Source organism: Streptomyces sp. P9-A2, assembly GCF_036634175.1.
In the GTDB taxonomy this organism is placed as follows: Bacteria; Actinomycetota; Actinomycetes; order Streptomycetales; family Streptomycetaceae; genus Streptomyces; species Streptomyces pratens.
Map to the genome: position 1 here is coordinate 3,034,417 of NZ_JAZIFX010000001.1, position 112,706 is coordinate 3,147,122.

A 112,706-nucleotide genomic window follows, 5' to 3' on the forward strand; every position below is an offset into this window, starting at 1 on the left:
GGAGGCACTGGAGGACAAGCCCGTCAGCGCCTTCGACCTCGAACTGCAGCCGGACGCCGAACGGACCGCACCACCGACCGCCGGCACCGGCTCCCTCCCGCCCACGACCACCCCGGACGACGACACCCCCACCCCCGGACCGGACGAGAACACGGACCGGACCCCGGGCCCGGACGACGGCACCGGCGAAGGCCGCACCGAAGGCGGCACGAACGAAGGCACCGACGGCGACACCACGACCGGCGGCACGGACGACGGCACCTCCACCGGCGGCACCACGGACGGAACCACCGGCGGCGGCACCACCGGCGACACCGGCAGCGGCGGAACCGGAGGCAACGGCTCGACCGACGGCGAGAACCCCGGCGCGGGCAGCCGAGGAGGCCTCACCGGCTTCATCCCACGCCCCCGCGGGGAATGAGCGCGGGGAGGTCAGCGGGGGCGCGCCCGGGAAGTGGCCCCGGGGTGCGTGAGCACGGGGAGCGAGCGCCGGAAGTGAGCGCCGGGAGCGACCGCGCCCAGCGCTCAGCCACTCAGTGCCCCGACATCGCCTTCAACCCCACCACGGCGACCACCGACGGCCCGTCTCGTCGGGGCCCAGTGAGCCCCCACCCCGAAGCCCCGGCCAGAACGGCCGGAAGGGCTGGTGACCATGGTCACCAGCCCTTCCGGCCGTCACAACGGCAACACCGCGACACTCCACGGGCCCACGGATCTACAGGTACAGGCCCGTCGAGTCCTCCGACCCCTCGAACCGGTCCGCGGCCACGGCGTGCAGATCACGCTCCCGCATCAGCACGTACGCGGTACCCCGCACCTCGACCTCCGCACGGTCCTCCGGGTCGTACAGCACCCGGTCACCCGTCTCCACCGTCCGGACGTTCTGCCCCACCGCGACGACCTCGGCCCAGGCCAGCCGACGGCCGACCGCCGCCGTCGCGGGAATCAGGATGCCGCCCCCGGACCGCCGCTCGCCCTCACTCGCGTCCTGCCGCACCAGCACACGGTCGTGCAGCATCCGGATAGGCAGCTTGTCGTGCCGGGGATCGTGCTCGTTCTTCTTCGCGCTCACGCCTGAAACCTACCTGCCTCGGCCACGGATGTACGCGATCGGGTCCGGATCCGGACCCGGGTAAGGGTGCGGGTAAGGGTGCGGGTAAGGGTGCGGGTATGGGTACGGATACGGATCAACGCCTGCGCCGGCGCGACCCCAGAGCCAGCAGCCCCACCACACCCACCACTACCACCACCGCGACCGGCACGACCCGCTCCAGCCGCGGCGCACCGTTCAGATCCACGAACTGCGCCTTGACATCACTCACCGCACGATTGACACCGACGTACGCCCTGCCGAGCGTGTGATCGACATGGGAGGCGGCCCTGGCCTTCGCGTCCCCCACGATCGTCTTCGGATGCACCCGCACGCCGATCTCGTCCAGGGTCTCGGCCAGCACCGCGCGACGGCGCTTGATGTCCGCCTCGATCTCCGCCGGGGTTCTGGTGTCCGCCGTGTCCGCCACCGTGTCGCCTCCGAAATCCGCTGAAACCATAAAAGCCGTACCTGTGCCGGACAGTCTGTCAGCTTCACGCCGCACCGCACGGTCAGGGCACCCGGATACCCTCGATCCCGGCACCCGATCCACCCAGCGTGTACGTACGAGGAGACCAGACCGATGAGCGAACGCCTCGAGCCCGGAGCCCCGGCCCCCGCCTTCACCCTGCCCGACGCCGACGGCAACGAGGTGTCCCTGGCCGACCACAAGGGCCGCAAGGTCATCGTCTACTTCTACCCGGCGGCGCTCACCCCCGGCTGCACCAAGCAGGCCTGCGACTTCACCGACAACCTCGAGCTGCTGACCGGCGCGGGCTACGACGTCATCGGCATCTCCCCCGACAAGCCCGAGAAGCTCGCCAAGTTCCGCGAGAAGGAGTCCCTGAAGGTCACCCTCCTCGCCGACCCGGACAAGCAGGTCCTGGAGGCGTACGGCGCCTTCGGCGAGAAGAAGCTGTACGGCAAGACCGTCGTCGGCGTGATCCGCTCCACGATCGTCGTCGACGAGGAGGGCAAGGTCGAGCACGCCTTCTACAACGTCAAGGCGACGGGCCACGTGGCCAAGATCATCAGGGACCTGGGCGTCTGACCCACCCCCTCGCGAACGGCCCGCACCGACAACCCGGTGCGGGCCGTTCCCCGTGTCACGCGTGACCGTCCGATAAACGGTTCGTTACTCCGTACGAGGCCACGAACGGGTGGCCTAGGAACGGAGGGGACTCGATGGGGACGAGCGCGTACACGAAGGAGCGGCTGGAGGAAGCGGCTCGGGGGGCACGGACGCTGTCGGAGGCGTTGGTGCGGCTGGGGGTGGATCCGAGGAGTCCGACGCGGGCGTACATCCGGGAGCGGATGAAGAGATTGGGCGTGGGCGTATCTCACTTCGAGCCCGATGCAGTGCGATGGACCAGGGATGTTCTGCAAGCGGCGGTATCCACTTCGACCAACATGTGCGAGGTGCTGCGCCGCCTCGGGCTTGAAGTTGTCGGGGGTCATCACACGCACATCAGCCGCCGCATCAAGGCGTACGGCATCGACACCTCACACTTTGAAGTGCCGGCCGCGCGTGCCAGGACAGGAGGAAACATCCTCTCCGAGCAGCCGCCGAGTCGAGCCAGACGTGTCGACGGCAGTCGGCTCAAGCGCGCGATGCTCGAAGCGGGAATGAATGATCACTGCGCCCTGTGTGGGCTGGAGGCCCTGTGGCGGGGAGAGCCACTGCCGCTCGAGGTCGATCACATCGACGGCAATTGGCGGAACAACCGGCTCGAGAACCTGCGCTTACTCTGCCCCAATTGCCACTCCACAACGGACAGCTACCGAGGGCGTGGCACGGAGCGCGCAAGGAGCGGCGCCTGATGGGCAGCGGCACTCTGTACACCCGTGAACGCATGACCGAGGCGGCCACGCGCTGCTCCGACATCGACGAAGTCATTACCTTCTTCGGCACCCGACCCTACGAAACGCTTCGGCGATACCTGCACAAGCGCTTCGAGCACTACGACATCGACATCTCTCACTTCCGCCACCGGGGCAGACGCACCATGCGCCGTACGAGGCCCACAAGCAGCGAACTACGCACAGCCGTCGCGGCGTCCACTTCCATGGCTGAGGTCCTGAGCAGCTTGGATCGCCCCGACAACACCAGCCAGCGCACAATGGTGCGGTCATGGATCGCGGAGGAGCAGCTTTCAACCGCGCACTTCCTGGGGCAGGCTCACCGGCGGGGGAGGCCGAGCTCCAACCCTCTGAAGAGCGCTGAAGACATCCTGGTCCTGCACAGCGCCGAGCACCGCACGAGAACGCCACAGCTCCGCCGAGCCCTACGCGAGATCGGTGTACCCGAACGCTGCGCCACGTGTGGCATCGGGCCCAACTGGCGCGGGATGCCGATGACGCTGGAGGTCGATCACATCAACGGGGATTGGCGGGACGATCGGCGCGAGAACTTGCGGCTTCTGTGCCCCAACTGCCACGCGATCACCAGCACGTGGTGCAGGGGAGGCGTCAGGCAACGCACGACCCCCGGTACCATGACAGGCACCAGCGGCGGTGGCGCAACGGCGACGCGGCAGACTTAGGATCTGTGGCCCTTGATCGGGCTTGAGGGTTCGAATCCCTTCCGCCGCACACTAACGGCCTGCGAATCGAAGGATGATACGCAGGCCGTCGTCATGCGGGCTCACCCCAGCAGCTCTCGCACCACCGGTACCAGTGCCCGGAAGGCCTTGCCCCGGTGGCTGATGGCGTTCTTCTCCGCCGCGGACAGCTCCGCGCACGTGCGGGTCTCGTCGTCGGGCTGGAGGATCGGGTCGTAGCCGAAGCCGCCGGTGCCGGCCGGGGTGTGGCGCAGGGTGCCTCGCAGTTGGCCTTCGACGACGCGTTCGGTGCCGTCGGGGAGGGCGAGGGCGGCGGCGCAGGCGAAGTAGGCGCCGCGGTGGGTGTCGTCGATGTCGGAGAGCTGGGCCAGGAGCAGGTCGAGGTTGGCCTTGTCGTCGCCGTGGCGGCCTGCCCAGCGGGCGGAGAAGATGCCGGGGGCGCCGCCGAGGACGTCGACGCAGAGGCCGGAGTCGTCGGCGACGGCGGGGTGTCCGGTGGCGCGGGCGAGGGCGTGGGCCTTGAGGAGGGCGTTCTCGGCGAAGGTGGTGCCGGTTTCCTTGACGTCGGGGACGTCGGGGTAGGCGTCGGCGCCGACGAGTTCGTGGGGCAGTCCGGCGTCGGCGAGGATCGACCGCAGTTCGGTGATCTTTCCGGCGTTGCGGGTGGCGAGGATCAGGCGGGTCATGGGGTCCAGTATCGCGGGCCCCATGACCGGTGCCTCGTCCGTGTCATACGGGACTACGGGACTACGGCGTGCAGACCTTCGTCAGTTCGCCGGCCGCGTCGGTGACGGGGCTGAGGTCGGGGGTGGTGTCGCCGTCCTCGACGGAGGTGCGGACGTTGCCGACGGCCTTGTCCAGGTTGTCGACGGCCTTGCCGACGTCGGCGTTGTCGGTCTGGTCGCCTATCTCGCCGAGGTTCTGGTCGATGGAGTCGAGGGACTCCTCGAGCTGGGTGGCGTCGTTGGAGGCGTTTTCGACGGCCTGTTGGAGTTCGGTGACGCTGTCGGCGATGGCGTCGGCGGTCCGGACGCAGTCGAGTGCCTTGTCGACGGCACTGCAGCCGGTGGTGAGTCCGGCGGTGAGTGCGACGGCAGCCAGTGTGGCGGCGACGGCTGTGGTGCGGCGTCGGCGGCTCGCGGCCATGGAACGGTCCCTCCCTCGTGGGGCCGGGCGGCCCTCCTCGCTGACCGGGTGTGCGGAGTGGATCCCGTCCGTACGCCCGTACCCATGAGGACGCGGGGATGGCCGACGCGGTTGCCCGCGTCGGCCATGTCCCTTGGTACGTCCTTTACCTTTCGAGGACGCTATCAAGTGCGGTGCGCTGTGCGGTAGTCAGTTCGGCACAGCCGGCGACGGCGAGGTCGAGGAGGGCGTTGAGTTCGGTGCGGTCGAAGGGCTGGGCTTCGGCGGTGCCCTGGACTTCGACGAAGCGGCCGTCGCCGGTGCAGATGACGTTCATGTCGGTGTCGGCGCGGACGTCCTCCTCGTAGCGGAGGTCGAGGAGGGGGGTGCCGTCGACGATGCCGACGGAGACGGCGCTGACGGTGCCGGTGAGGGGTTTCCGGCTGGCGCGGATGAGTTTGTTGTCCCTGGACCAGTTGATGGCGTCGGCGAGGGCGACGTAGGCGCCGGTGATGGCGGCGGTGCGGGTGCCGCCGTCGGCCTGGAGGACGTCGCAGTCGAGGACGATGGTGTTCTCGCCGAGTTGCTTGTAGTCGATGACGGCGCGCAGGGACCGGCCGATGAGGCGGCTGATCTCGTGGGTGCGTCCGCCGATGCGGCCGCGGACGGATTCGCGGTCGCCGCGTGTGTTGGTGGCGCGGGGGAGCATCGAGTATTCGGCGGTCACCCAGCCCTCGCCGGTGCCTTTGCGCCAGCGGGGGACGCCTTCGGTGACGGAGGCGGTGCAGAGGACTTTGGTGTCGCCGAAGGAGACGAGGACGGAGCCTTCGGCGTGCTTGCTCCAGCCGCGTTCGATGGTGACCGGGCGGAGTTGTTCGGGGGTGCGGCCGTCGATTCGAGACATGGTGTCGAGCCTAGCCGTATACGGGAGGGGCCCCTTCCGGGTGCGGCGGGTGCGCTGCCGCCGGGAAGGGGCCCTCGGGTGCCGGGTGTTCCCGGTGCCGTGGATCTTCGGACGCTCCGGGTACTCAGGAGGTTCCGGGTGTTCAGGACGCTCCGGGTGTCCGGGAGGTTCCGGGTGTTCAGGAGGTTCCGGGTGCTCAGGAGGTTCCGGTGGTCACATCATGTCTTCGATCTCGGCCGCGAGGGGGTCGGCGTCGGTGCCGATGACGACCTGGATGGCGGTGCCCATCTTGACGACGCCGTGGGCGCCGGCGGACTTCAGTGCGGCGTCGTCGACCTTGGAGGCGTCGATGACTTCGGTGCGGAGGCGGGTGATGCAGCCCTCGATCTCCTCGATGTTCTCGATGCCGCCGAGCCCGGCGACGATCTTCTCAGCCTTGGTGGCCATGTTCGCTCTCCCTGATCCGAACCGCTTTTGTCGCAGTAACCCACAGTTGGCCCATCTTCGCGAGCGGTCGTGCCGTCCGTACCGAAGGATGGCGTCACGATAGCGGGGCCGCCTCCAACTGGTCTACACCACCGGGGGGACCGTCGCCAAACCCTCCCGGCGAATCCCCCGTGAACCTCCCAGTGGACCTCTCGGCGAACCTCTCAGCGAGCCTCCCGATGAAATGAAGGGGACCGGATGAGTACGCAGAGTCCCGCCGGTGCCGGTCCGGAGGTCGGTTCCCTGCGTGCGCGCCGGCAGCGGCTGTTCCAGGGGCTGCAGAAGATGGGCCGCAGTCTGCAGCTGCCGATCGCGGTGCTGCCGGCGGCGGGCATCCTCAACCGGCTGGGCCAGCCGGACATGTTCGGGGACGACGGTCTGGGCTGGACGGACGTCTCCAGGGTGATGGTGGGTGCGGGCGGCGCGCTGCTGGACGGTTCGCTGGGGCTGCCGCTGCTGTTCTGTGTCGGTGTGGCCATCGGCATGGCGAAGAAGGCGGACGGGTCGACGGCGCTGGCGCTGGTGGTGGTGGTGGTGGCGGTGGTGGCGGCGCTGGCGATCACGCACTGTGCGAGGCCGGCCCGCCGTAAGGAGGTCGGCGGTCTGATGCTGTCGGTGGCGCTGACGTCGTTCGTGACGGGGATCACGGAGCCGATCGAGTACTCGTTCCTGTTCGTCGCGCCGGCGCTGTACGCGGTGCACGCGGTGCTGACGGGTGTGTCGATGGCGGTGACGTGGGGGTTGGGGGTGCACGACGGGTTCAGCTTCTCGGCGGGGCTGATCGACTACGTCATCAACTGGAACCTGGCGACGAGGCCGTGGGCGATCGTTCCGATCGGGCTGTGCTTCGCGGTGGTGTATTACGTGGTCTTCCGGTTCGCGATCACGAAGTTCGACCTGAAGACGCCGGGGCGGGAGGCGGAGGAGGAGGTGGAGGACACCACCAAGGCCTGAGGGGAGCCCCTTAAGGTGTAATCGGTCGTTCGAGCCCTCGGATCATGGGTCCGGGGGCCTTTCGGTGCGCCTGGGGGAATGGGGTAACGGCCGCGGAGCGGGTACGGAGTGTAGCTCTCCGGTTGCGGAATCCGAGGGTTCCTCATACGACCTTCATCGTGCTACAACAGGTCTACACCACTGAGTGGTGTAGACCACCGGACGCCGCCGTCCCCTCCTTTGCCCCCGCGCGGCGCCATGCCCACTGGAGGAAGTTGTGTCCACGGCCAGCGCCGCTCCTGCGGCCGAGAAGAAGAAGGGCTCCGGTGTGATGGCTGTGCTGCAGCGCATCGGCCGCAGCCTGATGCTGCCGGTGGCCGTGCTGCCCGCCGCCGCGCTGCTGGTGCGCCTCGGCAACACCGACATGCTCGGGCGCCCGGAGTTCCCGGCCTTCCTGACGAAGATCGCGTCCTTCATGGCCGCCGGCGGCAACGCGATCCTCGACAACATGGCCCTGCTCTTCGCGGTGGGCATCGCCATCGGCTACGCGAAGAAGTCGGACGGCTCGACCGCGCTGGCCGCCGTCGTCGGCTACCTGGTCTTCAAGAACGTCCTCGGCACGTTCACCGACGGCAGCCTGCCCAAGCAGGAAGCCATCGTCGACGGCAAGATCGTGATGGTCGAGCAGGCAGTGGACGCCAAGGTGCTCGGCGGTGTGGTCATGGGCCTCGTCGTCGCCCTGCTCTACCAGCGCTTCTACCGCACCAAGCTGCCCGACTGGGCGGGCTTCTTCGGCGGCCGCCGCCTGGTCCCGATCCTGTCGGCGTTCGCAGGTCTGCTCATGGGCATCGTCTTCGGCTATGTCTGGCCGGTCCTCGGCGCCGGTCTGCACAACTTCGGTGAGTGGCTGGTCGGTTCCGGTGCCGTCGGCGCAGGCATCTTCGGTGTCGCCAACCGTGCTCTGATCCCGGTCGGCATGCACCACCTGCTGAACTCCTTCCCCTGGCTCCAGGCGGGCGAGTACGAGGGCAAGAGCGGTGACATCGCCCGCTTCCTCGCCGGTGACCCGAGCGCCGGCCAGTTCATGACCGGTTTCTTCCCGATCATGATGTTCGCGCTGCCCGCCGCCTGTCTGGCCATCGTGCACTGCGCCCGCCCCGAGCGCCGCAAGGTCGTCGGCGGCATGATGCTCTCCCTGGCGCTGACCTCGTTCGTCACCGGCGTGACCGAGCCGATCGAGTTCACGTTCATGTTCATCGCGCCGATCCTGTACGCGATCCACGCGGTCCTCACCGGTGTCTCGATGGCGCTGACCTGGGCTCTGGGGATGAAGGACGGCTTCGGATTCTCGGCCGGCGCGGTCGACTTCGCCCTGAACCTGGGCATCGCCACCAACCCGTGGGGCCTGGCCCTGGTCGGCCTCTGCTTCGCGGCGGTCTACTACGTGGTCTTCCGCTTCGCCATCACCAAGTTCAACCTGCCGACGCCGGGCCGTGAGTCCGACGAGGAACTGGCGGAGCTGCAGAAGGCCGAGGCCAAGTAGCCCGCATGACCGCATAGACCGAGGCCCCGGAGCCATGACGCTCCGGGGCCTCGGTCGTGCGCGGGCTCAGATCACGTACGTCACGCCGGGGGCCGCCAGTTCCACCGGTCCGTCGTAGGCCGCGCGTGCGTCGGCGAGGTTGACCTGCGGGTCGGTCCACGGGGCGATGTGGGTGAGGACCAGCCGGCGGGCCCGGGCGCGGGCCGCCGACTCACCCGCCTCGCGGCCGTTGAGATGCAGGTCGGGGATGTTCTCCTTGCCGGCGGTGAAGGCGGCCTCGCACAGGAACAGGTCGGTTTCGTGGGCGAGTTCGTCGAGCGCGGTGCTCACCCCGGTGTCGCCGGAGTACGTCAGTGACTTCCCGCCGTGTTCGAGACGGATGGCGTACGCCTCCACCGGGTGCGCGACGCGTTCGGTGTGCACGACGAACGGGCCGAGCTCGAAGGTGGACGGTTTGACCGTGTGGAAGTCGAAGACCTCGCTCATGGAGGAGGCGGAGGGGGTGTCGGCGTAGGCCGTGGTCAGCCGGTGCTCCGTGCCCTCGGGTCCGTAGACCGGGATCGGGTCGCAGCGGCCTCCGTCGTGCCGGTAGTAGCGCACCACGAAGTACGCGCACATGTCGATGCAGTGGTCGGCGTGCAGATGACTGAGGAAGATCGCGTCCAGGTCGTAGAGACCGCAGTGGCGCTGCAACTCGCCCAGGGCTCCGTTGCCCATGTCGAGGAGCAGCCGGAAGCCGTCGGCCTCTACGAGGTAGCTCGAACAGGCCGATTCCACGGACGGGAACGACCCCGAGCAGCCGACGACGGTGAGCTTCATGGAGCAGAAACCTCCGCTGGCGGGGTAGTGAAAACGGGGGTCGTGCGGTTCGTCGAGCGTAAGGCGCAAAACCTTTGGTCGCTCCTCCGCCAAGGGCTGTTGTGGGGGAACTCACCTGCGCTGTCACCGGTTCGGTTGGAAGCGGATCACATGGGGCGCGCGAGAAGGCGCACGGCTGCGGCCCGCGCCGGTACGGTCGGGTCATGAACACGTCGTGGTGGCTCGCACTCGTCGCGGTGGTACTGCTCGCGCTGGTCGCCGCGCTCGTCGACGGATGGGGCCGGGGGCACCGGCACCGGCCCCGCGTCCGGAGTGCGCCGGCCGGGGCGGGGACCGTTACGGACGACGGGGGCGACGGGGGTGGCCGGCCCCGGCCCGCGGAGATCTGGTGGGCGGACGTGCCCTACGAGGAGGTGCCGGGGGCGGGGAACGGGGCGCGTTCGGGGGACGGGGCGCCGGCGGGGGACGGGGTGTCGAAGGACCGGCCGTGCCTGGTGCTGGCGGTGCGCGGGGAGCGGGTGACGGTCGCGAAGATCACGACGCGCTTCCGGGAGGAACGCGCCGGGGTGGTCCCGCTGCCGCCGGGATCCGTCGGGGACGCCCGGGGCCGGGCGAGTTTCCTGGAGACGGACGAGTTGCGCGAGGTCCCGGTACGGGAGTTCCGGCGCAGGGTGGGGCCCGTCGACCCGACGGTGTGGGACCGGGTCCGGCATCTGGCGCGGTGACCGCCGGGCGGCAGAACGGCGAAGGGGCGAAAAGGCGAAGGGGCCGGAGTGGATCTCCGGCCCCTTCGTACTGCTCTGGTGTGCGTCCTGCCCTCATGGGTCATGCCCTTGTGGGCGTCATGCCCTCGCGGGTCACGCCCAGAGCTGGCCCTGGAGCGTGTCGATGGCTTCCTCCGTCGTGGCGGCGGTGTAGACACCGGTCGACAGGTACTTCCAGCCGCCGTCGGCGACGACGAAGACGACGTCGGCGGTCTCCCCCGCACGGAGCGCCTTGTTCGCGACGCCGATCGCGGCGTGCAGGGCGGCTCCGGTGGAGACACCGGCGAATATGCCTTCCTGCTGGAGGAGTTCACGGGTCCGGGTGACGGCGTCGGCGGAGCCGACCGAGAACCGGGTGGTGAGGACGGAGGCGTCGTACAGCTCGGGGACGAAGCCCTCGTCGAGGTTGCGCAGCCCGTAGACGAGGTCGTCGTAGCGGGGTTCGGCGGCGACGATCTTCACGTCGGGCTTGTGCTCGCGCAGGTAGCGGCCGACGCCCATGAGGGTGCCGGTGGTGCCGAGGCCGGCCACGAAGTGCGTGATCGAGGGCAGGTCGGTGAGGATCTCCGGGCCGGTGGTCGCGTAGTGGGCGCCCGCGTTGTCCGGGTTGCCGTACTGGTAGAGCATCACCCAGTCCGGGTGTTCGGCGCCGATCTCCTTGGCGACCCGCACGGCGGTGTTGGAGCCGCCGGCGGCCGGGGAGGAGATGATCTCCGCGCCCCACATGGACAGCAGGTCGCGGCGTTCCCGCGAGGTGTTCTCGGGCATCACGCACACCATGCGGTAGCCCTTGAGCTTGGCGGCCATGGCCAGGGAGATGCCGGTGTTGCCGGACGTCGGCTCCAGGATGGTGCAGCCCGGGGTCAGCCGGCCGTCCTTCTCCGCCTGTTCGATCATGAACAGGGCCGGACGGTCCTTGATCGAGCCAGTCGGGTTACGGTCCTCGAGCTTCGCCCAGACACGGACGTCGGTGGACGGCGAGAGCCGCGGCAGGCGCACCAGCGGGGTGTTGCCGACCGCGGCCAGGGGGGAGTCGTAACGCATCGCCGATCAGGCCGTGCCGCCGGCCACGGCCGGCAGGATCGTGACGTTGTCGCCGTCGGTCAGCTTGGTGTTGATGCCGTCGAGGAAGCGGACGTCCTCGTCGTTGAGGTAGACGTTGACGAAGCGGCGCAGCTGGTCGCCCTTGGCGTCGTCGATGAGGCGTGCCCTGATGCCCGCGTGCCGGGTCTCGAGGTCGGCGAAGAGCTCGGTGAGGGTGTTCCCGGTGCCTTCCACCGCCTTCTGACCGTCGGTGTACTGGCGGAGGATGGTGGGGATCCGGACCTCGATGGCCATGGCGTGGGACTCCTGTCGGTGTTTTCGTCTGGTCGGTGGGCGCGCGGCGGCGCGGGCGGCGCGTGGGGATGCGTACGCGGTGGAGCCGCCGGGGCTCACGGGCCGTACGGCGGGAGGCTCGGTGTCAACAGATGGCGCTGGCGAGTCTGCACAGGTCGACGTGCAGCCGCGCCACGAGCAGTGCGCCCGGCGTCTTGTCGCTCACGTCATGGAGAACCATGGGCTCATCGTATCGATTCCCGATGGCCGGATCCGAGTGTCGTCTCATACTTCGGAAGATGGCCGATCGATATGTGGGAAGAGGCAGGTCGGGGCCCCGTCAGGCACTGCGCGAGCGGGCGCCTGGAGGGGTGGGGAGAGGGCCCGAAGAGGGCCGGGAAGGCTCGGGCGCGGGTCAGTACGCCTCGACGACCTTGACCTCCTCCTCGGTGACCTCGCCGTCCACGATCCGGAACGAGCGGAACTGGAAGTCGCCGAGGCCGTCGGTGTCGGCGGTGGAGACCAGGACGTAGTGGGCGCCGGGCTCGCTCGCGAGGGTGATGTCGGTGCGGGAGGGGTGCGCCTCGGTCGCGGTGTGGGAGTGGTAGACGATCACCGGCTCCTCGTCGTTGTCGTCCATCTCGCGGTACAGCTTGAGCAGGTCCTTCGAGTCGAACTCGTAGAACGTGGGCGAGCGGGCCGCGTTCAGCATGGGCACGAAACGCTCGGGCCGGCCGGAGCCCGCCGGGCCCGCCACCACGCCGCACGCCTCGTCGGGGTGGTCCTCGCGTGCGTGGGCGACGATCCGGTCGTACAGCTCCTGGGTGATGGTCAGCATGGGACTCAGGATAAGCAGACGGGCCGTCCCGTACCGAGGGGTGATACGGGGCGGCCCGGATGCCGGACGTCGGGGCACCTTGACCGGCGGTCGTGCGGGAGTGCCACGAGCACTCCCGCACGACGGGTACGGCCACACGGCAGAACCCCACGGCCGGTGCTCCCCACGGCCGGTAGGAGCTAGCCGCCGATCTTCTCGAACTTCGGCTCGCGGTCCTCGGTGATCCGCGGATCGCGGTTCTTGAGGACCGCCCAGCCGGTCCCCAGGACGAGGGCCCAGCCGGCCATCACGTAGAGGCAGATCCTGGCCTCCGCGTCGATCGCGATGAGGGAGGTGACGAAGAGCAGGAACGCGATGGCGATGTAGGAGCACACCGAGCCGCCGGGCGCCGGGAAGGAGGAGGCGGGCAGTCGGCCCGCGACCACCTGGCGGCGGTAGAGGATGTGGCTGATCAGGATCATCAGCCAGGTCCAGATGCCGGCCGCCGTGGCGATGGAGGTGACGTAGCCGAACGCCTTCTCCGGGACGACGTAGTTCAGGACGACGCCGATGCCCATGAAGACCACCGAGGTGGCGATGCCGAGCGCCGGGGTCTTGCTGGAGGAGAGCCGCTGGTAGATCCGCGGGGCCTCGCCGTTTTCCGCGAGACTGCGCAGCATGCGGCCCGTGGAGTACATCCCGGAGTTGCAGGAGGACAGGGCGGCGGTCAGCACGACGAAGTTGACGATGGCGGCGCCGGCCGGAATGCCGATCTGGGCGAAGGCCGCGACGAAGGGGCTGACCCCCGGCGCGAACTCGGTCCACTTGACCACGCACAGGATGACGGTGAGGGCACCGACGTAGAACAGGGCGATGCGCCAGGGCAGGGTGTTGATCGCCTTGGGGAGGGTCTTCTCCGGGTTCTTGGACTCGCCGGCCGTGACGCCGACGATTTCGATGGCGAGGTAGGCGAACATGACGCCCTGGAGGGTCATCAGGGACGATCCGATGCCCTTGGGGAAGAAGCCGTCGAAGGCCCAGAGGTTGGACACCGCGGCGGTGTCCCCGGCGGCGCTGAAGCCGAGGGTGAGCACGCCCAGCCCGATCACGATCATGCCGATGATGGCGGTGACCTTGATCATCGAGAACCAGAACTCGATCTCGCCGAACATCTTCACCGAGATGAGGTTGGCCCCGAAGAGGACGAGCAGGAAGACCAGGGCGGTGACCCACTGCGGGATCTGTGGGAACCAGTAGTTGATGTAGATCGCGGCGGCCGTGAGTTCGGCCATACCGATGACGATCCACATCAGCCAGTACGTCCAGCCGGTGAAGTAGCCGAAGAACGGGCCGAGGAACTCCCGCGAGTACTCGGCGAAGGAACCCGAGACCGGGCGGTAGAGCAGGAGCTCGCCGAGCGCCCGCATGATGAAGAAGATGATCACGCCGGCGAGGGCGTACATCACGATCAGGCTGGGTCCGGCCTTGGCGATGTTCGCCCCGGCTCCCAGGAAGAGGCCGACGCCGATGGCGCCGCCGATCGCGATCATCTGGACTTGACGGCCGCTGAGACCGCGCTCATACCCCTCGTCGGATACGGACTCCGTGTCGACCTGCGGTGAGGCCATGTGGCATGCGCCTTTCTCCATCCCGGTCCGGGCCGCTGGTGGGCCCCGGACCGGGTCTCTGTCCCCCCGGACTGATGGAGCTGAGCGCGTCCGCTCACGCCTGGCCGGCGGTCGCCGGCTCGGTGGCGCACCCGGCGGGCGTACCGATGGTGTTCGCCGGGTGGTCGTGCAGATCTATCACGACCGCAACACTGATCAGCAGCGATTCGTGGCGCACATCACAGGAGAAAGCGGACAGACGTCACCAGGAAAATACATAGGCGGCGGAAGCCTTGACAGGATCGCCACGCGGGCTTGAGTGTCCTCTGAGCGAACACGTCGGCGGACTTTTCCGAACATCCCGGTCGGATGTACGGCATGGGCGACGGCTGCGCCGAGAGCGCGGGGCGTCGTACCGGCGGGCGTGACACGGCGCTGTCGGCCACGGGGTTCCGCAAGCCGCACGGTGCCGCGGGCCGGCGGTGCCGCGGGCCGCGCGGCCTACGGCATCAGGGTCGATACCAGGGTCTCCTGGAGGCCGCCGAGCCACAGGTACGCCATCACCATGGGCTTGCGCGGATCCTCGTCCGGGAGGCTGAAGAGGAGATCGGTGTCGTCCTCGTCGTCGATCTCCAGCCGGGACCCGATCGCCAGGCGCAGGTCGTTCAGCGTGCCGAGCCACTGGCGGGACTCCTCGGCGGAGAGCTCGAGCACCGCCCCTTCTCCGCCGGCCCCGGTGAGTCCGTCCAGGGAGCGGATCACCGTGAGGGCGCTCTCGCGCTTGCCGGCCCGCAGGTCGTTCTCGGTGAAGCGGCGGAACTCCGCGGAGTGCTCCCGCCGCTCCTCGGTGTCCTTGGCCGAGGCGGATACCTCGGGGCCGCCGTAGGCGTCCGGGAAGAGCCGGCGCAGCACGGGGTCGGCGGGCGGTTCGCTCGGGCCCTCGGCGAAGAGTCCGGCAAGCGGGTCGGCGGAGGCGTCCACGGCCGGGCCGGGGCCGATCAGCTCCATGAGCTGCACGGCGAGGGACCGGATGATGGAGATCTCGACGTCGTCGAGGGCGACGGCCGCGCCGCCGCCGGGGAGCGGTTCGAAGTGTCCTGACATGGAGGCGATTCGCTACTTCCGGTCCTGCGGGCGGGGGCTGGGGCGGGGCGCGGGCGGGCTGCTGTGTGGCTTTCCGGTCCTGTCGGCGGACTGCTTCCGGTCCTGTCGGCGGGCTACTTCCGGTCCTGCTGGAGAGTGGCCCACAGGCCGTAGCCGTGCATGGCCTGGACGTCGCGTTCCATCTCCTCGCGGGTACCGCTGGAGACGACGGCCCGGCCCTTGTGGTGGACATCGAGCATGAGCTTGGTGGCCTTGTCCTTGGAGTAGCCGAAGTACGTCTGGAAGACGTACGTCACGTAGCTCATGAGGTTGACCGGGTCATTGTGGACAAGGGTGATCCAGGGGACGTCGGGCTCGGGCACGGCGAAAACCTCTTCCGCCGACTCGGTGCGTTCGATCTCCAGGGGTGCGGGTGACGTCACACCGCCCATGCTGCCACCGGAAGGGGCCGGGAGTACAAACCGGCGTACGCGGACCGGGACGCCGAACCGAAATCGTCAGAACGACGAAAAGGGGGTAGCATCTTCGTATGAACACAGCGGACCTTGGGTTGCCGGTGACTGTTCCGTCGACGGCACTCTTCACCGATCACTACGAGCTGACGATGCTGCAGGCCGCCCTGAGCGGCGGCACCGCCGAACGACGCAGCGTGTTCGAGGTCTTCACCCGGCGCCTGCCGGAGGGCCGCCGCTACGGCGTGGTGGCCGGCACCGGACGGGTCCTGGACGCGGTGGAGAACTTCCGCTTCGACGGCCCCCTCCTCGACTTCCTGCGCGAGAAGGACGTCGTCGACGGGCCGACCCTCGACTGGCTGGCCGACTACCGCTTCACCGGGGACATCTGGGGCTACCCGGAGGGCGAGGTGTACTTCCCGGGCTCGCCGATCATGCGGGTCGAGGGCAGCTTCGCGGAGTGCGTGCTGCTGGAGACGGTGATCCTGTCGATCCTCAACCACGATTCGGCGATCGCCGCGGCGGCCTCCCGGATGTCGTCGGCCGCCGGGTACCGGCCGCTGATCGAGATGGGCGCCCGGCGCACCCACGAGCTGGCCGCGGTGGCCGCCTCCCGGGCCGCCTACGTGGGCGGCTTCACCTCCACCTCCGACCTGGCGGCCGGATTCCGCTACAACATCCCGACCGTGGGCACCTCCGCCCACGCCTTCACCCTGGTGCACGACAGCGAGCGGGACGCCTTCCGCGCACAGGTGGACTCCCTCGGCGCCGGTACGACGCTTCTCGTGGACACCTACGACGTGACCGAGGCGGTCCGTACGGCCGTCGAGGTCGCCGGCCCGTCCCTGGGCTCGGTCCGGATCGACTCCGGTGACCTGCTCCTGGTCGCGCACCGGGTGCGGCAGCAGCTGGACGAGCTGGGCGCCACCGGCACGAAGATCACCGTGACGTCGGACCTCGACGAGTACGCCATCGCCTCGCTGGCCGCCGCGCCGGTGGACTCGTACGGCGTCGGCACCCAGCTGGTGACCGGCTCCGGGCACCCGACGGCCTCCATGGTCTACAAGCTGGTCGCCCGCGCCGAGTCCGCCGACGCCGGAGCGCCGCTGGTGCCCGTGGCGAAACGGTCCACCGGCGGCAAGACCTCCATCGGCGGCCGCAAGTGGGCCGCGCGGCGGCTGGACGAGCGGGGTGTCGCCGAGGCCGAGGTGGTCGGCACCGGGCAGGTGCCCGAGGAGCTGGCCGACCGGCAGCTGCTGGTGGAGCTGATCAAGAGCGGCGAGGTGACCGCGACCGCGCGCGAGCCGCTGGACCGGCTCCGCGAACGGCACGCCGCGGCCCGCGCCGGCCTGCCGCTGTCCGCTACCCAGCTGTCCCGCGGGGAACCCGTCATTCCGACGGAGTACCTGAACCTGGGCTCGGGTAGCTAACGACCTCACCCGCGATGAGGAGTGGATCAGCGAGCGGCCTCATGCGGCTTCGGATCCAAGGCGGAGGAGGGAGTGATGGCGGAGCCATCGCGACCGACGACGACGCCGGAGGCGAAGCCGCAGGGCGTCGGGAGCCCGCTCACTGTCGCGGGTGAGGTCGTAAGGGCCTGCCGGCTGTCCCGCGGTCCTCTGCCCGTGACCCCCTGTCCCGTAATGCCGCAACCGACCCCCGACCGATCCCTGATCGATCCCCAGCCGAAGGAATCCGACCATGCGCCGCGCCTTGATCGTCGTTGACCTGCAGAACGACTTCTGCGAGGGGGGAAGCCTCGCCGTGTCCGGCGGTGCGGATGTGGCCGCCGCCATCACCGAGCTGATCGCACGGGTGCCGGACGGGTACCGGCACGTGGTGGCCACCCGCGACCACCACATCGCCCCCGGCGGCCACTTCGCCGACAACCCCGACTTCGTCCGCTCCTGGCCCGCGCACTGCGTCGCCGGGACGGAGGGCGCCGGTTTCCACCCGAACTTCGCCCCCGCTGTCACCTCCGGCGCGGTCGACGCCGTCTTCGACAAGGGGGCGTACTCGGCGGCGTACAGCGGTTTCGAGGGAACCGAGGAGAACGGCGTGTCGCTGGCCGACTGGCTGCGCGCCCGCGAGATCGACGAGGTGGACGTGGTGGGCATCGCCACCGACCACTGTGTCCGGGCCACCGCCCTGGACGCCGTCGGCGAGGGCTTCCGCACCCAGGTCCTGCTGGACCTCACCGCGGGGGTGGCCGCACAGACCACCGAGCGGGCGCTCGACGAGCTGCGCGGCGCGGGTGTGGAGCTCTCGGGGAAGCCGGTCGTGCGGTAAGGGGCACCCCTCCGGGGCGTGAGTGCGCCGTGCGGGCGTACGCCGGTCAGGCGAGGACCGGCCGGGCGGGGGCCGATCAAGCGTACGCCGGTCAGGCGGGGGCCGCGGGGCGTCCGAGCAGGGCGCGGATCGGGTGCCACAGCTCGACCACCAGGTCGCCGGGACCGGACGGGCCGGGGCCGGGCAGGGCCGCGCTGTCGGGGGCCGTGCGCCATATGAGGCCGTCGGGGTGGTGCAGCACCGCGGTGATCTCGTCGGGGCTCGGCGGGGCCGCGTTGCCCCGCAGGTAGACGGCCCGCAGACCCAGGTTGCGCAGCCTCGTCAGGGCGCGGGCCCTGTTGCCCGCGTGCACGAGGACGCGCACCGAGCCGGGGCCGGCGGCGGGGCTGGGCAGGTTCAGTGCCACCACCACGGTGCCGTTCGGCAGCTTGCTGAAGCCTCCTGCGGCCATGGAATTCATACCCCCGTCGGGCCAGGTGTCAATAAGAGCGTCACAGGACGCACCTAAACACGGAACGGCGGCAACCCGCCAGTGGGTCGCCGCCGATCACGTTTTGACCTGGTAAGACGCGGTTTACTTCGCTGCGCGGCTTACTTCGAGGCGGATCGTCGAGCCGTCCTTGGCCTCCTTGACGATCTTGATCTTTGTGTTGGTGTCAGTGATCTTGACGCCGCCGCCCGGGTTCGTCTCGTCGTAGTAGGTGTGGGTGCGGTCGTTGAAGACCGGCACACCCTTCGAGGAGCGGATCTTGGTCGCGACGCCGCTCTTGTGCAGCGTGATGCCGTCCGTGCGGAAGGTGCTGAACGTCGAGTCGTACGTCTGGACGCGGTTGCGCATCAGCGTGCCGTCGGACCACTTCAGCGCGGCCGGGTGCGAGTCGACCGGCAGGACCAGGCCGGTGCCCGGGTGCCGACTGGTGTTGTTGTCCGCCTGCGAGGTGTCCCACTTCCAGATCAACAGGCCGTTCTGGTACGGGAAGTGCTCCACCCAGTCCGGACGGCTGTTCGCGAAGCCGAAGTTGTACGGGCCGACCTTGAGGGTCTTGTCGTACGACACGTACTGGCGGTTCTCGGCGATGTAGTACTGCGTGTAGTCGTTGGTGAACGACGCGCCGATGCGGGAGAAGCCGTTGGCCGTCCAGGCGGCGTCGGCGGTCTCGGCGTTGTCCGTGAACAGCGCGGTGCCGTCCGCGGTCACCGAGATCCGGTCGGCCGCGAAGCCCTTCATCGCCAGGCCGCCGTCGGTCTGGTAGCGGAAGCGCAGGTCGATCTTCTGACCGGCGTAGGCGTCCAGCGGGTAGGCCAGCGGCTTGTAGCCGTCGACCGTGCCGTGCAGGGCCGGCTTGTCGCTGCCGTCGCGCGGGATCGGCGTGCCGTCCACCGTGCCGTCCAGGACGGTCCAGTTGGCGCCGCCGTCGGTCGAGGCCTCGGCGTAGAGGAAGTCGTAGTCGGACTCGATCTCGTACCAGCCGTCGAGCGTCAGCTCGGCCGTCGAGGTGCCGGTGAGGTCCACGGAACGGGTCAGCGTGTTGCGCAGGTCGTCACCGCTGCCGCTCCACCACTGGGTCTCGCCCTCGGCGGGGACCACTATCTCGGTGGTGACCGCCTTCTCGGGCAGTTCGACCACGAGGGCCTGCTTGTCCTTGGTGTTGTACGCGGCGTAGCCCAGCTTGTGCTTGGACTTCGTCGCGGCCTTGGCCGTGTCGTAGTCCAGCCAGCCCAGCTGGAGCTTGTCCCAGGCGGTCATGTCGCCGGGCAGGTCGCCGATCTCGTTCTTCCCGGTGCCGAGCCAGGAACCGGAGGACATCAGGGTCCAGAAGCCGGTGGAGTTCTCGCCGCCCGCGGTGTCGTAGTGGTCCGGCAGGCCGAGGTCGTGGCCGTACTCGTGGGCGTAGACACCGAGTCCGCCGTTCTCCGGCTGGATGGTGTAGTCGCCGGCCCAGATGCCGGTGTCGCCGACGGGCGCGCCGCCGAGCTTGTTGTGGGCGGGGCCGGTGGCTCCGGCGTCGGTGCCGAAGGCGTACCAGCGGTGGGCCCAGATCGCGTCCCCGCCCTGGGCACCGCCGCCGGCGGACTCGTCCTCACCGGCGTGCACGACCTGGAAGTGGTCGATGTAGCCGTCGGGCTCGTTGAAGTCGCCGTCGCCGTCGAAGTCGTAGCGGTCCCACTCGTCGAACTTCGCGACGTCCGCCTTGATCTCGGCGTCGGTCGCCCCCGCCGCCTTCTGCTGGGCGACCCATGCGTTCAGGCCGTCGCTGACGACGTTCCACACGCTCGAGCAGGTGCTCTGGCCACAGGCGTTGTTGCCGTAGCGGGCCTCGTTGTAGGGGACCTTGACCCAGTCGGAGACCTGGCCCTCGACGGAGTAGCGGCCCGAGGACTGCTTCTCGAAGTACGTCTTGACCGACTCGACACCCTTGCCGGTGCCGAAGTACATGTCCTCGAAGTGCTTCTGGTCGTAGTCCGCCTGCCATGCGGTGGAGTTGTCCGCGCCGCGGTCCGGCTCGGCGATCTCGTTGTGCAGCGGTCCGCGGGTGCCGCCGTAGCGGCTGTCGGTCTCGTCGCCGAACTCGACCAGGATCGTGAAGATCTTGTCGGTCTTCTCGCGGCCGAGCTCGACGTACTTGCCGGTGCCCTTCTTGCCCTTGCCCTTGCCCTTGAGCTCGACGACCTTCGAGCCGCCCCGGTCCTTGACCGAGGACTCGCCGGATATGACCTGCTTCAGGGCCTCCTGGCGCTGGGCGTCCCGGGTCTTGGAGAGCGGGCCCTCGAGGTCGTGCTCGACGTGGTTGTGCTCCGCCGGGTCCTGCCGGTCCACACTGGCCGGCCGGTCGGCCCCTTCGGCCGTGTCGGCCTGGGCCACGGTGAACGCAGAGCAGGTGGCGGCGATCGCCGCCAGTGCCACGCCTGTCGCGGCCGCTCTGGACGTCCAGGGTCTACTGGTCACTTGAGATCCCCTCTGGCGTGCGTGTGCGCGAAGGTGAGGTCCGGGTGGCGGACGATTACGCACACGTGATCAACGCGTGTAGTCAAGTGACCACATTTGACTAGAGGTTCGGCAGAAAAAACAGACCTTGACTTGAACAGATCAACTGAATTACGCGGAGGCGGGGTTCGCTTTACGGACAGGGGAGGGCTGTTTACGGACACGGAGGGCCTGTTTCGCCGTCGAGATGACTCCGTGCGCCCCCTGTGCACCAGTCCTGCCGGTGAGGTCACGCTTACTGTGCGTTCCACTCGGGCACGCTCGCGGTGAGAGTCGCTTGGTGGCACACCGTTGAGCCGGTGGAACGCCAGGCCGACAGCCCCCGACTCCCGAGGACACGATGGCCATGCCCCGTCCGACTGTCACTCAGCTCGCCTACGGTTCGTGCACCGTGGTCTTCTCCACCCTCGCCCTGCTGCTGTTGTCACGGACGAGTTCGGGCGTGGGCATCGCGCTCGTCGTCGTCGCGGCACTCGCTCTCGGGCTGACGGTGGCCATGACGGCGCCTCGGGCGACATCCCGCCCCACCCCGGTGCTGCGGTCCCTGCCGCAGGAGCCGGTCCGGGCGACCCTTCCGTCACCGGCGACCGTGCCGGCCCGCGAAGCCGTACGGGAGCGGGCGGTTTCCTGATACCGGCCGGCCGCGGGTGCCCCTCACCGGGGACCCTCCGGCCGGTCCCGTGTCACCGGGCGCTGACCACGACCGTCTTGGCGGCCTTGTCGTGCAGGCCCTGTTTGTAGGGCTTGTCGAAGAAGCTCCAGCCGCCCGCGATCACGGTCCACACACAGGCGCAGCAGAACGCGAACGGAATCCACAGCACGGCGGCGCGTATCAGTGACGTCTGCACGGAGGGCGTCGAGCCGTTGGACAGGTCGGCCACCCGCAGCTTCAGCCACCTCTTGCCGAGGGTCTGCCCGGAGCGGGACATCAGGATGGTGTCGTAGGCGATGTAGAGGACCGCGGCGATGAGGGACTGGGTGAAGGACTTGCCGACGTTGACCTCGTCGCCGCTCACGTCGTACTCGCTCACGCCGAACGGCCAGGTGAGCAGCCAGACGACCAGGCCCACCAGGATCATGTCGATGATGCGGGCGAGGGTGCGCCTGCCGCTGTCGGCGAGGGGTGGCATTCCGGCGAGGGGGTCGCCGGGGCCGGGGCCGTACGGGCCGCCGCCACCGTAGGGACCGCCGCCGCCTCCCCCGTACGGGCCGCCGGCACCACCGCCTCCGCCGTACGGGCCGCCTGCACCACCGTAGGGGTCACCGCTCCCGCTCCCGTACGGACCGCCGCCGTAAGGGCCGCCGCCTTGCTGCGGCGGGGGCTGGTCGCCGGGCGGAGGGTGTTTCTTGAACGGGTCGTCGTCCGGGGGCTGCTGACCGGAGCCCGGGGGCGGTTCGGTACTCATGGCCCGAGTCGACCGCGAACCCCCCGGTCGCGCATCCGGCGAGCCGCCGTCCGGAGTAGCGGTGCCGCGGCCCGCCCGCGCAGCCGGTCCGAAGGGGTGATCCCCCGCCTGCTTCCGTCTGTTCCCCGCCTGTTCCCCCGTGCGGTCCCCCGCCTGTTCCCCCGTGGTTCCGGTGGGGTCAGCCCGCCACGAACGTGTGCGCGACCTTGTCGTGCCAGCACTGCCGCCACGGCTTGTCGAACAGGCACCACAGGACGCCCACCACACCGACGACGAGCAGTCCGGGGATGCTGTAGACCAGCCAGCGGCGCAGGGCCGCGCCGAACCCGGGCGCGTCGTGACCCTCGATGTCCCGCACCTCCAGGCCCAGCAGCTTCTTGCCCGGGGTGCAGCCCCACTTGGCGGTGGGCAGCACCTCGTAGAGGACACCGCCGAGGAGGAGGACGGCGAGGACGATGCCCAGGTACACCGACGTGGTGCCGTCGAGCAGCCACACCGTGACGGTCTCGCCGGACAGTCTGGCCGCGTCGATCTTCCCGTTGACGTGGTCCGCCGCCGCGAGGCCCAGCGGCACGGCGGCCAGGGCGGTGACGCCGCCGAGGAGGACGGTGTCCAGCAGCCGCGCCGCCAGCCGCTTGCCGAACCCCGCGGGACGGGCCGAGGCCTGACGCCTGGCGGCGGCCTGGAAGATGTCCTCGACCGGCGGCTTCCACGGCGCGACCGGCACCTCCTCCCCGTCCGCGGGCCGGGGCGCCTGCTGCGCCCAGGACGACTGGCCGCCACCGTGACCGCTCGACAGCGGACGGGAGGCGGGAGCGGGTGCGGGAGCGAGTGCGGGAGCGGGCATGGGAGCGGGCATGGGCTCCGGTGCGGTGGACCGGGGCGGGACGGCCGGGGCCGCGGAGGCCTGCTGCGGCCCGGACACCGGTGCCGCGGCCGAACTCCCGCTCCCCTCCTGGCCGGAGGCCGTACGCGCGGCACGGGCCGCGGCGGCCTTCCCGGCCCCGAACCCGGGGCGCCCGGACGAACCGGACGACCCGGAACCGGAGGAGGCCGCACCGGAACCCCGGCGCGGGCCGACGGCACGGAAGGTCATGGTGCCCTCGTCCGCGATCGCACTGTCGGAGGCTCCGGCGGAACCGCTGTCCGCGCTCGTCGGCGGGCGGAACACGAACGTGTTGCCCGCGGGCGCCGCACCGACATCCGCGCCGGCATCCGCACCGCCCGCGCCCGTGGACTCGCCGCCCGCCGGGCCGGACGCGTGCGCCACTCTCGGATCCGCTCCCCAGGAGACCCGGCGGTCCTGGTCGCTGCCGAAGCCGGACTGGTGGGAGCGGTTGGCGCCCCATGCCGAGGCGGGCTCGGGCCGGCTGCCGTGCTGCGAGTCGGCCGGCAAGGGAGACGGGGAGAAGGGGGAGGACGGAGACGGGGCCTGGGAAGGCACAGGCACGGGCGAAGTGGGCGGTGACGGTGAGGGCCCGTCGACCGGGTCCTCGTCGAAGAAGTGCGGGCCGGTCTCCTCGACGACGGGCACCGCCGGGGTGGAGCCGGAGAAACCGGCACCGGCGGACGCCGACGGCGCGAGCGGCGCGCCGCCGCCGTCCGGCGCCGGACGGCTGGTGCCCGGTACCCAGGAGGCACCGTTCCAGTACCGGACGTATCCGGGAACGGACGGGTCCGGGTAAAAGCCTTCGCGCGGCGTGTCGTCGCCGGGGGCCGGGGTTGGGGCGCTCATGTCCGTCGTCCCGTATCTGCTCGCGGGTGGGTCGGTGGCACCACATTTATCAGACGGGCGCAGGAATCAGGGCTCGTCCGGCCGGACGCACTCCTTTCGAGCACCGATGTGGTACCGCGAAGAAACTTTCGCGAACCCGCGTAATGCTCCCGGTCCTTCCCCCTCTCTCCTGTGACGGCCCCTCGCGGGCACCTGTACGAGAGTTCACGAGAGAGAGGACCTGCGCCATGGGCATCGTGGTGGAGCGCGAAGTGGAACTGCGGCTCATCCTGTCGCCGGAGCGGGACGTCCCGGTGTCGGCCCGGCTCGGCTACCGCGCCGACGACCCCTACGCCGTGCACATCGCCTTCCACACCGACTCCGAGCAGCCGGTGCACTGGACGTTCGCCCGCGAGCTGCTGATCGAAGGTGTGTTCCGGCCGTGCGGGCACGGCGACGTGCGGGTGTGGCCGTCGAAGGCGGAGGGGCGCGGCGTGGTTCTGGTGGCGCTGAGTTCGCCCGACGGGGACGCCTTGCTGGAGGTGCCGACGGCTCAGGTGTCGTCGTGGCTGGAGCGGACACTGCGGGTGGTGCCGCCGGGCAGCGAGAGTGAGCTGCTCGGGCTGGACGACGGATTGGCCGCGCTGCTCGCCCCGTGAGGGCGCGGGGTGCGCGGGAGGGCGGCGGGTCAGAAGAGCTTGCCCGGGTTCAGGAGGTTCAGCGGGTCGAAGACCTGTTTGACGGCCCGCTGCATCTCCACGCCCACCGGGCCGATCTCGCGGGCCAGCCATTCCTTCTTCAGTACGCCGACGCCGTGCTCGCCGGTGATGGTGCCGCCGAGTTCCAGGCCGAGGGCCATGATCTCGTCGAAGGATTCGCGGGCCCGGCGCGACTCGTCGGGGTCCTGGGCGTCGAAGCAGACGGTCGGGTGGGTGTTGCCGTCTCCCGCGTGGGCGACGACGCCGATGGTGAGCCGGTACTTCCCGGCGATCCGCTCGACGCCGTCGATGAGTTCACCGAGCCGGGAGCGGGGCACGCACACGTCGTCGATCATCGTGGTGCCCTTGACCGCTTCCAGGGCGACCAGGGACAGGCGCCGGGCCTGGAGCAGCAGTTCGGACTCGGCGGCGTCCTCGGCCGGGACGACCTGGGTGGCGCCGGCCGCCTCGCACAGCGCGCCGAGGGCGGCGAGGTCGGCGGCGGGGTCGGTGGTGTCGAACGCGGCGAGCAGCAGGGCCTCGGTGCTCTCCGGCAGTCCCATCCGGGCCATGTCGTTGACGGCCTTGACCGTCGTACGGTCCATGAGTTCGAGGAGTGAGGGGGTGTGTCCGCCGGCCATGACGCGGCACACGGCGTCGCAGGCGGCGGCGCCGGAGGCGAACTCGGCGGCCAGGACGAGCTGCGCGGGCGGTTTGGGCCGCAGGGCGAGGGTCGCGCGCACGACGACGCCGAGGGAGCCCTCGGAGCCGACGAACAGGCGGGTCAGGTCGTATCCGGCGACGCCCTTGGCGGTGCGGCGGCCGGTGGACATCAGGCGGCCGTCGGCGAGGACCACGTCGAGGCCGAGCACGTACTCGGCGGTGACGCCGTACTTCACGCAGCACAGCCCGCCGGAGGCGGTGCCGATGTTGCCGCCGATGGTGCAGGTCTCCCAGCTGGAGGGGTCGGGCGGGTAGTAGAGGCCGTGTTCGCCGACGGCGCGGGAGAGGGTGGCGTTGACGACGCCGGGTTCGACGACGGCGACCCGGTCGACGGGGTTGATCTCCAGGATGGCGTCCATCCTGGTCAGGGAGAGCACGATGCATCCGTCGGTCGCGTTGGCGGCGCCGGACAGGCCGGTGCGGGCGCCCTGCGGGACGACGGGGACGTGCAGGGCGGTGGCGGTGCGCATGACGTGCTGCACCTGTTCGACCGTGCGGGGCAGGACGACGACCGCCGGGGCGCCGGCCGGGCAGAAGCTCGCCATGTCGTTGGCGTAGGAGGCCGTGACGTCGGGGTCGGTGAGGACCGCCTCGGGGGGCAGGCCGTCGAGCAGCCGGCCGACGAGGGGGCCGACGGGGGAGCCGGCCGCCACCGTGTCTTCATCGCGTCGCGCTTCGATACGGCTCACGATCCCAGCGTGACACCCGGGGCCATCGGTGTGAACCCCATGTACGTCACCCGGTCGTAAGCCGTCTTGCACCGGGGTGTGGTTCGTCGTATCGACGGATGATGTGACGCACAGTGTGCGCCATGGACGACAAGCCGCAGGAGACCGGGGGCGGGGACGAGACCCGTGAGCAGGGCCAGACCCGTGGACAGGGCCAGACCCGTGGACAGGGCGAAACCCGTGAGCAGGGCCAGATCCGTGAGCGGGACGGCACACCGGGGTGGGGGAGAGCCCTCGCGTGGGTGGGCCGCGGGCGTCGGGCGCGGTTCGGTTCGGCCGCCGCCGGGTGCGCCGTGCTCGGCGGGGTGCTGGTGCTGCTGCCGTGGGAGCGCGGGGCGGAGGTGCCACCGGAGCCGGCGCCCGGGGCGCTGGCGCGGGCGGCGGTGGCCAGTGGGGTGCCGGCGTCGCTGCCCGGTCTGGAGGCACTGGTCGAGGAGCGGGAGCGGCATCTGAAGAAGCATCCGAAGGACGCGGAGTCCTGGGCGGTACTCGGAGCGGCCCGGGTGGAGCAAGGGCGGCGGCTGGCGGATCCCGCGCGGTACTCGCGGGCCGAGCAGGCACTGCGCACCTCGCTGAAGGTGCGGCCGCGGGACAACGCCGCGGCGCTGCGCGGGCTGGCGGCGCTGGCGAACGCGCGCCACGACCATCCCGCCGCCCTCGAGTGGGGCGAGCGGGCGCGGAAGCTGGAGCCCGAGCGGTGGACGACGTACCCTCCGCTGGTCGAGGCGTACACCGGGCTCGGTGACGGCGAGGCGGCGGGGAGGATGCTGGACCGGCTGAAGGCGTTGCGGTCGGATCCGGCCGTGATGGCGCTGGCGGCGGCCGTGTACCGGGACAAGGGCCTGCGGGAGGACGCGGCGGCCCAGCTCTCCGACGCCGCCGCGGCGGCCGGGGAGCCGGCCGAGCGGGCGGCGTACCTGGAGCGGGCCGGGCAGCTGGCTTGGGAGCGCGGCGACCGGGAGGACGCCCTGGGGCATTTCCGGGAGGCGCTGCGGATCGACCCGGACCAGGGAGCGGCGCAGGCGGGGCAGGGCAGGGTGCTGGCCGCGCTCGGCCGGACCACGGAGGCGCTCGGCGCCTACCGGGCGGCGCTGGCCGGGCAGCCGCTGCCGGAGTACGAGCTGGAACTGGGTGAGCTGTACGAGTCCCTGGGACTGCGGCAGGACGCCCGGGTCCACTACGACCTGGTGCGTTCCCGGGTACGCGAGGCCGCCGCCCACGGCGCCGACGGGGATCTGGTGCTCGGCCGGTTCGAGGCGGACCACGGGGACCCCCGGGCCGCGGTGCGGCGGCTGCGGACGGAGTGGGAGCGGCAGCCGTCGACGGCTGTGGCCGACGCGCTGGGCTGGGCGCTGCACCGGTCGGGGCGGTCCGAGGAGGCGCTGGAGTTCGCGGTGCGGGCGATGGAGGGGGCGACGGAGGAGGCGCACGGCGGCGGGGTGCGCAGCGCGCTGCACGCCTTCCACCGGGGCATGATCGAGCTCGAACTCGATGAGGACGGGCCCGCGCGGCGGCATCTGCGGGAGGCGCTGAGCATCAATCCGTACTTCTCCCCGCTGCGGGTGCCGCAGGCGAAGGCGGCACTGGAACGGCTGGGCGAGCCGCCGGTCGGGGGCGGGCCGCCGGACTGGTCGTGAGGAGAGTGAAGTGAGGAGAGTGAGGAGAGACGGCGAGGGCCGGACACGGAGTGGTGCCCCGTACCCGGCCCTCGCCGTCATCGGCCCGCCGTCATCGGGCCCGCCGTCATCGGGCCCGCCGGCATCCGGTCACAGGTTGCCGCGGCGTTCCTGCTCCCGCTCGATCGCCTCGAAGAGGGCCTTGAAGTTGCCCTTGCCGAAGCCCATGGAGCCGTGCCGCTCGATGATCTCGAAGAACACGGTCGGCCGGTCCTGGACCGGCTTGGTGAAGATCTGCAGCAGGTAGCCGTCCTCGTCCCGGTCGACGAGGATCTTCAGCTCGCGCAGGGTGTCGACCGGCACCCGGGTCTCGCCGGCCCACTCGCCGAGGGTGTCGTAGTACGAGTCCGGGGTGTCCAGGAACCGCACACCGGCCGCGCGCATCTGGCGGACCGTGTGCACTATGTCGTTGCTGTTGAGCGCGATGTGCTGGACGCCGGCGCCGCCGTAGAACTCGAGATACTCGTCGATCTGGGACTTCTTCTTGGCGACGGCGGGTTCGTTGATCGGGAACTTGACCTTGAGGGTGCCGTCGGCGACCACCTTCGACATCAGCGCGCTGTACTCGGTGGCGATGTCGTCGCCCACGAACTCCTTCATGTTCGTGAAGCCCATGACCTTGTTGTAGAACGCGACCCACTCGTTCATCCGGCCGAGTTCGACGTTGCCGACGCAGTGGTCGATGGCCTGGAAGGAACGCTGGGAGGGCGGCTCGACGATCGGGTCGGCGGCGACGAAGCCGGGCAGGTAGGGCCCGTCGTAGCCGGTGCGTTCGACGAGGGTGTGCCGGGTCTCGCCGTACGTGGCGATCGCGGCGAGGACGACGGTGCCGTGCTCGTCCTTCAGCTCGTACGGCTCGGTGAGCGGGTGGGCGCCGTGCTCGACGGCGTACGCGAACGCGGCGCGCGCGTCCGGGACCTCGAGGGCGAGGTCGACGACACCGTCGCCGTGGGCGGCCACGTGTTCGGCGAGGAAGGCGCCTTGTTCGGTGGACTGCTTGATCACCGAGGTGAGGACGAAGCGGGCGGAGCCGCTCTCCAGGACGTAGCTCGCGGTCTCGCGGCTGCCGTTCTCCGGTCCGGAGTAGGCGACCAGCTTCATGCCGAAGGCGGTGGAGTAGTAGTGCGCCGCCTGCTTGGCGTTGCCCACGGCGAAGACGACCGCGTCCATTCCCTTGACCGGGAAGGGATCGGCCTGCCGGGCGGTCGGGTCGGGAGCGTGGTGTGTGGTCTGCGTCATAGGTGCAGGGTGGGCCAGCCCTGCAAGGTGCGCAATAGTTCGCGTGTTCACTGGGCATGGTGTCCAGTGACCTGCCGTGATCGGCGGGCTTTCTGTACAGGATGACCAGGCAACCAGGCGACCAGGTGCGGAGGCCGGTATGGCGATCGATCGGCTGGACGGCCGAATCATCCTGCTCCTCGCGCGGGAGCCGCGGATCGGGGTGCTGGAGATGTCCCGGCGGCTGGGGGTGGCGCGGGGGACGGCGCAGGCGCGGCTGGACCGTCTTCAGTCGAACGGAGTCATCCGCGGCTTCGGTCCCCAGGTGGATCCGGCGGCCCTCGGCTACCCGGTCACCGCGTTCGCGACGCTGGAGATCCGGCAGGGTCAAGGAGCGGATGTCCGGGCGCACTTGGCGACTGTTCCGGAGGTCCTGGAACTGCACACCACGACCGGCAGCGGGGACATGCTGTGCCGGCTCGTGGCCCGCTCCAACGCCGATCTCCAACGGGTGATCGACCGGGTCGTCGGTTTTGATGGCATCGTCCGGGCCGCCACGGCGATCGTGATGGAGAACCCCGTTCCGCTGCGGATCATCCCGCTGGTGGAGCAGGCCGCGCTCCTCGAACCGCCGGGCGGGGACCCGGACGGATCGGACTGAGCCGGGCCGGCCCCACCGGGCGGACCCGGCCGACCGGACCGACCGGACCGACCTGACGGGCGTGGCCGAGCTGGGGTGAGCGGACGTGAACTTCTGGGAGTACCTGGGCAACCGCCACCAGCAGCTGCTCGTCGACACGTACCAGCACGCGAGCGTGGTCTTCCAGTGCATGGTGGCGGCGACCGTGATCGGCGTGCTGATCGGGGTGACGACGTACCGCAGCGACTGGGCGGGCAGCCTGGCCACGACCGCCACCTCCACCCTGCTGACCGTCCCGTCGCTGGCCATGATCGGTCTGCTGATCCCGGTCGTGGGGCTCGGGGTGCCGCCGACGGTGATCGCGCTGACGCTGTACGGGCTGCTGCCGATCGTGCGGAACTCGATCGTCGGCCTGCGCGGGGTCGACCCCGCGCTGGTGGACGCGGCCACCGGTATCGGCATGTCGCGGGTGGCCCGGCTGGCCCGGGTGGAGCTGCCGCTGGCCTGGCCGCCGATCCTCACCGGGATCCGGGTCTCCACCCAGATGCTGATGGGCATCGCCGCCATCGCCGCGTACGCCTCCGGCCCCGGCCTCGGCAACCTGATCTTCCGCGGGATCGCCTCACTGGGCAGCAGCAACGCGCTCAACCAGGTGCTCGCGGGCACCCTCCTGATCATTCTCCTCGCGCTGCTGTTCGACGCCGGGTACGTCCTGATCGGGCGGCTGACCATCTCCAGGGGGATCCGTGCCTGAGTCGCCCGCCCCGGGGACGCCCGGCGCACCCTGCGCACCCGGCGACGCCCCCGGAACCACCAGCACCACCGGAGCCACCGGAGCCACCAGCACCACCGGCACCACCGGAGCGACCATCGAGCTGGAGAACCTCACCAAGCGGTACCCGGGCAATCCGCGGCCGGCCGTGGACAGCGTCGACATGGAGATCAGGGCGGGCGAGACGGTCGTCCTCGTCGGCCCGTCCGGCTGCGGGAAGTCGACCACGCTGAAGATGATCAACCGGCTGATCGAGCCGAGCGGCGGCCGGATCCGCATCGGCGGCGAGGACGTCACCGACATGGACCCGGTGAGGCTGCGCCGCCAGGTCGGGTACGCGATCCAGTCCAGCGGACTGTTCCCGCACATGACGGTGGCCCAGAACATCGCGCTGGTGCCGAAGATGCTGCGCTGGCCGGCGGCCCGGGTGCGGGCGCGGGTGGAGGAGATGCTGGACCTGGTCGGGCTGGACCCGGGCGAGTTCCACGGCCGCTATCCGCGCCGGCTCTCCGGCGGGCAGCAGCAGCGGGTGGGCGTGGCGCGGGCGCTGGCGGCGGATCCGCCGGTGCTGCTGATGGACGAGCCGTTCGGGGCGGTGGACCCCATCACCCGCGACCACCTCCAGGACGAGCTGATCCGGCTGCAGCACGAGCTGCACAAGACGATCGTCTTCGTCACCCACGACTTCGACGAGGCGATCAAGCTCGGCGACCGGATCGCGGTCCTGCGCGAGCGCTCGCACATCGCCCAGTTCGACACCCCGGAGGCGATCCTCACCAACCCGGCGGACGACTTCGTGTCCGGTTTCGTCGGCGCCGGAGCCGCGCTGAAGCGGCTGAACCTCACCCGCGTACGGGACGTGGGGATCACCGACTATCCGACGGTGACCGTCGACGACCCGCTCCAGCGGATCTTCGACCTGCTCCGCTCCAGCGGCTCCAACGAGATCCTGCTGCTCGACCGGCACCGCCGCCCCTACAAGTGGCTCCGGCGCGGCGACCTGATGCGGGCCAAGGGCTCCCTGGCCCGCGCGGGCACCCTGGTGCACGACACGGTGACCCGGAACGCCACCCTGCGGGACGCGCTGGAGGCGGTGCTCACCGACAGTTCCGGGCGGGTGGCGGTCACCGGCGGGCGCGGCGTGTACGAAGGCGTCGTCGACGTGGAGACGCTGATGAACTCCGTCCACGAACTGCTGGAGGCCGACCGGCTGGAGGCCGACCGGCTGGAGGCGACGGAGGCCCAGCACGAACTGGAGGGGCAGCGGGCCGGCCGGACGCACGCCGAGCAGGAGGGTGCGGACAGGGAGGCGGACGCGTGAGCGGCTCCTCCCGGCGGCGGACGCCCGGCGGGCGGCGGCCCCCCGGCGAGCACGAGGCCGGAGGACTCGCCTTCCGGGACGAGGACGAGGAGCAGCACCGGGACGAGGGCGATCGCAGGGGCAACAGCGAAGGCGACGGCGACGGCGGGGGCGTGGCCACGAGGGAGGCGGCCGGATCCGCGTCCTCGGCCGCGGACGCCTCCCTCGTGACGTGGCAGAAGCTGACGGTCCTGCCCGTGGTGCTGATCGTCGTCCTGTTCTCGACCTGGCTGTGGTTCACCCGGGCCGACCTGGACGCGCTCTCCGAGAACGCGCTCTCCGACGGGCAGGTGTCCAAAGCGCTGTGGCAGCACATCGAACTGACCGTGATCTCGACCTTCTTCGTGCTGATCATCGCGATCCCGCTGGGAATCCTGCTGACCAGGCCCGCCCTCCGCAGAGCCGCCCCGGTCGTGATGGCGTTCGCCAACACGGGCCAGGCGACGCCCGCGATCGGTCTGCTCGCGCTGCTGGTGATCTGGCTCGGCATCGGCCGCAGGGCCGCCCTCATCGGCATCATCGCCTACGCCGTGCTGCCGGTGCTCTCCAACACCATCGCGGGCCTGCGGGCCAACGACCCGACCCTGCTGGAGGCGGCGCGCGGCATCGGCATGTCCCCGCTGGGCGTACTGGCCCGCGTGGAACTGCCCCTGGCCGTCCCGCTCATCCTCGCCGGGGTGCGTACGGCCCTGGTCCTGAACGTCGGCACGGCCACCCTGGCGACCTTCGGCGGGGGCGGCGGTCTGGGCGTACTGATCACCACCGGGATCACCAGTCAGCGGATGCCGGTGCTGATCCTGGGCTCGATCCTCACGGTCGCCCTGGCCCTGCTGGTGGACTGGACGGCCTCGCTGGCCGAACTGCTGCTGCGGCCGCGGGGGCTGGAGTCCGGCACATGAGGCGGCGCGGGTGTCTGCTGCTCGCCGGGGTGCTGCTGGCGGGGGTCTCCTCCTGCGGGCTGACCAGCGGGTCCCCCATGGTCGACGACGTGGAACCGGGTTCGATCGGGCGGGGCAAGCCGCTCGAGGGCGCGAAGCTCACCGTCACCTCCAAGGAGTTCACCGAGCAGCTGATCCTGGGCGCGATCATGGGCATCGCCTTCCAGGCGGCCGGCGCCGAGGTCGTGGACCGCACCGGCATCCAGGGCTCCATCGGCGCCCGGGAGGCGGTCGTCAAGGGGGACGCGGACGCCTCGTACGAGTACACCGGCACGGCGTGGATCACGTACCAGGGCAACAGCAAGCCCCTCCCCGACCCGCGCGAGCAGTGGGAGGCGGTGCGCGAGGCCGACCTGAGGAACGGGGTGACCTGGCTGGAGCCGTCGGCGCTGAACAACACCTACGCCCTGGCCATGAACCAGGCGAACCACAAGAAGTACGGCACGCGGACGCTGTCGGAGGTGGCCGCGCTGGCGAAGTCCGACCCGCCGGCGGTGACCCTGTGCGTGGAGGGCGAGTTCGCCAACCGGACGGACGGGCTGCGGGGCATGGAGAAGGCGTACGGCATGAACGTGGCCACGGGGAACATCACGCAGATGGACACCGGGATCATCTACACCCAGACGGCCGAGGGCGCCTGCACCTACGGCGAGGTCTTCACCACCGACGGCCGGATCAAGTCCATGAACCTGGTGGTGATGGAGGACGACAGGAAGTTCTTCCCCAACTACAACGCGGCACCGATGGTCAACACCGACGCCCTGAAGAAGTGGCCGGCGATCGCCGAGGTCCTCGACCCGGTCACCGCGAAGCTGGACAACGAGGTGGCGCGGACCCTGAACGCCGAGGTGGACGTGGACGGCGAGGACCCCCACCAGGTGGCGCTGGACTGGATGGTGGACGAGGGGTTCGTCAGGAAACGCTGAGCCGGCGGACCGCGGTCAGCCCGCGGTCAGCCCGCGGTCAGCCCGCGGTCAGCAGCTCGGGACCTTGCCCGCGTCCTTCTCCAGGGCGACCAGGGCGTCGACGGTGCCCTCGAGGGTGGTGACCGGGATCAGGCGCAGACCGTCGGGGAGTTCCGCCCGCGCCGCGGCGCACTCGGCCTCGGGCACCAGGAAGACGGTGGCGCCGTCCCGCCGGGCGGCCTGCGTCTTCAGCGGCACCCCGCCCACGGCGCCGACCCTGCCCTTGGCGTCGATCGTCCCCGTACCGGCGATGATCCGGCCGCCGGTGAGGTCGCCGCCGCTGTCGTCGCCGTTCAGTTTGTCGACGATGCCGAGGGAGAAGAGCAGGCCGGCGCTGGGTCCGCCGACGTCGGCGAGCTTCAGGTCGACCTCGATGTCCTTGCCGTCCAGGTCCAGGTAGCCCAGCGCGGCCCGGGTCGCCTCCTGCTGCGACGCGCGCATCTGCTTCTCGTTGTACTGCTCGATCTCCTCGAGGTTGTCCCCGGTGGGGTAGACCGAGTCGCGGGGCATGACGGCCTGGTCGGTGCCGAACCAGGCGTCGAGGACGTCCGGGAGGCTCACCCGGGTGTCGGGGGAGGTCGCCTCGATCGTCGTCATCCGCAGCTGGCCGGTGGTCTCGCGGGTCTTCGCGCCGGAGACGGTGATGACCTGTGTGCCCTTGCTCTCGCCGAGCACGTCGGCCGTCAGTCCCGGCTGCGCCACCGAGAACGGCAGCGGCGCGAACACCGCCGTGGCCAGCAGGGCGACGACGGGAACGGCACAGACGGCCAGGGCCTGGGGACGCGTGAGGCGAGAGAGCACGGGGTCAATCTAACGCGACGCCCCGGTCCCGCCTCCGCCGCTCCCCTGTCGCTCCCCCGCCGCGCCCCTGCCGCTCCGGCCCCCGCGGCCGCCCCCACGGCGCCGGCCGTCAGCGCAGCGCTTCCGCGACCTCGCGGGCCGCGTCCATGACGCGGGGGCCGACCCGTTCGGGGACCACGTCGGCCAGCATCACCACGCCGACGCTGCCCTCGACGCCGGTGACCCCGATCAGGGGCGCCGCCGCTCCGCACGCGCCGGCTTCCAGTTCGCCGTGGGTGAGGGTGTATCCGGGGTCGCGCGGCCGCTGCCGGGCCGCGATGATCGCCCGGCCGGCGGCGCCCCGTTCCAGTGGATGCCGGAACCCGGCCCGGTAGGCCACGTGGTAGTCCGTCCACGACGGCTCCACCACGGCGACGGCCAGCGCTTCGGCCCCGTCCACCAGCGTGAGGTGCGCGGTGGCGCCGATGTCCTCCGCCAGCGACCGCAGGGCCGGCATCGCGGCCTCGCGTACGAGCGGATGCACCTGGCGGCCCAGCCCCAGCACCCCGAGTCCGACCCGGGCCCGTCCGCCGAGGTCACGGCGGACGAGCGCGTGCTGCTCCAGGGTGGCGAGCAACCGGTACACGACGGTCCGGTTCACGCCCAGTCGGTGGGAAAGCTCGGTGACGGTCAGACCGTGGTCCGTGTCGGCCAGCAGTTTGAGGACCCGTAGTCCCCGGTCGAGCGTCTGAGAGGTCTCCGCGGTCACGACGCCCACTCCTTCGGGGTCAGGTCGGCGGCCCTCTCACGGCGTGTGCGTCACCGAGTCCCGTCGGTGACGCGCTCCAGAGGCCGCCGATCGGCCGGTGGCCCGGCTGTGTCCCGGGCGCAGTCGCTTCACGGCTGCGCTCCGCGGCGGCGCTGCCACGGGGCGTGTGCGTAGCGGGACAGTAGCGAGCCGGTCCGGTCAGCGGAAGGCTCCGTCCAGAATCCGGGCACCGATGACCGTGAAGTGGCACCTTTTGCCGCGGTATGCACAGACGGTGAAGGGAATTCACCGCATGCGGGTGGCCCACTCCTGCACCTTGGCGATCCGCTGACGCAACTGTCCCGGTGTGGCCTCGGCGGCGGGCGGTCCCCCGCAGACGCGGCGCAGTTCGGTGTGGATGGCGCCGTGCGGTTTGCCGCTCTGGTGGACGTAGGCGCCGACCATGTTGTTGAGCTGCCGGCGCAGTTCCATCATCTCCTTGTGGGAGACCACGGGGCGCCGCTCGGCGGGCAGTTCGAGCAGGTCGGCCTCGGTGTCCGGCTTCTTGCGGCTGTGCGCGATCTGCCGGGCCTGCCGCTTCTGCAGCAGCATTTCCACCTGGTCGGGTTCGAGGAGCCCCGGGATGCCCAGGTAGTCCTGCTCCTCCTCGCTGCCGGGGTGGGCCTGCATGCCGAAGTCGGCGCCGTTGTAGGTGACCCGGTCGAAGACGGCGTCGGACTCCAGCGCCTCGAAGGGCAGCATCTCCTCGCCGGTGTCCTCGTCCTGCTCCCGGTTCGCCTCGTCCATCTCCTGCTCGGACTCGGCGTACGGGTCCTCCTCGCCCTCCTTCTTGGGCCGGTCGAGGACGTGGTCGCGCTCACGCTCCATCTCGTTGGCGAAGGTGAGCAGGTCGGGCACGGTCGGCAGGAACACGGAGGCGGTCTCGCCGCGCCGCCTCGACCGCACGAAACGGCCGACGGCCTGGGCGAAGAACAGCGGGGTGGAGATGGTGGTCGCGTACACGCCGACGGCCAGGCGCGGTACGTCGACGCCCTCGGACACCATGCGGACGGCGACCATCCACCGGTCGTCGCCGTCGCTGAACTCGTCGATCCGTTTCGAGGCGCCGTTGTCGTCGGACAGGACGACGGTGGCCTTGCTGCCGGTGATCTCGCGGATCAGCTTGGCGTAGGCGCGGGCGGAGTCCTGGTCGGCGGCGATGACGAGGGCCCCGGCGTCCGGGACGGACTTCCTGACCTCGGTCAGCCGCTGGTCCGCGGCGCGCAGCACGGACGGCATCCACTCGCCGCGCGGGTCGAGGGCGGTGCGCCAGGCCTGGCTGATCGCGTCCTTGGTCATGGGCTCGCCGAGGCGGGCCGCGATCTCGTCGCCGGCCTTGGTGCGCCAGCGCATGTTGCCGCTGTAGGCGAGGAAGATGACGGGGCGGACGACGCCGTCGGCGAGCGCGGAGCCGTACCCGTAGGTGTAGTCGGCGGCCGAGCGGCGGATGCCGTCGTCACCCTCCTCGTACGTCACGAACGGGATGGGGTTGGTGTCGGACCGGAACGGCGTACCGGTCAGCGTGAGCCTGCGGGTGGCCGGCTCGAACGCCTCCAGGCAGGCCTCGCCCCAGGACTTGCTGTCACCGGCGTGGTGGATCTCGTCGAGGATGACGAGGGTCTTGCGCTGCTCGGACCGGTTGCGGTGCAGCATGGGGCGCACGCCGACACCGGCGTAGGTGACGGCGACCCCGTGGTAGTCCTTGCCGACCGGGCCCGCGCTGTACTCGGGGTCCAGCTTGATCCCGATCCGGGCGGCGGCGTCGGCCCACTGCTTCTTCAGATGCTCGGTGGGCGCGACGACGGTCACCTGCTGCACGACGTGGTGGTGCAGCAGCCAGGAGGCCAGCGTCAGCGCGAAGGTGGTCTTGCCGGCGCCGGGGGTGGCGACCGCCAGGAAGTCGCGCGGCTGCGTCTGGAGATACCTCTCCATCGCCCCCTGCTGCCAGGCCCGGAGCTTTCCGGCGGTGCCCCAGGGGGCACGGCCGGGAAAGGCGGGGGACAGGTGGTGCGAGGCGGAAGCGGCGGTGGTAGTCACGGTCTCCGTTGTGGGGACGGGGGCGGGTTCGGGCGGCTCGGCCGCGCCGGGAACCCGGCCGCAGGGACGGCCGGCCGCACCCGGCGGTCGGCGTACGGCAACCGGGCCACCCTATCCGCGCCCCGGTCCGGACGACGCCCGGGCCGGGCGGGGGCACCCGGGGGTGGGACCGACGTCACAGCCTCCGCAGCCGTCCCGCGATGCTGCCCACATCCGCTTCCGCCCCTGAGGCCACCTCGATGACCAGCGCATACGCCGCGTCCTGGTCGACGGCGGCGAGATCGACGCCGTTGAGGGCGAGGAAGGTCGCGGTGCTCAGCCAGGCGGTGCGCTTGTTCCCGTCCACGAGGGGGTGGTTGGTGGCGATGGCGTGGAGGAGGGCGGCTGCCTGGTCGTACAGGCCGGGGTAGGCGGCCGTGCCGAACATGCGGGCGCGGGGGCGGTGCACGGCCGAGGCCGGCAGTCCGGGCTCCCGTGTCCCGGGCGGACGGCCGCCGAAGGCGATCTCCGCGAGGGCGGTGACCTCGTCGACGGTGAGGTGCCGGGTCGCTCCCCCCGGAGCGGCCGGCTGCCGATGCGTGGTCATTCGCCCAGCCTCCGCAGCAGGTCGGCGTGCTCGCGCGCGAGGTGCTCGCCGACGGCGCGCACCTCGCGCGCGAGGTGCTCGCCGACGGCGCGCACCGTCCGGCGCTCGTCGCGCAGGTACGCGCGCACGGCCTCCTCGGCCACGGCTTCGGGCGTGCGGCCCTGGGCGTCGGCGAGATCCTGGAGGGCGCGCAGCCGGGCGGGGTCGAGGTGAAGGACGAACTCGGTCACACCCGAATGCTACTTTCCGTGAGCATACGGAAGCGATCGGTTTACGGCTCGCGCTCCCGCAGCCGCGTCGTCACCCACACCCCCGCCAGGGCCACCGCCGCCATCGGCAGGAACACGGCGACGAAGGCGGCCGGGTGGGAGCCGGCGGCCTGCGTGGCCCCGTGGGCGACCGTGCCGCCGCCGAGGGCCGCGAAGGCCGCTCCCCCGGCGGCCAGCAGGAGGACGTTGGAGAGGCCGTCGGAGATCTGGAGGGCGGCGGAGTTGGTGCCCGCCTCCTCGGGGGCGGAGAGCTGGAGCAGCAGGACGCTGGTGGAGGAGATCACCAGGCCCATCCCGAGGCAGCCGAACGCCCAGGCGACGGCCAGGGTCCAGGCGGGGACCGACTCGATCAGCACGCTCGGGGCCGCCGCGATGGCCACCGCCACCAGGAGCATCCCGAGGGTCGTCAGCCGCTCCCGGTGCGGTTCCAGACGGGGCCGCGACTGGATCCAGGAGCCCAGCGCCCAGGTCACGCCGCCCGCCGCGAGGGAGAACCCGGCGAGGGTCGGGCTGAGGCCGCGCTGGGTGACCAGCATCAGCGGGACGAAGGACTCGGCGGCGATGAAGGATCCGGCGGCGACGCCGCGCAGCAGCACCACCGAGGGCAGGCCGCGTGCCGCCCGCCAGGTGCCGTGCGGGAGCAGTCCCCGTACGGCGGGCACCAGGAGCGCCAGGCCCGCCGCGCCGGGCAGCAGGGAGATCCAGCGCAGGTCCTGGGCGGCGTACTGGAGCAGCGCGGCGCCGAAGGAGATCGCGAGGGCGAGACGGATGCGGCGGCCGCCCGAGGAGGCCGGTGCGTCCGTGCCGTCGCCTGCCCTGCCGCCGCCCGCCGGGCCGGACGCCCTGCGGCGTATCTGCGGGAGGGCGAGGGCGAGGGGGAACGCGACGAGGACCGGGATGCCGAGGAACACCCACCGCCAGCCGATGTGTTCGGTCACCGCTCCGGAGGCGAGCGGGCCGACGATCGACGGCACCACCCAGCTCGCCGCGAACGCGGCCATGATCGCCGGACGCAGCCGCTCCGGGTAGGCCCGGCCGACGACGACGTACAGCGCGACGATCACCATCCCGCCGCCGAGGCCCTGCACGGCCCGCCCCAGGATGAACAGCCACATCGAGCCCGCCGTCCCGCCCAGCAGCAGTCCCGCGGCGAAGGCGGCGATGCCCGTGGTCAGCGGCGCGAGCGGCCCGCGCCGGTCCGACCACTGGCCGGAGAGCACCATCGCGAACAGGCTGGTCGTGAAGAACGCCGAGAACGCGAAGGCGTACAGCGACACCCCGTCCAGCTCGCGCGCCGCGACCGGCATGGCCGTGCCCACCGCCGTCGCCTCGAAGGCGATCAGCAGCACCACGGAGACGATGCCGATGCTCAGCGCCCGGTAGGGGCCGCTCAGCACGCCCTCGCCCCGCTCGCCGCCGGGGGCGGGGGGCAGGATCGGAGTGGTGGGCCCGGGCGGGGCGTCGGAGGTCTTGGCGACAGAGGTGTCGCGCGGGTTCGGGGCGGCCATGGACGTCAGAGTAAGGGCCATAGGACGCTTTGACCCCTGTCGAGGGTCGGACCGGCACCGGGACCTTGGTCGTACTCCCCCGGCCCGCCCGCTCCCGGCGTTCATGAACAGCGTGTGGCAGTCCCGTTGCACCGCACCGGAATCCCTTGAGCACCGCTCCCGCCCCGCCGTACGGTCGGCGTACCGAGTTCGCGGCGGCAGGGTGGTGAAGAGCACACCTCGCCCCGGCCTTGGCCGTGTGCCCGAGTGGCTCAGGGATTCGCCTGCAAAGCGAATAACGCGGGTTCGATTCCCGCCACGGCCTCCCCCGCGGGCGGGGTGCCCTCAGAGCACCCCGCCCGCTTCGTCCTGGAACAGCTCCGTCCAGTAGTGCCAGTCGGCGTCGGTCGTGGCGCCCGTCGGGTCGACGGAGGACAGGACCTGGATCATCGTCATGGCCAGCTGGTCGTACGCCTCGCTGGTCAGCGCGTGGCCCGACTCCTCGTCGATGGTGTGCTCGCGGTGCAGCAGCCAGAGGGTGAAGGCGAGGGTCGAGATGTCCGTGTTCAGCGGGTACAGGACGGCGTCCGGCTCGCTCCAGTTCAGGACCGCGCCGGTGGCGCCGTCGACGACCAGGCTGTTGTCCTCTATCAGATGGCCGAGGCGGACGAGCCGGTCGGCGTGGGCGGGGAGGCGGCCGGCCGGGAACGCGCCGGGACCGTCGCCGCAGCCCTCGCCGTGGTAACCGCCGTGGTGATCGTCGCGGTCCTCGCCGTGGTACTCGGCGAGGGTCCGCAGCGGCAGGTCGGTGTCCAGCTGGAACAGGAAGCCGTCCTCGGGCAGGCCCGTATCGCGCAGGAAGCGGCGGGTCGGCTCGTGCGTCAGCGTCGTGGGGAAGTCGAACTCCTCGAAGCGGACCACGCTCCGCCGGCCGAACTCCTGGTCGAGGAGGCGGACCGGGAGGTCCAGGGCGAGCCCCGAGGCCGTGCCCGGACCGGCCACCAGAGCCAGCGGGCGGATCAGCGCGGCCATCCGCCACAGCGGCGCCGGCTCTCCGTCCGCGCCCTCCTCGAACACGGCGAGCAGCTGCCGCGATGCCTCCGCCACCGCCTTCGCGCCCCAGCGGCCCGCGTAGGCGGCGAACTGGCCGCGCAGCCCCGCCAGTTCGTCCGTGGCGGCGGCGAACCGCACCAGGGTCGGCAACGACGGGGCGAGCGGGCGACGGTCCATCAGGTCGGGCCGGTCGTGGAAGAAGTACGTCGTCGACACCTCGCCGGTGGCGCCGTCGAGCAGGACCGACTCCGTCTCCAGGCCGGCGGGGCCGAGCAGTCCGCCGATGACCAGCTGGTCCCGCAGCTCCGCGGAGAGCCCCTCGCCCGGATCACCGGCCGAGCCGGCGACCGTGCGCAGACCCTCGCCCCGCAGCCGCGTGAAGCTGAACAGGCCGCTGTCGCAGGGCAGTCCGGGGCCGGTCAGCCAGCGGCGCGTGGACGCGTGCGTGATGAACGGATCGAGGTCGTCCTCGGTCAGGGTGATCGCCGCCGCGGTGCCCGTGACGTTCATGGCATCCGTGACAGCGGTGTCGGTCGTGCTCATGGCTCCCCCGTGCATACGTGCGATCGGTCCCGTGTCCCGTGCTTCGTCACTCCGGACCGCACCGTTCCGCCCGGACAGGACGGACCCCGGCCCTCCGAACCCGACAGCCGTCCCCACCACTTGGAACACTACGCGTCACCACTGACAACGCCCCGGAGCGGGAACGGGCGGACGGGCGGACGGGCGGACGGGCGACCGGAACACGGATACGGACGCCCCACCCCACAAGACGCCCGAACACCCCCTGTGCGTTGCCTTCGCACGGAAATCAACGTGAACGTTCTACGACTTCCCGCCCCAGACTGCCCGGCGTCGGCCACGGACACCGGTCACGCGTCACCACGGGCGGCCCGGCCACGGGCGGCCCGGCCACGGGTTCCCACAGGTGGCCGGCACGACGTCGGCCACCCGTCACCGGCAAACGGTTGCCCCTCGGCCGTCGTCCCTCGGCCGTCGGCCGCCGGTCGTCCGTTGCCCATCGACCGGCGGTCGCCCATCGGTCGCCCGTCCTCCGGCGCCCGGCGGGCTTCAGTCGGCGGCCGTCAGTCGGTGGACCTGACCAGCCGGTCGCGGCCGCTGGTCACCACCGCGGCCTGCGGGCGGATCGGCAGGCGGTTGACCGGGCGGCCGGTGGCCGCGCGGACGGCGGAGGCGATGGCCGCCGGCGAGGTCACCACCGGCACCGCGCTGACCGACTTCGCGCCGAACGGCGCGACCACGTCCCGCTCCTCGACCAGTTTCACGATCTCGATGTCGGGCGCGTCCAGGGCGGTCGGCAGGGCGTAGCCGGTGAGGTCGGGGTGGCGGACCAGACCGCGCGGTGTGCGCAGGTTCTCGGTGAGCGCGGCGCCCACGCCCTGGGTCACGCCCGCCTCGATCCGGGCGGCGAGCTGAGCCGGGTTCAGTATCCGCCCCACGTCCTGGGCGACGGCCAGTTCCACGACCCGTACGGAGCCGATCTCGATGTCGACGTCGACCACCGCGCGGATCGCGCAGAAGGCCATTCCGACGTAGGCGTCGCCCTGGCCCGACGCGTCCAGGGGCTCGGTGGGATGCGGACGGCACTGGGCGGTGGCCCACAGTTCCTTGCCCGCCAGTTCCTCGGTGACGGGCGTCGACAGCACGCCGTCGTACGAGGTGATCCGGCCGTCGGTGATCTGGAGCAGCTCGGTGGACATGCCGAACTTGTGGGCCAGGGGCGCCAGGAGCTGGGTGCGGACCATCTTCGCCGCGCGTTCCACCGCGCCGCCCGACACCCAGGTGTGCCGGCCTCGGCTGCCCGCGCCCGCGGCGGGCTGGTCGGTGTCCACGGGTGCCACGCGCACCTCGTCGACGCCCAGGATCTCCTGGACGATCTGCCGGGCCAGTGTGGTGAAGCCCTGGCCGGTCTCGACGGCCGCGCACAGCACCGTCGCCACCCCGTCCTGGACCTTCACGGTGGCCGTGGACACCTCGTCGGCACCCTCGCCGCCGAGCATGTGCACCATGCCCAGGCCGTAGCCCACCCCGCGGCGTACCGCGCCCGGTTCGCCCGCGCCCTCGGGACCGCCGGGCAGCAGCCACTCGTCCTCGGGGCTGTCCTTGGGCAGCGGCGGCAGCGGGTGGTCCCGCACCGCCTCGAGGAGTTCGGCGACCGGGGCCGGACAGGTCACGGTCTGGCCGGTGGGCAGGACGTCGCCGGTCGCCATGACGTTGCGCATGCGCAGTTCGGCCGGGTCGAGGCCGAGCTTCTTGGCGAGCTTGTCCATCTGCGCCTCGTAGGCGGCGCACACCTGCAGGGCGCCCTCGCCGCGCACATGGCCGGAGGGCGGGTTGTTGGTGCGGACCGCCCAGCCCTCGATGAAGGCGTTCGGGACGACGTAGGGGCCGCAGGCGAAGGCGACGGCGGCGGCCAGCACGTCCGACGAGGTGTCGGCGTAGGCGCCCGCGTCGAGCAGGATCTGCGCCTCGACCTTCACCAGCCTGCCCTCGGCGTCGGCGTGGTGGCGGTAGCGCAGCAGGGTGGGGTGCCGGTGGGCGTGGCCGAGGAAGGACTCCTCGCGCGTGGCGGTGAGTTTGACCGGGCAGCCGGTCTTCAGCGCCAGCAGGCCGAGCGGCAGCCGGAAGCTCTGGTCCTCGCGGTCGGCGGTCGCGCCGGGCACTCCGGTGACGACGATCTTCACGCGGTCGGGTTCCAGACCGAACGCGGCGGCGGCCTCGTCCCGGTCGCCGTGCGGGTCGGTGGAGGCCAGGTACAGCTCGACGCCGCCGTCCGGGCGGGGGACGGCCAGTCCGGCCTCGGCCCCTATGGGGGCGGGGTCCTGGCGGCCGATGCGGTACAGGCCGTCGACGACGAGGTCACCGGCCGCGTCGGGGTCGCCGTGCCGCAGCGGGATGTGCCGGATCAGGTTGCCGTCGGGGTGCAGCGGCTCGGCCTCGAAGGCCTGTTCGGGGTCGATCACCGGGTCGAGCACCTCGTACTCGACGATGACGGCGGCGGCGGCCATCCGCGCGGTGTCCGGGTGGTCGGCGGCGACGGCGGCGATGGCCTCGCCGTGGTGGCGTACGACGTCGGAGGCGAAGACCGGGCGGTCGGACCGGCCGCGCTCGTACACCGGGGTGCCGGGGACGTCCTCGTGGGTGACGACGGCGTGCACGCCGGGCATCTCGCGCGCGTGGGTGGTGTCGATGGACGTGATCCGCGCGTGCGGGTGCGGGGAGCGCAGTACGGCCGCCCACAGCAGGCCCTCGGCCCACAGGTCGGCGGCGTACGGGAAGGTGCCCTCGGTCTTGGCGCGGGTGTCGGCGGCCGGCAGGGAGACACCGAGTCCGCGCGGGAGCGGTTCCGTCCCGGCGGTGTCCTCCGTGGCCTGTGCGTTCTGCACGGTGGTGGCCTCGTTGCTCATGCCTGGCCTCCGTCCCGGCCGTAGAGCCGGTCATGCGGTCCGGGGTCCGGGAAGGCGGCGGGGCCGACTCCGCCGGCGCCCGGTCCTGCCTGGTGCGGAATGCGGAACTCGCCCGTTTCGCCGCCGGAGCCCCGGGCGTTGTCCTGGTCGGCCAGGGCGGCCTCGGCGAGGGTCTCGCGTTCGGTGACGACCTCCTGGACGGCTTCCACCACACCCCGGTAGCCGGAGCAGCGGCACAGGTTGCCGCACAGGGCCTGGCGGGTCTCCATCCGGGTGGGCGCCGGGTTGCCCTCCAGCAGGTCGTGCACGGTCATCGCCATGCCCGGTACGCAGAAGCCGCACTGCACCGCGCCGCACCGCGCGAGCGCGCGCTGCACGTCCGACGGCCGGCCGTCCTGGGCGAGGCCCTCGACGGTACGGACCTCGCTGCCGGCCGCGGTCACGGCCGGGACCAGGCAGGACGCGACAAGCCGACCGTCGACCTGCACGTTGCAGGCCCCGCACTCGCCCTGTGAGCAGCCGTCCTTGGCGCCGGCGAGGCCGAGGCGCTCGCGCAGCACGTAGAGCAGCGACTCGCCGATCCAGGCGTCGGTGACGGGCCGGTCGGTGCCGTTGACACGCAGCACGTAGGAGGCGAGGGGGTGGTCGTCGTGCGCGGCACCGGGCAGCGGTTCGGACCCGGGTGACGTGCCGTCGGGGGCGTCCAGGCCGATGTCAGGACCGGTGCCGATGTCAGGACCGGTGCCGGTGTCAGGACCGGCGGCGGACGCGGGGCCGGTGCCCGCGGGTTCCGGCCCGGTGTCCCCGGCCGGGGACGTCTCGGCGTGGTCCCTCGCGCCCTCCGGGGCCGCTGTGCCTTCCGGTCCCTCCTGGGCACCGTGCGCGCCGTATGCGCCCTGGGGCCGCTGGGAGCCCCTGACGGCCTCGACGGCCCCCGGAGCCTCCCCGGACCCGCCGACGGGTCCTGCGGCGCCCTCCGGGCCCGGTTGCGGGTGCTCGCGGAGCTCCGGGGCGGACGGACCGCCGGCCGCCTCCGGGTAGGTCTCGGGGCCGGACCGCCAGTGGGGCTCGGCGGGGGCCGGCTGCGGCACCCCGCTCGACAGGGGCGGGGAGTCGTGGCCGGGGGCGGGCCGCGCGTCGGGCCGCTCCCGGACGGGGTCGGCGGTGCCCGCATGACCGTGCGCGGGTGCTCCCCGGCCGTCGTCCGCGCGCCAGTCGGGTTCCGGGCCGCCCTGCTCCCGGTTCTGCTCCCGGCCGGGAGCGGAGTCGGGGTGAGCCGGGTCCACGCCCGGTACGCCCGGTCCCCACGGCTGCCCGATGGCCTGTGCGGCCCAGGGCGCGGGGGCGCCGCCCGGGAGGGTGGGGGGCGGGGTGACCGGCGGGGTGGCTCCCCACTGCTCGGCCAGCGCGGAGGTGGTGAACTCGCCGGACTCGTCCGGGAGGTCGCCGCCCGCGACGGGGATCGACCACTGGCCGGTCACGTCGGCACCGGGTGCCGGGGCGCCGGCGCCGGGCGGGTCCTCGAAGTGCCACTGTCCGGAGGCCCCGGGGTCGTACGTGAACCGGTCCTGGCCGCCGTGCTGCTGCGCCGCGTGCGCCCCGGGGTCCTCCCTGGGCCGGCCCGCCCGCGGGTCGTGCCACTGGACGCCGTCGACGGGGGCGCCCGGCGTTCCGGCGCCCGGCACCGCCCAGCCGCCGGTGCCCGCGGGGTCGGTGCCCGCGGTGGTGGGGGTGACGGTGATGGGCGGCGGCACATAGCCGTGTCCGGGCGCGGCGAGCGGGCTCTCCATCGAGTCCAGCAGCGCGTCGATGCCCCCCTCGGGAAGCTTCACGAAGGCCGTGGCGCCGTCGTCGTAGTCCCCCTGGGGCAGCGGGTCCCAGCGGCTGCCGCCGCCCTGGGACGTGCCGGACGTGCCCTCTCCGTGCTGGTCGTCGGTCACGACAGTGCCCTCCCCAGTGCTCGTCGGGCCAGTGCGGCGACGGTGCGCCGCAGGTGCAGTACCGCGGGCGGCAGCGACGGGACGGAGCCGTCCTCGTCGGGGGCCGGATCGGGGATGCAGGCCGCGGCGACGTACTCCCCGAACGCGTTCAGCGCCTCCGGCACGAGCGCGCGGTTGTTGTCCCAGTCGATGAGCTGGGCGACCCACTGCTCGGCCTCCAGGGGCCGCAGCGCCATCGGCGCTATGGCGCCCACCGCGCAGCGGACACCGCGCCGGCCGGGGTCCAGCACCAGGGCGACGGAGGCGACCGCGCGGCCGGGGCCGGTACGGCCGGTGGCCTTCAGGAAGACCTGCGGGGCGTGCAGCAGCGGCACCCGCACGTAGCCGATGAGTTCACCGGCCCGCAGCATGTCCATCCCGGCCAGCAGGTGCGACACCGGGATCTCCCGGCGGGCTCCGCCCTGGCCCGCGATGATCAGCGTCGCCTCGAGCGCGGCCAGCACGGGCAGCGCGTCACCGGTCGGGGCGGCGGAGGCGATGTTGCCGCCCAGGGTGCCCGCGTTGCGGATGTGCGGTGGTCCGGCGGCACGCGCGGAGGCGGCGAGCGCCGGGATGAGGGCGGCGAAGTCGGGGCGGCCCATACGGGCGTGGGTGAGGCCGGCACCGAGCAGCGCGTGGCCGTCCTGGTACTGCCAGCCGCGGATCTCGCTGATCCGGCCGAGGCCGACCAGCGCCGTCGGCCTGAGCTGCCCGGAGTTGACGGCGGCCATCAGATCGGTGCCGCCTGCGACGGGCACGGCGGCGGGCATGGCGGTGAGCGCCGCCACCGCCTCGTCCAGCGTCGTGGGCAGCGTCACGGCCTGCGCCGCCTGCGGTGCGTGCGTGCTCAAAACCGGCTGCCCCTTCCCGCGGCCCCACCTGGTCCCACCTGTTGCAGCCGTACGGTACGACCTGACAGGGCGGACGTGGCAACTCTGGCACATCTTCGCGAGCACCGAAGACAGGGGTCCACTAGGAGACGTTCGCCCACCTCACAGGCCACTTGACCCGTTTTGGGGCCCCATCGCCCGTGTGCTCGAATTGGTACCGTTCGATGATCCTTGCGACTTTTCCGTGCGGCCTGTTCGGGATGGGGCGGGCCGGGGGTGTGCCGGGCCGAGGCGGACCGGGCCGGGGGCTACCGGTTCGGGGGTGGGCCGTCGATGGGGCGGCCCAGTACGCCGGGGCGCCGCTGCCAGGGCAGCGGGCCGGTGGGCGGGCGGTAGGCCACGCCGAGGGCGTCGAGTCGCCGGTAGTGGGCGGCCATCCGGCGCTCGAAGTCCGCGAAGTCCCGTTCCGCGGGGGCGGACAGCGCGCTCCAGGCGACCTCGGCGAGGGCGGCGAGCCGGGGAAAGACCTGGTAGTCCACCCTCGCCTGGTTCTCCGTCACCTCGGACCAGGCGTTGGCCTGGGTGCCGAGCACCCGCCCGGCGTCCTCGGGCGTCAGCTCCGCCGGCACGGGTTCGAACCGGTAGACGTCCTCCAGGGTGCGCACGTACCCGATCGGTACCGGCTCCTCGGGGCCCGCGTCCTGGCGGTGGTCCAGGTACACGTGCTGCTCGGGGCACATGACCACGTCGTGCCCCGCGCGGGCGGCGGCGACCCCGCCGGCGTAGCCGCGCCAGGAGGACACGGCGGCGCCCGGGGCGAGGCCGCCCTGGAGGATCTCGTCCCAGCCGATCAGCCGGCGGCCCCGTTCGGCGAGCCAGCCGGCGAAGTGCCCGACGAACCAGGACTGGAGGGCGTCCTCGTCGGCCAGGCCGAGATCGGCGATCCGTTTCCGCGCGATGTCCGACGCACGCCACTGGTCCTTCGGGCATTCGTCGCCGCCGATGTGGACGAACGACGAATGCCCCGGGGCGCCCGTCGCGTCGGCGGGAAACAGTTCCAGGACTTCCTCGAGCACTCCTTCGTAGAAGCGCAGTGTGGTGTCGGTGGGGGCGAGTACGTTCGGATTGATCCCCCAGGTGTCCCAGACGGTCAGCGAGGAGGTGTCGACGACGTCGGTGTTGCCGAGTTCCGGATACGCGGCGATGGCGGCCTGCGAGTGGCCGGGCACGTCGATTTCGGGGACGACGGCGATATGCCGTTCGGCCGCGTAGGCGACGATCTCCCGGATGTCGTCCTGGGTGTAGTGGCCGCCGTGCGGTGTGTCGTTCCACAGGGGTGAGGCGCGGTGGCCGAGTTTCGTCCGGGCGCGCCAGGATCCGACCTCCGTCAGCCGCGGGTAGCGCTGGATCTCGATGCGCCAACCCTGGTCGTCCGTCAGGTGGAAGTGCAGGACATTGAGTTTGTGCGCGGCCATCAGATCGAGATAACGCAGTACGCCTTCCTTGGGCGTGAAGTGCCGGGCGACGTCGAGCATGAGGCCGCGCCAGCGGAAGCGGGGGGCGTCCTCGATCGTGACGTGCGGCACGGTCCGGACCCGGTCGCGGCCGAGCGGGGCCCTGCGGTACGCGTCGGGGCCCAGGAGCTGCCGCAGCGTCTGGGCGCCCCGGAAGACACCGGCCGCGCTGCCGCCCTCGATCAGGACGCCGTTCGGGTCGCTGACGAGGCGGTACTCCTCGGGACCGAGCCCGGGGTCGAGCTGGAGCCCGATGCCGTCGACGTCCGTGTCGTCGAGCTCCCGTCCCTCGTGAAACGGCAGGCCGGTGGCCTGCCGGAGGACGGTGCCCAGCCAGTGTCCGACGCCCTCCGTCGCGGGACCGGCGTAGAGCCGGGAGTGCTCCGTCAGCCGTACCTCGCCGGAGCCGGTGACGACGCTGCGGGGCGCGGGAATCAGTTCCGTCGGCGATGTCATGTCAGTCCTTCACCGCGCCGCCCAGTCCGGAGACCAGGCGTCGCTGTACGAGTACGAAGAAGACCAGCACCGGAATCGTCATCACCGTGGACGCCGCCATCACGCCGCCCCAGTCGGGATCGTCCGGCTTGTAGAAGACCAGCAGGGCCATCGGCAGTGTCGACTGCGAGATGTCGCTGATGATGAAGGACTTGGCGAACAGGAAGTCGTTCCAGGTGGAGATGAAGGAAAAAACGCTGGTGGCCACCAGCCCCGGCAGAACGAGCGGAAAAAGGATCTGCCACAGGAACCGCGCGCGGCTCGCGCCGTCGATGTAGGCGGCCTCCTCCAGCGCGTCGGGAACGGCTTTCACGAACCCCCGCAGCATCCAGATCGCGAACGGCAGCGAGAACGCGATGTGCGGCAGGATCAGCGACCACAGCGTGTTCAGCTGGCCCGCGTCCCGCATGAGGAAGAACAGCGGGATCGTCAGCGCCTCCACGGGCACCATCTGGGCCACCAGAAACATGATCAGCAGGGTGGTCCGCATACGGAACCGGAATCGCGTCACGGCGGTCGCCGCGAGAAAGGCGATGAGTGCGGAGGCGAGCACCACGGAGCCCGCGACGATCACGCTGTTGAGGAAGTACCGGCCGAATTCCTCCTGCCCGAACACCCGTCGGAAGGAATCCAGGGTGGGGTTCAGGGTCCACGGCCGCGGCCGGTCCGACTCGATCTCGCCGGCCGGTTTGAAGGCGCTCAGCACCATCCAGTACAGCGGGAAGGCCACCACCACCGCGACCGCCAGCGCGGTCGCCTCGGCGGCCAGCCGCCACGGACGCCGTACGAACCCGCGCACAGGATTCACCCGGCGCGCCCCGGCCCGGCTCACGACGGTCACAGTTCCTCCCCCTGGCGGCGCAGCAGCCGCAGGTACACCAGCGTGACGGCGAGCAGGATCAGCAGCATCACCACGCCGATCGCGGCGCCCAGGCTGTACTGCGAGGACGCGAACGCCTTCTGGTACGCGTAGACGTTGAGGACCAGGTTCTGGCCGGCGATGCCGCCCCCGCCCGTCATGACGTAGATCTGGGTGAAGACCTTGAAGTCCCAGATCACCGACTGGATGGTGACGACGACCAGGATCGGCCGGAGCATCGGGGCGAGCACCGAGCGCCAGACGCGCCACTGCGAGGCGCCGTCCAGGGCGGCGGCCTCCAGCACCTCGGCGGGCACGGCCCGGATGCCGGCGTAGACGGTGATCATCACGAACGGGAAGGAGCACCAGACGACTTCGAGCAGGACGAGGAAGAAGGCGCTGTACCTCCCGTACGTCCATGAGTGGTCGCCGAGGCCCAGGAGCCGGTTCACCGGGCCGAAGTCGGCGTCGAAGAGGAGCAGCCACACCGTGGAGCCGGTGACGGCCGGGGTCGCCCAGGCGCCGAGCGCGGCCAGCATCAGCGCGAGCCGGGGCACGGCGCGCACCCGGGTGAGCAGCACGGCGAGCGCGCAGCCCACGGCCAGGGTGGAGACCACGCAGGCCGCCGCGAACAGGACGGTGGTGAGCAGCACCTGCCAGAACTGCTCGTCGGCGAAGAGTTCCCTGTAGTTGCCCAGGCCCTGGAAGGTGGTCGGTTCGCCGCCGCTGACCTGTGCCTGGGTGTAGTGGAAGAGCGAGATCAGGCCGAGTTGGTGGACGGGGTAGGCGAGCAGCCCGCCGAGGACGACGAGGGCGGGGGCGAGATAGAGCCAGGGGGTGAGGCCGGCCCCGCGGCCCCGGCCCCGTGGGCTCTGCGGGCCCCGCGGCCTGTGGGGTGGGGTGGCCGTGCGGGGCGCGGGACGCTTGCGCACGGCCACCGTGTCCGGTGCGGCCACCGGGTCAGCCCACCGAGCCGAATGCCTCGTTCATCTTCTTCGCGGCGTTCCCGGACGCGGACGCCACGTCCTTCTTGCCGCTGACGACCTCCTGGAACATGGTCGGCAGGACCAGCGAGGCGTCGATCCGCGCCCAGGCGGGCGAGGCCGGCACGAACTTGGTGTCGGCGGCGAGGGTCTCGACGAACGGCTTCAGGAACGGTTCCTTGGCGGCCACCTGCTGCCGCACGTCCGAGAAGGTCGGCAGGAAGCCCATCGCGTCGAACAGTTCGCCCTGCGCCTTCTTCGAGGCGAGCCGTCGCATCAGGTCGACGGCGAGGGTGCGGTGCGAGGTCGACTTCAGGACGCCGAGGTTGTTCCCGCCCGCGAAGGCGGGGGCGATGGATCCGGACTTCACGCCCGGCAGCGGCACGACGGCGTACTTGCCCTTCACGGCCCCGGCCTCGATCGCGGCGTGGCTGAAGTCGCCGCCGATCGCCATGGCGGCCTTGCCCGAGGCGAAGGCGGTCACCGTGTCGTTGCCGCCCATGCCGGCGCACTTGGCGGCCGGGCAGTTGTCGTCGCCGAAGAGGGAGGTGTACGCGTCGATGCCCTTGCGGGCGGCGGGGGTGTCGATCGCGGAGGCGTACGAGCCGCCCTTGCCGGTGGCGAGTTCACCGCCGTGGGCCCAGATGAACGGCATCGCGCCGTAGGTGTAGGCGCCGCCGACGGCGATGCCGTACAGGTCGGGCTTCGCGGCGCGGATCCTCTGCGCGGTGGAGATCAGTTCGGCCTGGGAGGCGGGGGGTTCGAGCCCGAGTTCGTCGAAGACGTCCGTGCGGTAGTAGAGGGCGCGGACGCCCACGAAGTACGGCGTCCCGTAGACCTTGCCGTCGACGGTGACCGACTGCCGGGCGGTCGGGTCGGTGTCCTTGGCCTCGTCCCAGTCGCCGAACTCCTCGGTGACGTCGGCGAGTCCGCCGTCCTTGACATAGCCGGCGGTGTCGGTGTTGCCGTACTCGACGAGGTCGGGCGCGGACTTCGGGTCGTTGAAGGCGGCCTTGATGCGCTCGGCGCGGGTCTCGACCGGGATGTACTCGACGGTGACCTCGGTGCCGTCGTGCGCCTTCTCGAATCCGGCGACGACGGACTCGACGACCTTTTCCTTGGGTGCGTTGTTGACCTCCTGGAAGAGCCAGACCCGTAAGGTCCCGGTCTTCTCGTCCTTGTCGGAGGAGGAGTCCCCCGAAGTCTGGGGCGCGCAGGCGGCGGTGGCGAGGACGGCCGCGAGGGCGACCAGGCGGACGGACAACTTCATGGACTGCATCCTCCGATGAGGTGTTGCAACATGCGCAACGCTGATTTCGCTGTGCACAACAACACCGGAGGCTAGGGACTGAAGGAACCAGTTCACAAGAGGTCTCCACCACTCTGTGACCGGCTGACGCACTCCGCGCAACGCGCGGGCACCACAAAGGCCCCCAGGGCGCACAAAACGCGTCCGGGGGCCCGAGGCCGGGGCCGGCGCGGCTACTTGGCGCCCTTGCCCTTGCCGCCCTTGCCGCTCTTGTCCTTGTCGTCGTCGCCGCCGCTCATGGACTCGTAGATCTCCTTGCACATGGGGCAGACGGGGTACTTCTTCGGGTCCCGGCCCGGCACCCACACCTTGCCGCACAGCGCCACGACGGGCGTGCCGTCGAGAGCGCTCGCCATGATCTTGTCCTTCTGGACGTAGTGGGCGTAGCGCTCGTGGTCACCGTCGCCGTGGGAGGTCTGCGGCGTCGGCTCTACAAGGGTCCCCGTACCAGTCCCGCGCTCGGGCTCAAGAGTGCTCATGAATCAAAGGGTACTGAAGCTCACACGCATCAGTTGAGCGAAGGGTCGTCCGGATAGGTGGCCACCATCGCCAGTTCGCCGCGCTGGCGGCGCAGCACCTCGCGCCAGAGCCGCTCCGGCACCGGGTACGCGATGTCGCCGGGCTCCGACTCCACGACGTACCAGGCGCCCTCCAGCAGCTCGTCCTCCAGCTGGCCGGGGCCCCACCCCGCGTAGCCGGCGAAGATCCGCAGCGAGCCGAGAGCGGCCGCGAGCAGCTCCGGCGGTGCCTCCAGATCGACCAGCCCGATCGCCCCGTACACCCGGCGCCAGCCCAGCGGGGCGGCCCCGCCCCCCGTCCCACCGGGGACGACGGCGACGCCGAGGGCCGAGTCCAGCGACACCGGGCCGCCCTGGAAGACGACCCCCGGTTCACCGGCCAGGCCCGCCCAGCCCTCCAGGATGTCCCCCACGCCCACCGGGGTCGGGCGGTTGAGCACAACACCGAGGGAGCCCTCCTCGTCGTGGTCGAGGAGGAGCACGACCGCACGGTCGAAGTTCGGGTCCGCCAGGGCCGGCGTGGCCACGAGCAGCCGCCCTGTGAGCGAGGACACCTCGGTCATGCCAGACATGATTCCGCATCTTCCCTTTCTGTGGGGAGGCAATCGGGGTACGGGGGCGAACACGGCCGGCCGGCGCGTGAGCGGCCTGATGGGCCGCCGGTCCGGGACGGCCCCAGCGGGGCCGCGGGCGCCCGGCGGGCGTACGGAAGCACCTCCGGCGCACGGTGACGGCGGTGACCCCCAGTGGCCGGAGGGGAACCGCTCGTGTCCCGGTGGCCACGGGGACGGGACCGGGCCGCGCACGGGCTGGTGGAACGGGCATGGAGGGCGACTACCCTTGCCCTTCTGGCCCCTGCCCCCTCCACGGAACGCGAGATCCATGACCGTCAACGGCGCTGAAGACGTCCTGCTTGTCCACGGCGGAACCCCGCTGGAGGGGGAGATACGTGTCCGCGGTGCGAAGAACCTCGTACCGAAGGCCATGGTCGCCGCTCTGCTGGGCAGTGAGCCGAGCCGGCTGGGCAATGTTCCGGACATCCGTGACGTCCGGGTCGTACGAGGGCTGCTCCAGCTGCACGGGGTGACGGTCCGCCCGGGCGAGGAGCCCGGTGAACTGGTGCTCGACCCCACGCACGTGGAGAGCGCCAACGTCGCCGACATCGATGCCCACGCGGGTTCGTCCCGCATTCCGATCCTGTTCTGCGGCCCCCTGCTGCACCGGCTCGGGCACGCGTTCATCCCGGGACTGGGCGGCTGCGACATCGGCGGCCGGCCGATCGACTTCCACTTCGACGTGCTGCGCCAGTTCGGCGCGACGATCGAGAAGCGGGCGGACGGCCAGTACCTGGAGGCCCCGCAGCGGCTGCGCGGCACGAAGATCGAGCTGCCGTACCCGTCCGTCGGCACGACGGAACAGGTGCTGCTGACGGCGGTCCTCGCGGAGGGCGTCACCGAGCTGTCCAACGCGGCGGTGGAGCCGGAGATCGAGGACCTGATCTGCGTCCTGCAGAAAATGGGCGCGATCATCGCGATGGACACCGACCGGACCATCCGCATCACCGGTGTGGACAAGCTCGGCGGCTACAACCACCGCGCCCTCCCCGACCGCCTGGAGGCCGCCTCCTGGGCGTCCGCGGCGCTGGCCACCGAGGGCAACATCTACGTCCGCGGCGCCCAGCAGCGCTCGATGATGACGTTCCTGAACACCTACCGGAAGGTGGGCGGCGCCTTCGAGATCGACGACGAGGGCATCCGGTTCTGGCACCCGGGCGGCCGGCTCAAGTCGATCGCCCTGGAGACGGACGTCCACCCGGGTTTCCAGACCGACTGGCAGCAGCCGCTGGTGGTCGCCCTGACCCAGGCGACGGGGCTGTCGATCGTCCACGAGACGGTCTACGAGTCCCGCCTCGGCTTCACCTCGGCGCTCAACCAGATGGGTGCGCACATCCAGCTCTACCGCGAATGCCTGGGCGGTTCCCGCTGCCGCTTCGGCCAGCGCAACTTCCTCCACTCGGCCGTCGTCTCGGGCCCGACCCAGCTCCAGGGCGCCGACCTGGTCATCCCCGACCTGCGCGGCGGCTTCTCCTACCTGATCGCCGCCCTCGCCGCCCAGGGCACGTCCCGCGTCCACGGCATCGGCCTGATCAACCGCGGCTACGAGAACTTCATGGACAAGCTGGTGGAGCTGGGGGCGAAGGTCGAACTCCCCGGCAAGGCACTCGGCTGACGGACCGAACCCGACAACCCCGCCACCAGCGCCACCCACCCGGCCGGGGGTCCGGGGGTCGCCCCCCGGGCAGACACAGCATGGACAAGCTGGTGGAGCCGGGGGCGAAGGTCGAACTCCCCGGCAAGGCACTCGGCTGACGGACCGAACCCGACAACCCCGCCACCAGCGCCACCCACCCGGCCGGGGGTCCGGGGGTCGCCCCCCGGGCAGACACAGCATGGACAAGCTGGTGGAGCCGGGGGCGAAGGTCGAACTCCCCGGCAAGGCACTCGGCTGACGGACCGAACCCGACAACCCCGCCACCAGCGCCACCCACCCGGCCGGGGGTCCGGGGGTCGCCCCCCGGGCAGACACAGCATGGACAAGCTGGTGGAGCCGGGGGCGAAGGTCGAACTCCCCGGCAAGGCACTCGGCTGACGGACAGAACCCGACAACCCCGCCACCGACGCCACCCACCCGGCCGGTCGAGCTTCCGGGCAGGGCGCTCGACCGGCCGGAAACAGCCTTGCCAAAGGGGCGGCCACCTGATCGGTGGCCGCCCCTTTGGCGTCGCTGTGCGTCGTACGCCGTCCCGGGACGTACGAACAGCAGGATTTACTTGCCCTTGGCGGCTTCCTTGAGCTTCGAGCCCGCGGAGACCTTCGCGCTGTAGCCGGCCGGGATCTGGATCGGCTCACCGGTCTGCGGGTTGCGCGCGGTGCGAGCGGCACGGTGGGTGCGCTCGAAGGTCAGGAAACCGGGGATGGTGACCTTCTCGTCCCCCTTGGAGACGATGTCGCCGACGATGTCGGCGAACGCGGCCAGCACGGCGTCGGCGTCCTTGCGGGTCACCTCGGCGCGGTCGGCCAGCGCGGCCACCAGCTCACTGCGGTTCATGTTGTTACTCCCGTGTTCTTCTTGCCGTTGAGGCGTGCCACGCGGCGGGGCCGCGATTGGGGCACGACCAAGCCGATGCTGCCAGGGTCCTCGGTGAGTCCCCCGGACCCGGGTACTTATTCGGGCCCGCACGCCCCTGGAGTACTGCCCCCTGAACGTGGTCCCGGTGGAGCATCCTGCCTCTACCTGCGGCGGTAACGCCAATCCGGCACCCGCAGGAGCAGCGATATCACCTATGGAGTCACCCGTGGGAGTCACCCGGGGGGCTCCCACGGCCCGACCCACGGTGACGCTGCGTCCGCTGCCGGCAGCGGACCGCGGATACCGGGAGTCCGAGTCACGGCCGCCACCCTAAAGGGCGGCCGTGGGTCACGGGTTCCACGACGCGCCGAGCGCACACCTACCGTGGTGATGGTCACAGCCGAGGCGGCCCCCGATGGGGGCCCCGCTAGACGGCCGTGGCGGGGGTCTCCGTGCTCTTCGCGGCTTCCCGTACGGCGTCGGCGACCGCGCCCGCGACCTTGTCGTTGAACACGCTCGGGATGATGTAGTTCGCGTTCAGCTCGTCCTCGGTGACCACGTCGGCCAGGGCCTGCGCGGCGGCGAGCATCATCTCGGTGTTGACGGTCCGGGACTGGGCGTCCAGCAGGCCGCGGAAGACACCCGGGAAGACCAGCACGTTGTTGATCTGGTTCGGGAAGTCGGAGCGGCCGGTGGCCACCACGGCCGCGGTCTGGCGGGCGACGCCCGGGTCCACCTCGGGGTCGGGGTTCGCGAGCGCGAAGACGATCGCGTCGTCGGCCATCGCGGCGATGTCGTCGCCGTCGAGGACGTTCGGGGCGGAGACGCCGATGAAGACGTCCGCGCCGCGCACGGCCTCCTTCAGCGTGCCGGTCAGGTTCTCCGGGTTGGTGTGGTGGCCGATCCAGCACAGCGGGGAGTCGTCGGGGGCGTCCACCAGATCCGTGCGGCCCGCGTGCACCACACCGTGGATGTCGGCGACGACGGCGTTCTTCACCCCGGCCGCGATGAGCAGCTTGAGGATGGCCGTGCCGGCCGCGCCGGCGCCGGACATGACGACCCGGATGTCCTCGATCGCCTTGCCGGTGACCCGCAGCGCGTTGGTCAGGGCCGCGAGGACGACGATCGCGGTGCCGTGCTGGTCGTCGTGGAAGACGGGGATGTCGAGGGCCTCGCGCAGCCGGGCCTCGATCTCGAAGCAGCGCGGCGCGGAGATGTCCTCCAGGTTGATGCCGGCGAAGCCCGGGGCGATCGCCTTGACGACCTCGACGATCGCGTCGGTGTCCTGCGTGTCGAGGCAGAGCGGCCAGGCGTCGATGCCGGCGAACCGCTTGAACAGGGCCGCTTTGCCCTCCATCACGGGCAGGGCCGCCTTCGGGCCGATGTTCCCCAGGCCCAGCACGGCGGAACCGTCCGTCACGACCGCAACGGAGTTGCGTTTGATGGTGAGGCGGCGGGCGTCCTCGGGGTTCTCGGCGATGGCCATGCAGACGCGGGCCACACCCGGCGTGTAGATCATCGAGAGGTCGTCGCGGTTGCGGATGGGGTGCTTGGACGCCATCTCGATCTTGCCGCCGAGGTGCATCAGGAACGTACGGTCCGAGACCTTGCCCAGGCTGACGCCCTCGACCTCGCGGAGCTTCTCCACGATCTCTTCGGCGTGCCCGGTGGAGGTGGCCGCGATGGTGACGTCGATACGGAGCTTCTCGTGGCCGGACGCGGTGACGTCGAGGCCGGTGACCGTGCCGCCGGAGGACTCCACGGCGGTGGTGAGCTGAGAGACGGAGGCTCCGCTCGCCGGCACCTCCAGCCGGATGGTCATCGAGTAGGAGACGCTGGGCGCCGTTGCCATGGCCGACTTCCTCTGCTTTTACCGTGTAGCTGCTTTGTGCCGTCCGATCGTCGCACCTACCGCCGAGTACGCGGTAGCCGCATCCGATTGCGAACGTTTTGGTCACGGCGAAAGCGGGTAGCTGCGAAAACCGCCGGAAAGACTGTTCCACCATACGAGAAGTCGAGGGCTGTTCGTAAGCCAACGCGAGAGGCCCATGTCACCCGGAAGTGACATGGGCCTCTCGGTTGTTCAGTGACACCGACCCGCCATGCTCGCCTCGCGGCAAGTGGTCGCTCGTAGCGACGAAGGTTGGGCCCGGGGGCTTGGATCGGGCCGGTGTCACTTGCCAGGTTAACAAACGGATGGCGTAGAACCATTCCCGCGAGCGGGCCATTTACCGACGGACGCCGATGGACGCCGATCGGCGCCGGTCGGCCGACGGTCGGCCGACGGTCGGCCGGTGGATCAGTCCCTCAGCAGGTCCGGGACGCCGGACGCGTCCGGTTCGTCGCGTTCGGTCGAGACGACGGTGAGCTGCTGGGTGGCACGGGTCAGGGCGACGTACAGGACACGCAGGCCGGCCGGGGACTCGTCGGCGATCTCGGCCGGGGAGACCACGATCGTCGCGTCGTACTCCAGGCCCTTGGCCTCCAGGCTGCCGAGGGCCACCGCCCGGTCTCCGAGCCCGTCCAGCCAGCGCCGCGCCTCCTCGCGGCGCTGCATGGCGACCACCACACCGACCGTGCCGTCCACCCGCTCCAGCAGCCGGGCCGTCTCCGCGCGCACGGTACCGGCGAGCGACGCCCCCGCACCGACGCCGTTCCCCTGCGCCTGAACCGGCACCGGCACCGGCACCGGCACCTGGGTTTGTACCTGCCCCTGCCCCTGCCCCTGCCCCTGTCCCTGTCCCTGTCCCTGTCCCCTGCCCGTGGTCACGAAGCGCGGTTCGACGCCGGTGGAGCGCACCGCCCTCGGTGACACGGAGCCGGGCATGGCGAGCGCGAGCACCTTGGCGGCGAGTTCGGCGATCTCGGCCGGGTTGCGGTAGTTCACGGTGAGCTCGAAGCGGCGGCGGGGCCTGCTGCCGAGGGCCTCGTCGCGGGCCCGTGCCGCCTCGTCGGGGTCGGACCAGGACGACTGGGCGGGGTCGCCGACGACCGTCCAGGTGGCGTGCCGGCCGCGCCGGCCGACCATGCGCCACTGCATGGGGGTGAGGTCCTGGGCCTCGTCGACGATGACATGGGCGTACTCGGTGCGTTCCTGGGCGAGGCGTTCGGCCCGCTCGCGCTGCGACTCCTCGCGCACCGGCATCAGTTCCTCAAGACCGGTGAGCTGGTCCAGCGGGTCCAGCTCCCGCCTGCGCCGGGGTCGGGCGGGGGCGCCGAGGACGGCCTGGAGTTCGTCGAGCAGCGCGATGTCGTGCACCGACCGGCCGCCGCGCCGCAGTGAGCGGGCGACCTTGCGGATCTCGCCCGGGTCGAGGACGCGCCGGGCCCAGCGGCCGAGGCGCCGTTCGTCGGCCATGGCGTCCAGCACGGCGGCCGGGGTCAGCTCGGGCCACCATGCCTCGAAGAAGGCGAGGAAGTCGTCCTCGGTGGTGATGTCGTCATCGAAAGAGGAGCGCAGTTCGGCGGCCAGCTCCGGGTCGGTGTGCCGGCCGCCCGCGCCGGAGCGCTTCCACAGGGCGTCCAGGAGCAGCCTGCGGGCGCGGGGGCGCAGCAGGTTCACCGGGGCGGTGCCGCCGAGGGCGGTGTGGCGGACGGCCGACAGTTCGTCGGCGTCCAGTTCGATCCGCCGGCCGAAGGCGACGACGCGCAGCCGGGTCGGCGTGCCGGCGCTCTCCAGGGCGCCGCGCGCGGCATGGCGAATCACCCTGAGCATGCGGGACGAGCCCTTGGCGCGGGCCACCGCCGGGCTGTCGTACAGGGTGGCCTCGGCGCCGTCGACCAGGGAGCCGATGGCGCGGATGGCGACCTGGCCCTCCTCACCGAGGGAGGGCAGGACGCCCTCGGTGTAGGCGACCAGGAGCGGGGTGGGCGAGACGATCAGGATGCCGCCCGCGTACCGGCGCCGGTCCTGGTAGAGCAGGTAGGCGGCGCGGTGCAGGGCGACGGCGGTCTTGCCGGTGCCGGGGCCGCCCTCGACGTAGGTCACGGAGGCGGCGGGGGCGCGGATCACCAGGTCCTGCTCGGCCTGGATGGAGGCGACGATGTCCCGCATGCTGTGCGTCCGGGCCTGGCCGAGCGCGGCCATCAGCGCGCCGTCGCCGATGACGGGCAGCTCGCGGCCGTCCAGGGAGGCCGTCAGCTCGGGGCGCATGAGGTCGTCCTCGACGCCGAGGACCTTGCGGCCCTTGGAGCGGATGACGCGCCGGCGCACCACCCGGCCCGGGTCGACCGGGGTGGACCGGTAGAACGGGGCGGCGGCGGGCGCCCGCCAGTCGATGACCAGCGGGGTGTAGTTCTCGTCGAGGACGCCGATCCGGCCGATGTGCAGCGTCTCGGCGATGTCCGCGGTGTGGTCGGGGCGGACAGCGCCCTCGGCGGGTTCGACGGCGGTGTAGGCGCCGTCGGGTCCCTTCTTGCCGTCCTTGCCGAGGAGCAGATCGATCCGGCCGAAGAGGAAGTCCTCGAACTCGTTGTTCAGCCGGTTGAGGTGGACGCCGGCCCGGAAGACCTGGGCGTCCCGTTCGGCGAGCGCGCCGGGCGTGCCGACCTGGCCGCGCCGGGCGGCGTCGTGCATGAGGAACTCCGCCTCGTGGATTTTTTCCTCGAGCCGTCGGTACACCCGGTCGAGGTGTTCCTGTTCGCCGCTGATCTCCCGGTCGCGAACGGAATCGTGAACCGGATCGACCGCGGTTTCCTGCTGAGCCTGAGCGGCCACCGGGCCCCCTTCTGACGTGCTGGGCAGCCGTCAACCGTACGCGAAGGGGGCCCGTCCTGCTACGCGTCGATTTCGACGAGCTTCTCGCCGTCGAACGTCACGAACTCGTAGCTGTCGATCTCGTCGGGATCGAACGAGACGCCGCCCTGGACGTGGAGCGGCTGCTTGGCCTTGTCCGTCGTGGCGTCCGGCAGGCCGTAGCCCCACTCCGGGACGTTCCAGGAGGTCGCCGTCTCCCGCTCGCCGTTCTTGCCGACGACGATCAGGGCGCACTTCTTGGAGCCCTTGACGTTGGTGATCTGCGCGGCGAGGCCGGTGCCCCAGTCCTTCTCCTGGAACGCCACGGTCACGGAGACCCCGGTGACCGGGTCGGTGGCCGTGAGCTTGTCGGGGATCTGGTCGAAGACGTCCTTCGCCGGGTCGGCGGAGAGGGTGCGGTTGGTGTTGCCACCGCCCCCGCTGCCGCCGTCGCCCCCGCCGTTCGCCGCGACGGCGACGAAGGGGCCGCTGACGATCAGGGCGCCCGCGGCGGCGACCATGTAGAAGTTGCGGCGGCGCTTCTTGGCGCGGCGCTCGGCGACCTCGTCGACCAGCTTCTCCACCACGCGCGGCGCCGGCTTGACCGACAGCGACTCACCGAGCGACGGCGTCGTGCCGGTGCCGGGCAGGTCCGCGAGGGCGGCCAGCATCGGTTCCATACCGGCGAGTTCGTCGAGCTGCTGGGCGCACCACTCGCAGCCGGCGAGGTGCCCCTCGAACGCGGTCGCCTCGGCATCGTCGAGGATGCCGAGAGCGTAGGCACCGACGGTCTCGTGCTCGTTCGGCGCCGGTGATTCCTGCATGGCACCAGACATACCCGTACCACCCGCTCCGAATCCCCCGTACACGCTCATCACGCCGTCACCCCCCGCTCCTCCAGTGCCAGCTTCATCGAACGCAGGGCGTAGAACACCCTGGAGCGCACCGTGCCGCTGGGTATTCCGAGGGTCGCGGCCGCCTCGTTCACGGTACGTCCCTTGAAGTACGTCTCGACGAGGACCTCCCGGTGGGCAGGGGTCAGGTCGTCGAGTGCGTCCGACAGCGTCATCAGCCACAGCGCCTTGTCGATCTCGTCCTCCGCGGGGATGACCTCCAGCGGCGACGGATCGACCTCCTGCGGCCGGGCCTGCCGGCTGCGGTGGCCGTCGATGACGATGCGCCGGGCGACCGTCACCAGCCAGGGGCGTACCGATCCGGTCGCCCGATTGAGCTGACCGGCGTTCTTCCAGGCACGGATGAGCGTCTCCTGCACCACGTCCTCGGCTCGCTGCCGGTCGCCCGCGACCAGCCGGAGGACATAGGCGAGCAAAGGCCCGGCATGCTCCCGATACAGCGCACGCATCAACTCCTCGTCGGGTTCGTTCGACGAAGACGATGAGGACGATGAGGACGCAGACATGCGATGTCGGGCCCTCGCTCCACGTTCATTGGCCACGGCCGCATCCTTGCGCACGCCCACCTCCGGTGTCCCGGGGATCCCCCCCGTCGGTCGCTCGACATGGGTACGGACGCGGTGCGTGGGGTGTTCAACATGAGGTGACAGTTTTCCGGGGGACGGGGCGAAGACCGGGACATGGGAGCACATTCCCCCCGCCCCTCCTTCACATTTCCCCCACATGCCGATGGCGGGGCGGGTTGCCCGCGCCGCCCGGAAGGCAAACCGGGCGTGAGCGAAGTCACTTCAAGATTCAAGGAACGGGAAGCGGCGGGAAACGGTAGGAGAGTTTACGTAAGCCGCATACGGGACAGCGGAGTTCAGGGTGCCCGTGAAGTGAGGCGGCCGGGTCAGGCGCGGGTGAGGGCGGCGGCCCTGCGGCGGTGGCGTGCCACACGCTCGCGGTTTCCGCAGACCTCGCTGGAGCACCAGCGCCTGCGGCGGCCCCGCGAGGTGTCCAGGTACACGATCGGGCAGTTGTCGCCCTCGCACTGCCGCAGGCACGCGCGCGCGTGCGGATCGGTGAGCAGGTCCACGGCGTCCCGGGCGATCGCCGCGAGCAGCGCGGCACAGCCGGGCGGCGTCTCCAGCCGCCGCACCAGCGCCCCGTCGTCCCCGGGGACCGCGCGCGGCGTGGGGGGCGCGGCGCGGGCGATCTCGTTGACGCGGGTGAGCGCGAGGTCGTACGCGGCGTTGCCGGGCGCCGGCCGGACGTGCGCCAGAGAGACGTGCACCAGACGGGCGAGGTGGCCGCGCAGTTCCCGGAAGGCGACCGGCCAGGCGCCGTCGGCGTGGGCCAGCGGGGTACCGGCCGGGATGAGTCCGGAGCCGGTGATCCAGGCGCTCAGCACGTCGACGGAGCCGAGCCGTTCCTCGGGATGTGTGGTCGCGAGGAGATCCAGACAGATCCGCCCGGTGTCGAACCGCAGCTCGTGGGGCGCCGTGACCGTACCCAGTGCCATGTGCCTGTCACCGCCTAGAGTTCACCCCGGTCGCGTGGGGGCCGGGACGATGCGAGTGAGGAATCCGCTCCGGAGATCCGTTCCGGGAATCCGCTCTCCCTACAGTGCCTGCCCGCTCCTCCGCCCGGAACCCCCCGGCCGGGAACCCCTCACCCGGGGCCCCGGGCCCGGACGTCCCGGCCCGGCGCCGGTCGTGTTCAGGCGCCCCCGTCTCCGTCCCCGTACTTCGCGTCCGCCTGCGGGTCCAGAGCCAGGCGGTAGCCGCGCTTGACGACCGTCTGGATCAGCCTGGGCGCGCCGAGGGCGGCACGCAGGCGGGCCATCGCGGTCTCCACCGCGTGTTCGTCGCGGCCGGTGCCCGGCAGCGCGCGCAGCAGCTCCGCGCGGGCGACGACCCAGCCGGGACGGCGGGCCAGCGCCCGAAGCAGCGACATGCCCGCCGGTGGTACGGGGCGCAGCTCACCGTCCACCACGACGGCGTGCCCGCGGATCTCCACCCGGTGCCCGGCGACCGGCAGCGAGCGGACCCGACCGGGCAGCTCCCGGCAGAGCAGCTGGACGAGGGGCCCGAGCCGGAAACGCTCCGGATGGACGGTGTCGACACCCCGGGCCTGCAACGGCAGCGCGGTGACCGGGCCGACGCAGGCGGGCAGGACGTCGTGCCCGAAGGCGGCGAGGACGTCGTCGAGCAGGCCGCGCTCACCGGCCCGGGACAGCAGGGACATGACGGCGGGCGCGCTGGTGAAGGTGACCGCGTCCAGGGTCCGGGCGACGACGGCGTCCAGCAGCCGGTCGACGGGGGCGATGTCCTCCGGCGGCATCCACCGGTAGACGGGCACCCCCACCACGTCCGCTCCCGCGGCCCGCAACGACTCCACGAACCCGGGCAGCGGTTCGCCGTGCAGCTGGAGGGCGATCCGCAGTCCGTCGACGCCCTCCTCCAGGAGCCGGTCGAGGACCTCCGCCATCGACTCCGACGACGGCGACCACTCCTCCGTCAGCCCGGCGGCCCGGATCGCGCCCTTGACCTTCGGCCCGCGGGCCAGGATCCGCGCCCCGCGCAGCCGCGCCAGCAGATCCTCGCCGAGCCCCCAGCCGTCGGCGGCCTCGACCCAGCCGCGGAAGCCGATCGCCGTCGTGGCGACCGCGATGTCCGGGGCCTGCCCGATGATCTCCTTGGTGGCGGCCAGCAGCTCGCTGTCGTCGGCGAGCTGCACGATCCGCAGCGCGGGGGCGTGCAGGACGGCACCGCCGCGCCGCTGGAGCAGCGTGCCCAGTTCGTCGGCCCGGCGCGCGGCGGTCACACCCACGGTGAAACCCGCGAGCGGCCCGTACTCCGGTGCCTGCCCGGGGTTCCGCCCTGTCGGCCCGTCCGGCTGTTCCGGCTGACCCGGTTGGCCCGGCCCGTCCGACCGGCCCGTCCGATCCGAATCGTCCGGCCCGTCCGGCCCGTCCGGCTGGTCCGGGTTCTGCTGTGCGTCGTACATGGTTCTCGTCCCGCTCTCGTCCCGCACTCGAGTCGGTGTGCTGCGTCCACTCTGCTGCGTCCACTGTGCTGTGTGAGGCACGGCTCGTCCTCATTCCTCATGCCGAACCGAGCCTGTCAATGCTCCATGACAGGCTCGGTTCGGCTCCATGTCACCCGTGTTACGTCACACCTCGGCATAGCTGAGCTGGGACTTCTCCTCCGTGACGGCCGTCGCGGCGGTCGGCCGGGCCGGGCGGCGAAGGTATACGGCCCGGGTGACCACCAGGCAGACCGCGTAGAAGGCCAGGAAGACGGCGAACGCGCCGGTGCCGGAGCCGGAGGAGAGGAAGGACTGACGAAAGGCGAGGTTGATGCCGACGCCGCCGAGCGCGCCCACCGCGCCGATCAGCCCCATGGAGGCCCCGGACAGCCGGCGCCCGTACGCGGCCGCCTCCTCGCCGCTCAGCCCCCGGGCCAGCGCCTTGGCCTGGAAGATCCCCGGGATCATCTTGTACGTCGAGCCGTTGCCCAGGCCGGTCAGCACGAACAGCACCACGAAGGCGACGGTGAACAGCACCGGCGACTTCTGTGCGGAGGCGACGATCAGCACCCCGGTCGCCACGCCCATGCCGACGAAGTTCCACAGCGTGATCCGCGAGCCGCCGTACCGGTCGGCGAGCCTGCCCCCCACGGGACGGATCAGGGAGCCGAGCAGCGGGCCGACGAAGGTGACGTAGGCGGCCTGCAGCGGGGTCCGGCCGAACTCGTTCTGGAGCACCATCCCGAAGGCGAAGCTGTAGCCGATGAACGAGCCGAACGTGCCGACGTAGAGGAAGGACATGATCCAGGTGTGCGGGTCCCGCGCGGCGTCCCTGGCGGCACCGGTGTCGTTCCGTACCGAGGCCAGGTTGTCCATGTACCGCGCGGCGAGCGCGGCGGCCACGACGATCAGCGGGACGTAGAGGCCGAGCAGTACCCGGGGCCCGCCGCTCGCCCCGATGACCGCGAGGGCGACGAGCTGGATCACCGGGACGCCGATGTTGCCGCCGCCGGCGTTCAGTCCGAGCGCCCAGCCTTTCTTCCGCAGCGGGAAGAAGGCGTTGATGTTGGTCATGGACGAGGCGAAGTTGCCGCCGCCGATGCCGGCCAGCAGGCCGACCAGCAGGAACGTGGAGAAGGACGTCCCGGGTTCCATCACGGCGAACGCGGCGACCGTGGGAACGAGCAGCAGCGCGGCGGAGACCACCGTCCAGTTCCGTCCGCCGAACACCGCGACGGCGAAGGTGTACGGGACCCGGACCACGGCGCCGACCAGCGTCACCACGGAGGTCAGCAGGAACTTGTCGGCGGGGCTCAGCCCGTACTCCGGGCCCATGAAGAGCACCAGCACGGACCACATCGTCCACACCGAGAACCCGATGTGCTCGGACAGCACGGAGAAGAGGAGGTTCCGGCGGGCGACCTTCTCCCCGGTCCGCTTCCAGAAGGTCTCGTCCTCCGGGTCCCACTGCTGGATCCAGCGGCCGCTGGGGGCTGTCATGGGGCCTCCACTGTTCTCCGGGGCGCGGGCGGGTGCCGCGAGGTGATGGTCCCGAAGGTAGGGAGGCGGCGTTTCCGTCACGGTGGCACCCGGTGACCGCCAGGGAACGTTGCTCTCACCCGCGGTGAGGGCGGGATGAGAGGTGGCCGGTACCGGGCGCGGGCGACGCCGTGAGGTTCAGGGCCGCGGGGGCTGCCAGTGGGGGTTCTGCTGGGGGTTCTGCTGGGGCTGGAACCCGGGCGGCTGGGCGGGCTGTCCGTACGGTGGCTGCGGCTGGGGATGACCGTAGGAGCCGGGCGGCTGGACGGGGGGCTGCGGTGGGGCGCCGTACGGGGCGGTCTGGGCGTACGGCATCGGAGGCTGCTGCTGGGGCTGGTGACCGTAGCCGGGCACGGGCGCGGGCATCCCGGGGACCTGGGCGCCGTACGGGCCGCCGCCGAAGGGGTTGCCGTGGCCCGACATCTGCCCGCCCGGGGGCAGGTAGCGCACCCGGCCGGTCTCGTCCGTCACCGGGGCGAATCCGGCCGCCCGCAACCGGGCGGCGAACTTGGCGTTGCGCTTGCGGGTGAGGACCAGGCCGACGCCGAGGAAGGCCATGAGGAGCAGCCAGGCCCCGCCCGCGATGATGAGGCCCGAGGACTCGCCCTCGAACCGGATGGCCATGGCTCCGCCGCCGATGGTGGCAGCGAGGGCCCCGATACCCAGCCGCTTCTCGGCGCTCTTCCCCGTGAGGTCGAAGTTGATGCGGGCCTTCAGGAGTTCGAAGGCGTCCGGCACGAGAGGCGGCACCGACACCCCGTCGCCGGCGTTCGGGTACTGCGCCCAGTTCTGCGCGGCACGGGCCCGGGCCTGCGGACCGGGATCGGGCACGATCAGCATCTTCAGCTGACCGTTGTTCCCGCCACCCTGCCGCACATCCGCGTACTCGTACCCGAACTGCTGGGCGGTGAAGGCGAGTCGGGCGAGCTTCTTCACAGAAGCCATCGCACTGGTGAGCTCGACCGGCTCCCCGCTCGCCATCGACCGCAGCATCTTCTGCGTCTGCCACTTACTCATTCGCGCCCGCCCCCTGGCCACACCGTTCACTTCCGCAACAGGGGCAGTTTCGCACGCCCGTCCACTTCGAACCAGAGCAGCTTTCCGACGCCTCGCCCCGGTGCACCGTCACCGAGGGCCCAACCGCCCCAGGAGTCGGCGTGCTCCCGCACGAGACGCAGCCCGCGCCCGGTTTCGGCGTCGGGCGGAGCAAGCGGGACGGAGTCGTCGCGGGCCCCGCTGAACGGGGCGGGGATGTACGGGTCGCTGTCCCACACCCCGATCCGCAGCCGGCCGCCGCTCAGCCCCGTGAGCCGCAGGGAGGCGGGCCCCTTGGTGTGCAGGTAGGCGTTGGTGACCAACTCCGACGTCAGCAACTCCACGACGTCGACGGCATCCTGCATACCGTGCCCGTCGAGCGCCGCCCGCACCGTCACACGTGCGACGCGTACCGCGCGGGGGTCATGGGGGAGGCGAAGGGCGTACGTCCAGGGGTGGGGCGGGGCTACGGTGACCATGGTCGTCTCCGGGGATCAGAGGGGGACTCGGGTTTCGCACTCACGGCCGCGCCGGGCGGTGGCAGTGCCTCGGTCGGTGCGCTTCCGGCTTACGAGCGCGACGGATGGGCGATATCGCTACGGTAGAGCCGAAATGGAAGATGAATCTCCCAACTGCGGGAGTTTCATCTCCAATTAGCTCGTGTGAGGGACATGAGAGCCGCTTCGCGGCCAGGAAGGACACGCTGTGCCGCCCACGAACAATCCCACGCTGCGGCAACGGAGACTGGGCGCCGAGCTGCGCAAACTCCGTGAAAGAGCGGGGTTCACGGTGACCCAGGCCGCCGAGCACCTGGGCGTCAACCAAGGGCGCGTGAGCATGATCGAGACCGGTCGCAGCGCCGTGAGCGCCGACCTCGTGCGCGGGATGGCATCCGCCTACGACTGCTCCGACGAAGCCTTGGTGGACGCGATGGCCGCAATGGCCGGGCGCAGGCCCCGGGGCTGGTGGGAGGAGTACCGCGAACATCTGCCCGCCGCGCTTGTCGACCTGGCAGAGCTCGAACACCACGCGACCGCCCTACGCGTCGCCCTGGTGATCCACATTCCGGCGCTGCTGCAGACCACCGACCACGCCCGCGCCCTCTTCCGGGCCGTGGTGCCGCCCATGCGTCAGTACGAGATCGAGCACCGTCTCACCTACCGCATCAAACGGCAGGGCATCCTGCACCGAGAGGATCCGCCGTCCTACTCAGCGATCATTCACGAGTCGGCCCTCCGCATGGGCTTCGGCGGCCCTTCCGTGTCTCACGGCCAGCTCACGCACCTGCTCGACATGGGCGAGATGCCCCATGTCACCATCCGAGTGATCCCGTTCGGCACGGCCTACTTCCCGAGCACCGGCCAGTCCTTCGACTACCTGACGGGCGCTGTAGCACAGCTCGACACGGTCCAACTGGACACGCACCACGGGGGCTGCGGATTCCTGGACTCGGAGGCACAGTTGGCCAAGTACCGCTCCGTACTGGACCACATGACATCCTGCGCACTCGGTCCCGCCGAGTCCCGCGACTTCATCCACAACCTCATCCGGAAAGCCTGAGAAGGAACACCGTGCAGACCATCCGTTGGCGCAAGTCGAGCCACAGCGGCGACAGTTCGAACTGCGTCGAAGTGGCCACCCCTCCCGCCACTGTCCTCATACGCGACTCGAAGGACGCGTCCGGCCCCCAACTGGGCCTCTCCCCCACCACGTGGGTCGCCTTCCTCACCCACCTCACGAAGTGACCATCGAAGTCGAAGGTGAGCTGGAGGCAGGCATGCTTTCGGTCTGCCGGATCGGCCCCGTAACGCCAAGGCGACCGCGCCCCGTCCCAGCCGCTTCCTGACACTCATTGCCGCCGAGGCCCGTCAGGTCCTCGGCGCGGCCCGCACTGACCGGCTGCATGCGCTGTACGAACTCGCCCTGCGCAAGGACGGACTTCTCGGCCTGCACTGGGAAGACCTCGACCTCAACGGCGGCATGGCCAGCATCCATAGCTCCCTCCAGCTCGCCCACACCAGCGGTCTGATCACCCTGCACACCAAGATCCACACTTCCGAACGCCCCATCGCCCTACTTATCAAGTACATCAACTCGCCCAAAATTCACCAGGAACGGCAACAGGAAGAGCGCCAAGCCGCCGGAACGGGCTGGACGGACAGCGACCTCGCCTTCACCACCCCGAAGGGCAAACCGCTCGACCCCACCAACCTCACCCGCCGCTTCTACCGCCTCCTCCGCAGCGCAGGACTCCGGACCATCCGTTTCACGACTTTAGACACTCGGCAGCCCGGAGATCACCGAGACGGCCAACGGCGACAGCGACGAACCGCTACCTTGCACCGCCCTCGTCCGTTGACGTTGCCGTCAACTACTGCCGTCACCCCATGCTGAAGCCCCGCCAGACGCCGCCTGGCGGGGCTTCAGCATTGCTGTCGCATATGCCGGACTCGGCATCAGCTCGGGCGCAGTCAGTCGCCTATCCCCCGGAGGGAATCTGTCGCAGCAATTCACCAAACAAGAATTGCATGAATCCTTCGAAATCTCGCGCAATCACCTGCACCCCAGACTCTTCCACCTCATAGACATCACCGATGAGGGATCCGCCTTCCAGTCGAACAATCTCTCCGGTTTGACGATCGACGGCAAACAATGCGCCGCCACCGTCAGAGCCAAACACGGCCACAATCCGATCGGGCACGCTACGCACCTGCGTTGGCCGAGTACCGCGCACCCCCTCAACCACGCACTCGGCCTCGTCGACAAAGAACCCTGGACCGACATCAGGCAAGGAGATTTGCGCAACGTGCGAATAGAACTCGATCAAATCCCTCGCACCTGCGCCACTCAAGACCGCAGCAAGCGCGTCACGACCGCTGTTATCAGCAACTCTTGACACATAATGCTCGCCTGGCGGATACCCATACGCAGTCTCGAACCCTGCGACGAACCGTGAGGCCAGGCGCGACATTTCACCGATCCAGCTATCAACGTTCGGCCCAGAAATAGGCACCGTATCCCCTATCGATCTGTCCCGCGAAGTCTTCGATTTGAGCTCGCGAGGGGTTCGGGTTCATGTCATGGAACCATTTCCACTGGTTGGTTATCTCTTGATGGACATTGGCTCCACGGGACTTCATCCTACTGCCGGGCACTCCACGCATGTTGGATGGCGCATCGAAATCAAAGTCACCAAACCCCGGGTGGTTTCGATACTCCTGCGGGATGGCATGGTGGGCATCCCAATCATCTGGCAGCCGCTTCATGCTGCTGCGGTGCAAGTACGCCTGGAACCTACCGCGGTAGTTGCCGATGTCGATGGTGGGGGCTTCAGGCGCCTTGCCCGTAGGACATCCGTTGCTGTTGTGAACGAGTACCGGCGTCTGACCGGCGAGCACATAGTACGTGTGAAGGTCGTCCACCGTGAGGTTGTAGGTGCGAGCGTGCTTACTGTAGGGCCGATTCGCCGTGACGATGACCGTGTCGCCGGCGTCGGTCAACAGCGTCACTCCTGGGGCAAGCGACGCGGCCTCCACCCACTCGTCCGCCGAAGGTGACCAGAACGGGTGCTCATGAGTGGCTGTGAGTTTTTCAATGCCATCTACGGTGGCGATATAGAGTTGATTGAAGTGCTTGTCATCCTCGGTGATGATCAGCTTAGTGACTTCGCGAGGACCAGTTTCTCCGGTCTCAGGGTCTGTGGCGTGGACTGCATCGCCGACCTTGATGTCCTCAATATCCTTAGTGGTGCCGTCAGCCATGAGGACATCAGTGCCGGCAAGGAAGCAACGCGTGCACGTGACTGAATCAACAACATCGTCGGCCTTCTTCGCTTTTAGGCCCTTCAGGAGCTTCAAGCCCTTCAGGGCCTTGACCCAGGGAAGGTCAGTCGCAGCCCAGCCGCAATGGGAATTGATGCCGGGGTTTTTTCCGCACGCCTTCCACTCGTCAACCTCCGGAAGGGCCACGAACTTGATCATCGCCCAAACCCCCGGGACCTCCGGGACGGGAGAGTGATAGGGGCGGTTATCGTTGATGTACTTGTCTACGGATTCCCCATACCCGCTGTAACCAACCGAGGAACAGCCTGGGAAGCCACATCGGTAATCAGCAGCTGCTGAATTGGTGGTGCCAACGCTGCCAGTGCTGCCGCCTCCGCCCCCGCCGTGCGGCGTGCCCCGCACCGCGCCGTCGGAGTTCAGCCCGCCGCCCGGGTCGCCCTGGGTGCCGCCGTCGGGACGGGTCCAGCCGTTGCCGTCGTTGCAGCTGTCGCACCACAGTCCACTCGGGTCGCTGTGGCTGACCGGGCTGTTGCTGCTGTACGCGTACCCGTTCATCTGCAGCGGGTCCGCTATGTCGATGACCGGGTCCGCCGAGAGGAAGCGGCCGGAGTCCTGGTCGTACTCGCGGGCGCCGATGTGGGTCAGCCCGGTGGCCGCGTCGTCGATGCCGACGCCCAGGTAGCCGCGCTTGTTCGGCCACACCGTCGGCTTGGCCCCGCGGGTTTCGCCGTAGGGCTTGAAGGCCCGGCGGGTGACCGCCTGGCCGCTCGACAGGGCGACCGCCGTGTTCGCCGTGCCGAGGTGGTCGGTGAGCAGCACGCTGAGCTGGTGACCGGTCGTCGCGCCGTTGCTCGTCGTGCGGGTCACCGACGGCGCGCCGGCCTGCCCGTAGGTGCGGGAGGCCCGGACGACCGCCCCCGAGGCGTCGGTCGTCACCTCGGTCTCGCCCAGGTAGAGCGTCGAACCCGACGGGGAGTTCTCCAGGACACGGTTCCCGGCGGTGTCGTAGACGTACGTCGTCTTCTTGCCGTCGTCCGTGATCGTGTCGAGCCTGTTCTCGTGCGTCCAGGTCAGGTTCTGCGTGGTGGCGGGCAGGTCACGGACCCGGGTGCTGCCCGTCGCGTCGTACGTGTAGTTGCTGCCCTTGCCGGCCGGGGCGGAGCTGACCCATTTCATGGTGTGCGGCTGTGGTGTGCCGTAGTGGTACGTGAAGCCGACGTTCTTCGTGGCGTCCGCCGGGTCGTGCTCGGCCATGGCGGCGCGGTTGCCGAGCCAGTCGAAGGTGAAGGACTGACGGTAGGCCGTCCCGCCCGTGGCGACCGTGGCCGCGTCGGGGGCGGTGGCCGCCCGGGTGGAGGCCAGCGAGGCATCCGGGCTCGACACGTCCGTCGACGCGTCGGGGGCGTCGGCCACCGGGCCGGACGAGGCCACGTAGTCGGTGCGGTGGCCCCACGTCGTGCCGTTCGACGCCTTGCAGCCGTTACCGGTGCCCGTCGGGGTGACGTTCGACGTCCAGGCGTTGAGCAGTTCGCCCATCACGTCGTAGGTGAAGCACTGGGTGTCCCACGACGAGATACCCGCGCGCGAGCCAGTTGTCCACCGCAGGTGCCAGCAGGGCCCGAGTCCTTTGCGAGCGGGGGCTTGCAGGGCGCGCCGTATCGGTTCCCTCCCGCTCGGAGGTGGTCGAGACACGCAGGAAGGACTCACGCAGGCTGGGAGGCGCAACGATCGTGGATCTCCTGAGGAGGGCACCGAGCACGGCGGCGTTCACGAAGGCACACAGGAGGAGCCATACGACCCAAAAGCCAATGGCTGGTAGTGCCTGTTGTGAAAGTCCTGGTCACGTGGGATCTGGCATCGATGGGAGCGTCGTTGTCAGTGGCGCTGTGCATGATCGGTGCGTCAGCTTTTCGCGGAGGTAGGGAAGCAGCATGCCGATCACAAACCAGCAGGTAGCGGGACACGCATTCCTGCGGCAGATGTACGACGATTCGTACTTCCCTGATCACGTGGTCGATCAGGGAAAGGCGATCCTGCTGCGGCTGTGCGAACGCATTGAGGCCGAGCAGCCGTCGAATCTGGAGAGCCTGTATGCGCTCACCCAGGCTGCGACGGGGGAGTTCAACCTGCTGGACAGGGAGTTCGTGGCGGCCGGGAGCGGGATCGAGACGGTTGCGCGTGAGTGGATCTGTGACGAGTTTTGCTTCGTCGCGTCGGCATACGGGTTCATGGACGCGGATGCGGAGGAGCTGACCTCCGGCCGGGACTGGTGAACGAGGACGGGAAGACCGCCTCCGATCAAAGCCATTCGTCAAGAGCTGCGATCAGCACGGTCGCCTCGTAGCGGACAGCGAGCTTGTCGTATCGCGTGGCGACAGCGCGATGTCTCTTGAGGCGGTTGACCCCGCACTCGACCGCATGGCGCTCGCGGTAGTCGGCCCGGTCGAAATGCGGCGGCCGGCCGCCGCGGGAGCCGAGCTTTCAGCGGTTGCGCGCCTGGTCAGCCTTATCCGGGATGGTGCAACGGATCCCGCGGCGGCGCAGGTAGGCACGGTTCCTTCGGGAGGCGTACGCCTTGTCAGCACGCACCCGATCGGGACGGACGCGTGGCCGGCCCGGCCCAATGCGAGGCACGCGGACCTTCTCCAGCACGGGTTCGAACTGCGGCGAGTCTCCACGCTGCCCTGCCGTCACCACGATCGACATGGGCTTTTGACCCTGCTCGACGGCCAGGTGCAGCTTGGTGGTGAACCCGCCGCGCGACCTTCCCAGCCCATGATCACGGGGCTCGGTGAAGACGCCACCCAGTGGTTCCTTCTGCAGGTCGCCCCGCTTGCGAGCCCCGGCCGCATGCTGATGGGCGCGGCACACCATGGAGTCGACGCTCAGGTCCCACGTGATCGCACCCTTCGCGTCGGCCAGGGACTGGAGCCGGGTGAGGATCCGCTGCCAGATGCCGTTCCGCTGCCACCAACGGAACAAGTCGTAGACCCGGCTCCACGGTCCGTACGCGACGGGGACGTCCCGCCACGGAACACCGGTCCGAATCCGGAACCGTATGCCGTCGATCAACCGCCGTCGAGGCCAGACAGGCGGCCGCCCCGTCCTGGCACCCTTCGGCAACAACGACTCCAGCACCGCCCACTGCTCGTCAGCGAGATCTCCCCGACCCATGAACCGTGATCATTCACAGCCCAAGATCCACTTTCGACACACGGCCTGAGATCATCGGCAATCTCGGTTCACTGTTCGATGTCGAGCTCGAACCAGATCACCTTGTCGGTGCTCAGCCGAGTCGCGCCCCAGCGTCGGGCCAGCCGGTTCACGACCCCGTCACTCTGCGGTTGACAGGGCCGAAGAACCACGCGTCCGGCGCCACGGTCCGGAAACCGGTTCGCCGTCGGTCCGGGCGCCTTGCCCTGAGCCTGGCCCGGCCTCAGCCCCCGTGGGCGGCGCGGCTTGCGGGCTGCCGGCCGGCGGAGCGCTTCGCGCCGTTCGGCCACAGGCGTGGGCTTCGCTTCGCCGCGAGGTCCTCGACCCAGCCGACCGCGAGCACCGCCAGGCCGATGAGGGGCCAGATCAGGGCGAACATCCAGAGCGTGTACGTGCTGCTGATCGCCTCCGCCCCGCGCTCGCTCTGCATGAACGGGAGCCGGTACAGCAGGTCGACGATCGGAACCGTCGCCATGATCAGCATGTTGTGCCACAGGTAGATGGTGACCGCCCGGTTGTTGGAGAGCGTCACCAGCTTGTCCCACTGCGCCAGGCGTCCCGGGAGTTCCCGCCAGGACGGGGAGTACTGGAGCAGGATCACGACGAAGCCGAACGACCAGGTGGCCTGGGCCAGCGGGATGTCGTTGAGGTCCCAGCCGTCGGCGCCCAGATGGCCCGACGCCCACCACAGGCCGAAGGCCATCACCAGCGACGCGCAGGAGACCGACACGTACCGCGGGATCTTCTTCAGCATGCCGTCGTTGTGGGCGAATCCCAGCACCCAGCAACCGCCGTAGACCGCGAAGTCGGTGATCGCGCGGCCCGTTTCACCGGGGATAGTCACCAGGCCCGTGCCGACGATCGCGGTCAGGACCAGCGGGGCGAGCAGGGTCGGCCAGGGGGCCCGGCGGAACGCCCACAGCAGCAGCGGCGACGCGATCACGAACCACAGGTAGGCGCGCAGGTACCACAGCGGGCCCGCGGCCTGCACCGCCCACGTGACGTCCAGCAGGCCCGACGGGGAGCCGAGCTCCCAGGGGTAGGGCGGAGCGCCGATCGGGACGATGTAGTTGACCAGCCCGATCAGACCCCAGGTGCCGTCCTCCTTCCCGGGGTTCCAGCCGTTCACGAACATCATCGTCAGCACGACCGCGGCGAACGCCCACATGGGCGGCAGGAGGCGGCGGATCCGGCTGCGGATCACGCTCCCCGCCGGGCGCTTCAGCGAACGCGCCATCAGCGAACCGGCCAGCGCGAACATCACGCCCATCGACGGGAACAGCACCGTTATCCAGGCCCAGCCGAACAGGTGGTAGATCACGACGCGGACCAGGGCGATGGAGCGCAGCAGGTCGAGGTACCGGTCACGGCCCGGTTTCCCGGGGGTGGCGGCCGGGGTGGCGGGGTGCGCTGCGGGTGCGGGCTCGGTCGTGCGCTGCCGCGGGAGGTCGGGCGGCATCCCCGAGGTCCCGTCCGTCTCCCCCGTGTGGGCGGTTCCGTACGGGCCGGCCGGCCCCGGAGACGGGTCCGGGCCCGTACCCGTATCCGTCGTGTATCCGTGGGTCATGCCACGGGCCTCCGATCGTCGTCGGTCCGCGCGTTCTGGCGCGGCACCGAGCCGCCGGGCGCCTCGACGACGCCGGTGCGCCGTAGCTTCTGCCAGCGCAGGCGGCCGCCGGTGAGCGCGGTGATCCAGGACTGGAGCAGCACGACGTACATGAGCTGGCGGTAGAGGATCTGCTGCAGCGGCAGCGAGACGAGGTGGGTCATGCGTTCGCGGTCGAGGCGGAAGGCGAAGGCCGCGCAGACCGCCTGGATGGCGAGGACGCCCAGCCACGCCATGATCGTCTTCTGGGTCGGGCCGAAGACGATGCCGTAGAGCAGGAAGACGTCGATCAGGGGGGCCAGCAGCGGGGCCACGATCATGAACAGGGAGACGAAGGGCAGGCCCACGCGGCCGAAGCGGCCCGATGGTCCCTTGTCGATCACGGAGCGGCGGTGCTTCCAGATGGCCTGCATGGTGCCGTACGACCAGCGGTAGCGCTGGGACCACAGCTGCTGGACGGTCTCCGGGGCCTCGGTCCAGGCGCGGGCGTTCTCGGCGTAGACCACGCGCCAGCCGGCGCGGTGCAGCGCCATGGTGACGTCGGTGTCCTCGGCGAGCGTGTCGTCGCTCATGCCGCCGAGCGGGACCAGGGCCGAGCGGCGGAAGGCGCCGACGGCTCCCGGGATGGTCGGCATGCAGCCGAGGATGTCGTACATGCGGCGGTCCAGGTTGAAGCCCATCACGTACTCGATGTGCTGCCAGGCGCCGATGAGGCTGTCCTTGTTGCCGACCTTCGCGTTGCCCGCCACGGCCCCCACCTTCGGGTCGCCGAAGGGCTGGACGAGTTCGCGGACGGTGGACGGCTCGAAGACCGTGTCGCCGTCCATCATCACGACGATGTCGTACCGGGCGTTGGCCAGGCCCCGGTTGAGCGCGGCCGGTTTGCCCGCGTTGAGCTGGCGGATCACCCGGACGTTGGGCAGGCCCATGGCCTCGACGATGCGCGCCGTGCCGTCGCTGGAACCGTCGTCGATGACCAGGACCTCGACCGGGTGGTCGCTGTCCATCAGGGAACGGACGGTGTTCTCGATGCACTTGGCCTCGTTGTAGGCCGGGACGAGCACGGTCACCGGTTCGGTGACCGGCGGGCCCCAGCCGAAGCCCCGGCGGCGCACCCGGCGGGCGTGGACGCCGGAGAGGACGAGCATCAGCAGGAAGCGGCCGATGACCAGGGTGCCGACGATCGCCAGGCCCGCCGCCAGACCGCTGGTGATCTTCTCCGAGGCCTGGACCAGGAAGACCCACGCCTTGCCCTTCCACAGCTCGGAGCCGGTCACCGGGCTCATCGCGCTGGGCGCGTCCAGGGCCTCGGTGAGGTTGTCGAACTCGTAGCCGTCCTTCTTCAGGTCGGGCAGCATCGTGTCCAACGCCTTGACGGTCTGGCTGCGGTCGCCGCCGGAGTCGTGCATCAGGACGATGGCGCCCTCGCCGTTCTTCGGCGTGGCACGGCGGATGATCTCGCCGACGCCGGGCCGCTTCCAGTCCTCGCTGTCCGTGTTGTTGACGACGGTGATGTAACCGAGGCTGCCGATGTACTCGGCCACCGGCCAGGACTTGTTGTCCATGGCGGCGGAGAAGGAGGAGTACGGCGGGCGGAAGAGCGAGGTGCGCACCCCGGCCGCGCCGGTGATCGCCAGCTGGTTCTGCGACAGCTCCCAGTCGATGCGCTTCTTGGACTGGAGGGAGAGGTCGGGGTGGTTGAACGTGTGCAGACCGAGCTCGTGGCCCTCGTCGACCATGCGCTGGACGAGGCCCGGGTAGCGGGAGGCCATGGTGCCGGTGACGAAGAAGACCGCGTGCGCGTCGTGCTTCTTCAGCACGTCCAGCACGCGCGGCGTCCAGACCGGGTCCGGGCCGTCGTCGAAGGTGAGGACCAGATGGCGGTCGGGCACGCTCAGGCTGTCGGTGCGGCCGCCCCGGGCGTCGATGACCGGGCCGCCCCCGTGGATCTTCTCCGGCACCTTGTCGGTGGGGGCGGGCGCCTGGACGCGGTGGTCGGCGAGGATCTCGCTGTGTGTGTAGCCGCGCAGCATGAGCATCGCCGCCAGGGCGACGAGGACGAGCAGCGGGAGCAGCAGGCGCAGGGGCAGACGGCGACGCCTGGAGCCGCCTCGGGCTCTGGTCGCGGGCCCGGGGCGGCGGGAGTGGGATGCCATCAGAGAACGTGCTCCGGGGACGGTGCGGTGGGGGCGGTGGACGGGTTCGGCGGCGCGGCGGGGTTCTCGGCGGCCACGGCCGGTGCTTCGGCGGGCGCCTGGGCGAGGTTGCCGGCGCCGGCGGGTTCCTCGTCGCCGGGGTCCTCCCCGGCGGGCGGGGTGGTCGGATCGGTGCCGGTGCCGCCGGACGGGGTCGTCGGGGCGGCGGGCTGCGTGGCGACCGGGGGGACGGCCGGGGCGGTCGTCGTGGGGGCGCCGCCGACGCCGGTGCCCGGCCCCGGGGTGGTCCGGGTCGGTGCCGACGACGGGCCGGTGGTCTCGCCGGACCCGTTCTCGGCGGCGGGCGCGCCGCCCGCGGGGAGGCCGGCATCGGGCGAGGGAAGGGTGTCGGCGTCACCGGTGACCGGCTCGGTGCCCGGGGTCAGACCGGTACCGGAGTCGGGCGACGCGTCCGGCTCGGCGGGCTCCGGCGAGGTCTCGACCTTTCCGGCGGGCTGCTCCTGCTCCTGGTCGGGTACGGGGACCCAGGGGGCGTTGGAGTTGCCGGACAGCAGCGTGGCGACGATCACGATGGCGTACGCGGCGCAGGCCAGGCCGACGGCCAGGCCGATCCGGCGGTAGAGGCGGCTGCGGCGGCCGGACTCGTCGACGAACACGGGTCCGTCGGCGGCCTCGAGGGCCGTGCCGGCACGGTGCTTGCCCGGTGTCGCCCGCAGCACGCTGTCGCCGAACTGCACGGCGTCGAGCTGGACCGTCACCTCGTGCGGGTCGTGGGTGTGCTCGGTGCTGTCGGCGTCCACGTCCACGGCCGCGGCGGGCATGGCCGTGGTGGGCGCGGCCGCGGCGGGGGGGAGCACGGACGTCTCGGCGCCCTCCTGCCAGGGGTCGCGCAGGGAAGCGCGGGGCGGCCGGGGGGTCCCGGGAGACCGGTCGGAGAGGCGTGCGGTGAAGCCGGTGGAACCGGCGGAACCAGTGGAGGGGGGCGTGGGGAGGCTGTGGGGCTTGATCCGGAGGACCCTGGTCTCCTCGGGGTCCTCCGGGCCTTCGGGGTCCTCGGAAGCCGCCGGGAACGTCGGGGCCGCCCCCCACGTCGGGGTGGCCTTCTCCGGCCCGCGCTGTGCGGGCATCCTGCTCGTGCCACCCGGTGCCGGCACCTTGCTCGTGCCGCCCGGTGGGGGCGTTGCGCTCATCGTGGTCGTCGTGGCCTTCGTGTCGTCCGGAGCGACCCGGTCGTCCAGGCCGGCCCGGTCGTCCGGGTCGGCCGCGCGGGGCGCGGTTCTCGCCGCGGTGCCGTCGTTCGCCCCGGCGGTGCGGCCGGGCGCGCCTCGGGAGAACCATGTTCCGCGGTCGGCAGCGGAACTGCCGGAGTCAGGCCGGTCGCCCTCGACCGGGTCGGCTTCGTCTTCGGTCCCGGACCGTTCGGGTTGGGCGTCTTCTCGCCACTGTTCCACGCGCACGCTTCTTCCCCCCACGGGCCTGTTCCGGGTGCGCGTACGGCTCGAGCACTCGCCTCCGGAAAGGGGTCCCCCACCCTCTCCGAGCGCCCCGTTTATCACACCGTGCTCGGGCATCGAATGTAGCGCACGCGAAGGTTCCGTGTTCACCGGGAGGGGATTCGTGTCAATTGCGAGACATTAGGGAGAACTCATGACATCAAGATCGCTGTCCGAAACCCACCCGTCGGCGGGCCGCAGCAACCAGCCCTCCTCGGCTGCGATATCGGCCGCGGCTCGGCGAAGTCCGTCCAGAGCGGGGTGAATCAGCCCTTTCCGCCAGACCAGGGACACCGGTGACAGCGGAACGGGGTCGACCAGTGGGCGCAGCACCATCGAGGGCAGCGGCGGGAAGCCCACCACGGTGAGGACCGGATTCCCCGTACGGGCCATGATCCGCTGGAACTCCTCCTCCCCGACGGCCAGGGGCGCGGGCGCCGCCACGTCGATGCCCCGTCCCTCGAACAGCAGCCCCGCGAGGTCGGTCCACTCCGGTGTGCGCGGATTGCCCGCCCCGGCGTACACCTCCTCGCCGGCCAGCGCGTCGAGCGGCACCTCCGCCAGGGCGGCCAGCCGATGGCCCTCGGGAAGGATCACCGCCATCGGCTCGTACCGTACGGGCTGCTGGTCGAGCCCGGTCTTCAGCGCCGCGGGGAGCCCCGCGAACCGCCCGAACGACGCGTCGAGCCGCCCCGCGGTCAACTCGCCCGCGGCCCAGGCCAGTCCGCTCTCGTAGCGGGCCATCAACTCGTGACCGGGGCTGAGTTCGCGGGCCCGGTGCAGGACCCGGCGCCCGGTGGCCAGCCCCGGGGAGTTGAGGTCCACCAGGAGCGGCCGGGTCCGTCCGGCGGCGGCGAGCAGGTCGTCCTGCGCCGCCAGGGCCCGGCGGGCGTACGGCAGCAGGCGTTCGCCGTCGGGGGTGAGCGTCACCTGGCGGGTGGTCCGTACGAACAGCTCGCTGCCCAGCTCCCGTTCCAGCCGCCGTACGTCGCGACTGAGCGCCTGCTGGGCGACGTAGAGGCGCATCGCGGCGCGGGTGAAGTGCAGTTCCTCGGCGACGGTGACGAAGGCGCGCAGGAGGCGGGGGTCGAGGTGGGCGGGGGCGGGCACCCCGCGAACCTACAACGCGGATGCGTGAATCGGTACCGGGAAGGTGTTGGACCGGCGCCGCGAGCACGGGCGACGGTGGGTCCATGCCGCAACCGACCTTCCGCAGGCGCCCTCCGGTCTCCCGGAACACTCCGCTGCTCACCGTCACCGCCGACACCCTGGTCGCCGTCGACTTCTCGCCACGCGGGCGGACGAACAGCGGTCGCGGCCGGGAGAAGGGCCCCTACCGCCGCCTCTTCGCACTGCCCGGCGCCCGCGCGTTCACGGCCTGGAACCTCGTCGCCCGGCTGCCGATGGGCATGCTCAGTGTGAGCGCGGTCATGATGATCGCCGTGACCCGGGGTTCGTACGCCCTGGCCGGCGCGGTCGTCGCGACCGGACTCGCGGTGACCGCGGCGGTCGCCCCGTGGACCGCGCGCCTGGTCGACCGGTACGGGCAGGCCCGCATCGCCCTGCCCGCCACGGGGTTCGCCGTGCTCGGCCTGCTCGCGCTACTGCTCTGCGTGCGCCACGGCGCCCCCGACTGGACCCTGTTCGCCGCCTACGCCGCCACCGCCACGACACCGAACACCGGCGGGATGTCCCGGGCCCGCTGGGCGTACCTGCTGGGCTCCCGCGCCGGGACGTCGGGGGACGACCCGAAGGCGGTCGCCGAGGCCCTGCACACCGCGAACTCCTTCGAGCAGGCCGCGGACGAGCTGTGCTTCATGCTGGGCCCGGTGCTCGCGGCCTTCCTGTGCACAGCGTTCTTCCCGGAGGCGGGCACCCTGGTGGGGGCGGTGCTGCTGCTGACGGGCGTGACGCTGTTCGCCGCCCAGCGTTCCACCGAGCCGCCGGCCGGACGTCACGCGCCGGGCGGCCGGGCTCCCTTCCGGGCGCCCGGGATGCGCCCGCTGCTCGTCGTCTGCCTCGCGACCGGCGCGGTGTTCGGTGCGATGGAGGTCGTCACGATCGCGTTCGCGGACGCCCAGGGGCACCGTCCGGCGGCCGGCGCGGTGCTCGCCCTCCAGGCGGCAGGCTCCTTCGCGGCGGGGCTCGCGTACGGGGCGATGCGCCCGGCGGGGTCCGCGTGGTCCCGGCTGCCGTGGTGCCTGGCCGCCATGACCGCGCTGATGGTGCTGCCGCTGCTCGCGGCGTCCCTCGCCGGCTCGCTCGTCCTGCTGGCGGGCGCGCTCCTGCTCGCCGGCATGGCCACGGCGCCGACGATGGTCACGGCGATGACGCTGGTCCAGCGCCTCACCCCCGAGGGCCGGCTGAACGAGGGCATGACCCTCGCGGTGACCGGCCTGCTCGGCGGGATCGCCTGCGGCAGCGCGGCGGGCGGCTGGACGGTCGAGCACGTCTCGGCCGCGGCCGGGTACGGGGTCCCGGTGACGGCGGCCGCGACGGCCCTGCTGACCGCCCTCGTCCTGCTCGGCCCGCCGGACTCCCGTCGGCCCGGGGCGGCGGGTCCGGCGGGTCCGGGCTGGTGAGGCGGGTCCGGGCTGGTGAGGCGGGTCCGGGCTGGTGAGGCGCCGTCCGTCCGAGGCCTCGAACCGCCGTCCGTTCGGGCCGTCGAACCGCTCCACCGAATCCCGCCCGCACCATTGACGGCCCTACTGCTCGCACATACCTTCACCCGTCGAAGCGCTTCGACGCACCTCCGCGCGCTTCGGCGCACTCCCCCCTCCCGCTCCTTCCCCCCTCCCGTTCCTTCCCCCGCGAACCGTGTCAGTGGAGGACCCCCCGATGGTGAAGATCACGGATGTGGCCCGGCGCGCCGGGGTCTCTCCCAGCACGGTGTCGTACGCGCTCAGCGGCAAGCGGCCGATCTCCGACGAGACCCGGCGCCGCGTCCAGGCCGCCGTGCGCGAACTGGGTTACCGCACGCACGTCCGTGCCCATGGCGCGGCCGGGGCCGGATCGCGGGTGCTGGCACTGGCGGTGCCGATGCGCTCCGGCGTCCATGTGCCGGTGGTGACGCAGTTCGCGGTGTCGGTGGTCACCGCCGCCCGCGCCCACGACCACGACGTGCTGCTGCTCACCCAGGGGGAGGGCGAGGAGGGCATCGGGCGCGTCGCGGAGACGGGGCTGGCGGACGCGCTGGTGGTGATGGACGTCCAGCTCCAGGACCCCCGGCTGCCGTTACTGCGCTCGCTGCCCCTGCCGTCCGTGCTGATCGGCGTCCCGGCCGAGCCGGACGGGCTGACCTGTGTGGACCTGGACTTCGGTGCGGCGGGCGAGCTGTGCGTGGACCATCTGGCGCGGCTCGGGCACCGGACGGTGGCACTGGTCGGCTCGCCGCCGGAGGTGTACGTCCGGCGCACGGCGTTCGCCCGCCGGCTCGTGCGGGGCTTCACGGCCGCCGCCGACCGGCACCGGCTCGCCTCCGCCGTGTACCCGTGCGAGGCGGGCCGGGGCGCGGCCCGCGCGATCGCCGAACGGCTGCTGCGCGAGCAGCCCGCGCTGACCGGGGTGGTGGTGCACAACGAACCGCTGCTCGACCCGCTGATCGACGCCTTCGAGGAGCTCGGAATGCGCATCCCCGAGGACCTCTCCCTCACCGCCGTCTGTCCGACGCCGGTCGCCGCCTCGGCCCGTGTCCCGCTCACCTCGGTCACCGTGCCGTCCACCGAACTGGGCACCCGCGCGGTGCACCTGCTGGTACGGAAACTGTCGGGTGCCCCCGTGCCGCAGGCCACCCTGCTCCCGCCCCGCCTGACCGAGCGCGCCAGCACGGGCCCACACCGCCCGGCCTGACCGGCCCGGCAGCCGCCTTCACTCATGTGTGCGCGCATGACACAGGCCCCGCCGCTGATGCGACGGGGCCTGTGCCCACATGGGAATTGTGGAGATGGCGGGAATCGAACCCGCGTCCAACGGTGCGGAATCAGGGCTTCTCCGTGTGCAGTCCGCTGTGCTTTTCTCAGCCCCGGAGATCACGCGGACAAGTCTCCGACGGGCTCAGTCACTGTTGGATTTCCCTCTTCACCCCGTGACCGGGATCAAGGTTTAGTTCCCTAAATGATGCCAGGAACCGGGTCGGGAACACCCCCGGGCTGACACTCCCTCTAGTAGGAGAGCCGCTGCTCGCTACCTGAAGATCAGGCAGCGAGGGCGAGCTCGCCCTGGGAGATGGATCGCTTGGAATTGGCGATTATTTTTTCGGCCTGTGGTTTACGAGATCATGGCCGCTTCCTCGACACGCTTCCCCTGCTTCGACAGCCGCTGTCGAAACCGATCATCCCCATGTTTTTTTCTCAAGGTGCGCACCCGCTGTGAGGTGCTGTCGCCATCGTACGTGACCAACGCGGGTCGGTGCCAGCGTATTCCCGCGCGACGGCTCCGAGGACTCCGGGACGGGCCGGGAGCCGCTCGGCCAGGCCCTACGCCTGCTGCTTGCGGCGGACCGCCGAGACCGCCCGGTCGGTCTCCCGCCGGTCCTGCTTCTCGCGGAGCGTCTGGCGCTTGTCGTACTCCTTCTTGCCCTTCGCCAGCGCGATCTCCACCTTCGCGCGGCCGTCCTTGAAGTACAGGGCGAGCGGCACGATGGTGTGCCCCGTCTCCTGGGACTTGGACTCCAGCTTGTCGATCTCCGCGCGGTGCAGCAACAGCTTGCGCTTGCGCCGCGCGCTGTGGTTGGTCCAGGTGCCCTGGCTGTACTCGGGAACGTGCACGTTGTGCAGCCACGCCTCGTTGCCGTCCAACTGGACGAAACCGTCCGCCAGCGACGCCCTGCCCTGGCGCAACGACTTCACCTCGGTCCCGGTGAGGACCAGGCCGGCCTCGTAGGTGTCGATGATGAGGTAGTCGTGCCGCGCCTTCTTGTTCTGCGCGATCAGCTTGCGCCCTTTTTCCTTAGCCATAGTGCAGCCCATTTTGGCACTACGGAGGGGGTCCGCGGAAAGCCGGTTTCCGGGACGGGCCGGCGGAGGCGGACGGCGGGGGTGTGGCGGGCGGGTGGGTGCGGCAGACGGCGGGGTGCGGAGTACGGAGTGCGGCAGGCGGGTGGGTGCAGCGGAGTGCGGGGTGCGGCAGACGGCGGGGTGCGAAGTACGGAGTGCGGGGTGCGGCGGGCAGTCCTGGCCGCCGCGCCAGGGTCTGCCCGGCGGGATCGAGTCGGAGGTGACGGGCGGCATCTGTCCGGCTGGGCCGAGCGAGGGCGACGGGGCCCCTGCTCGAAGAGCTCGGGGGAGGGCGTGCCGGCCCCCACGTCTCCGGCATGATCCGCCGGACAGGCGCTAGCGGCCGAGGCCGGCCAGGATCGTGCCCGCCCGCTGGAGCGCCCGTTTCTCGGCCTCCAGGTCGGGGGTGATGCCCCGGCCGTCGACCTCCCGGCCGGACGGGGTGCGGTAGTGGCCCACGGTCAGTTCGGCGACCGAGCCGTCGGGCAGTCGGCCGGGCATCTGCACGGAGCCCTTGCCGAAGGTGCGGGAGCCCACGACGACCGCCCGTCCGCGGTCCTGGAGGGCACCGGTGAGCAGTTCGGCCGCGCTCATCGTCCCGCCGTCGACGAGCACGACCAGGGGTCTGGCGGTGTCGCCGCCGGGTTCGGCGTGCAGGGCGCGCTGCTCGCCCTCGACGTCGTACGTGGCGACCAGGCCGCCGTCGAGGAGGGCGGAGGACGCGGTGACCGCCTCGGCGACCAGTCCACCGGAGTTGCCGCGCAGGTCGAGGACGATGCCCGCGCCGGCCGGGGCCCGGCGCACGGCGGTCCGGACCTCGTCGCCGGAGCCCTTGGTGAAGGCGGCGACCTTGACGACGGTGATCTTGCCGGGGAGTTCGTCGACGGTGACGGTGTCGCGGGAGAGCCGGGCCCGGCGCAGGGTCTCGCTCCAGGTGCGCGTGCCGCGCTCCAGGCCGAGACGGACGGTGCTGCCGGCGGATTCGTCGGTGTCGTCACCGCGCAATAACGAGACGACCTCGGTGACGGGCCGCCCGTCGACCGTCGCGCCGTCGACGCTGCGCAGCCGGTCGCCCGCGCGGATACCGGCGTCGGCGGCGGGGGTGTCGCTGCCCACCTCGGTCACCTCTATGCGGCCGTCCCGTTCCCGGGCCCACAGGCCCACACCGGTGTACCTGCCGTCGAGGGCGTCCACGAATTCCTCGTACTCGCCCGGGGAGTAGACGGCTCCCCAACGGTCCCCGCTGCGGCTGACGGCTCGCTGCGCGGCCTCCACGGGAGACGTACCGGCGGCCATGGCCGCCTCTGCCGCCTCGGCGACCTCGGCATGGCGTCCGACGGGGGCGGCCGCCTGGGTACTGCCCGCGGCGGGCTTCCCCTCGACCGGTCCGGGCAGGCTGCCGGTGACCGCGCCGGCTGCGAGGACGCCGGTGAACACCAAGGTCAGGGCGCCCCCTCGGCGGATCCGACGGGGCTCGCAGAACAGGGCACGACCTGACATGCCGGTGAGTCTAGGACAACACGAAGGGGCGCACGGCCGCTTGACCGTACGCCCCTCGTGGCAAGGGTCACTTGGTCTCTTGCGAGGAGGTCCGACGTTCACGCCGAAGCGAGGGAAGGACGCGAACACACATACCCCAGTTCACTGGTCAGGGTGATCACAGTGGGAGAAGTGGGCGGGCGTGCGGGGCTCGTACGTACGGTCAGTTGACCAGGAGCTGGCTGACCGGGACAGGGCGGGGGTGGAGGCGATGGAAGACGGGGCGCAGCGTGCGCGGTATACGTATCGGCTGCGGGTGCCGGCCGCCGCCCGGGCGGGGCTGGAGGGGGAGTGGGGGCGGTGCCGGTGGCTGTGGAACGAGTGCGTGGCTCGCGCGAAGAAGGCTTGCTCGGAGGGGGAGGTGTGTGGTCCGGCCCGGCTGGACGGGATGCTGACGCGGGCGCGTGCGGTGACGCCGTGGCTGGCCGCGGGCGCCTCGGTGCCGCAGCAGCAGGTCATCCGTGACTCTGCCGCATCCCGTGGCAAAGCACTCAAGGACATCAAGAACGGGCTGCCGGTGAAGCGGCGGGCGGGGATGCCCCGCCACAAGAAGCGGCGCGGGAGTGATCCGTCGCTGAACTACACGCGGCGCGGCTTCCGCATCAAAAAGGGACGGCTGCATCTGGCGGGCGGGATTGTCCTGACCGTGGTCTGGTCCCGCCCTCTCCCAGCCGAACCGTCCTCGGTGCGGGTCTACCGTGACCGCGTCGGACACTGGTACGCCTCGTTCGTCGTCCATGCCCCGATCGAACCGCTGCCGCCGACGGGTGCGGTCATCGGTGTCGACTGGGGTGTGAAGGAGATCGCGACCACCACGTCCGACTGCCACGACCTCCCCCACCCCCGCCACGGCTTCAAGGGGCAGGAGAAGCTGTCCCGCTACGACCGGATGATGGCCCGCCGCAAACCGAAGAAGGGGCAGGCGGCGTCGAAGGGCTACCGGGAGGCGAAGAGGTGGCGGGCGAAGACCTACGCGAAGATCGCGCGGCAGCGGCAGGACACCGCCCGCAAGTGGGCCAAGCGCGTGGTGCGCGATCATGATGCGATTGCGGTGGAGGACTTCCGGCCGAAGTTCCTCGCCAGGACCACGATGGCACGCAAGGCCGCCGACGCCGCGATCGGCGCCACCAAACAGGCCCTGGTCGAGATGGGCCGCAAACACGGCCGGGACGTACGGCTCGTACATCCCGCGCACACCACCATGGACTGCGCCAGGTGCGGAGCGAGAACCAAGCACGCCCTGCCGCTGTCAGAACGCACCTACACCTGCACCGCGTGCGGAGCCGCCTCCCCCAGGGACAAAAACTCCGCCTACGTGATGCTCACCCGGGCAGGTCTGAACCCGGCTGGTGACGAAGGCACAAGACCTCCCGGAGCGCCGCTCCGGGAGGCCGCCTGAGCCAGGAATCCCCTCCCCCTTCAGGGAGGGGAGCAGTCAAACCTTCAGGTACTTGCGCAGTGCGAAGAGAGCGGCCAGGGCCGGCATCAGGAGACTGGTGGCGAGGATCAGCGGAAGCTTCGTCAGCACCGCGTCCCAGCCGATGAAGCTGATCAGGTTCAGCTTCTCCGACAGCGCCAGTCCGGCGTCGATGATGAAGTACCGGCCGACCAGCAGGAATCCGCAGGCGAGGGCGCCGCCGATGAGTCCGGCGACCGCTGCCTCGGCGATGAACGGCGCCTGGATGTAGAAGCCCGAGGCGCCGACCAGCCGCATGATCCCGGTCTCACGCCGACGGCTGAACGCCGAGACGCGCACCGTGTTGACGATCAGCATCAGGGCGACGACCAGCATCAGCGCCATCACCGCGCGGGCGGCCCAGTTCATGCCGTTCAGCAGCCCGAAGAGGTTGTCCAGGGTGCCCTTCTGGTCCTGCACGGACTGCACCCCGTCACGCCCGTCGAAGGCGGTCGCGACGACCTGGTACTTCTCCGGGTCCTTGAGCTTGACCCGGTACGACTCCTGCATCTGGTCCGGCGTGAGGGAGCTGGCCAGCGGGGAGTCGCCGAACTGCTCCTTGTAGTGCTTGTACGCCGTGTCCTGGGACTCGTAGGTGACCGAGTCGACGACCGTCATCTTCTCCAGGTCGTCCTTGATCTGCCCCTTCTGGTCCTCGGTCACCGCTCCCTTGGCGCAGTTGGGGTCGGACGCGGCGTCGCTCTTGTTGCACAGGAAGACGGAGACGTTGACCTTGTCGTACCAGTAGCCCTTCATGCTGGTGACCTGGTCGCTCAGCAGGAGCGACGCACCGAACAGGGTGAGTGACAGGGCGACGGAGACGACGACGGCGAAGGTCATCGTCAGATTGCGGCGGAGACCGACACCGATCTCCGACAGAACGAACTGGGCGCGCATGGCGTGGGGTTAAGCCTTTCCGTTCCTCGTCAGTGCTGGTAGCCGTAGACGCCGCGTGCCTGGTCACGGACGAGGCGGCCCTTCTCCAGCTCGATGACGCGCTTGCGCATCTGGTCCACGATGTTCTGGTCGTGGGTCGCCATCACCACGGTGGTGCCCGTCCGGTTGATCCGGTCGAGCAGCTTCATGATGCCCACCGAGGTCTGCGGGTCGAGGTTGCCGGTGGGCTCGTCGCAGATGAGCAGCTTGGGCCGGTTGACGAAGGCCCGCGCGATGGCGACGCGCTGCTGCTCACCGCCGGAGAGCTCACCGGGCCTCCGGTCCTCCTTGCCGCCGAGCCCGACGAGGTCGAGCACCTGCGGCACGGACTTGCGGATCTCGCCGCGGGACTTGCCGATGACCTCCTGCGCGAAGGCGACGTTCTCGGCGACCGTCTTGTTGGGCAGCAGGCGGAAGTCCTGGAACACCGTCCCCAGCTGGCGCCGGACCTGCGGCACCTTCCAGTTGGAGACGCGCGCGAGGTCCTTGCCCAGGACGTGCACCTGCCCGTGGCTGGCCCGCTCCTCACGGAGGACCAGCCGCAGGAAGGTGGACTTGCCGGAGCCCGAGGACCCCACGAGGAACACGAACTCGCCCTTCTCGACCTCCAGGGAGACATCCCGGAGGGCTGGACTGTTCTGTTTGGGGTAGACCTTGGAGACGTTGTCGAATCGGATCACGGGTGCACCACGGGTCGCCGGGGGTAGATGTGCGTGACCTTACGCGAACCCGAAGGCCGCTCCCAGTCACCGGCCCGGGTTGCGTAACACTTGCGCGCTATATACCGGATGTGCGGGCAGGACACAGGGGCCCGCGCCGATTGCCGCAGAACCTGGCACAGTGGTAGGGGGAACGTTCGCGTGGTCGTGGGCGTTGTACTGACCGGAACCGGTGCGAGGAGGGCGAGCGCATGACGTACGACCGGCTGGTGTGCGCCAACTGCGCCGCACCCGTGAGCGAGGGTCGGTGCCCGGTGTGCCGCGCGAACCGTGAGCGGCTGCAGCAGGTGAACTTCTTCACGGGTCTGAACCCGACGGCGCTGATCGCGCTGCTGGTGGTGCTGGTCGCGGCGGTGGCGCTGCTCGCCCACCAGACCGTCTGAAGGCGCGGAGCACCCGGACCACGGGGCCGTACGGACCCCGGGGCCCGTACGGCACGGCTCCCGCACGGAGCGGACAGGGGCAGGGGCAGGAACGCCCGAGGGGCCCGGAGCAGCGAACACGCTCCGGGCCCCTCGGCCTGCCTCCTGCCGCGCGTACGGTACGTACGCGTGCCGTCACCGTCAGGCGGCAGCGGCTCCACGGTTACCCATGAGGCGCGGCAGCACACGGAAGCCGACGCCACCGGCGATCATCGTGGCGGCGCCGATCACCAGGAAGGTCATCTCGGCGGCACCGGTCTCGGCCAGCTCCTTGCCGTTGCCCTGGGCCGACGGAGCGGGCGCGTCGCCCGTGTCGGTGAGGGCCGAGGAGCCCTCCTCCTGGACGGAGGCGCCGGCGCCTCCGGCCGGGGCGTTGCCGCCGCCGCCGCTGCTGCCGCCGCCGTTGCCGCCACCCGGGGTGGTCGGGGCCTCGGTGGGCTCCTCCACGGGGTCCTCACCGCCCGGCTTCTCGGGGTCGGTGGGAACCTCGGGGTCCGTCGGAACCTCGGGGTCGGTGGGAACCTCGGGGTCCGTCGGAACCTCAGGGTCCGTCGGAACCTCGGGATCGGTCGGAACCTCGGGGTCCGTCGGAACCTCGGGCCCCTCGCCGCACTCCGGATCGACGACGATGTCACAGGGCGGGTCGCCGGGGTCGGCCTGGGCGACACCCGTCACCATCAGCGACGCACCCGCGGCGATCACAGCGCCGGCCGCGATGCGTGCGACGCGAATCCGCGTCTTCTTCGTCATATGCGTGCTACCCCCAGTAGCTGATCGTCAATGAGGCTGCGCTCGGGGCCGTGATCAACGGGGGCAACTGCGATGAAACGCCCCCCGGTTCACATGCGCCCCGGAGATACGCATGCCGAGCCTCACCTTTCCCACTTTTCAAATGAACGTCAAGGCCGTTGCGTACGCGATGTCCACGTAAGCGCGCTTTGCCGAGAGTGGAAGCTGTGATTGTGATGTAAAAGCCCGAAAGCCCCGACGCACAAAAGGTAACTGCCGCCACTGGGGCGGCAGTTACCTTGTCGACAAAGCGCTGTTCGCGCGCGGGGTTACTTCTCCCGCTGCTTGCGCCAGCGAATTCCGGCCTCCAGGAAGCCCTCGATCTCGCCGTTGAACACGGCCTCGGGGTTACCCACTTCCTGCTCCGTACGCAGGTCCTTGACCATCTGGTAGGGGTGCAGCACGTACGAACGCATCTGGTTGCCCCAGGAGTTGCCGCCGTCGCCCTTGAGGGCGTTCATCTTGGCCTGCTCCTCCTGGCGGCGCCGCTCCAGCAGCTTGGCCTGGAGGACGTTCATCGCGGTGGCCTTGTTCTGGATCTGCGAGCGCTCGTTCTGGCAGGAGACCACGATGCCGGTGGGGAGGTGGGTGAGCCGCACCGCGGAGTCGGTGGTGTTCACACCCTGGCCGCCGGGGCCGGACGACCGGTACACGTCCACCCGCAGCTCGGACTCGTCGATCTCGATGTGGTCGGTCTGCTCCACGACGGGCAGCACCTCGACACCCGCGAACGAGGTCTGGCGCCGGCCCTGGTTGTCGAAGGGCGAGATGCGCACCAGCCGGTGGGTGCCCTGCTCGACCGAGAGGGTCCCGTAGGCGTACGGCGCCAGCACGGCGAAGGTGGTCGACTTGATGCCGGCCTCCTCCGCGTACGACGTCTCGTAGATCTCGGTCTTGTAGCCGTGCTGCTCCGCCCAGCGCAGGTACATGCGCTGGAGCTTCTCCGCGAAGTCGGCGGCGTCGACGCCACCGGCCTCCGCGCGGATGTTGACGAGCGCCTCACGCGCGTCGTACTCGCCGGAGAGGAGGGTGCGGACCTCCATCTCGTCGAGCGCCTTGCGGACGGTGGCCAGCTCGGACTCGGCCTCCGCGCGGGTGTCCGGATCGTCCTCCTCCTCGGCCATCTCGAAGAGCACGGCGAGATCGTCGATCCGCCCGCGCAGCGTCTCCGCCTTCCTGACCTCGGCCTGGAGGTGGGAGAGCTTGCTGGTGATCTTCTGCGCCGCATCCGGGTCGTCCCACAGGGACGGAGCGGCCGCCTGCTCCTCGAGCACGGCGATGTCTGCCCTCAGCTTGTCGAGGTCCAGAACGGCCTCGATCGACCCCATGGTCGAGGAGAGGGACTTGAGCTCTTCGGAAACATCGACGACTGCCACACCCCCAGCGTAACGGCTCGCCCGGGCGCACCACGCCGGACGCCCGCCCTCGGGGCCTGTCGCGGGCGTCGGGGCAGGCCGGGATGGGCGGGGCGGCGGAGTACGGCGGGGTGCGGCGGGGCTCCGGCCAGGGTGCGGGGCACGGCGAGGGCCGTGGCCGGGGTCAGGGAACGGCGGGGGCCGAGTTGTTCGAGTCGCGCGGGTCCGCTCCCGGCTCGTCGTCCGAGGCGGCCAGCCAGGCACCCGCGCCGATGGCTGCCAGCAGGGTCACCGTCAGCGCGGCCAGGGTCAGCCGGCGCCGGCGGGCCACCGCGCGGTTGCGGGCCGACCCGGGACGGCGGGCGCCGCTCGCGCGGGGCGCGCGGGCCGTGCCGCGGGCGCCTCCGGCCAGTTCGTCGGGGCCCGGCACACGCATCGACGTATGGGTGTCCCGGTTGGAGTCGGCCGGTTTCGCCCCCGGCACCAGCGGGACCGCGCCGCGCCGTCGCGCGGGCTCCCCGGCGGTCGGCGCCGGACCGGAGGACAGGGTGTCCTCGCCCTCGCCCTCCCGCCCCGTCGGCTCGGCGTCCGGCTCGTCCACGTCCAGCGGCGGCATCCCCGCCAGGAGGGGCAGCAGCTCCCGCAGCCGGTCCGCGAGCTCCGAGGCCCGCAGCCGCGAGGCCGGCGCCTTGGCCAGGCACTGCACGAGCAGTTGCCACAGCTCGTCGGGGATGCCGGGGAGCGGGACGACCGACTCGGTGACATGGCGGCGCAGCACCGCTCCCGGGTGTCCGCCGCCGAACGGCGTGAAGCCCGCGAGCAGCTCGTACAGGACCGTGGCGAGCGCGTAGATGTCGACCGACGCGCGCGGCGGCAGGCCCTCCACGATCTCCGGCGCCAGGTAGTCCGGCGTCCCGATGATCTTCGTGGCGCGGGTGCGGCGCGGGGTGTCGATGAGCTTGGCCACCCCGAAGTCGGTCAGCAGCGCGCGGTGCGAGCCGCCGGGGCCGACCGGACCCTGCATGTCCAGCAGGATGTTCTCCGGCTTGACGTCCCGGTGCACGACCCCCGCGGCGTGCGCCGCCGCCAGCCCGTCCGCGACGTCGGCGACGATCGCCACGGCGGCTTCCGGGGCGAGCCTGCGCTCGCGGTCGAGGCGGGTGCGCAGATCCGTACCGCGGACCAGGTCCATGACCAGCGCGAGATCGTTGCCGTCGACCACCAGGTCGCGCACCGAGACGACGTGCGGATGCTCCAGACCGAGCAGCGCCGTCCGCTCCTGCACGAAGCGTCCGACGAGCTCCTGGTCCGAGGAGAGGTCCTCGCGCAGCAGCTTGACGGCGACGGGCCCGTCCGGCCCCTCGCCGAGCCACACCGTGCCGGCACTGCCCCGTCCGAGTATCTGGTGGGCGGTGTACCGGCTGCCGATCTTCCGTGCCAAGACTGCTCCTACCGACGCGTGTTGCCGCCAAAGCTACGCGCCCCGGAAGCCAACCTTCACCGGGGATCCGGAAATCACCCGCCAGGTGTCGACAAATCAGCAAACCGGCCGGACACGCCACGGACCGCCGGTGGCTCCGGGCCACGGAGTCACCGGCGGTCCGGGGCGCCGGACTACTGCGGCGGGTCGGACTCGGACCCGCTCAGGTCCTGGAACCAGTCCACCGTGCCGGTGAACCAGTCGGTGAGCTGCTCCCAGTAGCTCTTGCCGCTGCCGATCCAGTCCTGCAGCGGGCTCAGCTCCCAGATCAGCCAGCTCGCGACGAACAGGATGAGGATCGTGAACAGACAGCCCTTCAGACAGCCGAGGCCGGGGATGCGCATCGGGTTGGCGCTGCGCTGCCGCGGCTCGCGCGCGGGGCGCCGCGGCTCCGGCGGCGGGGTGTACCGCTGAGGCTCCGGCTGCCGCGGCCGTTGGGACCGCTGGGGCCGCTGCGGCGGGGGTGGGGCGTACTGCTGAGGTTGTTGAGGCTGCTGTGCCTGCTGGTACGGCTGTGGCTGACCGTAGCCGCCGGGGCCGGGGCCGGACTGGGGCTGCGGGCGGTGCTGCGGGGGCTGCTGCTGCCGGGAGACCTGCCGTTGGGGGCGGCGGCGCAGCGGGTCCTCGCCCGGGTCGAGGTACTGGACCTGGGTCTGCTCGTTGCGGTCGCGGGCCGCTCGCATCTGGTTCTGCCAGGGATGCGGGTCGTCGGGTCCGGGCTGCCCCTGGCCACCCTGACCGGGCGGGCCGGGCGGCACCGGGGGCATGACGGCGGTCGGGTCGGCGGCACCGGAGGGGCCTCCGACGCCCGCCGAGGCGTTGGCGCCGGTCTGCGGCAGGACGCTGGTCGCGCCGTTGGGGTCGTACGCGCCCCCGGTGTGCGGCAGCACCTGCGTCGGGTCGGCGGAACCGGGCGCGCCGGGTGTGCCGGGCACCGGGGCGGGCGCGGGGTCGGGCATGAGGAGCGCGCCGACGTTCTCCGCGGCGGAGATCTGCGCGGAGTTCACGTGCACGCCGATGCCGTCGGCGACGACCCGCAGGCCGCGCGCGAGGTTCTCGGCGCTGGGCCGCCGCTCGGGGTTCTTGCTGAGGCAGCGCTCGATGACCGTCCAGAGCGGGTCCGGGACGGTGGAGGGGCGGCGCGGTTCGGCGCTCAGGTGCTGGTGCAGCACCTCCAGGGCGGAGCCACCGGAGAACGGCGGGCGGCCGGTGACCAGCTCGTACAGCAGGATGCCGGCGCCGTAGATGTCGACGGCGGAGGTCTGCGGACGGCCCTCGGCGGACTCGGGCGCGATGTACGCGGGCGTGCCGACGAACTCGTGGGTGCGGGTCAGCCCCGGGGAGTCGGCCAGCCGGGCGATGCCGAAGTCGGTCAGCATCGGGTGCAGCTCGCCGCCACCCTGCTTGAGCAGCACGTTGGCGGGCTTCAGGTCGCGGTGCACCACGCCGTCGGCGTGGCTGGCGCCGAGCGCGTCGGCGATCTGGGCGGTCATGAGGGCTGCGGCGGCCGGCGTGAAGGGACCGTTCTCGCGCAGGTGACGGTGCAGGTCGGGACCCTCGACGAGATCCATGACCAGGGCCAGCAGATCGCCCTCGACGACCAGGTCGCGGACCCGGACGATGTTGGGGTGGGTCAGTCTGAGCAGGACGGAGCGTTCCCGCAGGAACCGCGTCACGATGTCCGCGTCGTTCGCGAGCTCCTCCTTGAGGACCTTGATCGCGACGGTCTCTCCCGGCTGACCGGGCACTGCCGCCTCGGCCCCCGCGGTCTCACGCTGGCGAGCTCGCCAGACGGTGCCCGTGGCGCCGCGTCCGATCGGCTCCTCGAGCAGGTACTTGCTGCCTACCGGCCGCACGTCATGCGCTCCCTGCTGCTTGCTTGACTGGCGTACACCGTGATGCGTCGTGCTCGGAAATGTTCCGCCCCACTGTAATGCCGCGGCGCGGGACAGCGGCCTGACCCCGTCGACGACTTCCTTCCCGGTTCTCGTACGGGTACGACACGATTTCCCCGGGCAGGGCCCGGGCGGGGCTCGAGCGGGGTCCGCGGGGGTCCTTCCCATGTTCGAAGAAAGACGCTCGACCCGGCCCGCCGGTTGCCGCCGGCCGGACGTGACCGATCCCAAGCAGTGCCGAAACGATCATCCACAACGCGTAGGGCAGGCACTTTTGAGGGCAGAGCCGACCAATCAAGATCATTTGATGCGGGGATGCGGGCGCGTTGTCGGTGGCAGGTGCGAGGATGCTCGCAGTACTGGCCGTACGTGCGCATGTGGTGGTGGGGGAAGTCCGCGGTGGGGGACCGCGGAGCGGTTCCGTCCTCCATGCCGCGGGCGCTCGCGCAGAAGGGACCGCTCACGGCGATGCAGATCCGCCTGACCGTGGTAGATCCGCTGGGTCTGCCCTCCCCCACGCGAGGCCATGTACTCGTCACCGCCCCCGCCGGTACGGCCCTGTCGGCGGTGGCCGCCGCGCTGGTCTCCGCGGTCTTCGGCGGCGACGGCGCCTCCGGTTCCACGGGTTCCTCCGGCGCCCCGGTGCTGTACGCCGGTGACCAACGGCTGGACGCCCAGCGCTGCACACTCGGCGAGCCTCCGCTGATCGACGGCGCGGTCCTGGCCGTGGGCGCCCCGGGCGAACCGGAGCCGCACCCCGAGCTGGACGACATCCCGACCAGGCTCCATGTCGTCGCCGGTCCCGACGCGGGCGGCGTCCATCTGCTGCACGGCGGCGAGATCCGCATCGGCCGCTCGGCCGACGCCGATGTGCCGCTCGACGACCCGGACGTCTCCCGGCTGCACTGCGCGGTGACGGTCGGCCGGGACGGCAGGGTCTCGGTCGCCGACCTCGGCTCCACCAACGGCACCACCCTGGACGGCCGGCGGGTGGGCTCCCGCCCGGTCGGTCTGGCACCGGGCGCACTGCTGCGGATCGGTGAATCGGCGCTGCGGCTCACCCCGGCCGCGGGGCCGGGGGCGCGGGCCCGGACGACGCCGGACGGCGAGGGGCACGTCCGCGTGCCGGAACCGCCCGCGGGGACGTCCGCGGAGCCGCCCGCGGGGGCGGGGTCGGCAGCCGTGCGTCCGCCGGACAGGCCGACGCACCACGGCTACGGTTCCCCGGCGACCCGGACCGCCGGGGAAACCCCGCTGGTGCCCGGCCAGGGGAGCGCACCGGGGATCGAGAACCGGGCGACGGGCGACGGGCCGGACGCAGGCTCCGGCTCCTGTGCCGGCTCCGACACCGATTTCGGCTCCGGCTCCGGAAGCACAGGCCGCAACAGCCGCACCGACGGCACCGACGGCAGGCGTACGGTCCGTGTGGCTTCCCGGGATGAGATGCCACGGGTCCCCCGGGGTCGCCGGGTATCGCAGCCGAGGCCGGCCGACGGCGGGTTCGGCCCGGCGCCCGGGGCGGAGACCGGTACCCACGCGAGCAACACGGACGCGCCCACCGGATCCGGCGCCGACGGCGGGTTCATCGCCCGGCCCGCCGCCCCCGGCACCCGGCCCGGCGACGGCCGCGAGGGTGCGCCGGTGCGCGGCACCGGTCCGGCCGACGCCGGCCTCGCCCCGCAGCCCTCCGTCGGACGCCGGCGTGGCGGGCTCTCGGCGTGGGCGCGCCGACTGGCCGGGGGGCGTCCGGAGCCGGAGGAGAGCACCGGACCGGAGCTGTACGGCGAGGAGGCGGCCGGCGCCGTCCCGGCCGAACCGGCCGGCGCCCCGCCCGGCCCGCCCGATACCTGGCCCGACCCCGCCGCCCTGCTGCTGACCGCGCTGGGCCCGGGGCCCCGCCTGTGGGAGCGCGGGCCCGGTCACCCGGAGGCCCTGGCGATACGCCTCGGCACGGCCGACCGGGTGGTCCCCGGCGGCTCGGGTCTGCTGCCCGCCGTGCCCGTGACCTCGGGGCTGCGCGAGGTGGGCTCGCTGGGCCTGGCCGGTCCGCGCGAGCGGCTCACCGGACTGGCCCGCTCGGTCCTGGCCCAGCTCGCCGCGCTGCACTCCCCCGACACACTCGAGATCGTCCTGATCACCGCCGACCGCTCCCGCACCCTGGAGGAGCGCACCGCGGAATGGGCCTGGCTGGGCTGGCTGCCGCACGTACGGCCGGGACACGGGCAGGACTGCCGGCTGCTCCTCGCCCACGACCGCGAACAGGCCGCGGCCCGCGCCGAGGAGCTGCTGCGCCGCCTGGACGAACACGGCCAGGCGGCCCGCACCTCACCCGCCCCGGCCTCCCCTCCCACCTTTTCCTCCCGGTCCGTCCCCTCCCCCTCCTCCACCCCGGCCGCCCCGCTCATCCCCGAGCAGCCCCAGGCATCCGGCGCCGACCGGGGCACCCCCCGGCGGGCCGCCCGGGGCGCCGGCGACGGCCCGGCAGGCGGCTTCACCGGGCCGTACACCGTGGTCGTCGTGGACGGTGACCCCGGGGACCCCGAAGTGCGTGACGCGGTGGCGCGGCTGGCGGTGGAGGGACCTCGGGCCGGTGTCCACCTGGTGTGCCTCGCCGAGACGGCCGCCGCCTCCGCCTCGTCCCCGGTGGCGGAGACGTACGAGGCGGCCTGCGCGGTGACGCCCGCGTTCCGGGAGTGCGGTGCCGTCGCCCTGCTGAGCGGGGACGTGGCGACCACCCTGCGGCTGCTGCGGGTGGCCGCCATCGGCTCGGGGGCGGCGCCGGGCCCGGTCGGCCACGGCACGGTCGCCACGGTCGACGCGGTCTCCCCCGCCTGGGCCGAGCGGTTCGCGCGGGCCCTGGCACCGCTGCGCACGGCGGGCGTCCCCGGTACACAGCACGCGCGCGTGTCGGTGCCGCTGCCCCGGTCGGCGCGACTGCTGGACGAGTTGGGCCTGGCCCGCGCCACCCCGGCCTCGCTGATGGCCCGCTGGGCGGACGCGGCCGACGACAAGGAGCGGCTCGGCGGGCGGGTGTGCGCGGTGCTGGGTGCCGGGCCGCGCGGCCCGGTGTCCGCCGACCTCGTGGCCGAGGGGCCGCATCTGTTGGTGGAGGGGCCGTCCGGCAGCGGCCGTACGGAACTGCTCCGGGCCGTCGTCGCCTCCCTGGCAGCGGCCGAACGGCCGGACCGGCTGGGCATCGTGCTGGTGGACGGCCGCGCGGGCACCACGGGCGGCGGGCAGGGCAACGGGCCGAACGGCGGGCAGGGCGACGGACTGCGTGTATGCACGGACGTACCGCATGTCACCACGCATCTCAGCGCCAACGACCCGGTGCGGATGCGGGAGTTCGCCCAGTCGTTGAGCGCCGAGCTGAAGCGTCGTGCCGAACTGCTCGGCCGGTCGGACTTCGTGGAGTGGCACACCGGGCGCGAGTTGTCGGACCGTATGGTCGCCCAGCGCACGGCCTCGCCCCGCGGCCCCGCGGCCGCCGCCGGCGAGCAGTTCGGGGATGACCTGGAGGCCCCGCCCAGTTCCACGTTGCGGCTGCGGCCCGGGGCCGCGCGGCGCAGGGCCCAGGCTCCGCCGCCGCTGCCCCGGCTGGTGGTGGTCGTGGACGACCTGGACGCGCTGGTCTCCCCCGCGCTCGGTTCGCCCGGGCGGCCCGCCGCCGGGTCGGTGCTGCGGGCGCTGGAGGCGGTGGCACGAGAGGGCGAGCGGCTGGGCGTGCACCTGGTGTCGGCCACCGGCCCCTGCGCCCGTACGGCGGAGTCCGAGCCGGTGCGCCGTGCGGTCCTGCGCGTGACGCTCGACGCGCCCGCACCGGGCCGCGGGGCCGCGTCCTCGTTCGAACCGAACCGGGAGAGCGGTGGCGAGCCGGCGCCGGGGCGTGGGCGTTTGACCCATGCGGACGGCCGGGTGACCGCGTTCCAGGGCGGGCGGGTGACCGGGCGTATCCCGCGCACGGCGACGCTGCGGCCCACGGTCGTGCCGCTGGAGTGGCACCGCATGGGCGATCCGCCCGCCCGCCGCCCGGTCCGGGAACTCGGCAACGGCCCCACCGACCTCGCCCTGCTCGCCAGCGCGCTGGAACGCGCGGGCCGCGAGGTCTCGGCCACCGAGGTGCCGTCGCTGCTGTGACCCCGCCTCCTCACCGCTCTCCCCAGCATTCGTGCGGGGAGAGCAGGGAGAGCGGCGTATGGACTGTGAGGGGCGAGAGGCGCGCAGCGCCTCGGTCCGCACAGGCCTCACACCACCCCCACCTGCCCCACCTGCCCCACCTGCCCCACCTGCCCCACCTGCCCCACCTGCCCCAGCAGCCCCAGCAGCCCCAGCAGCCCCAGCAGCCCCAGCAGCCCCAGCCCGTAACGCCCGCACCCCGACGGAGGGTGCGGGCGTTACGGGCTGCCCGGGTGGGCCGGACCGGCCCCCTCCGCCCCGGAGAGTCACGACGCGGTCACGATCGCGGACTTGACACGAGCCGCGCTCTTGCCGATCTCGACCTCACGGCGTACACCAGAGCGCACGGGACAGCGCTCGACGTTCGACGAGGTACGAAGAACGGGGCAGTGATGCGCAGGACGAGCAGGATCATCCGGGCACGCAGGTCGTCCGGCACACCCACGGCAACAGCGACCCCCCGCACCCGCAGGGCCGGCAGAACGGGGGCCGCCGTCGTGGCGGGCGTGCTCGCGGTCTCGCTCACCGCGTGCGGGGGCGGCGACGACGGCGGCAAGGAGGAGACGGGCGGCGGAGCCGACGAGACCGCCTCCACCGTCACCCTTCCCCGGCTGGACGGCCAGAGCCTCGAGGTGGCCGCCGTGTGGACCGGAACCGAACAGGCCAACTTCAAGAAGGTCCTCGCGGAGTTCGAGAAGCGCACCGGCGCGAAGGTGACGTTCGTTCCCGCCCAGGACCCCATCATCAACTTCCTCGGTTCCAAGATCGCGGGCGGCGCCCCGCCCGACGTGGCGCTGCTGCCGCAGCCGGGCGCCGTCAAGCAGGCCGTGGAGAAGGGCTGGGCCAAGCCGCTGGGCGCCGAGGCGCAGGCGGAGCTCAAGAAGAACTACTCGCAGGGCTGGCAGGACATCGGCTCGGTCGACGGCACGCCGTACGGCGTCTACTACAAGGCCGCCAACAAGTCGCTGATCTGGTACAACGCCCAGGTCTTCGAGAACGCGGGCGCGAGCGAGCCGAAGACCTGGAAGGACCTGCTCACCACGGCGCAGACGGTCTACGACTCCGGTGTCACCCCGTTCTCGGTCGGCGGCGCCGACGGCTGGACGCTCACCGACTGGTTCGAGAACATCTACCTCTCCCAGGCGGGCCCGGAGAAGTACGACCAGCTCGCCGCGCACGAGATCAAGTGGACGGACCCGTCCGTGAAGGACGCGCTGACCACGCTGGCGGAGATCTGGGGCAAGGACGACTACCTCGCGGGCGGTCCGGACGGCGCGCTGCAGACCGAGTTCCCGGCCTCCGTGACGCAGACCTTCACCGGCGGCGACCAGCCCAAGGCGGGCATGGTCTACGAGGGCGACTTCGTCCAGGTCACCATCGGCGAGGGCGAGGCGAAGGTCGGCACGGACGCGAAGGTGTTCCCGTTCCCCGCGGTCGGTGACAGCCCGCCGGTGGTGTCCGGCGGCGACGCGGCCGTGATCCTGGAGGACTCGAAGGCGGCGCAGGCCCTGGCGACGTTCCTCGCCTCCCCTGATGCCGCGGGCATCCAGGCGAAGCTGGGCGGCTATCTCTCGCCGAACAAGAACGTGCCGAACTCGGCGTACCCGAACGAGGTGCAGCAGAAGATGGCCCAGGCGCTCGTCGACGCCGGGGACGACTTCCGCTTCGACATGTCCGACCAGGCCCCGCAGGCCTTCGGCGGCACCCCCGGAAAGGGCGAGTGGAAGGCGCTCCAGGACTTCCTGAAGAACCCGAAGGACGTCGCGGGCACCCAGCGGCAACTGGAGGCCGACGCGGCCGCGGCGTACGGGAACTGATCCGGCCATGAAGTCGGACAAGGCGGCGGGGCCCTTAGGGGCCTTTGCCGCCCACACGTCGCGCAGGAGCGTCACCGGCACCCGCAGAACCGTCGCGGCGCTGTTCCTGCTGCCCGCGCTGCTGCTGCTCGGTGCGCTCGTGGTCTACCCGATCGGGTACTCCGTCGTCCGCAGCTTCTACGACCGGTCCGGCGACGGATTCGCCGGACTCGACAACTACCAGGCGCTGTTCACCGACGACGGCATCCGCACCGCCCTGAAGAACAACGTCATCTGGGTGGTGTTCGCGCCGACGGTCGCCACCGCGCTCGGCCTGATCTTCGCGGTGCTGACCGAACGGATCCGCTGGGGCACGGCGTTCAAGCTGGTCGTCTTCATGCCGATGGCGATCTCGATGCTGGCGGCCGGCATCATCTTCCGTCTGGTGTACGACCAGGACCCGGACAAGGGCGTCGCGAACGCGGTGTGGGTGGGCGTCCACGACACCTTCGCCGAGTCGTCGGCGTACCCGAAGGCGCACCCGGGCCGCGAGTCGCCGCTGGAGGCGGCCGGCGGGGGCGCCTTCGTCACCAGGGGGACGGTGGGCGTCGGCGACACCGTCGCACTGCCGCTGGTCGGCGTCGCCCCGGACCTGATCCCCGACGACGCCGCGCGGGCGGCGGCGCCGAAACCGGAGGCGGACCGGATCACCGGCACGACCTGGCAGGACTTCACCCGCGGCAAGGGCGTCGGCACGCTGAACGAGGTCGACGCGGGCGAGCTGGGCTATCCCGGCATGAAGATCGAGGCCGTCAGGGACGGCACGGTGGTGGAGACGGCCACGGCGGGCGCCGACGGCACGTTCTCCCTGTCGGCGAAGGCGGACGGCGCACAGCTGAGGCTGCCGGCGAGCAACTTCCAGGCGCCGTACAACGGCCTGGACTGGCTGGGCCCGTCGCTGGTCACGCCCGCCATCATCGGTTCGTACATCTGGATGTGGGCGGGCTTCGCGATGGTGCTGATCGCGGCCGGGCTCGCGGGCATGCCCCGGGAGCTGCTGGAGGCCGCGCGGGTCGACGGCGCCAACGAGTGGCAGGTGTTCCGGCGGATCACGGTGCCGATGCTGGCGCCGGTGCTCGCGGTCGTCACCGTCACCCTGATGATCAACGTGCTCAAGGTGTTCGACCTGGTCTTCATCATCGCGCCCGGCTCCTCCCAGGACGACGCCAACGTCCTCGCGCTGGAGCTGTACCGCAAGGGCTTCTCCGAGGACCAGCCCGGCATCGCCAGCGCGATCGCGGTGTTCCTGCTGCTTCTGGTGATCCCGGTGATGTGGTTCAACGTGCGGCGGCTGAGGCGGGAGGTCAGGCGATGAACTCACGCCCGGAGGGCGACGGTTCGCCGAAGTCGGGGTCGTCGGGAGCCGGGCCGTCGGGAGCCGGGCCGTCGAGGCCCGTGGCGCCGGGGCCCGTGGCGCCGGGGCCCGTGGCGCCGGGATCGGGGCCGCCGGAGTCCGAGGCGCGCGGGTCCCGGTCACCCGGCCCCCGGTCACCCGGGTCCCGGCTGGCCGAGTGGGTCAGCGGTGGTCTGGTGCGGGTGTTCCTGATCGTCGTCGGCCTGTTCTGGCTCGTCCCGACGATCGGTCTGCTGCTGGCCAGCCTGCGCACCCCGCGGGACATGGCCGCCGACGGCTGGTGGACGGTGTTCACCGAGCCCTCGCAGCTCACCTTCGGTGCCTACGAGACCCTGCTGGAGAACGACGACATCACCGGCTCGCTGCTGAACACGGTGTACATCACCGTCCCGGCGACGGTGCTGGTGGTGGTGATCGGCTCGCTCGCCGGATACGCCTTCGCCTGGATGGAGTTCCCCGGCCGGGACTGGTGGTTCCTGGGCGTGGTGGGGCTGCTGGTGGTGCCGGTACAGGTGGCGCTCATCCCGATCGCCGAACTCTTCGGCAATATCGGCATCTTCGGCTCACTCGTCGGCGTGATCCTCTTCCACGTCGGCTTCGGTCTGCCGTTCGCGGTGTTCCTGCTGCGCAACTTCTTCGCGGAGATCCCGAAGGAGCTGCTGGAGGCGGCCCGGCTGGACGGTGCCGGCGAACTGCGCCTGTTCGCACGGGTGGTGATGCCGCTGGGCGGACCGGCGATCGCCTCGCTGGGCATCTTCCAGTTCCTGTGGGTGTGGAACGACATGTTGGTCGCGCTGATCTTCACGGACGCCGGGAGCCAGCCGATCACGGTCGCCCTGCAGACCCAGGTCCGACAGTTCGGCAACAACGTCGACGTGCTGGCACCGGGCGCGTTCATCTCGATGGCGATCCCGCTGGTCGTGTTCTTCGCCTTCCAGCGGCAGTTCGTCTCCGGTGTGATGGCGGGCGCGGTGAAGTGAGGCAGCACGTACGGGCCCCGGCGCGCACTGTGCGCGCCGGGGCCCGTAACGGTGCCGCACCCGGGCCGGGACCGGTGCCGAACCCGAAGCCGGGCCGGGACCGGTGACTACTCGATGACGAGCTCGACCGGGACGTTGCCGCGGGTGGCGTTGGAGTAGGGGCAGACCTGGTGCGCCTGCTCGACCAGCTTGCGGCCGGTCTCCCGGTCCACGGTGTCGGGCAGCTCGACGCGCAGGGTCACGGCGAGCGCGAAGCCCTCGCCCTGCTTGCCGATGCCGACCTCGGCCGTCACCGCGGCGTCGCTGACGTCCACCTTCGCGGCCCGGCCGACCAGCCCGAGGGCGCTGCCGAAACAGGCCGCGTAACCGGCGGCGAACAGCTGCTCCGGGTTGGTGCCCTCGCCGTTGCCGCCCAGCTCCACGGGGGCGCTGAGACCGAGGTCCAGCTTGCCGTCGGAGGTGACGGCGCGGCCGTCGCGGCCGTGGGTGGCGGTGGCGACAGCGGTGTAGAGCGCGTCCATGGGGAACCTTCCCTTTCGAGTCGTGGTCGTGGGGCGGCCGGCCCGTCCGGTGGGCCCGTCCTCCGCACACTTCGAGTAGAGCACACAATTAAATTGCACACAACTGAATGACTCGATAGAGATACCCTGGGGGCATGACACCGACCCCGAACCCCGGACCGGCCGCCCCGGAGCCGCCCGGGTCCGCCGGCGACCGGCTCCGCCTCGACCAGCAGGTCTGCTTCTCCCTGCAGTCCGCCTCGCGCGCCTTCAACGGCCTGTACCGCGTCCTCCTCAAGGACCTCGGCCTCACCTACCCGCAGTACCTGGTGATGCTGGCCCTCTGGGAGCACGGCACGCTGCCCGTGAGGAAGCTCGGCGAGCACCTGCGACTCGACTCCGGCACCCTCTCCCCGCTGCTCAAGCGGCTGGAGGCGGCCGGCCTGGTGCACCGGGAACGCAGCGCGCGTGACGAGCGCTCGGTGGAGGTGCGGCCCACCGAGGAGGGCGTCGCGCTGCGCGAGCGGGCCCTCGACGTCCCGCGCCGGATCGTCACCGCGACCGGATTCGGGCTCGACGAGATCCAGGACCTGAAGACCCGCCTGGACCGTCTCACCACCGCACTGGACACGGCGGCGACCGACGAAGCCTAGGATCCTGCCGAACGGTGGAAAACGACCGCCCGGTGAAGACCGGCCGCCCACCGCACACCACAGCACCACCGGAGCACCACCCGCACCACCACGACGGGGCAACAACGAGGGGACGGCCGCACATGACCTGGTTGATCACCGGCGGCGCCGGCTACATCGGGGCGCACGTCGTACGCGCGATGACCGAGGCGGGGGAACGGGCCGTGGTGTACGACGACCTGTCCACCGGCATCCCCGACCGCGTGCCGGACGGAGTGCCGCTGGTGGTCGGCTCGGTCCTGGACGGCGAGCGGGTGGCGCGTGCCCTCGCCGACCACGAGGTCACCGGCGTCGTGCACCTGGCGGCGAAGAAGCAGGTCGCCGAGTCGGTGGAACTGCCCCTGCAGTACTACCGGGTGAACATCGAGGGCCTGCGCGTCCTGCTGGAGGCGGTGACGGCGACGGGCACGGCGTCGTCCTTCGTGTTCTCGTCCTCGGCGGCGGTGTACGGCACACCGTCCACCGGTGCCGAACTGGTCACCGAGGACACCCCCTGCCTGCCGATGTCCCCGTACGGCGAGACGAAGCTGGCCGGCGAGTGGCTGGTCCGCTCGACGGGCCGGGCGGCCGGACTGTCCACGGCCTCCCTGCGCTACTTCAACGTGGCGGGCGCCGCACGCCCGGAACTCGCCGACACGGGCGTCTACAACCTCGTCCCCATGGTCTTCGAGAAGCTGACCGCGAACGAGCCTCCGCGCGTGTTCGGCGACGACTATCCGACCCCGGACGGCACCTGCGTCCGCGACTACATCCACGTCGTCGACCTCGCCGAGGCCCACGTGGCCGCCGCGCGCGCCCTGCGCGCCTCGCCCGGCCGGGAGCTCACCCTCAACATCGGCAGCGGGGAGGGCGTCTCGGTCCGGGGCATGATCGACCGCATCAACGCCCTCACCGGCCACGACCTCCCGCCCACGATCGAACCCCGCCGCCCCGGCGACCCGGCGAACGTCGTCGCCTCGGCCGACCGCGCCGCCACCGAACTCGGCTGGAAGGCCCGCCACACCGTCGACGACATGATCACCTCGGCCTGGGCCGGCTGGCAGCGCCTCCACCCCGCAGCGGGACGCAAATGATCTCTGCCCCGACCTTCTCGGAGCGCGCCGTGGGCGCCGTCGTCGGTTCCGCCGTCGGCGACGCCCTGGGCGCCCCCTTCGAGTTCGGCCCCGAGGGAGCCTTCTCGGTCCGCTTCCCGGCGCCGGGAAGCGGCGGCGAGATGTGCGGGGGCGGCGGCTGGGAACCGGGTGAGGCGACCGACGACACGCAGATGGCGGTGCTCGTCGCCGAGTCACTGCTGGAGCGCGACGGCCTCGACCTCCCCGACGTCTTCCGCCGCTTCCAACGGTGGGCCGCCGCCGACCCGAAGGACATCGGCCTCCAGACGGAGGCGGTGCTGAGCAGCGGCGACCCGTGGGACATGGCCGCCGCACTGCACTTCCAGACGAACCGACGAGCCGCCGGGAACGGGGCGTTGATGCGGGCGTCACCCTCCGCCGTGTACTTCGCGCGCCTGGGCCGCGAGGCCACCATGGACGCCGCCCGCCGACTGGCCGCGCTCACCCACGGCGATCGTGCGGCCTGGGAGGGCACGGCCGTCTTCCACGAGCTGGTGCGCGTCGCCCTGACCGGGGGCGATCCGCTCGCCGCCGTACCGGACACCCTGCGCGCGGTCCACCCGGACCACCGCGAGCGCTACGCCACCGTCCTCGCCCCCGACTGGCACCCGGACCTGGCCACGGAGTTCAACGGCGCCGTCTGGCCCTGCCTGGGTTCCGCCGTCTGGGCCCTGCGCACCACCACCGGCTACGAGGACGCCGTACGCGCCGCGATCGACCTCGGCGGCGACACGGACACGGTGGCCGCCGTGACCGGAGGACTGGCGGGAGCCGTGTACGGCATCACGGCCGTGCCCGCACGCTGGACGGACGCCCTGCACGTCCCTCTGCCGGGCTTCGGCAAACGGGTGCTGCGGGCGGCGGACATGGCCGCCCTCGCCCGACGGTTGTGCCACTGAGCCGTCTCCTGAACCCGAGCGTTCAGGTGGTGGGCCGCCACTCTCGATCGAGGATCGCGTGCACGACGGAGTCCCGCCACTTTCCCGCCTTCAGCACGTGCTCGCGGATCAGTCCCTCTTCGACCATGCCGACCGCCGCCATCGTCCTGGCGGACGCCTCGTTGAACGGGGAGCGGGCACCCCAGACACGGTGAAGGCCCAAGTCGTCGAAGCCGAAGCCGAGCAGCAGCCGCACCGTCTCCATGCCATACCCCACACCCCAGGAGGCGGGGCGCAGCGCGAAGCCCATGGTGGCCCCGCGCTGCTGGTGGGGGTCGGTGGCCAGCCGGCCGAACCCGATCAGTTCGGCCGTTTCTCGCTCGACGACCGCAAGGGCGTATTCGGTGCGGGGCGTTGCGGTGGCGGCGGCGATGGACCGCGCCACGATCTGCTCGACCTGATCGCGGGTGCGTGGATCGAAGCTCATGTGCTCCGTTGCTTCGGCGCTGCCGTAGATGGCAAGCATTGCGTCCACGTCGTCCGAGGCGAGTTCCCGCAGGTCAAGTCGTTCTCTGGAACGTTCAACCGGGTACATGCCCCGGACTCTACCCATGGGGCAGAGCGGGCCGGCCGGCCGGGAACACCTCGATCTCCGCGCGCAGATCCCGCGCGACGACGGCCCCCTGCGCCGGGCTGCTCATCAGCGCGTGCCGTACGCGCATCGCCGACATGACGATGCCGGCGTTGCGGTGCGAGGCGGGCAAGTCGAGCACCGGCCGGATGGCTTCGGCAGCACCGTCCAGATCCCCGCCGAAGAGACGGATGAGCGCGAGGTCGCACTGAGACCCCGCGAGGTCACCGAACGCCCAGGTCGGGGCGCTGGGGTCGCTGAACCCCTGCACGGCCTGTTCCGCCTGCGCGGCGAGCTGCGCGCCGCCGTGGCCGAGAAGGGTCTCGGCCTCCACCGTGTAGTAGAGCTGTTTCTCCGGGGCGTAGGTGAACAGTCCGCCGAGCTCGTCCAGGTCGTCGTGGATGACGCGCTCCCGCCGGTCGGCTGCCTGCTGGCTGGCGGCGCGCACCGTCTCCTCGTCGCCGAGCACGGCGGCGGCGCGCGCCCGGAGGCCTAGAAGCCACAGGCCGACGGTGCCGTGAAGATGCTCCGCCGTCGCGGCGCCCTGGCTGGCGTAGTGGTAGGCGTCCGTGGGCTTGTCCGCCCAGTAGGCAATGAGCGACTTGAGGCCGTCGGTGAGCGCGATCAGCCCGGCGTGCTCGGCGTCTCTGGCGCAGGCCGCCGCGACGCGGGTCATGGTCATGGCCTGGTGGGGGACCTCCATGTCGTTGAATCCCTTGGCCACCATGAACGACAGCACGGCACCCTTGACGTTCAGGTCGCGGAGCTGCGACGGCCGGACCCTTCCGCCCTCCAAGAGGCGGAAGACCTGCTCTTGGGTCTCCAGCAGGTCGTCCCAGATCACCGACAGGGGTTCCCGCGGGTACGCGGCGACGAGCCGCTGCACCTCGTCATCGAGCAGACCGAACGTGTCCTCACCGACTCGCTCACGGTCGGCCCCCAGGAGGAAATCCTTTGCGCGTCGCACAGCCATCGCGCCCGTCCTTTTCATGTCGTCCAGGTCCACGTCGGAATCGGCGTGGGGTGTAGTCGGTGACGCGCCTGTGAGTGGCACGAACTGGGACGCGGTGCCTTCGGGGGCATCCGTCCACAGGGCCTCGATGCTGTAGCCCAGCATCTCGACGATGACGGGTCGGAAGACCCGTTGCGGCTTCCGACCCTCGTAGATCCATCCTTCGATGGTCTTCGGGGCCGGCTCGTCCGTGTTCTGGAGCCCTAACCGTGCGGCGGCCTCCCGGTACTTCGACAGGAAGTCGTCGGGGTGCCGTAGGCCGTGGGCTTCGCAGGTGTACCGGAAGAACAACACGATGTCTCCCATTCCTCTGCCGAGCGCGTCACTGCCACGACGGTAGAACGCTCTCCCTGGCAAGTTGCCCCACACCGACGTTACTTAGCGGTTCCGGGGGAGGGCCGAGGAAGTTCCGAGGAAGTGGGTCAACTTCCCGTCAGATCCCGAGGGCGTTTTGGGGGTAGAGCCGTCCGGACGTAATTGCCACGCTCATACCAACTCACTCAGCGTGCCCAGGCGTGCACAATCGCGGACCAGGGAGTCCCCCTTATGCCCCCCAGAGTCGCCGAATCCACCTGCGTGTTAGATGTATCCCCGTCGACGGCCGCGGGCCCTGCACTTCCCGCCTTCGAGATGACGATCCGCTCGGAACCGTCGAGCGTGGAGGTCGCGCGGCGCATTACCCGGGCGTGGGCCCGCTATCACTGTCCGCTGCCCAACGACCAGGTGGACGCCCTGCTGATCGTGATGTCGGAGCTGTGCACGAACGCGGTGCAGCACGGACGCCGCGACTCGTTCGGCGTGCGGGTCTGGATGCCGACGGCGGGCGAACTGCGCTTTGAAGTCGACGACAAAACGCCCTCGGCGCCCCCGTCCCTCGAGAACCCCGAGAACGAAGCGGAGAGCGGGCGCGGCCTGTTCCTGGTGGACATCCTCCTCAAGGAACTGGGCGGCACGTGGGGCTTCAGCGAGGACGGCTCATGCGCCTGGTGCGCTCTCCCTCTGCCCGGAACCGGCCGGTGACTGCGACCGTACGGCGGTGGAACCGCCCCGTGCCGGCGTGGGCTCCGCCCCTGGACGGCGGCTCACTGCACGTAGTGCCGGAGAAGGTCCGACAGCGGCAGCCGTTCGACGGCGACGGGCTCCTGGACGACGTCATACCGGCCGAGGAGCACGTCGACGAACTCGCGCAGCGAGGCCATGCCGGGCGACCACTGGCGCGCCGTCGGGCACCTGCGCCGGCTGGGCTGGACCGTCAACGAACTGATGGAACGTCTCATCGCAACGAGACGCTTGAGGGAGGCGGCATGAGCCCGGCCCCTGTACGTCCCACCACACCACACCCAAGGAACAAGCGCGTGCGCACCAAGCCGGCCCTGGTCCCCTTTGTCATCCAGCGTGAGGGCGAGGAAGCCGCCCCCAACAATCTGATGCTGGCCACACTCGGACCGGGCCGCCACCGGCTCTGTTACGCGGACGAGGACCCCCGGGACCGGGACCTGCGCGGCGTACTGTGGGGCCGCTGCTCCTTCAACCCCGTCGACGAGCACAAGATGCCGACGGGAAAGCCCCAGTGGCGGCTCATGCACCCTTTCCGGCAGCGGATGACCATGCAGGCCATGCGCTGCCAGGTCTGCGCCGAACCCGCCCGCACCCCGCTCGGGTACATCTTCCTCGCCGGGCCCGGCACCGTGGGCCCCGAGCAGACCCAAGTGCTCACCGCTCAGCCTCCGGTGTGCGCCCGGCACATCCGCGCCTCCGCCGAGCTGTGCCCGCACCTCCACGGCCGTCCCATGGTGTTCCTCGCCCAGAGCGCCCCCCTGTACGGGGTGCACGGCGTCCTCTACGGCTACGGCGGCCTGGGCGTGAAGGCCATCGCCCGCCCCGACGAACCCCTGCCGTACGGGCACCCCAACCTCTCGACGTTCCTCGCCTCCCAACTGGTCAGACGCCTCAGCTCCTTCCGGCTCGTGGACCTGGGCGAACTGGTCCGAGAGCTGAAGCGCGCCGCACAGGCCCCTGCCCGGCAGCCCGGATGCCCCGGCCTGGGCCGCCGGGCAGGTCCAACTCCCGGCGCCGGCTGTCTGACGTGTTCCCCCACGGCTCACTGAATCCAGCGCCGGGCCCCAGCCCTCTTTGCCGCCCCCGCTTCCCCCGAGGGGGCCGGCAAAGGGCCCCGCCCCTCTCAAGGGAGGTATCTGTTGAACGCTCTACTCCCCGCCTTCGTGGATCGGCTCCTCCAGCAGGGCCGAGACCCCGCCGAGATCCCCGCGATCTCTTTGCCGGCTCCCACCGACTGGCTCGCGCCTCTCGCCACCCGCGTCCTGAGTGCCCTGGCCATCGGCACGCCCCGGCCGGCCTGCGCGCTCCTTGCACATGGCTACGCCTACCTGCCCATCCCGAGTCCGGACGATCACGTGCTCTACCTGCGGATGGCCGCCCAGTCCGTCATGACACCGTGGCCGGTGGACGCTCCCACAATCGTGCTCACCCTCGCGGGCACCGCTGCCCTGGAGGTGTACCAGGAGCCCGGGGACATACAGGCCGGGCGCCCGCAATACGCGCGCAGCTTCGGCGCCGAGCAGGTGTTCGCCGTGCACCCGGGCACGCTGTGCGCGACCCAGGGCAGCAGCGACGGCGTTCAGGTGCTCGCTACCTCCCGTGCCCTTACGGGCACGGACGAGCTCGCTGGTGACGAGTACGCGGCCCTTGCCCGGCGGGCCCGCCGGGTACTTGAAAGCCTGCCTTCCGCCATGCGGGAGGGCCGATGCTGAGGACTGCGGCCTCATGGCTCGATCGTGTGCCGTCCCTGGACCTGGATGACCTCCGCGAGGTGCAGCGCATCAGCCGCACTCTGCTCGACCGGCTGGCCGGGGACCGGGCCCTGCTGACACGGCTCGTCAACGAAGTGCTGCACGACCAGGAGCGGATGGACGCCAGCCGCGTCACACTGCTGCTCAACCGGCTGTCGCTCTACCAGGCCCCGGGCCGGGGCTTCGAGATCCGCCTGAACATGAATCCCCGGCCGGAGAACCAGTTGGTTCCCCACGATCACTGCTACGCGTTCGCCACCCGCATTCTGACCGGCGGCTACGTCCATGTGGTGCGGCGCCGCACCAACGGCTGGTCCGGCCCGTTCACCGGAGCCGACCTTGAGCCCGCCGTCGTGACGATCGAGAGGCCCGGCAGTACCTACACGCTCGGCGACGCGCTGGTGCACCAGGCGGTGATGGAGCCGGACACGGTCACCCTGTTCGTTCGCGGCCCACGCCGTAAGAAGCTCTCCCACGCCGCTGAAGAACTGATGCCGCCCCTGGAGACCTGGCCGGCTCCCGCCCTCCCGGGCGGCGAACCGGAGGACTCCCGCCCACCGACGCTCGAGGAGTACCAGGCGATGCGCGCCTACCTGGTCCGACACCGGCTCATCGGCTGATGCCACCGGTTTCAGCGGTCACGGCGCGCCGCAGCACAGGGACGCGAGAGGCTACGGAGGCCCACCACGCACCATGAGGAGCATCAGATGACCGACGTCCTGACGACCGATCACCCCGCCTGGCACAGCTACGACGACGGTGCACGCGCGCGTGCCGTCCGTACCGCCTCCGGTATCTGGGCCCTTTCCTTCGACCGGGACGGCCTGCGCGAACGGTGCGTGCACGGAACCGAGGACGTGAAGCCGACGTACATCACCACCGAGCCGGCTCATCTTCCCGCTGCCGCTCCCGCTCCGCTTCGGGATGGCCTCAACAGGCTCGGCGTCACCCAGCGCCTGGCCAACCCGTGGCTGTGGGATGCGATCACCACCGCGGTCCTTCGGCAGGTCGTACGCGCCGACCAGGCCCGCAAGCTCTACCGCGCCTGGTGCAGCACCTACGGCACCCGCGTGGACGGGCCGTCCGGCACGCTCGCCATCGCCCCTTCCGCCGGCGAGGTGCTCGGCCTGGCAGAGCAGCAGTTCGCCGAGGTCGGCGCGAAGTTCCACCGCACCGCCCTCCAGGCGGCGGCCGCGCACTACGAGCAGCACCACACCGAGTGGGAACAGATGAACGCCGGCGACCTGGTGACGGCGCTCACCCGCGTCCCGCGCATCGGCCCGTGGACCGCGGCCGCAGCCGCAGCCGACTTCACCGGCGATTTCAGCATCTACCCGCACGACGACCTCGCCGTGCGCACCTGGGCCGCGCAGATCGCCCCCGCCTACCCCTGGCCCGGCAAGAAAGACAAGACGTTCGGGCCGATGTGGACCGACTGGGCCGGTACCGACCGCACCGCTCTGCACACCTTGACCCTCTCCACCCTCACCTGGGGCTCACACGCCCGCGCTGACCTGGAGGACCCATGCGGCACTTAGCACTGATCTCGGGCGCCGACGCCAACCACACGCTCGACGCCCTGTTCGTGAACGCGCCGCTACGCGACTACGGCCTACGGCCGCGGACCAACGACTACACCCTCCCCGTGCTGGGCATGGCGTACATCGCCACCTACGCCCAGCGCGCCGGGTTCAACGTCGGCGTCCTCGACGCCGAGGCGCTCGGGTTGGGCATCGAGGAGACAGCACAGATCGTCAACGGCATGGCGCCGCGATGGGCCGCGATGAATCTCCTCGCACCCACCTACGAAATGTCCGCGCGCATCGCCGACAAGCTGAACCCGCAGATCGCGCTCATGGTGGGCGGGCACCACGCCAAGGCCATGCCGGACCGTATCCTCGCCGATCCCCGCATGCGCCACCTCAAAGCCCTGGTC

General features: G+C 71.2%; 103 protein-coding genes, 2 tRNA genes, 1 other RNA gene and 2 pseudogenes (2 of these 108 only partly in view). 41 read left to right on the forward strand and 67 right to left on the reverse strand.

All coding sequences use genetic code 11. The features are described from left to right. Positions 1-421: the end of a transglycosylase domain-containing protein gene (locus V4Y04_RS13685; protein ID WP_332428051.1), read on the forward strand. Its footprint begins 1,919 nt before the window's first position; only the last 421 of its 2,340 coding nucleotides appear in the window; its start codon lies off the left edge, out of view; it ends in the stop codon at positions 419-421. Positions 422-715: 294 nt separating this feature from the next. On the opposite strand, the gene V4Y04_RS13690 is transcribed toward V4Y04_RS13685, so the two are convergent. Then, positions 716-1,072: a GroES family chaperonin gene (locus V4Y04_RS13690; protein ID WP_055597118.1), complete on the reverse strand. Its 357-nt coding sequence runs from the start codon at positions 1,070-1,072 to the stop codon at positions 716-718. 115 nt (positions 1,073-1,187) lie between these two features. Continuing rightward, positions 1,188-1,520, reverse strand: a complete 333-nt coding sequence (locus V4Y04_RS13695; protein WP_332432831.1) for a DUF3618 domain-containing protein — start codon at positions 1,518-1,520, stop codon at positions 1,188-1,190. A 153-nt stretch (positions 1,521-1,673) separates the two neighbouring features. Here V4Y04_RS13695 and bcp point away from each other — a divergent pair, with 153 nt between their 5' ends. The 4 genes from bcp to V4Y04_RS13715 all read left to right on the forward strand — a co-directional run bounded on the left by bcp (position 1,674) and on the right by V4Y04_RS13715 (position 3,682). Then, complete coding sequence (gene bcp, locus V4Y04_RS13700; RefSeq protein ID WP_332428058.1) at positions 1,674-2,141, forward strand: thioredoxin-dependent thiol peroxidase; 468 nt, start codon at positions 1,674-1,676, stop codon at positions 2,139-2,141. 134 nt (positions 2,142-2,275) lie between these two features. Continuing rightward, positions 2,276-2,911, forward strand: coding sequence for an HNH endonuclease signature motif containing protein (locus tag V4Y04_RS13705; RefSeq protein ID WP_332428060.1), 636 nt, complete (start codon positions 2,276-2,278; stop codon positions 2,909-2,911). Further along, positions 2,911-3,633 (forward strand): HNH endonuclease, encoded by a 723-nt coding sequence (locus tag V4Y04_RS13710; protein ID WP_332428063.1) that lies wholly within the window; start codon positions 2,911-2,913, stop codon positions 3,631-3,633. The genes V4Y04_RS13705 and V4Y04_RS13710 overlap by 1 nt, the downstream gene beginning before the upstream one ends. Further along, a tRNA-Leu gene (locus V4Y04_RS13715) sits at positions 3,599-3,682 on the forward strand. Before V4Y04_RS13710 ends, V4Y04_RS13715 begins: the two co-directional genes overlap by 35 nt. A gap of 52 nt (positions 3,683-3,734) precedes the next feature. On the opposite strand, the gene rdgB is transcribed toward V4Y04_RS13715, so the two are convergent. From rdgB to V4Y04_RS13735, 4 genes are all read right to left on the reverse strand, one after another. Further along, entirely contained in the window at positions 3,735-4,337 is a 603-nt protein-coding gene (gene rdgB / locus V4Y04_RS13720) for an RdgB/HAM1 family non-canonical purine NTP pyrophosphatase (RefSeq protein ID WP_332428065.1), read from the reverse strand. A gap of 61 nt (positions 4,338-4,398) precedes the next feature. Beyond that, on the reverse strand, positions 4,399-4,797 hold the full coding sequence (locus V4Y04_RS13725; protein WP_332428067.1) for a hypothetical protein: 399 nt from the start codon (positions 4,795-4,797) through the stop codon (positions 4,399-4,401). Between the two features lie 145 nt (positions 4,798-4,942). Continuing rightward, complete coding sequence (gene rph, locus V4Y04_RS13730) at positions 4,943-5,680, reverse strand: ribonuclease PH (RefSeq protein ID WP_332428068.1); 738 nt, start codon at positions 5,678-5,680, stop codon at positions 4,943-4,945. 213 nt (positions 5,681-5,893) lie between these two features. Further along, positions 5,894-6,127 (reverse strand): PTS glucose/sucrose transporter subunit IIB, encoded by a 234-nt coding sequence (locus tag V4Y04_RS13735; RefSeq protein WP_332428070.1) that lies wholly within the window; start codon positions 6,125-6,127, stop codon positions 5,894-5,896. Positions 6,128-6,364: 237 nt separating this feature from the next. On the opposite strand from V4Y04_RS13735, the gene V4Y04_RS13740 reads away from it, so the two are divergent. Both V4Y04_RS13740 and V4Y04_RS13745 read left to right on the forward strand, forming a co-directional pair. Further along, complete coding sequence (locus V4Y04_RS13740) at positions 6,365-7,120, forward strand: PTS transporter subunit EIIC (RefSeq protein ID WP_443080011.1); 756 nt, start codon at positions 6,365-6,367, stop codon at positions 7,118-7,120. Between the two features lie 256 nt (positions 7,121-7,376). Further along, positions 7,377-8,642: a PTS transporter subunit EIIC gene (locus tag V4Y04_RS13745; RefSeq protein WP_332428072.1), complete on the forward strand. Its 1,266-nt coding sequence runs from the start codon at positions 7,377-7,379 to the stop codon at positions 8,640-8,642. Positions 8,643-8,708: 66 nt separating this feature from the next. On the opposite strand, the gene V4Y04_RS13750 is transcribed toward V4Y04_RS13745, so the two are convergent. Continuing rightward, complete coding sequence (locus V4Y04_RS13750) at positions 8,709-9,461, reverse strand: MBL fold metallo-hydrolase (protein WP_332428074.1); 753 nt, start codon at positions 9,459-9,461, stop codon at positions 8,709-8,711. 203 nt (positions 9,462-9,664) lie between these two features. Here V4Y04_RS13750 and V4Y04_RS13755 point away from each other — a divergent pair, with 203 nt between their 5' ends. Next, positions 9,665-10,186 carry a type II toxin-antitoxin system PemK/MazF family toxin gene (locus tag V4Y04_RS13755; protein ID WP_332428076.1) on the forward strand — a complete coding sequence of 174 codons (522 nt, stop codon included), beginning with the start codon at positions 9,665-9,667 and terminating at the stop codon, positions 10,184-10,186. A gap of 132 nt (positions 10,187-10,318) precedes the next feature. On the opposite strand, the gene V4Y04_RS13760 is transcribed toward V4Y04_RS13755, so the two are convergent. The 8 genes from V4Y04_RS13760 to clpS form a co-directional block, all read right to left on the reverse strand. Continuing rightward, positions 10,319-11,269, reverse strand: coding sequence for a PLP-dependent cysteine synthase family protein (locus V4Y04_RS13760; RefSeq protein ID WP_332428077.1), 951 nt, complete (start codon positions 11,267-11,269; stop codon positions 10,319-10,321). 6 nt (positions 11,270-11,275) lie between these two features. Beyond that, positions 11,276-11,563 (reverse strand): MoaD/ThiS family protein, encoded by a 288-nt coding sequence (locus V4Y04_RS13765; RefSeq protein WP_332428078.1) that lies wholly within the window; start codon positions 11,561-11,563, stop codon positions 11,276-11,278. 124 nt (positions 11,564-11,687) lie between these two features. Next, the gene (locus V4Y04_RS13770; RefSeq protein ID WP_332428079.1) at positions 11,688-11,783 is read right to left on the reverse strand and encodes a putative leader peptide; all 96 of its coding nucleotides are present in this window, start codon (positions 11,781-11,783) and stop codon (positions 11,688-11,690) included. 174 nt (positions 11,784-11,957) lie between these two features. Further along, positions 11,958-12,380, reverse strand: a complete 423-nt coding sequence (locus tag V4Y04_RS13775) for a M67 family metallopeptidase (protein WP_332428081.1) — start codon at positions 12,378-12,380, stop codon at positions 11,958-11,960. Positions 12,381-12,559: 179 nt separating this feature from the next. After that, positions 12,560-13,987, reverse strand: coding sequence for an amino acid permease (locus V4Y04_RS13780; RefSeq protein ID WP_332428083.1), 1,428 nt, complete (start codon positions 13,985-13,987; stop codon positions 12,560-12,562). Between the two features lie 94 nt (positions 13,988-14,081). After that, entirely contained in the window at positions 14,082-14,204 is a 123-nt protein-coding gene (locus V4Y04_RS13785) for a hypothetical protein (RefSeq protein WP_332428085.1), read from the reverse strand. Positions 14,205-14,467: 263 nt separating this feature from the next. Further along, positions 14,468-15,070, reverse strand: coding sequence for a DUF2017 domain-containing protein (locus V4Y04_RS13790; RefSeq protein WP_332428086.1), 603 nt, complete (start codon positions 15,068-15,070; stop codon positions 14,468-14,470). 113 nt (positions 15,071-15,183) lie between these two features. Then, on the reverse strand, positions 15,184-15,501 hold the full coding sequence (gene clpS / locus V4Y04_RS13795) for an ATP-dependent Clp protease adapter ClpS (protein WP_332428087.1): 318 nt from the start codon (positions 15,499-15,501) through the stop codon (positions 15,184-15,186). 98 nt (positions 15,502-15,599) lie between these two features. On the opposite strand from clpS, the gene V4Y04_RS13800 reads away from it, so the two are divergent. After that, positions 15,600-16,952 (forward strand): nicotinate phosphoribosyltransferase, encoded by a 1,353-nt coding sequence (locus V4Y04_RS13800; RefSeq protein ID WP_332428088.1) that lies wholly within the window; start codon positions 15,600-15,602, stop codon positions 16,950-16,952. Positions 16,953-17,223: 271 nt separating this feature from the next. Beyond that, positions 17,224-17,811, forward strand: a complete 588-nt coding sequence (locus V4Y04_RS13805) for a nicotinamidase (RefSeq protein WP_332428089.1) — start codon at positions 17,224-17,226, stop codon at positions 17,809-17,811. Positions 17,812-17,902: 91 nt separating this feature from the next. Here the strand turns inward: V4Y04_RS13805 and V4Y04_RS13810 are convergent, their stop codons facing one another. Further along, complete coding sequence (locus tag V4Y04_RS13810) at positions 17,903-18,262, reverse strand: hypothetical protein (RefSeq protein ID WP_332428090.1); 360 nt, start codon at positions 18,260-18,262, stop codon at positions 17,903-17,905. Between the two features lie 123 nt (positions 18,263-18,385). Beyond that, positions 18,386-20,758, reverse strand: a complete 2,373-nt coding sequence (locus V4Y04_RS13815; RefSeq protein WP_332428091.1) for an immune inhibitor A domain-containing protein — start codon at positions 20,756-20,758, stop codon at positions 18,386-18,388. Between the two features lie 379 nt (positions 20,759-21,137). Between V4Y04_RS13815 and V4Y04_RS13820 the strand changes: the two genes are divergently transcribed. Continuing rightward, positions 21,138-21,428 (forward strand): hypothetical protein, encoded by a 291-nt coding sequence (locus V4Y04_RS13820; protein WP_332428092.1) that lies wholly within the window; start codon positions 21,138-21,140, stop codon positions 21,426-21,428. A 52-nt stretch (positions 21,429-21,480) separates the two neighbouring features. Here the strand turns inward: V4Y04_RS13820 and V4Y04_RS13825 are convergent, their stop codons facing one another. Beyond that, positions 21,481-22,203, reverse strand: coding sequence for an RDD family protein (locus V4Y04_RS13825; protein WP_332428093.1), 723 nt, complete (start codon positions 22,201-22,203; stop codon positions 21,481-21,483). Between the two features lie 178 nt (positions 22,204-22,381). Continuing rightward, positions 22,382-23,938 (reverse strand): RDD family protein, encoded by a 1,557-nt coding sequence (locus V4Y04_RS13830; RefSeq protein ID WP_332428094.1) that lies wholly within the window; start codon positions 23,936-23,938, stop codon positions 22,382-22,384. Between the two features lie 227 nt (positions 23,939-24,165). Here V4Y04_RS13830 and V4Y04_RS13835 point away from each other — a divergent pair, with 227 nt between their 5' ends. Next, the gene (locus tag V4Y04_RS13835) at positions 24,166-24,576 is read left to right on the forward strand and encodes an SsgA family sporulation/cell division regulator (protein WP_332428095.1); all 411 of its coding nucleotides are present in this window, start codon (positions 24,166-24,168) and stop codon (positions 24,574-24,576) included. A gap of 29 nt (positions 24,577-24,605) precedes the next feature. Here the strand turns inward: V4Y04_RS13835 and V4Y04_RS13840 are convergent, their stop codons facing one another. Continuing rightward, entirely contained in the window at positions 24,606-26,027 is a 1,422-nt protein-coding gene (locus tag V4Y04_RS13840; RefSeq protein ID WP_332428096.1) for an FAD-binding oxidoreductase, read from the reverse strand. 122 nt (positions 26,028-26,149) lie between these two features. On the opposite strand from V4Y04_RS13840, the gene V4Y04_RS13845 reads away from it, so the two are divergent. Further along, positions 26,150-27,703: a tetratricopeptide repeat protein gene (locus tag V4Y04_RS13845; RefSeq protein ID WP_332428098.1), complete on the forward strand. Its 1,554-nt coding sequence runs from the start codon at positions 26,150-26,152 to the stop codon at positions 27,701-27,703. Positions 27,704-27,832: 129 nt separating this feature from the next. Here the strand turns inward: V4Y04_RS13845 and hppD are convergent, their stop codons facing one another. Beyond that, positions 27,833-28,981 (reverse strand): 4-hydroxyphenylpyruvate dioxygenase, encoded by a 1,149-nt coding sequence (gene hppD / locus V4Y04_RS13850; RefSeq protein WP_332428100.1) that lies wholly within the window; start codon positions 28,979-28,981, stop codon positions 27,833-27,835. A gap of 139 nt (positions 28,982-29,120) precedes the next feature. On the opposite strand from hppD, the gene V4Y04_RS13855 reads away from it, so the two are divergent. The 5 genes from V4Y04_RS13855 (at position 29,121) to V4Y04_RS13875 (ending at position 33,596) form a co-directional block, all read left to right on the forward strand. Continuing rightward, entirely contained in the window at positions 29,121-29,621 is a 501-nt protein-coding gene (locus V4Y04_RS13855) for an Lrp/AsnC family transcriptional regulator (protein WP_332428102.1), read from the forward strand. 85 nt (positions 29,622-29,706) lie between these two features. Beyond that, positions 29,707-30,354 (forward strand): ABC transporter permease, encoded by a 648-nt coding sequence (locus V4Y04_RS13860; protein ID WP_332428104.1) that lies wholly within the window; start codon positions 29,707-29,709, stop codon positions 30,352-30,354. Next, positions 30,347-31,693, forward strand: coding sequence for an ABC transporter ATP-binding protein (locus V4Y04_RS13865; protein ID WP_332428105.1), 1,347 nt, complete (start codon positions 30,347-30,349; stop codon positions 31,691-31,693). Before V4Y04_RS13860 ends, V4Y04_RS13865 begins: the two co-directional genes overlap by 8 nt. Continuing rightward, positions 31,690-32,631 (forward strand): ABC transporter permease, encoded by a 942-nt coding sequence (locus V4Y04_RS13870; protein WP_332428106.1) that lies wholly within the window; start codon positions 31,690-31,692, stop codon positions 32,629-32,631. The genes V4Y04_RS13865 and V4Y04_RS13870 overlap by 4 nt, the downstream gene beginning before the upstream one ends. After that, on the forward strand, positions 32,628-33,596 hold the full coding sequence (locus V4Y04_RS13875) for a glycine betaine ABC transporter substrate-binding protein (protein ID WP_332428107.1): 969 nt from the start codon (positions 32,628-32,630) through the stop codon (positions 33,594-33,596). The genes V4Y04_RS13870 and V4Y04_RS13875 overlap by 4 nt, the downstream gene beginning before the upstream one ends. A gap of 48 nt (positions 33,597-33,644) precedes the next feature. Here V4Y04_RS13875 and V4Y04_RS13880 read toward each other — a convergent pair whose 3' ends face one another. The 6 genes from V4Y04_RS13880 to V4Y04_RS13905 all read right to left on the reverse strand — a co-directional run bounded on the left by V4Y04_RS13880 (position 33,645) and on the right by V4Y04_RS13905 (position 39,623). Further along, the gene (locus V4Y04_RS13880) at positions 33,645-34,436 is read right to left on the reverse strand and encodes a S16 family serine protease (RefSeq protein WP_332428108.1); all 792 of its coding nucleotides are present in this window, start codon (positions 34,434-34,436) and stop codon (positions 33,645-33,647) included. Between the two features lie 109 nt (positions 34,437-34,545). After that, positions 34,546-35,184 (reverse strand): IclR family transcriptional regulator, encoded by a 639-nt coding sequence (locus V4Y04_RS13885; RefSeq protein WP_332428109.1) that lies wholly within the window; start codon positions 35,182-35,184, stop codon positions 34,546-34,548. Between the two features lie 285 nt (positions 35,185-35,469). Beyond that, positions 35,470-37,260, reverse strand: a complete 1,791-nt coding sequence (locus tag V4Y04_RS13890) for a DEAD/DEAH box helicase (RefSeq protein ID WP_332428111.1) — start codon at positions 37,258-37,260, stop codon at positions 35,470-35,472. A gap of 175 nt (positions 37,261-37,435) precedes the next feature. Next, positions 37,436-37,846 (reverse strand): type II toxin-antitoxin system death-on-curing family toxin, encoded by a 411-nt coding sequence (locus V4Y04_RS13895; protein WP_332428112.1) that lies wholly within the window; start codon positions 37,844-37,846, stop codon positions 37,436-37,438. Then, on the reverse strand, positions 37,843-38,076 hold the full coding sequence (locus V4Y04_RS13900) for a hypothetical protein (protein WP_332428114.1): 234 nt from the start codon (positions 38,074-38,076) through the stop codon (positions 37,843-37,845). The genes V4Y04_RS13895 and V4Y04_RS13900 overlap by 4 nt, the downstream gene beginning before the upstream one ends. A gap of 41 nt (positions 38,077-38,117) precedes the next feature. Then, positions 38,118-39,623 (reverse strand): MFS transporter, encoded by a 1,506-nt coding sequence (locus V4Y04_RS13905; RefSeq protein WP_332428115.1) that lies wholly within the window; start codon positions 39,621-39,623, stop codon positions 38,118-38,120. Between the two features lie 232 nt (positions 39,624-39,855). On the opposite strand from V4Y04_RS13905, the gene V4Y04_RS13910 reads away from it, so the two are divergent. After that, positions 39,856-39,927, forward strand: a tRNA-Cys gene (locus V4Y04_RS13910). A gap of 20 nt (positions 39,928-39,947) precedes the next feature. On the opposite strand, the gene V4Y04_RS13915 is transcribed toward V4Y04_RS13910, so the two are convergent. From V4Y04_RS13915 to V4Y04_RS13960, 10 genes are all read right to left on the reverse strand, one after another. Beyond that, positions 39,948-41,198 carry an SUKH-4 family immunity protein gene (locus V4Y04_RS13915; protein WP_332428117.1) on the reverse strand — a complete coding sequence of 417 codons (1,251 nt, stop codon included), beginning with the start codon at positions 41,196-41,198 and terminating at the stop codon, positions 39,948-39,950. Positions 41,199-41,740: 542 nt separating this feature from the next. Continuing rightward, positions 41,741-44,083: a xanthine dehydrogenase family protein molybdopterin-binding subunit gene (locus V4Y04_RS13920; RefSeq protein ID WP_332428119.1), complete on the reverse strand. Its 2,343-nt coding sequence runs from the start codon at positions 44,081-44,083 to the stop codon at positions 41,741-41,743. Next, the gene (locus V4Y04_RS13925; protein WP_332428121.1) at positions 44,080-46,023 is read right to left on the reverse strand and encodes a 2Fe-2S iron-sulfur cluster-binding protein; all 1,944 of its coding nucleotides are present in this window, start codon (positions 46,021-46,023) and stop codon (positions 44,080-44,082) included. The genes V4Y04_RS13920 and V4Y04_RS13925 overlap by 4 nt, the downstream gene beginning before the upstream one ends. Next, positions 46,020-46,913: an FAD binding domain-containing protein gene (locus V4Y04_RS13930; protein ID WP_332428122.1), complete on the reverse strand. Its 894-nt coding sequence runs from the start codon at positions 46,911-46,913 to the stop codon at positions 46,020-46,022. Before V4Y04_RS13930 ends, V4Y04_RS13925 begins: the two co-directional genes overlap by 4 nt. Before the next feature lie 287 nt (positions 46,914-47,200). Next, positions 47,201-48,862 (reverse strand): beta-N-acetylhexosaminidase, encoded by a 1,662-nt coding sequence (locus V4Y04_RS13935; protein ID WP_332428123.1) that lies wholly within the window; start codon positions 48,860-48,862, stop codon positions 47,201-47,203. A 1-nt stretch (position 48,863) separates the two neighbouring features. Beyond that, positions 48,864-49,709, reverse strand: a complete 846-nt coding sequence (locus tag V4Y04_RS13940) for a carbohydrate ABC transporter permease (protein ID WP_332432833.1) — start codon at positions 49,707-49,709, stop codon at positions 48,864-48,866. Positions 49,710-49,738: 29 nt separating this feature from the next. Continuing rightward, entirely contained in the window at positions 49,739-50,716 is a 978-nt protein-coding gene (locus tag V4Y04_RS13945; RefSeq protein ID WP_443080012.1) for a carbohydrate ABC transporter permease, read from the reverse strand. Positions 50,717-50,720: 4 nt separating this feature from the next. Next, entirely contained in the window at positions 50,721-52,013 is a 1,293-nt protein-coding gene (locus V4Y04_RS13950; RefSeq protein ID WP_332428124.1) for an extracellular solute-binding protein, read from the reverse strand. A gap of 212 nt (positions 52,014-52,225) precedes the next feature. Next, a complete protein-coding gene (locus V4Y04_RS13955) occupies positions 52,226-52,531 on the reverse strand; it encodes a DUF3039 domain-containing protein (protein WP_332428125.1) in 306 nt (101 codons plus the stop codon). A 29-nt stretch (positions 52,532-52,560) separates the two neighbouring features. Continuing rightward, positions 52,561-53,133 carry a YqgE/AlgH family protein gene (locus V4Y04_RS13960; protein ID WP_332428126.1) on the reverse strand — a complete coding sequence of 191 codons (573 nt, stop codon included), beginning with the start codon at positions 53,131-53,133 and terminating at the stop codon, positions 52,561-52,563. A 319-nt stretch (positions 53,134-53,452) separates the two neighbouring features. On the opposite strand from V4Y04_RS13960, the gene murA reads away from it, so the two are divergent. Further along, the gene (murA, locus tag V4Y04_RS13965) at positions 53,453-54,799 is read left to right on the forward strand and encodes a UDP-N-acetylglucosamine 1-carboxyvinyltransferase (RefSeq protein WP_332428128.1); all 1,347 of its coding nucleotides are present in this window, start codon (positions 53,453-53,455) and stop codon (positions 54,797-54,799) included. A 597-nt stretch (positions 54,800-55,396) separates the two neighbouring features. On the opposite strand, the gene V4Y04_RS13970 is transcribed toward murA, so the two are convergent. The 10 genes from V4Y04_RS13970 to V4Y04_RS14015 all read right to left on the reverse strand — a co-directional run bounded on the left by V4Y04_RS13970 (position 55,397) and on the right by V4Y04_RS14015 (position 67,413). Next, complete coding sequence (locus tag V4Y04_RS13970; RefSeq protein WP_332428130.1) at positions 55,397-55,678, reverse strand: HU family DNA-binding protein; 282 nt, start codon at positions 55,676-55,678, stop codon at positions 55,397-55,399. 448 nt (positions 55,679-56,126) lie between these two features. After that, a complete protein-coding gene (locus tag V4Y04_RS13975; RefSeq protein ID WP_332428132.1) occupies positions 56,127-57,551 on the reverse strand; it encodes an NAD-dependent malic enzyme in 1,425 nt (474 codons plus the stop codon). Between the two features lie 447 nt (positions 57,552-57,998). Next, a complete protein-coding gene (locus V4Y04_RS13980; RefSeq protein ID WP_332428134.1) occupies positions 57,999-60,416 on the reverse strand; it encodes a HelD family protein in 2,418 nt (805 codons plus the stop codon). Between the two features lie 59 nt (positions 60,417-60,475). Then, positions 60,476-61,258, reverse strand: a complete 783-nt coding sequence (locus V4Y04_RS13985; protein ID WP_332428136.1) for an anti-sigma factor — start codon at positions 61,256-61,258, stop codon at positions 60,476-60,478. 50 nt (positions 61,259-61,308) lie between these two features. Continuing rightward, positions 61,309-61,914: a sigma-70 family RNA polymerase sigma factor gene (locus V4Y04_RS13990; RefSeq protein ID WP_332428137.1), complete on the reverse strand. Its 606-nt coding sequence runs from the start codon at positions 61,912-61,914 to the stop codon at positions 61,309-61,311. Between the two features lie 326 nt (positions 61,915-62,240). Further along, positions 62,241-62,852 carry a CGNR zinc finger domain-containing protein gene (locus tag V4Y04_RS13995; RefSeq protein WP_332428139.1) on the reverse strand — a complete coding sequence of 204 codons (612 nt, stop codon included), beginning with the start codon at positions 62,850-62,852 and terminating at the stop codon, positions 62,241-62,243. A gap of 197 nt (positions 62,853-63,049) precedes the next feature. Next, positions 63,050-64,339, reverse strand: coding sequence for a uroporphyrinogen-III synthase (locus tag V4Y04_RS14000; protein WP_332428141.1), 1,290 nt, complete (start codon positions 64,337-64,339; stop codon positions 63,050-63,052). Between the two features lie 165 nt (positions 64,340-64,504). Beyond that, positions 64,505-65,860 carry a nitrate/nitrite transporter gene (locus V4Y04_RS14005; protein ID WP_332428143.1) on the reverse strand — a complete coding sequence of 452 codons (1,356 nt, stop codon included), beginning with the start codon at positions 65,858-65,860 and terminating at the stop codon, positions 64,505-64,507. Between the two features lie 177 nt (positions 65,861-66,037). Beyond that, entirely contained in the window at positions 66,038-66,916 is an 879-nt protein-coding gene (locus tag V4Y04_RS14010) for a hypothetical protein (protein ID WP_332428144.1), read from the reverse strand. Between the two features lie 26 nt (positions 66,917-66,942). After that, positions 66,943-67,413: an ATP-binding protein gene (locus V4Y04_RS14015; RefSeq protein ID WP_332428146.1), complete on the reverse strand. Its 471-nt coding sequence runs from the start codon at positions 67,411-67,413 to the stop codon at positions 66,943-66,945. Positions 67,414-67,639: 226 nt separating this feature from the next. On the opposite strand from V4Y04_RS14015, the gene V4Y04_RS14020 reads away from it, so the two are divergent. The 3 genes from V4Y04_RS14020 to V4Y04_RS14030 all read left to right on the forward strand — a co-directional run bounded on the left by V4Y04_RS14020 (position 67,640) and on the right by V4Y04_RS14030 (position 69,328). Continuing rightward, positions 67,640-68,494 (forward strand): helix-turn-helix domain-containing protein, encoded by an 855-nt coding sequence (locus V4Y04_RS14020; protein WP_332428148.1) that lies wholly within the window; start codon positions 67,640-67,642, stop codon positions 68,492-68,494. Positions 68,495-68,505: 11 nt separating this feature from the next. Next, entirely contained in the window at positions 68,506-68,679 is a 174-nt protein-coding gene (locus V4Y04_RS14025) for a DUF397 domain-containing protein (RefSeq protein ID WP_332428149.1), read from the forward strand. Positions 68,680-68,914: 235 nt separating this feature from the next. Continuing rightward, on the forward strand, positions 68,915-69,328 hold the full coding sequence (locus V4Y04_RS14030; RefSeq protein ID WP_332428150.1) for a hypothetical protein: 414 nt from the start codon (positions 68,915-68,917) through the stop codon (positions 69,326-69,328). Between the two features lie 85 nt (positions 69,329-69,413). On the opposite strand, the gene V4Y04_RS14035 is transcribed toward V4Y04_RS14030, so the two are convergent. Beyond that, on the reverse strand, positions 69,414-69,761 hold the full coding sequence (locus V4Y04_RS14035) for a hypothetical protein (RefSeq protein ID WP_332428152.1): 348 nt from the start codon (positions 69,759-69,761) through the stop codon (positions 69,414-69,416). Between the two features lie 160 nt (positions 69,762-69,921). After that, positions 69,922-72,252, reverse strand: a pseudogene (locus tag V4Y04_RS14040) (polymorphic toxin-type HINT domain-containing protein); the annotation flags it as partial. Positions 72,253-72,647: 395 nt separating this feature from the next. On the opposite strand from V4Y04_RS14040, the gene V4Y04_RS14045 reads away from it, so the two are divergent. Further along, positions 72,648-72,989: a DUF5713 family protein gene (locus V4Y04_RS14045; protein WP_332428153.1), complete on the forward strand. Its 342-nt coding sequence runs from the start codon at positions 72,648-72,650 to the stop codon at positions 72,987-72,989. A 25-nt stretch (positions 72,990-73,014) separates the two neighbouring features. Here the strand turns inward: V4Y04_RS14045 and V4Y04_RS14050 are convergent. The 5 genes and pseudogenes from V4Y04_RS14050 to V4Y04_RS14070 all read right to left on the reverse strand — a co-directional run bounded on the left by V4Y04_RS14050 (position 73,015) and on the right by V4Y04_RS14070 (position 80,294). Then, positions 73,015-73,890, reverse strand: a pseudogene (locus V4Y04_RS14050) (IS5 family transposase). A gap of 262 nt (positions 73,891-74,152) precedes the next feature. Further along, positions 74,153-75,496, reverse strand: coding sequence for an acyltransferase family protein (locus tag V4Y04_RS14055; protein WP_332428154.1), 1,344 nt, complete (start codon positions 75,494-75,496; stop codon positions 74,153-74,155). Continuing rightward, the gene (locus V4Y04_RS14060; RefSeq protein ID WP_332428155.1) at positions 75,493-77,691 is read right to left on the reverse strand and encodes a glycosyltransferase; all 2,199 of its coding nucleotides are present in this window, start codon (positions 77,689-77,691) and stop codon (positions 75,493-75,495) included. Before V4Y04_RS14060 ends, V4Y04_RS14055 begins: the two co-directional genes overlap by 4 nt. After that, positions 77,691-79,142 (reverse strand): hypothetical protein, encoded by a 1,452-nt coding sequence (locus V4Y04_RS14065; RefSeq protein ID WP_332428156.1) that lies wholly within the window; start codon positions 79,140-79,142, stop codon positions 77,691-77,693. Before V4Y04_RS14065 ends, V4Y04_RS14060 begins: the two co-directional genes overlap by 1 nt. Positions 79,143-79,325: 183 nt before the next feature. Further along, positions 79,326-80,294 carry a LysR family transcriptional regulator gene (locus V4Y04_RS14070; RefSeq protein WP_332428157.1) on the reverse strand — a complete coding sequence of 323 codons (969 nt, stop codon included), beginning with the start codon at positions 80,292-80,294 and terminating at the stop codon, positions 79,326-79,328. An 83-nt stretch (positions 80,295-80,377) separates the two neighbouring features. On the opposite strand from V4Y04_RS14070, the gene V4Y04_RS14075 reads away from it, so the two are divergent. Both V4Y04_RS14075 and V4Y04_RS14080 read left to right on the forward strand, forming a co-directional pair. Then, positions 80,378-81,766 (forward strand): MFS transporter, encoded by a 1,389-nt coding sequence (locus V4Y04_RS14075; protein WP_332428158.1) that lies wholly within the window; start codon positions 80,378-80,380, stop codon positions 81,764-81,766. 256 nt (positions 81,767-82,022) lie between these two features. Next, complete coding sequence (locus V4Y04_RS14080; protein WP_332428159.1) at positions 82,023-83,033, forward strand: LacI family DNA-binding transcriptional regulator; 1,011 nt, start codon at positions 82,023-82,025, stop codon at positions 83,031-83,033. Between the two features lie 86 nt (positions 83,034-83,119). On the opposite strand, the gene ssrA is transcribed toward V4Y04_RS14080, so the two are convergent. The 3 genes from ssrA to V4Y04_RS14095 form a co-directional block, all read right to left on the reverse strand. Then, positions 83,120-83,522: a transfer-messenger RNA gene (ssrA, locus tag V4Y04_RS14085) on the reverse strand. Between the two features lie 137 nt (positions 83,523-83,659). Then, entirely contained in the window at positions 83,660-84,139 is a 480-nt protein-coding gene (gene smpB / locus V4Y04_RS14090) for an SsrA-binding protein SmpB (RefSeq protein ID WP_332428160.1), read from the reverse strand. Positions 84,140-84,514: 375 nt separating this feature from the next. After that, positions 84,515-85,678, reverse strand: a complete 1,164-nt coding sequence (locus V4Y04_RS14095) for a S41 family peptidase (RefSeq protein WP_332428161.1) — start codon at positions 85,676-85,678, stop codon at positions 84,515-84,517. Positions 85,679-85,928: 250 nt separating this feature from the next. On the opposite strand from V4Y04_RS14095, the gene V4Y04_RS14100 reads away from it, so the two are divergent. Continuing rightward, complete coding sequence (locus V4Y04_RS14100; protein ID WP_332428162.1) at positions 85,929-87,116, forward strand: RNA-guided endonuclease InsQ/TnpB family protein; 1,188 nt, start codon at positions 85,929-85,931, stop codon at positions 87,114-87,116. A gap of 36 nt (positions 87,117-87,152) precedes the next feature. Here the strand turns inward: V4Y04_RS14100 and ftsX are convergent, their stop codons facing one another. Further along, complete coding sequence (gene ftsX, locus V4Y04_RS14105) at positions 87,153-88,070, reverse strand: permease-like cell division protein FtsX (protein WP_332428163.1); 918 nt, start codon at positions 88,068-88,070, stop codon at positions 87,153-87,155. A 29-nt stretch (positions 88,071-88,099) separates the two neighbouring features. After that, positions 88,100-88,789, reverse strand: a complete 690-nt coding sequence (ftsE, locus tag V4Y04_RS14110; protein WP_332428164.1) for a cell division ATP-binding protein FtsE — start codon at positions 88,787-88,789, stop codon at positions 88,100-88,102. Between the two features lie 230 nt (positions 88,790-89,019). Between ftsE and V4Y04_RS14115 the strand changes: the two genes are divergently transcribed. Continuing rightward, positions 89,020-89,211 (forward strand): hypothetical protein, encoded by a 192-nt coding sequence (locus tag V4Y04_RS14115; RefSeq protein WP_055629368.1) that lies wholly within the window; start codon positions 89,020-89,022, stop codon positions 89,209-89,211. A gap of 180 nt (positions 89,212-89,391) precedes the next feature. On the opposite strand, the gene V4Y04_RS14120 is transcribed toward V4Y04_RS14115, so the two are convergent. From V4Y04_RS14120 to V4Y04_RS14135, 4 genes are all read right to left on the reverse strand, one after another. Beyond that, complete coding sequence (locus tag V4Y04_RS14120; protein WP_332428169.1) at positions 89,392-90,000, reverse strand: LPXTG cell wall anchor domain-containing protein; 609 nt, start codon at positions 89,998-90,000, stop codon at positions 89,392-89,394. Between the two features lie 308 nt (positions 90,001-90,308). Beyond that, positions 90,309-91,415, reverse strand: coding sequence for a peptide chain release factor 2 (gene prfB / locus V4Y04_RS14125; protein ID WP_332428170.1), 1,107 nt, complete (start codon positions 91,413-91,415; stop codon positions 90,309-90,311). 163 nt (positions 91,416-91,578) lie between these two features. Beyond that, complete coding sequence (locus tag V4Y04_RS14130) at positions 91,579-92,835, reverse strand: serine/threonine-protein kinase (protein WP_332428172.1); 1,257 nt, start codon at positions 92,833-92,835, stop codon at positions 91,579-91,581. Positions 92,836-93,008: 173 nt separating this feature from the next. Further along, positions 93,009-94,730 carry a serine/threonine-protein kinase gene (locus tag V4Y04_RS14135; RefSeq protein ID WP_332428174.1) on the reverse strand — a complete coding sequence of 574 codons (1,722 nt, stop codon included), beginning with the start codon at positions 94,728-94,730 and terminating at the stop codon, positions 93,009-93,011. A gap of 507 nt (positions 94,731-95,237) precedes the next feature. Between V4Y04_RS14135 and V4Y04_RS14140 the strand changes: the two genes are divergently transcribed. From V4Y04_RS14140 to V4Y04_RS14155, 4 genes are all read left to right on the forward strand, one after another. Then, a complete protein-coding gene (locus tag V4Y04_RS14140; RefSeq protein WP_332432835.1) occupies positions 95,238-98,906 on the forward strand; it encodes an FHA domain-containing protein in 3,669 nt (1,222 codons plus the stop codon). Between the two features lie 431 nt (positions 98,907-99,337). Beyond that, positions 99,338-100,762: an ABC transporter substrate-binding protein gene (locus V4Y04_RS14145; protein ID WP_332428177.1), complete on the forward strand. Its 1,425-nt coding sequence runs from the start codon at positions 99,338-99,340 to the stop codon at positions 100,760-100,762. Between the two features lie 7 nt (positions 100,763-100,769). Then, positions 100,770-102,116, forward strand: a complete 1,347-nt coding sequence (locus V4Y04_RS14150; RefSeq protein WP_332428178.1) for a carbohydrate ABC transporter permease — start codon at positions 100,770-100,772, stop codon at positions 102,114-102,116. Then, on the forward strand, positions 102,113-103,135 hold the full coding sequence (locus tag V4Y04_RS14155) for an ABC transporter permease subunit (protein WP_443080013.1): 1,023 nt from the start codon (positions 102,113-102,115) through the stop codon (positions 103,133-103,135). The genes V4Y04_RS14150 and V4Y04_RS14155 overlap by 4 nt, the downstream gene beginning before the upstream one ends. Before the next feature lie 107 nt (positions 103,136-103,242). Here V4Y04_RS14155 and V4Y04_RS14160 read toward each other — a convergent pair whose 3' ends face one another. Beyond that, a complete protein-coding gene (locus tag V4Y04_RS14160) occupies positions 103,243-103,656 on the reverse strand; it encodes an organic hydroperoxide resistance protein (RefSeq protein ID WP_332428180.1) in 414 nt (137 codons plus the stop codon). A 134-nt stretch (positions 103,657-103,790) separates the two neighbouring features. Between V4Y04_RS14160 and V4Y04_RS14165 the strand changes: the two genes are divergently transcribed. From V4Y04_RS14165 to V4Y04_RS14175, 3 genes are all read left to right on the forward strand, one after another. Further along, positions 103,791-104,288, forward strand: a complete 498-nt coding sequence (locus V4Y04_RS14165) for a MarR family winged helix-turn-helix transcriptional regulator (protein WP_332428183.1) — start codon at positions 103,791-103,793, stop codon at positions 104,286-104,288. A gap of 122 nt (positions 104,289-104,410) precedes the next feature. After that, positions 104,411-105,400, forward strand: coding sequence for a UDP-glucose 4-epimerase GalE (galE, locus tag V4Y04_RS14170; RefSeq protein WP_332428184.1), 990 nt, complete (start codon positions 104,411-104,413; stop codon positions 105,398-105,400). Next, a complete protein-coding gene (locus V4Y04_RS14175; RefSeq protein ID WP_332428185.1) occupies positions 105,397-106,338 on the forward strand; it encodes an ADP-ribosylglycohydrolase family protein in 942 nt (313 codons plus the stop codon). The genes galE and V4Y04_RS14175 overlap by 4 nt, the downstream gene beginning before the upstream one ends. Before the next feature lie 22 nt (positions 106,339-106,360). Here the strand turns inward: V4Y04_RS14175 and V4Y04_RS14180 are convergent, their stop codons facing one another. Both V4Y04_RS14180 and V4Y04_RS14185 read right to left on the reverse strand, forming a co-directional pair. After that, the gene (locus V4Y04_RS14180) at positions 106,361-106,912 is read right to left on the reverse strand and encodes a GNAT family N-acetyltransferase (RefSeq protein ID WP_332428187.1); all 552 of its coding nucleotides are present in this window, start codon (positions 106,910-106,912) and stop codon (positions 106,361-106,363) included. Positions 106,913-106,922: 10 nt separating this feature from the next. Beyond that, on the reverse strand, positions 106,923-108,266 hold the full coding sequence (locus tag V4Y04_RS14185; RefSeq protein ID WP_332428189.1) for a hypothetical protein: 1,344 nt from the start codon (positions 108,264-108,266) through the stop codon (positions 106,923-106,925). A 324-nt stretch (positions 108,267-108,590) separates the two neighbouring features. On the opposite strand from V4Y04_RS14185, the gene V4Y04_RS14190 reads away from it, so the two are divergent. Further along, complete coding sequence (locus tag V4Y04_RS14190) at positions 108,591-108,980, forward strand: ATP-binding protein (RefSeq protein ID WP_332428191.1); 390 nt, start codon at positions 108,591-108,593, stop codon at positions 108,978-108,980. A 62-nt stretch (positions 108,981-109,042) separates the two neighbouring features. Here the strand turns inward: V4Y04_RS14190 and V4Y04_RS14195 are convergent, their stop codons facing one another. Beyond that, positions 109,043-109,237 (reverse strand): hypothetical protein, encoded by a 195-nt coding sequence (locus V4Y04_RS14195; RefSeq protein WP_332428192.1) that lies wholly within the window; start codon positions 109,235-109,237, stop codon positions 109,043-109,045. A 78-nt stretch (positions 109,238-109,315) separates the two neighbouring features. Between V4Y04_RS14195 and V4Y04_RS14200 the strand changes: the two genes are divergently transcribed. From V4Y04_RS14200 to V4Y04_RS14220, 5 genes are all read left to right on the forward strand, one after another. Next, positions 109,316-110,068, forward strand: a complete 753-nt coding sequence (locus V4Y04_RS14200; RefSeq protein WP_332428193.1) for a hypothetical protein — start codon at positions 109,316-109,318, stop codon at positions 110,066-110,068. Between the two features lie 90 nt (positions 110,069-110,158). Continuing rightward, the gene (locus V4Y04_RS14205; RefSeq protein WP_332428194.1) at positions 110,159-110,731 is read left to right on the forward strand and encodes a hypothetical protein; all 573 of its coding nucleotides are present in this window, start codon (positions 110,159-110,161) and stop codon (positions 110,729-110,731) included. Continuing rightward, positions 110,725-111,390: a hypothetical protein gene (locus tag V4Y04_RS14210; protein ID WP_332428195.1), complete on the forward strand. Its 666-nt coding sequence runs from the start codon at positions 110,725-110,727 to the stop codon at positions 111,388-111,390. Before V4Y04_RS14205 ends, V4Y04_RS14210 begins: the two co-directional genes overlap by 7 nt. Before the next feature lie 87 nt (positions 111,391-111,477). Continuing rightward, positions 111,478-112,308 (forward strand): hypothetical protein, encoded by an 831-nt coding sequence (locus tag V4Y04_RS14215; protein WP_332428197.1) that lies wholly within the window; start codon positions 111,478-111,480, stop codon positions 112,306-112,308. Continuing rightward, positions 112,296-112,706: the 5' portion of a B12-binding domain-containing radical SAM protein gene (locus V4Y04_RS14220; protein ID WP_332428199.1), read on the forward strand. The gene runs 1,131 nt beyond the window's last position; 411 of the gene's 1,542 nt are visible here — the first part of the coding sequence; it begins with the start codon at positions 112,296-112,298; its stop codon lies beyond the right edge, outside the window. The genes V4Y04_RS14215 and V4Y04_RS14220 overlap by 13 nt, the downstream gene beginning before the upstream one ends.

Excerpts from the sequence above, each read along its gene's own strand:
- V4Y04_RS14010 (WP_332428144.1), bottom strand. The coding sequence starts at position 66,916 with ATGAGTAAGTGGCAGACGCAGAAGATGCTGCGGTCGATGGCGAGCGGG.
- V4Y04_RS14120 (WP_332428169.1), bottom strand. The coding sequence starts at position 90,000 with ATGACGAAGAAGACGCGGATTCGCGTCGCACGCATCGCGGCCGGCGCT.
- V4Y04_RS14030 (WP_332428150.1), top strand. The coding sequence starts at position 68,915 with ATGGCCAGCATCCATAGCTCCCTCCAGCTCGCCCACACCAGCGGTCTG.
- V4Y04_RS13710 (WP_332428063.1), top strand. The coding sequence starts at position 2,911 with ATGGGCAGCGGCACTCTGTACACCCGTGAACGCATGACCGAGGCGGCC.
- V4Y04_RS14190 (WP_332428191.1), top strand. The coding sequence starts at position 108,591 with ATGACGATCCGCTCGGAACCGTCGAGCGTGGAGGTCGCGCGGCGCATT.
- V4Y04_RS14000 (WP_332428141.1), bottom strand. The coding sequence starts at position 64,339 with ATGTACGACGCACAGCAGAACCCGGACCAGCCGGACGGGCCGGACGGG.
- V4Y04_RS14215 (WP_332428197.1), top strand. The coding sequence starts at position 111,478 with ATGACCGACGTCCTGACGACCGATCACCCCGCCTGGCACAGCTACGAC.
- V4Y04_RS14005 (WP_332428143.1), bottom strand. The coding sequence starts at position 65,860 with ATGACAGCCCCCAGCGGCCGCTGGATCCAGCAGTGGGACCCGGAGGAC.
- hppD (WP_332428100.1), bottom strand. The coding sequence starts at position 28,981 with ATGACGCAGACCACACACCACGCTCCCGACCCGACCGCCCGGCAGGCC.
- V4Y04_RS14015 (WP_332428146.1), bottom strand. The coding sequence starts at position 67,413 with ATGGTCACCGTAGCCCCGCCCCACCCCTGGACGTACGCCCTTCGCCTC.
- V4Y04_RS13835 (WP_332428095.1), top strand. The coding sequence starts at position 24,166 with ATGGGCATCGTGGTGGAGCGCGAAGTGGAACTGCGGCTCATCCTGTCG.
- ftsX (WP_332428163.1), bottom strand. The coding sequence starts at position 88,070 with ATGCGCGCCCAGTTCGTTCTGTCGGAGATCGGTGTCGGTCTCCGCCGC.
- V4Y04_RS14140 (WP_332432835.1), top strand. The coding sequence starts at position 95,238 with ATGCAGATCCGCCTGACCGTGGTAGATCCGCTGGGTCTGCCCTCCCCC.
- V4Y04_RS13780 (WP_332428083.1), bottom strand. The coding sequence starts at position 13,987 with ATGGCCTCACCGCAGGTCGACACGGAGTCCGTATCCGACGAGGGGTAT.
- V4Y04_RS14210 (WP_332428195.1), top strand. The coding sequence starts at position 110,725 with ATGCTGAGGACTGCGGCCTCATGGCTCGATCGTGTGCCGTCCCTGGAC.
- V4Y04_RS14160 (WP_332428180.1), bottom strand. The coding sequence starts at position 103,656 with ATGGACGCGCTCTACACCGCTGTCGCCACCGCCACCCACGGCCGCGAC.
- V4Y04_RS13790 (WP_332428086.1), bottom strand. The coding sequence starts at position 15,070 with ATGTCAGGACACTTCGAACCGCTCCCCGGCGGCGGCGCGGCCGTCGCC.
- V4Y04_RS14060 (WP_332428155.1), bottom strand. The coding sequence starts at position 77,691 with ATGGCATCCCACTCCCGCCGCCCCGGGCCCGCGACCAGAGCCCGAGGC.
- V4Y04_RS14095 (WP_332428161.1), bottom strand. The coding sequence starts at position 85,678 with ATGTCAGGTCGTGCCCTGTTCTGCGAGCCCCGTCGGATCCGCCGAGGG.
- V4Y04_RS14185 (WP_332428189.1), bottom strand. The coding sequence starts at position 108,266 with ATGGGAGACATCGTGTTGTTCTTCCGGTACACCTGCGAAGCCCACGGC.
- V4Y04_RS13770 (WP_332428079.1), bottom strand. The coding sequence starts at position 11,783 with ATGGTTCTCCATGACGTGAGCGACAAGACGCCGGGCGCACTGCTCGTG.
- V4Y04_RS13915 (WP_332428117.1), bottom strand. The coding sequence starts at position 41,198 with ATGAGCACGACCGACACCGCTGTCACGGATGCCATGAACGTCACGGGC.
- V4Y04_RS13775 (WP_332428081.1), bottom strand. The coding sequence starts at position 12,380 with ATGCTGACCATCACCCAGGAGCTGTACGACCGGATCGTCGCCCACGCA.
- galE (WP_332428184.1), top strand. The coding sequence starts at position 104,411 with ATGACCTGGTTGATCACCGGCGGCGCCGGCTACATCGGGGCGCACGTC.
- V4Y04_RS13895 (WP_332428112.1), bottom strand. The coding sequence starts at position 37,846 with ATGACCACGCATCGGCAGCCGGCCGCTCCGGGGGGAGCGACCCGGCAC.
- V4Y04_RS13950 (WP_332428124.1), bottom strand. The coding sequence starts at position 52,013 with ATGAAGTTGTCCGTCCGCCTGGTCGCCCTCGCGGCCGTCCTCGCCACC.
- V4Y04_RS13995 (WP_332428139.1), bottom strand. The coding sequence starts at position 62,852 with ATGGCACTGGGTACGGTCACGGCGCCCCACGAGCTGCGGTTCGACACC.
- V4Y04_RS13735 (WP_332428070.1), bottom strand. The coding sequence starts at position 6,127 with ATGGCCACCAAGGCTGAGAAGATCGTCGCCGGGCTCGGCGGCATCGAG.
- murA (WP_332428128.1), top strand. The coding sequence starts at position 53,453 with ATGACCGTCAACGGCGCTGAAGACGTCCTGCTTGTCCACGGCGGAACC.
- V4Y04_RS13740 (WP_443080011.1), top strand. The coding sequence starts at position 6,365 with ATGAGTACGCAGAGTCCCGCCGGTGCCGGTCCGGAGGTCGGTTCCCTG.
- rdgB (WP_332428065.1), bottom strand. The coding sequence starts at position 4,337 with ATGACCCGCCTGATCCTCGCCACCCGCAACGCCGGAAAGATCACCGAA.
- V4Y04_RS14165 (WP_332428183.1), top strand. The coding sequence starts at position 103,791 with ATGACACCGACCCCGAACCCCGGACCGGCCGCCCCGGAGCCGCCCGGG.
- V4Y04_RS13705 (WP_332428060.1), top strand. The coding sequence starts at position 2,276 with ATGGGGACGAGCGCGTACACGAAGGAGCGGCTGGAGGAAGCGGCTCGG.
- V4Y04_RS14145 (WP_332428177.1), top strand. The coding sequence starts at position 99,338 with ATGCGCAGGACGAGCAGGATCATCCGGGCACGCAGGTCGTCCGGCACA.
- V4Y04_RS14150 (WP_332428178.1), top strand. The coding sequence starts at position 100,770 with ATGAAGTCGGACAAGGCGGCGGGGCCCTTAGGGGCCTTTGCCGCCCAC.
- V4Y04_RS13905 (WP_332428115.1), bottom strand. The coding sequence starts at position 39,623 with ATGGCCGCCCCGAACCCGCGCGACACCTCTGTCGCCAAGACCTCCGAC.
- V4Y04_RS13955 (WP_332428125.1), bottom strand. The coding sequence starts at position 52,531 with ATGAGCACTCTTGAGCCCGAGCGCGGGACTGGTACGGGGACCCTTGTA.
- V4Y04_RS13805 (WP_332428089.1), top strand. The coding sequence starts at position 17,224 with ATGCGCCGCGCCTTGATCGTCGTTGACCTGCAGAACGACTTCTGCGAG.
- bcp (WP_332428058.1), top strand. The coding sequence starts at position 1,674 with ATGAGCGAACGCCTCGAGCCCGGAGCCCCGGCCCCCGCCTTCACCCTG.
- V4Y04_RS13845 (WP_332428098.1), top strand. The coding sequence starts at position 26,150 with ATGGACGACAAGCCGCAGGAGACCGGGGGCGGGGACGAGACCCGTGAG.
- V4Y04_RS13760 (WP_332428077.1), bottom strand. The coding sequence starts at position 11,269 with ATGCGTTACGACTCCCCCCTGGCCGCGGTCGGCAACACCCCGCTGGTG.
- V4Y04_RS13935 (WP_332428123.1), bottom strand. The coding sequence starts at position 48,862 with ATGACATCGCCGACGGAACTGATTCCCGCGCCCCGCAGCGTCGTCACC.
- V4Y04_RS13800 (WP_332428088.1), top strand. The coding sequence starts at position 15,600 with ATGAACACAGCGGACCTTGGGTTGCCGGTGACTGTTCCGTCGACGGCA.
- V4Y04_RS13825 (WP_332428093.1), bottom strand. The coding sequence starts at position 22,203 with ATGAGTACCGAACCGCCCCCGGGCTCCGGTCAGCAGCCCCCGGACGAC.
- V4Y04_RS14180 (WP_332428187.1), bottom strand. The coding sequence starts at position 106,912 with ATGTACCCGGTTGAACGTTCCAGAGAACGACTTGACCTGCGGGAACTC.
- V4Y04_RS13750 (WP_332428074.1), bottom strand. The coding sequence starts at position 9,461 with ATGAAGCTCACCGTCGTCGGCTGCTCGGGGTCGTTCCCGTCCGTGGAA.
- V4Y04_RS13725 (WP_332428067.1), bottom strand. The coding sequence starts at position 4,797 with ATGGCCGCGAGCCGCCGACGCCGCACCACAGCCGTCGCCGCCACACTG.
- V4Y04_RS14045 (WP_332428153.1), top strand. The coding sequence starts at position 72,648 with ATGCCGATCACAAACCAGCAGGTAGCGGGACACGCATTCCTGCGGCAG.
- smpB (WP_332428160.1), bottom strand. The coding sequence starts at position 84,139 with ATGGCTAAGGAAAAAGGGCGCAAGCTGATCGCGCAGAACAAGAAGGCG.
- V4Y04_RS13810 (WP_332428090.1), bottom strand. The coding sequence starts at position 18,262 with ATGGCCGCAGGAGGCTTCAGCAAGCTGCCGAACGGCACCGTGGTGGTG.
- V4Y04_RS14175 (WP_332428185.1), top strand. The coding sequence starts at position 105,397 with ATGATCTCTGCCCCGACCTTCTCGGAGCGCGCCGTGGGCGCCGTCGTC.
- V4Y04_RS13820 (WP_332428092.1), top strand. The coding sequence starts at position 21,138 with ATGGCCATGCCCCGTCCGACTGTCACTCAGCTCGCCTACGGTTCGTGC.
- V4Y04_RS14075 (WP_332428158.1), top strand. The coding sequence starts at position 80,378 with ATGCCGCAACCGACCTTCCGCAGGCGCCCTCCGGTCTCCCGGAACACT.
- rph (WP_332428068.1), bottom strand. The coding sequence starts at position 5,680 with ATGTCTCGAATCGACGGCCGCACCCCCGAACAACTCCGCCCGGTCACC.
- V4Y04_RS13855 (WP_332428102.1), top strand. The coding sequence starts at position 29,121 with ATGGCGATCGATCGGCTGGACGGCCGAATCATCCTGCTCCTCGCGCGG.
- V4Y04_RS13755 (WP_332428076.1), top strand. The coding sequence starts at position 9,665 with ATGAACACGTCGTGGTGGCTCGCACTCGTCGCGGTGGTACTGCTCGCG.
- V4Y04_RS14100 (WP_332428162.1), top strand. The coding sequence starts at position 85,929 with ATGGAAGACGGGGCGCAGCGTGCGCGGTATACGTATCGGCTGCGGGTG.
- V4Y04_RS13960 (WP_332428126.1), bottom strand. The coding sequence starts at position 53,133 with ATGACCGAGGTGTCCTCGCTCACAGGGCGGCTGCTCGTGGCCACGCCG.
- clpS (WP_332428087.1), bottom strand. The coding sequence starts at position 15,501 with ATGGGCGGTGTGACGTCACCCGCACCCCTGGAGATCGAACGCACCGAG.
- V4Y04_RS14115 (WP_055629368.1), top strand. The coding sequence starts at position 89,020 with ATGACGTACGACCGGCTGGTGTGCGCCAACTGCGCCGCACCCGTGAGC.
- V4Y04_RS13970 (WP_332428130.1), bottom strand. The coding sequence starts at position 55,678 with ATGAACCGCAGTGAGCTGGTGGCCGCGCTGGCCGACCGCGCCGAGGTG.
- V4Y04_RS13985 (WP_332428136.1), bottom strand. The coding sequence starts at position 61,258 with ATGCAGGAATCACCGGCGCCGAACGAGCACGAGACCGTCGGTGCCTAC.
- V4Y04_RS13765 (WP_332428078.1), bottom strand. The coding sequence starts at position 11,563 with ATGGCCATCGAGGTCCGGATCCCCACCATCCTCCGCCAGTACACCGAC.
- V4Y04_RS13920 (WP_332428119.1), bottom strand. The coding sequence starts at position 44,083 with ATGAGCAACGAGGCCACCACCGTGCAGAACGCACAGGCCACGGAGGAC.
- V4Y04_RS14055 (WP_332428154.1), bottom strand. The coding sequence starts at position 75,496 with ATGACCCACGGATACACGACGGATACGGGTACGGGCCCGGACCCGTCT.
- V4Y04_RS14080 (WP_332428159.1), top strand. The coding sequence starts at position 82,023 with ATGGTGAAGATCACGGATGTGGCCCGGCGCGCCGGGGTCTCTCCCAGC.
- V4Y04_RS13830 (WP_332428094.1), bottom strand. The coding sequence starts at position 23,938 with ATGAGCGCCCCAACCCCGGCCCCCGGCGACGACACGCCGCGCGAAGGC.
- V4Y04_RS14195 (WP_332428192.1), bottom strand. The coding sequence starts at position 109,237 with ATGAGACGTTCCATCAGTTCGTTGACGGTCCAGCCCAGCCGGCGCAGG.
- V4Y04_RS13875 (WP_332428107.1), top strand. The coding sequence starts at position 32,628 with ATGAGGCGGCGCGGGTGTCTGCTGCTCGCCGGGGTGCTGCTGGCGGGG.
- V4Y04_RS14155 (WP_443080013.1), top strand. The coding sequence starts at position 102,113 with ATGAACTCACGCCCGGAGGGCGACGGTTCGCCGAAGTCGGGGTCGTCG.
- V4Y04_RS13975 (WP_332428132.1), bottom strand. The coding sequence starts at position 57,551 with ATGGCAACGGCGCCCAGCGTCTCCTACTCGATGACCATCCGGCTGGAG.